The sequence below is a fragment of the Chromobacterium haemolyticum genome, from assembly GCF_002081825.1.
Classification (GTDB): Bacteria; Pseudomonadota; Gammaproteobacteria; order Burkholderiales; family Chromobacteriaceae; genus Chromobacterium; species Chromobacterium fluminis.
Map to the genome: position 1 here is coordinate 54648 of NZ_MUKU01000001.1, position 110505 is coordinate 165152.

Here is a 110505-nt window from a genome sequence, read left to right on the forward strand (position 1 = left end):
TGATGTCGGCATTGGCTTCCTTGGCGTACAAAGAAAGCTCCAGGCTGTCGCCAACCTTGTCGGCCATTTTCTGGATTTCAGGCTGGGTATAGTAATGAGCAAGCGTGACGACGCGTTTCGTCATGATGGATCGACTCCCGCCGCCATCCGGCCTCTGATGGAATCAGGAGCGTGGGCGACTTTGTGCGGTGCAGTAAAGAGCTATTGCTAAACAGTAAAGATTAACAATATTGTAGTGTCCGCGCCAGTCCATTCTTGTTAGGCGCTTGCGGTGGAGCGGAACGAGATGGATTCGGCTTGCCGGAGGTCAATATGACGTCAAGGTTCAGTCTGCATGATGATGGCTCGGCGGGCGGCGAGCACGACGACGAGCACGATTACAATCATCCGCATCGTCATCCCCATGGCGGGGTGACGGGCGCGGCGGCGCGCGCCGCCAGCATGCGCGCTTTGCGTTGGGTGGCGCTGCTGACGATAGGGTTTGCCTGCGTGGAGGCGGCGGGCGGCTGGGCGACGGGATCGCTGGCCTTGTTGTCCGACGCCGGCCACATGCTGACCGACTCCATCTCGCTGCTGCTGGCCTTGTGGGTTGCGCATATAGGCCGCCGTCCGGCGGACGAATCGCATTCTTTCGGCCACGGCCGGGCGGAGGTGATCGGCGCGTTTCTGAACAGCTTGTTCATGTTCGGCGTCATCGTCTTCATTGCGGTGGAGGCGGTGCGGCGTTTGCTGGAGCCGCATGCGGTCAACGGTCTGGGAGTAATGGGCATCGCGGTGGCGGGCTTGATGGTGAATGTGCTGGCCGCGTGGATCCTGAGCCGCGGAGCGCACAGCCTGAACAGCAAGGCGGCGCTGCTGCACGTAATGGGAGATTTGCTGGGCTCTCTGGCCGCGATCGCGGCCGGGGCCATTGTGTTTTGGACAGGCTGGACGCCGGCGGACCCGATCTTGTCCATGCTGGTGGCCTGCCTGATCCTGTCGTCGACTTGGCGGCTGTTGCGCAAGTCCTTGGCGGTGTTGATGGAAGAGGTGCCGGCGGAGCTGGATTTCAACCGCATCGGCCGCGCCTTGGGCGGCATCGCCGGGGTGAGGTCGGTGCATGATCTGCACATTTGGACCATGGCTGCCGACCGCGTGGCTTTGTCGGCGCATTTGCAGGTGAGCGCGCCACAGGATTGGCCGCGCATCCTGGTTGCCTGTCAACGCATGCTGTCGCGCGAGTTCGGCATTGATCATGTGACTTTGCAAGCGGAGTGGCCCTTGCCGCCGCCGGCGGGGAAAACCGTGCCGGTTACCATTATTTCCGAGGATAAGCATCAATGAGGCCCCATTACCTGACACCGTTGTTTTCGCCTCGCAGCGTTGCCGTGATCGGCGCCAGCGACACGCCGGGCTCGATCGGGCAGGCGGTGTTCGCCAATCTGCTGGCGGGCAACTTCCAGGGCAAGTTGTTTCCGGTCAACCTCAACCACAAGGTGGTGGCCGGGGTGCCCGCGGTGGCTTCGGTGCGCCAGATCAGCGAGTCCGTGGACCTGGCGGTAGTGGTGACCGCCACTCGCACTTTGCCGGCGATCATGAAGGATTGCGGCAAGAAGGGCATCAAGGCGGTGCTGCTGGCCAAGGAGTTCGCGGACAGCGAGCAGCTGGAACGGGAGATCATCAACGAGACGCTGTCGATTAGCCGCCATTTCGGCATCCGCATCCTGGGACCCAACGTACTAGGCTTAATGCGACCGGTGGCCGGCTTCAACGCCAGCAATTACACCAGCAAGGTGAGGCCGGGCAATTTGGCGCTGGTGTCGCAGTCGTCGGCGCTGTGCACGGCGATGCTGGATTGGGCGGACAGCAAGGGGATTGGTTTTTCCAGCGTGATTTCGGTGGGCAACGCCTTGGACGTCGGCTTCGGCGAAATTCTGGATTACCTGGTGGCGGACAACTTTACTCAAGGCATTCTGTTGCATGTCCACCACATCCACGATGCGCGCCGTTTCATGTCGGCTTTGCGCGCCGCGGCGCGGACCAAGCCGGTGGTGGTGATTAAGTCCGGCCGTTACGAAGACGCGGTGACCGGGGTTACGCACTCAAGCAATCTGGTGGAAAGCGGCGACGTGTTCGACGCCGCTCTGGCGCGCGCCGGCGTGCTGCGCGTGGACACCATTGCCCAGTTGTTCACCGCCGCCAAGGTGCTTGCCGCCAACTACCGGGTGGGCGGCAAGCGGCTGGCCATCGTCACCAACGGCATCGGCCCCGGCGTGCTGGCCGCGGACAGCGCCTATTCCAACCGGGTGGAGCTGGCCAAGCTTTCCGACGCCACCATGGAATTGCTCAACGGCGTCTTGCCGCGCAATTGGTCGCGAGGCAATCCACTGGACATCATCGGCGATGCCAGTCCGTCGCGTTTTCGCACCGCGGTGAAGGCCTGTCTGGACGATCCCAATGTGGATGGCGTGATGGTGGTGTTCACTCCGCAGGCCGGGACCGATCACCTGACTACCGCGCAGCTGATGATCGGCTTGCAGCGCGAATCTAGCAAACCGTTGTTTTTGTCCTGGTTGGGCGACGCCAAGGTGTCGGAAAGCCGCGAGCTGTTTTCCAAGGCCAAATGCGCGCACTTTCGCGCGCCGGAGTACGGCATCGAAGTATTCCGCAATCTGGCGGCTTATCAGCGCAACCAGCAGTTGCTGTTGCAGACGCCGGGGCCGCTGGAAGGCAAGCGCGCGGACCCTGATGTGGCCAAGGCGCGCAAGGTCATTGCCGCCGCGGTGAAGGACGGGCGGGATATCTTGTCCGAACGGGAGTCCAAGGAAGTGCTGGCCGCTTTCCAGATTCCGGTCAATCCCACCCGGCTGGCGCGTACCGCCAACGAGGCGGTCAAGCAGGCCGACAAGATTGGTTACCCTGTGGTGCTGAAGATTGATTCGCCGGACATTATTTATAAGTCCGATGTTGGCGGCGTGGAGCTGAACATCAGCAACGAGGCGACGCTGCGCGAAGCGTTCGACGCCATCATCAGCCGCACGCGGCAGGCAAGGCCGGAGGCGCGCATCGACGGGGTATCGGTGCAGCCGATGCGCAAGCGCCGCTTCGCCCGCGAAGTGATGGTGGGCGTTACCCACGACGAGGCTTTTGGTCCGGTGATCACTTTCGGCGCCGGGGGCATCGCGGTGGAAGTGATGCACGACCGTGCGTTGTCGCTGCCGCCGCTCAACGGTTATTTAGTGGCCAACATGATCCGCCATACCCGCATAGGCCAATTGCTGGGGGCGTTCAAGAATCTGCCGGCGGTGGATCAGGACGAGTTGGAGGATGTGCTGCTGCATGTGTCGGAAATGGTGTGCGAACTGCCGGAACTGCGCGAGATGGACATCAATCCGTTGGTGGCCGACGAGCAGGGGGTGATCGCGCTGGACGCCCGCATCATCGTGCGGCCGCGACGGCCGGATTTGAAGCGCTACGGCCATATGGCGATCATGCCTTATCCCAGCCACATGGTGGTGTGCGCCAAACTGAACGACGGCACCAACGTAATGGTGCGGCCGGTGCGGCCGGAAGATGCGGATATGCAACAGGAGTTCGTGCGCAATCTGTCCGAGGAAAGCCGTTACAACCGCTACCTGTCCAGCATCAAGCAATTGTCGCAAAGTATGTTGGTGCGCTTCACCCAGCTGGATTACGACCGTGAAATGGCGTTGGCGATGACGCGGGAGCATAAGGACGGCGAGGAAATGCTGGCGGTGGCGCGCTTCATCACCGATCCGGACAACGAAGGCTGCGAGTTCGCGTTGGAAGTGGCCGACCGTTGGCAGGGCAAGGGCATAGGCTATCTATTGATGAGCGCCTTGTTCGACGCGGCGCGAGAGCAGGGCCTGAAAGTGATGCGCGGCGAGGTGTTGGCCGGCAACAAGGGCATGTTGAAACTGATGCACAAGCTGGGTTTTTCCGTGGAGCCGCACCCGGAAGACCGGGCCCTGACCATGGTGTCCAAGAGCTTGTAGCGGCGGGCTTGACAGCCGTCTTGCATTAAGCGCTTGCAAGATAAGGGAAAACTGACCTAAAATCGTGGGCTTTTCTCATACCGTTTTTATTCAAGGACAATCGACAATGGTAGTGATTCGTCTGGCACGTGGCGGCGCCAAGAACCGTCCGTTCTACAACATCGTGGTGACCGATTCCCGTAACCGTCGTGACGGTCGCTTCATCGAGCGCGTTGGCTTCTACAACCCGGTTGCCAACGAGAAGCAAGAGCGCGTCCGTTTCACCATGGACCGCCTGAACCACTGGGTAGGCGTTGGCGCTCAAGTTTCCGACGCCGTTGCCAAGCTGCTGAAAGAGCAGAAGGCCGCTGCCTAAGCGTTCGTTGACACATCAACTGACGGACTAGGCGCATGCGCAGCGAAGATCTCGTAGTGATGGGGTTTGTGCGTGGCGCCTTTGGTGTCAAGGGCTGGCTAAAAGTCCAGGCCGACACCGAATACGCTGACGGTCTGTTCGACTACCCGGTCTGGTGGCTGGGCAAGGAGAACGACTGGAAGCCGTACACATTTGAAAACGGCGCTCTCCAGCCCAAGGCGCTTGCCGCCAAGCTGGAAGGCGTGGAAGACCGAGACGCGGCCGAAGCCTTGCGCGGCATGAAGATCGCTGTGCCGCGCGCAGAGTTGCCGGCCGCTGAAGAAGGCGAATACTACTGGGCTGATCTGATCGGCCTGGAAGTCGTCAATCAGCAAGGCGAAGTGCTGGGCAAAGTCAGTGAATTGATGGAAACCGGCGCCCACGATCTGTTGGTAGTGCAGGGTGCGGACGCTCAGCGCATGATTCCCTTCGTGGATCAGTATGTGCTGGAAGTCCAGCTTGCCGAAGGCAAGATCCAGGTGGATTGGGGTCTGGACTACTGATGCAGATCGACGCGGTAACGCTGTTTCCGGAGATGTTCGATTCCATCGCCCGCTTTGGCGTTAGCCAGCGGGCGCTTGATTTGGGCATTTGGGGTTTTCAGGCTTGGAATCCTCGTGATTTCACGCACGACAACTACCGCCGGGTTGACGACCGGCCTTATGGCGGCGGCCCCGGCATGGTGATGCAGATTGAGCCATTGGCGCAGTCGATCGCTGCGGCCAGGGTGAGGCAGGCGCAAGCCGGAGCCGAGCGCAGCCATGTGATTTATCTTTCACCGCAAGGCCGTCCGCTGACGCATGAGAAGGCGGCGGAGCTGTCGCAACGAGCGGGTTTGATCCTGCTGTGCGGCCGCTACGAGGGCGTGGATGAAAGATTGATCCAGCGCGAGGTCGACGAGGAGATTTCCATCGGCGACTACGTTTTGTCCGGCGGCGAGCTGCCGGCCATGGTGTTGATGGATGCGGTGGTGCGTTTGCTGCCAGGCGTCCTGAACGACGCGCAGTCGGCTTACGAAGATTCATTTGTGGACGGGCTTCTTGATTGTCCGCACTATACCCGACCCGAAGACTATCAGGGCATGCGGGTGCCGGATGTGTTGTTGTCCGGTAATCATGCGCTGATCGCTAAATGGCGGCTGAAACAGGCGCTGGGCAGGACGATGCAACGTCGCCCGGATTTGCTGCAAGGCCGTATTTTGACAAAACAGGAATCTCGGCTGCTGGCGGAGTACCAGCAGGAACAAGATCTCCAGAAAAACCAGGAGTAAATCATGGATCTGATCCAGAAACTCGAGCAAGAAGAAATCGCCCGCCTGGGCAAAACCCTGCCGGAATTCGCCCCGGGCGACACTATCGTCGTTCAGGTGAAGGTTAAGGAAGGCAACCGCGAACGTCTGCAGGCTTACGAAGGCGTGGTTATCGCCAAGAAAAACGCTGGCCTGAACAGCGCTTTCACCGTGCGCAAGATGTCCGCCGGCGAAGGCGTAGAGCGTACTTTCCAAACCTACTCCCCGCTGGTGGCTTCCGTTGAAGTGAAGCGCCGCGGCGACGTGCGTCGCGCCAAGCTGTACTACCTGCGCGGCCGTACCGGCAAATCCGCACGCATCAAGGAAAAACTGCCGGCTCGCAAGCAAGGCTAAGCCTTGTCGAGTCAGGCTTAGGCTTGATGACGGTTCAAAGCGCAAGGCGATGCCTTGCGCTTTTTTATTATCGGGGCGTCGGAGGCGGAAAATGGAATACAGTGCGGTAATCGACGCGCCGTTCGGGCAGATGGGCATCTTGTGTCTCGACGGCGCGCTGGTGAATCTGGAGTTCCTGGCCGAGCGGCAAGCTCTCAGGCCGCCGACGCCGCGCAGCCTGGAGCAAGAGGTGGCGGAGCAGCTGCGCGCTTATTTCGTCGATCCGCGTTTCGGCTTCAGCCTGCCCTATCGTTTGCGGGGCAGCGAGCACCAGCTGCGCGTTTGGGGCGAGATAGAGCGGATTCCTTGCGGGCAGATGACGCGCTACCAGGATATCGCCACGGCGCTGGGTTCATCGGCGCGGGCGGTGGGCAATGCCTGCGGGCGCAATCCGGTGCCCATCATCGTGCCTTGCCACCGCGTGGTGGCGCGCAATAGCCTGGGCGGCTTCAATCGCTCATTGGGCCGGGAAACCGTCGACATCAAGCAGTGGCTGTTGGCCCATGAATTTGGATGTTGATCAGCGGTGAGGTGGGCGCAAGACGGATGTTTTGCGCTTTTTGGCGCGTCGCCCTGAATGTTTTCCGCTAGGCCCGGCTCGCGCTTGATGAAGAGACAGAGCTTGCGAGGGAATGTTTTGCCGGCGAGGCGGACAAAGACTGAAGATTATTCAGGATGGGTGTTCCGCGCGGGCGGCTTGACGCGCACTTCAGCGGACGACAAAAATGGATGCAAGCAGCGAAGAGATGAAGGCGGCCGAAGACGCCATCGATGCGTTTTTGGACCAATTATGGTTGAGTGATGGTTTGTCCAAGAACACCCTGGCCGCGTATCGACGCGATCTGGGCAAGCTGGCCGCGCGTCTGGGAGATCGAGGCGCACGTTTGACGGAGGCCGGCCCAGAGCAGCTGGAGCAGGCGTTATTGCTGGGGGTGGATCGCGAGAAACCTGCGACTCGGGCGCGGATGGTGTCGGCGATGAAGCGCTTTTATCAATACCTGACGCAGGCGGGTTTGCGCGACGACGATCCTTGCGCGCGTCTGCGCGGGCCCAAACAAGGGCCGCGTTTGCCCAAGTCCCTGTCCGAGCGACATGTGGAAGCCTTGCTGGAGGCGCCCGATGTGGGCACGCCCTTGGGTCTGCGCGACCGGGCAATGCTGGAGCTGCTCTACGCCAGCGGCTTACGCGTGTCGGAGCTGGTGGGGCTGACGTTGCAGCAGGTGAACTTGCTGGACGGTTTGGTCAAGACCATGGGCAAGGGCAATAAGGAAAGACTGGTGCCTTTGGGCGAACTGGCTCAGGAGTGGCTGCAGCGCTATTTGGTCGAGGCGAGGCCGCTCTTGTTGGCGGGAGCGGTCTGCGACACGGTGTTCGTGACCCAGCGCAAGGCGGGCATGACGAGGCAGATGGCCTGGCATCTGATTTCGCAGTACGCCAAGCGGCAAGGTTTGCCGGCGGTGAGCCCGCATGTGTTGCGACATGCTTTCGCCACTCATCTGGTCAACCACGGCGCGGATTTGCGCGTGGTGCAGCTCTTGCTGGGGCATTCGGATATCTCCACCACGCAGATTTATACCCATGTGGCGCGGGAGCGCTTGAAACAGCTGCACGCCAAGCATCATCCACGCGGTTGAGAAGAAAAGAAAAACGCCCGCGCTAGCGGGCGTTGTGTGTTGCGGAAGCAAGATCAAGCGGGTTCGGGCGTCAGGGCCTGGTGGTCGAATTGCAGCTCCACCTTGTCGTCCACCACGGTGACGGTAACTTCGCCGCCGGTGACCAGACGGCCGAACAGCAGCTCGTCTGCCAGCGCCTTGCGCAGCGTGTCCTGAATCAGACGAGCCATCGGGCGGGCGCCCATCAGCGGATCGAAACCGTTCTTCGCCAGGTAGCTGCGCAGTTCGTCGGTGAAGTGGATGTCCACCCGCTTCTCGGCCAACTGCTGTTCCAACTGCATCAGGAACTTGTCCACCACTTGCAGGATGATCTGCTCGTCCAGCGTCTTGAACGGGATGATGGCGTCCAGGCGGTTGCGGAATTCCGGACTGAACTGCTTCTTGATGTCTCCCATCTCGTCGCCGGTCGCCTTGGTCTGGGTGAAGCCCAGAGTGGGCTTGGACAAAGACTCGGCGCCTGCGTTGGTGGTCATGATGATCACCACGTTGCGGAAGTCCGCCTTGCGGCCGTTGTTGTCGGTCAGCGTGCCGTGATCCATCACTTGCAGCAGCACGTTGTAGATGTCCGGATGCGCTTTTTCGATCTCATCCAGCAACACCACCGCGTACGGATGCTTATTGACCGCCTCCGTCAGCTGGCCGCCCTGTTCGAATCCGACATAGCCCGGAGGGGCGCCGATCAGCCGCGACACCGCGTGGCGCTCCATATATTCGGACATGTCGAAGCGGATCAACTCCACGCCCAGGATATAGGCCAGCTGGCGCGCCACCTCGGTCTTGCCTACGCCGGTGGGGCCGGAGAACAGGAAGGAGCCGATCGGCTTTTGCGGATTGCCCAGACCGGAACGCGTCATCTTGATGGCGCTGGCCAGTCCCTCGATGGCTTTCTCCTGGCCGAACACCACGTTTTTCAGATCGCGCTCCAGGTTCTTCAGCACATTCTTGTCGTCGGACGACACGGTCTTGGGCGGAATGCGCGCGATCTTGGCGACGATGTCCTCGATCTCAGTTTTGTTGATGACCTTTTTCTGCTTGGATTTGGGCAGAATCTTCTGCGCGGCGCCGGCCTCGTCTATCACGTCGATGGCTTTGTCCGGCAGATGTCGATCATTGATGAAGCGCGCGGACAACTCCGCCGCGGTGGATAGCGCCGATTGCGTGTACTTGACGCCGTGGTGGGCCTCGAAGCGCGATTTCAGCCCCTTGAGGATTTCCACGGTCTGCTCCACCGTCGGTTCGTTGACGTCGATCTTCTGGAAACGGCGCGACAGCGCGTTGTCCTTCTCGAAGATGCTGCGGTATTCGTTGTAGGTGGTCGCCCCGATACAGCGCAGGCTGCCGTTGGAGAGCGCAGGCTTGAGCAGGTTGGACGCGTCTAGCGTGCCGCCCGAGGCCGCGCCGGCGCCGATCAGAGTGTGAATCTCGTCGATGAACAGAATCGCGTTGCTGTCCTCGGTCAGTTGCTTGATCACCGCCTTCAGCCGCTGTTCAAAATCGCCGCGGTATTTGGTGCCGGCCAGCAGCGCGCCCATGTCCAGCGCGTAGACGTTGGACTTGGCCAGAATCTCCGGCACTTCGCCGTTGACGATTCGGCGCGCCAGACCTTCAGCGATGGCGGTTTTGCCAACGCCGGCTTCGCCCACTAGCAGCGGATTGTTCTTGCGGCGGCGGCACAGGATCTGAACAGTGCGTTCCAACTCGGATTCGCGGCCGATCAGCGGGTCTATCTTGCCTTCGCGCGCCTGCTGGTTGAGGTTCTGCGTGTAATTTTCCAAGGCTCCGCCCGGACCGGTGGCCTGTTCCTCGCTTTCCGCTTCGCCGCTGCTGTCGCGAGGCTCTTGCGGTTGCTGTTGGGAGCGTTGCTTGGTAATTCCGTGAGAAATGAAATTCACCACGTCCAGCCGCGAAATGCCTTGCTGGTGCAGATAGTACACCGCGTGGGAGTCCTTCTCGCCAAAGATGGCCACCAGGATGTTAGCCCCGGTCACCTCTTTTTTGCCGGAAGACTGCACGTGCAGGATCGCGCGCTGAATCACGCGCTGGAAACCGAGTGTGGGTTGAGTTTCCACCTCCGCCTCTCCAGGCACGGTGGGGGTGTGCTCATCGATAAAATCGCCCAGCTGTTTTTTCAGCTGGTCGATATTGGCTCCACATGCGCGCAGTACTTCGGCAGCCGACGGGTTGTCGGTCATCGCGAGTAACAGATGCTCCACGCTGATGAACTCGTGGCGCTTGCGCCTTGCGTCCATGAACGCCATGTGCAGGCTTACTTCAAGCTCCTGGGCAATCATCAGTTTTCCTCCATAACGCACTGGAGCGGATGCTGGTGCGCTTTCGCATATTGCAACACCTGCTCGACCTTTGTTGCAGCCACGTCTTTGGTATAAACGCCACACACGCCGTGACCTTGCGTGTGGACTTGCAGCATGATGTGAGTGGCCTTTTCGCGGTTCATGTAGAAGAACTGCTGGAGAACCTGGATCACAAAATCCATCGGGGTAAAATCATCGTTCAATAACAAGACCTTATACATCGGGGGTGGGTTTTCCCTAACCCGGGACGCCTCTTGTATGGCATCGTCCTTGAACTGCGTAGACATGTCGGCTTTCGTGGAATCTGCGTCTTACTTCAATTTGGGTTCCCCGAGAGTTTTTTTCAAGGGGACTGGCACTTTTCCTCTACGACTTGACGATGAGCGGCGGGTTGCGTAGAAATGCAGCTGGTGCTTGGCTTAACTGTTTGGCATTTTTTGCCCTAGGCAAGCCAGACAACTCTTATTAAGCTCTAAGTTGGTCGGCTTCACCAGCCTTTTTTTGCAAGGAAGTAAGAATGGCATTAGGTACCGTTAAGTGGTTCAATGACGCTAAAGGCTTTGGCTTCATTACTCCGGATGAAGGCGGCGAGGATTTGTTCGCTCACTTCTCGGCCATCAACATGCAAGGCTTCAAAACCCTGAAAGAAGGGCAGCGTGTAAGCTTTGAAGTGGTGTCCGGTCCGAAGGGCAAGCAAGCGTCCAATATTCAGAACGCGTAACACCGGTTTTACTGTCTGTCTGCCGCAAGGCAAACAGCCCAGCTGATTGATGAAAAGCCCGCCTTCCGGCGGGCTTTTGTTGTTGTCAGGCCGCTTGTTTGGCCGCTCTCGGCGAGGCTGCGCCAAATTGGCGCGCCAGCGCAATGAAGGTGAGCGCGCCCGCGGCGGCCAGCAGCAGCCAGGGCAGGCCGGCTTGATGCTGGCGTTGAGCAAAGTCGTACCGCCAGCTGCCGGCGCCACCACCCAGGGGCCAGTCCCAGCCTGGACGGGTCAGGCTGGCCACCAGGGCTTCCCGCGCGTGCTCGGCGATGAGGGTGCCGAGAAAGAACGCCGTCAGGATGACGAAGGCGGCCAGCGGTTGCCGCCGCCGCGGCCAAGAACGCGGCAGCGCCGCCCAGGCAGACCCAGCGGAAGTCGAATTGCAGCAGCCAGGAGCCGAACAAGGCGCTGCCCAGGCCGGAGAGCAAAAGCTGCCACAGGGAGTCCGCGAAGGCCATGGCGCGGAACCCACAGCGGCCTGCCTGGCCTTTTTACCATCGGCGCAGCAGGCGGCGTCGGCTCAGGAGCAGGGCAGGGAAATTCTGCAGGGCACGCTGGCCTTACCCTGTCTGCGGTTTTCGTGTCTTCCGTCGCTTACCTCTGCGGTTTTGGTCCTTTGCTGCTGGATCTGGCCGAAGCGCCGCTGGAAATCCGCTGCAACACCAACCATTCGCCGCAAATCATGCGGAACCTGTTGTCTGGTTTGGTGCAGATGGGTTTTGTGCTGCCTTGCCCGGCGATGGCGGGCATTCAGATGGAAACATTGTGGCGTTCTCCCATCGTGGCTGTGGCGGCGGCTGGACATCCCCTGGCGGAGCGGGAACAGCCGCGGTATCTGGAGGTGGCGGCGGCTTACCGGATTGCGCCCCAGTACTGGGGCGTGGAGTGCGATGAATTGATTCGTCGGTTGCGGCTGGCCCGCACTGTGGCCCAGCCCATCCATGCGGTTCAACCGGCGTCGGCGGCCAGGGAACTGGCCTTGCGCCACGGCTTTCTTTGCTTCATGCCGGAGTTGTCAATTTAGTCTGATCTGGCCGACAGTGTTTTGCGATGGCTGAAAATTGCCGATCTGCCGGCTTGGCAGTGGGAAGTGACCATGGCCTGGCGCGCCGGGACGAAGGGAAGGAGTGGGTGTTGGACGCCGCCCGGGCCTTGGCCGGGCGGTGGGCGTCAATGGCGTCCGCTTAGCGACTCGGCCGCGCTTTGCGCCAGCTGGCTGTATTGCTGGCCGAATTCGGCCACCATCTGGCGCAATTTGGCGGTGTCGCGGGCAATGATGGTCTTGAGCAGATTTTCCAGGAAGAGTTGGGTCTGGTCCATCTGGCTCTTGCCGGCTCGCAAAATGGCGAACAGACAGCGTTGGGTGAGCGGCAGCAAGTCTTTCAGCGTGTGTTCCAGATAGCGGTTGCCGGCATAGAGATACAGGGTGTCGAGGAAATCGACGCCGTGTTCGTAAAAGCCCTGCAAATCGTCTTTGCGGTTGCATTCGGCCAACTGGGTGGTGACTTCGAAGAAGTGGGCCAGGTCGTCGTTCTGCCAGGAGGTGGCGAGGTTGCAGACGGCTTGGTCCAGCAGCAGAAACCACAGTTCGAAGAAATGGCGCACATCCTGGCCGGTGATGCTGGATACCACCGCGCCGCGGCGCGGGAAAATCTCCACCAGATGGCGGCGTTGCAAAATCAATAAAGCTTCGCGCACGGACCCGCGGCTGACTTCCAGCTCCGACGCAATGCGCAATTCCTGAATGCGCTCCCCAGCTTGCATCGTGCCTTGTATGATTTGTTTGCCCAGGTATTGGGCGATTTGTTCGGTCAGTGAGTCGTTCGCTTTGAACGTCATCTTGCTCTCCGGAATAGAATATTATTATTTTCCTATGTTTGATATGCGAGGGCAATCAAACTGCAATGTTTGTCTGGCAGTAGTTTGTCCGACAGATTGTTGTTATCAAAACATTATCAGCGGTTTTGACGCCAACTGTTGTCAACTTGCCGCACTAGACAAGCATTACTGAGGTTTTGCTTGCGCATTCATCATATCAATCATACGATTAAAACGCTTGTTTGAAATGGCTGACACGAGAGGGGCTATCAAAATAGGCGAGAGGCGTCGGAGAGGTATTTCCGCCGTCTTGCGGACTCGGCCGGCGGCCGGCCCGCGCGGGGAAAGCAGCCTGGCAGGCGACGGGTGGCGCAAGCCGAATGTCGCCGCAAGCGGGCCGTCCCGCGAGGGTGTTGAAGCCGGCGCGGCGTTCGCGAACTTTAGCGGGTTGTGTCCGGTGTGGAACCGGGAGTGTGATTCAGGCCTTCGCCTTTGGCGAAGGCCTTTTTTCTTGCCGCTTATTCGGGGCGACGGCAGGCCATCAGGTAGTTGACGGCGGTATCGTCGCCCAGCGAGTAGATGCGGGTCAGCGGGTTGTAGCTCATGCCGCGGACGGCGTCCAGATCCAGACCGGCGTTTCGGGCCATGCGCGATAACTCCGAGGGCTTGAGGAAGCGCGCGTACTCGTGGGTGCCGCGAGGCAGCATGTTCAGCACGTATTCTGCGCCGACTACCGCCAGCAGATAGGATTTGGCGTTGCGGTTGAGCGTGGAGAAGAACACCCAGCCGCCGGGCTTGACCAGGCTGGCGCAGCTGCGCACCACGCTTTGAGGGTCCGGCACGTGTTCCAGCATTTCCATGCAGGTGACCACGTCGAAGCTGGCCGGCGCTTCTTCCGCCAGTTCTTCCACCGCCACACAGCGGTAATCCACCGCCACGCCGGACTCCAGGCTGTGTAGTTGGGCCACTTTCAGCGACTTCTTGGCCAGGTCGATGCCGGTGACGGCGGCGCCGCGCGCGGCCATGCTCTCCGCCAGGATGCCGCCGCCGCAGCCTACGTCCAGCACTTGCTTGCCGGCAATGGCGGCGCGTTGGTCGATGAAGCCCAGGCGCAGGGGGTTGATTTCATGTAGCGGCTTGAACTCGCCGCTCATGTCCCACCATTTGTGCGCCAGTTGGCTGAATTTGTCGATTTCGGTTTCGTCTACATTGATCATGATTATTTCGCCAGGATGCGGTGACGCCAGTCTTCGGCGCGCGCCTTGAGCGCCGCTTCGTCCAGAGTCTTGAGTTGGCGTTGTTCCAATAGGGCTTGGCCATTGACCCAGACGTGGCTGACTTGTTCGCGGCCGGCCGCGTACACCACGTGGGAGATCGGATCGAAGGCCGGCGCGGTTTCGATGGCGGATAGGTCGATGGCGATCAGGTCGGCCTGTTTGCCGGCCTTGATCGAGCCGACCTTGTCTGCGATGCCCAGCGCGCGGGCGCCGTTGAGCGTGGCCATGCGGATGGCCGCGGCGGCCGGCACCGAGGTGGGGTCCAGCGTGCCCACTTTAGCCAGCAGCGCCGCCAGCCGGGTTTCCGCCAACATGTCCAACTTGTTGTTGGAGGCGGCGCCGTCGGTGCCTATGCCCACCGCGATGCCGGCCTGCAGCATCTTGGGAATGGGGGCGATGCCGGAAGCCAGTTTCATATTGGACGAGGGATTGTGCGCCACCGATACGCCGTGCTTGGCGGCGATTTCGATTTCCTCGTCGTTCAAATGCACCATGTGGGCAGCGATCAGACGCGGCGACAGCAAGCCCAGTTGTTGCAGGCGGGCCAGCGGGCGCTGGTGGCGTTCCTTGACGCTGTTGTTCACCTCGTCCGCGGTTTCATGGATGTGGCAATGGATCAGCATGTCTTCCTGCTCGGCCAGCGTCACCACCTTGGCGAAGGTGTCGTCCGATACCGTATAAGGCGCGTGCGGCGCCAGCGTGAAGGTGATCAGTTCTTCGCCCAGGAACTGGCGACGTTCGGCCAGGGACTTGCTGATGTAGTCGTCGGCGTTGCTGGCGTAATTGGTGGGGAACTCTAGGATGGAACAGCCGACAAAGGTGCGCATGCCGGAGGCCAGGCCCGCGCGGGCCATCGCGCCATGGTAGAAATACATGTCGTTGATGGTGGTGGTACCGCCGCGGATCATTTCTCCCATCGCCAGCAGCGCGCCGTCGAACACGAAGTCGTCGCGCACGTGCTTGCCCTCGGCCGGCCAGATATGATTGGTCAGCCAGTCCATCAGCGCCTTGTCGTCGGCCAGGCCGCGCAAGAGCGTCATCGCGGAGTGGCCGTGAAGATTGATCAGGCCTGGCATCAGCACATGGTTGGGCAATTCCACGCGTTGATCCGCCTCCAGCGCGCCGGCTTGGTCGGCTGGAATAATCGCGGCAATCCTGCCATTCTTCAAAGCAATGGCGTGGTTTTCCAGGATTTCTCCGTCTTCCTCGACGGTAATGATCCAGCGGGCGGTGATAATTTTGTCATAACGGGACTGGGACATGGAGCAATCCTGGCGCGATTTTGAAGTGACGTGGATTGTAGGCCGAGGCTAAATTCAAGGCAATGACGGAGCGTGGAAAGCAGCGCCAGAGCGTGCCGGCGGCAGGCTTGCCGGATCCACGCTTGACAAGGCGATGACTAGTGAATATTCCAGCATTTTGCCGGGATTATCCGGTGTATACTTTTGAAAATATGAACAACTGACGCATGGGCTCAATTGCCTGCGGCTAATGGCGAGCGATAATAAACGCAAACATGGCACACCACGCTGACGATAAATCCACAGCCAGTACCGGCCTCTCCCTTAGGGCTGTCTTTCTCATCGCCGTAGTGCTGGGCTTGCTGATCCCCGCATCCATCATCAGTTATCTGAGCTTCAATATTCAAAGGGACGCGCTGACCGCCCAGCTGGAAACCGATCAAAAACGCCTGTTGGACATCGTGGCCCTGGGCATGCAGGAGCCCTTGTGGAACCTGAGCCGCCAGGCGGGCAATCCCTTGATCGCTTCGGTAATGGAAGATGCGCGGGTCGTTTCCATCCGCGTCACGGACACCCAGTCCAATCAGATATTCCTGTCCTCGGTACGCGCGGAGCGCCGCATCGGCAGCGTGTCTTTCGTGGAAAAACCAGTGATCTACCGCGGCGAGGAAATCGGCCAGGTGACGCTGGAGTTCGACAACGAGCATCTCGCCATCGCGCTCAATAACCAGATCAAGAACATCCTGATGATTCTGGCGGCGCAGCTGGTGTTGTCCATCCTGCTGATCATGAGCATTTTGCATTCGCGTTTCCTCAGCCCGATGAAAGCGCTGACCGAGCAGGCGCGTTTGCTGGCCGAACTCAAGTTGGACCGGCCGTTCGAATGGCAGCGCCGCGATGAGATCGGCCATCTTGGCAAGCATTTGGAATGGACTCGAGCCGAGCTTAAGCGCTTGCTGGACGAGTTGCGCGCCAAGACGCTGGCGCTGGAGGCGGATATTTCCCGCCGCCGCGAGGTGGAGGACGCGCTGCGCCGCTCCGAGAACAAATACCGAGAGTTGTTTTGGTCCAACCTTGACGGCATCGTGATCAGCTCGCTGGACGGCCAGGTGATAGACGCCAACCCCGCCTTCCTCAACCTGATGTGCTACAGCCTGGATCAGCTCAAGCTGCAGAATTTCTGGACTTTGGTGGGGCCGGAGAGCGAGGCGCTGGAACGCTTCAATCTGGACAACAAGGTGCTGCGTTTCGGCTATTGCGACGAGTTCGAGGCCACCTACATCAACCGCTTCGGCAATCCGGTGCCTGTCAGCGTCAAGACCGTGGCGATGCGCGACGCCTTCGGCCGCATCAACGCGGTGTGGCGCATGGTGCGCGACATCTCCGAGAAACGCGCGGCGGAGGAGAGGGTGCAGCTGGCGGCCAAGGTGTTCGAGAACACCGTGGAAGGCATCATGATCACCGACGCCGACAAACGCATCCGCAGCGTCAACCGCGCCTTCACCGAGATCACGGGCTACACCCAGCACGAGGTGCTGGGCCAGAAGACCAGCGTGTTGTCCTCCGGCCGCCACGACCAACCGTTCTACGAGCAGATGTGGCAGTCCATCGCCGACCACGGCTCCTGGCAGGGCGAGTTGTGGAACCGCCGCAAGAACGGGGAGGTGTTCCCGGAATGGCTGGCGATCAACGCGGTGCGCAACAGCCTGGGCGAAATCACCCACTATGTGGCGATTTTCAGCGACCTGACCGAACGCAAGGCGGCCGACGAGCGTATTCAGTTCCTCGCGCATTTCGACGTATTGACCAGCCTGCCCAACCGCGTGCACATGCAGGACCGGGTGGAGCTGGCGATCCACAATGCCGGTCGCGACAACGAGCGGCTGGCGCTGTTGTTGCTGGATCTGGACCGTTTTAAGACCGTTAACGAATCGCTGGGTCATACTGCCGGCGACACCCTGCTGCAGGTGGCGGCGGACCGCATCAAGGGCGTGCTGGGGCCGGGAGAGATGCTGGCGCGTCAGGGCGGCGACGAATTCGTCGTGCTGCTGCCGGTGATTTCCGATCCCGGCGAAGCGGCGCTGGCGGCGGAGCGCATCCGCGACGCGTTCTCCGCCTCGATAGAACTGCACAACCATGTGATCACCATCACGCCGTCGATAGGCATCAGCGTTTACCCGGACGACGGTCGCGACTACGAAACTTTGGTGCGCAACGCCGACGCGGCGATGTACCACGCTAAATCTTCGGGCCGCAACAGTTACAAGTTCTACACGGCCGACCTCAACGCCCGCGCTCGCGAAATCCTGGCGATCGAAAGCCAGCTGCGCTTTGCGCTGGAGCGCGAGGAGTTCGTGTTGCACTACCAGCCGCAAGTGGAAATGGCCAGCGGCCGCATCATCGGCGCGGAGGCGCTGATCCGCTGGAATCATCCATCGCTGGGCGTGTTGGGGCCGGTGCGCTTCATCGAAGTGGCGGAAGAGCGCGGCTTTATCGTGCAGATCGGCAACTGGGTGATAGGCGAGGCCACGCGTCAGTTGGCCGCCTGGCGCAGCCAGGGCCTGCCGGAATTGACTCTGGCCATCAATCTGTCCGCCTTGCAGTTCCGCCAGTCCGATCTGGCCGAGCAGATCACCTCGGCGCTGGCCGCCAACGGCCTGCCCGGCCATGCGCTGGATATCGAAGTGACCGAGAGTGTGGTGATGGAGGACGCGATGGCCACCATCCAGGCCATCGACAATATGAAAAATATGGGGTTGAAGCTGTCCATCGACGACTTCGGCACCGGCTATTCCAGCCTGTCCTATCTCAAGCGCTTCAAAGCGGACAAGCTGAAGATCGACCGCTCCTTCGTGCGCGACATCCCGCACGACGCCGACGACACCGCCATTGCCCGCGCCATCATCAATATGGCCAAGAACCTGAATATGAAGGTGGTGGCGGAAGGGGTGGAAACGATAGAGCAATGGCACTTCCTGCAACGCGAGGGCTGCGAGTACGTGCAAGGCTACTTGATCGCCCGGCCGCTGCCGGCGGACGAGTTCGTCAAACTGCTGGCTCAGGACAGCCTGTTGCCGCAGGAGTGAGCTGACCCAAGGCTGGGGCGGGAGTGCGCTGATGACTTTCAGGATTGGCGACGATGCGGTGGATATCGGCAAGGAAGTGCTGTCGCGCAGCCTGGACTTCGTGCCTATTCCCATCCTGATTTCGGAGTCCGACGCCAAGCTGGACGAGCCCGGCCGGCGCGTCCATCGCTATCTCAATCGCGCGTTCCTGCAACAGATAGGCTACACCTTGGAGCAGATGCCGGACATGGAGGCCTGGTTCCGTCTGGCTTATCCGAATCCGGCCTACCGCTTGGAGGTGGAGCAAAGCTGGTTGCAGGCGGTGAAGGACAGCTTAGCGCTGGGCCGCAACCTGGCGGAGATGACGGTGCACGTGTGCTGCGCCGACGGCTGGCTGCGTTGGTTCATCGTCACCGCGCAACTGCACGCCGACCTGCTGCCCAATTGGCACATCGTCACCTTTCGCGACGTGGACGACCTCAAGTGCATGATGGACGATAACGCTCGTCTGTCGCGCACAGATTTTCTCACCGGATTGATCAATCGCCGCGAGGCGGTGCGCCAGTTGGAGTCCGCCTGGCTTCAATGGCTGCAAACGCGCAGGCCGTTCGCCGTGCTGTTGTGCGATATCGACCACTTTAAGCAGGTGAACGACCGTTTCGGCCATGACGGCGGCGACTATGTGCTGGTGGAGGCGACGCGTTTGTTGCGCGAGGCGTTTCCGGATTTACTCTGTTCGCGCTGGGGCGGGGAGGAGTTCTTGCTGCTGGTTCCGGACGCCGACCATGCCAAAGCGGCGACGCTGGCGGAGCGTGCCCGCCAGCGGCTCGCCAGTGCAAATCTGCAGTGGCAACAGCAGCCGGTGCCGTTGACGCTGAGCATAGGCCATGTCTGTGTGCAGCCGGGCCTGGAAGTGGAGGCCTTGCTGCAGCGCGCGGACGCCGCCTTGTATCGGGCCAAGGCGGCGGGGCGCAATTGCTGTCGGGAGGGATGACGCCGGCGGACTGTCAGTGAGCGGAGGCCGTGGGGCCGGCCATGGCCTGTCTCAAGTAGTCGATGAACACCCGCAGCTTAGCCGGCTGATGCAAGTGGTGCGGGTAATACAGATAAAATGCCTCCGCAGGCGGCATCCACGCCTCCAGCACAGTCACTAGACTGCCGTCGGCCACATGAGGTTCAGCCATCGCTTGCGGCAGATAAACGAGGCCGAGCCCGCCCAGCGCGACGTGCAGCGCCGCCGCGGTGTCGTTGGCGGTTAGCGGTCCTTGCACCGAGACTTCGAACGACCGTCCTGCGTCGACGAATTGCCAGCGGTAGATCTGGCCGCTGCTGGCGAAGCGATAGCGCAGACAATCATGTTGCCGTAACTGGGCCGGATGTTCGGGCGCGCCGCGCGCCTGCAGGTAGCCAGGGCTCGCCGCCACGCAAAAGCGGAGCGGAGCGCTGACCGCCACCGCCTGCATATCCTGCTGCAGGCTCTCGCCAAAGCGCAGGCCGGCGTCCAGGCCACGCTCCACGATATCCACCAATTGATTGTTTACGTCCAGTTCCAGCTGCAGCTGCGGGTACGCGCGCATGAAGCCGGGCAACAGCGGATACAGCAGCAGGCTGGCGGCGGTGTGGGGCAAGGTCAGCTTCAGCGTGCCGCTGACTTGCCCTTGCCATTGACGGGTGTCGTCCAGCGCGCCGTCCAGCTGTTCCAGCAGAGGCGTTATCCGCGCCAGCAGCGCCTGGCCGGCTTCGGTCAGCCCAACCTTGCGGGTGGTGCGGTTCAAGAGGCGTACGCCCAATTGGGCTTCCAACTGGCGCAGAGTCTGGCTTAGCGCCGAGGGTGTGATCTCTTGCTGGGCGGCTGCGCGGGTGAAGCTGCCGTGCCGGGCTATCAGACGGAAAGCTTGCAGCGCATGCAAAGAGTTTTGCGTCATTGTGAAGTTTTTCTACGTAATTTATGCAGATTAATCCTATTTTTTCGGTGGAGGCAAGCGCATATGCTTCAGGCATCCTAACCGACGACGAAAGATGGCAGACATGAAGCAACGTATCCTGGGCCGTAATGGCCCTTCCGTTTCCGCGCTGGGCTTGGGTTGCATGGGCATGAGCGCTTTCTACGGCGCGCATGACGATGCGGAATCGCTGAGCACGCTGAATCACGCGCTCGATCGAGGCGTCAATCTGCTGGACACCGCCGATATGTACGGTCCCTATCGCAATGAGGAGTTGTTGGCGCAAGTATTGAAGTCGCGCCGCCAGGAGGTGGTGTTGGCCACCAAGTTCGGCATCGTGATGGACTCGGCCAATCCCGCCGCGCGCGGCGTCAACGGCCGGCCGGAATACGTGCGCAGCAGCTGCGAAGGCAGTCTCAAGCGGCTGGGCGTCGACGTCATCGACCTTTATTACCTGCACCGCGTGGACCCGCAAGTGCCGATCGAAGAAACCGTGGGCGCGATGGCGGAGCTGGTGCGCGCTGGGAAGGTCCGTTACCTGGGCCTGTCCGAGGCCGCGCCCGACACCTTGCGCCGCGCGCACGGGGTTCATCCCATCCACGCGCTGCAAAGCGAATACTCGTTGTGGACACGGGACCCAGAGCAGCAAACGCTGGCTGTGTGTTGGGAACTGGGCGTCGGTTTTGTCGCCTACAGCCCGCTGGGGCGCGGTTTTTTGACCGGGGCGATCCGAAGCCCGGACGACTTTGACGCCGACGACTACCGGCGCGGCAATCCGCGCTTCCTCGGCGAGAATTTCCGCCGCAATCTGGCGCTGGTGGAGCGGGTGAAGGCCTTGGCCGAAGCCAAGGGCTGCACGCCGGCGCAATTGGCGCTGGCCTGGGTGCTGGCGCACGGAGATCACATCGTCGCCATCCCCGGCGCGCGCCGCATCCGCAATCTGGACGACAATCTGGGCGCGCTGGCGCTGGAACTGAGTCCGGCGGAGAGGGCGGAAATCAATGCGGTCTTTCCGCCGGAGGCCGTCAGCGGCCTGCGCTATACGGCCGAGGTGATGGCGACGCTGGAACGCTGAGAGCGAGGCTAGCGGTTGCGCCGCCAGTCCTGGCGGTCGCGCTCATGGCCGCGGCCATGAGCGTGATCGTCGTCGCCATGCCAGCCGTGGCGTTCGTGTTCGCGCCTGTACTCATGGCCGCGTTGAACCTGCTGATAACGCGGCACGTAGACTTGGCGGTACCACTCGTCGCGAACGAAGTAGACCGGCCGGCCGCAGGCGCCGTAGCGGCCGCAGTAGCGACGCCAATCCTTCATGTGGCCGGGCGGCACCCGCAGATACATCGGCGCCACCGCCACCGGGGCGGGCTGGATGACCACCGGTTGCGGATAGATCAGCTGCGGCTGCGGGAAACCGCCCAGGCTGAGTTGTCCGTAGAAGCCGGGCTGGCCGATGGTGATGGAGACGCCGGCCTGGGCCGGCATGGCGCAGAGCCATGCCGAGGCGCTCAGCGCGGCGAATGCGAATAGACGTTTCATGGCGAATGTCCTTTTAGTCGTACAAGCGAGTGTTGTACTGCCAATATCGTCCGACACTATTGCGCATGCGCGAAGCTGAAGGATGGAATGATGTCTATTGTTGGCGGAAAGGAGGTTTAGCAAACAAAAGCAAAACTTCCCGACCGCGATGGACAGCTTGGCAAGGCGCCCAGCATTGAAACGCCCTGGCTGGGTTGCCGCGAGTCTTGCCTTCTATAGGAAACGCTTTCATGCAAAAACTTCTGCAAGTCCACTTTGATTTTTCCGGTCCTTTCGGCGACGAGATGGCAAGCCGGTTGCAGGAGCTGGCGGCGTCCATCAATCAGGAGCCCGGCTTCATCTGGAAAATATGGACGGAGAACCCGGACCGGCAAGAGGCCGGCGGCATTTATCTGTTTGCCAGCGAAGAAACGGCGCAAGCTTATCTGCGTATGCACAGCGCAAGACTGAAAGCCTTGGGGGTGACCGAGGTCAGCGGCAGGATTTTCGACGTGAATCTGGCGCTCAGCGAGCTCAATCATGCGGGTTTTGCGCGCGGGCCGGAGCCGCTTGGGGCCGAGTAGTCGGCAGCCCTGGTCAGTGGGACTCCGCGCCGACGGCCTTGTCCACGCGTGAAAAGCACGATGCGGGGGGAGGGGGCGCGGGAAAAGAAAAAGCCGCTCGCCGGAAGGCGGGCGGCTTGGTGGCGCCGTAGGCTTGACGCGCTTATTCCGGACGCATCTGCGGGAACAGAATGACGTCGCGGATGGACGGCGCGTCGGTCAGCAGCATCACCAGGCGGTCGATGCCGATGCCGCAGCCGCCGGTCGGCGGCAGGCCGTATTCCATCGCGCGGATGTAGTCGGCGTCGTAGTGCATCGCCTCGTCGTCGCCGGCGTCCTTCTGCGCCACCTGGGACAGGAAGCGCGCGGCCTGGTCTTCCGGATCGTTCAACTCGGAGTAGCCGTTGGCGTGCTCGCGGCCGACGATGAATAGTTCGAAACGCTCGGTCAGGCCCGGCTTGCTGTCGGAACCGCGCGCCAGCGGGGACACTTCCACCGGGTAGTCGATGATGAAGGTCGGGTTCCACAACAGGCTTTCGGCGCACTCTTCAAACAGCGCCAGTTGCAGGCTGCCCAGGCCCGGCGCCGGCGGCAGCTTGCCGCCCAGGCGCTTGATCTCGCTGGCCACCCAGGCCGCGTCGTCCAGTTGAGCATCTGTGTATTGCGGGTTGTAGTGCTTGATCGCGCCGACGATGGTGAAACGGTCGAACGGTTTGCCCAGATCCACTTCCTTGCCTTGATAGCTGACGGTGGTGGAACCGCAGGATACCAGCGCGCATTCGCGGATGATGGTTTCGGTCATCTCCATCATGCGCTGGTAGTCGCTGTAAGCTTCGTAAAACTCGATCATGGTGAACTCGGGGTTGTGGCGCGTGCTCATCCCCTCGTTGCGGAAATTGCGGTTGATTTCGAACACGCGCTCCAGGCCGCCCACCACCAGGCGCTTCAGGTACAGCTCCGGCGCGATGCGCAGGTACAAGGGCATGTCCAGCGCGTTGTGGTGGGTGACGAAAGGCTTGGCCGCGGCGCCGCCCGGAATCGGGTGCATCATCGGGGTTTCCACTTCCAGATAATCCTGGCCCACCATCACGTCGCGCACCTTCTGGATGATCTTGGAACGCTTGATGAAGGTCTGGCGGCTTTCCTCGTTCATGATCAGGTCGGCGTAGCGCTGACGGTACTTGGTTTCCTGATCGGTGATGCCGTGGAATTTTTCCGGCAGCGGGCGGATGTTCTTGGACAGCAGGCGCACTTCGCTGGCTTGTACCGTCAGTTCGCCGGTCTTGGTCTTGAACAGGGTGCCTTTGACGGCGACGATATCGCCCAAGTCCCAGTGCTTGAACTCGGCGTGCAGTGCTTCGCCCACTCCGTCATTGGAGATGTATGCCTGAATGCGGCCGCTGCCGTCTTGCAGCGTGGCGAAGCTGGCCTTGCCCATCACACGTTTCAACATCATGCGGCCGGCGACGGCAACCTCGATCTTTTCGGCTTCCAGCGCTTCTTTTTCCTTGCCGGCGTGAGCGTCCTGCAGGACTTGCGCGAAGTGGCTGCGTTTGAAGTCGTTGGGGAAGGCGATGCGCTGTTCGCGGATGCTTTTCAGCTTTTGGCGGCGCTCCGCCATGATCTGGTTTTCGTCCTGGCTGGGCGATGTTTGCTCGTGTTCAGACATGTTCACTCCGTAATTCAATGCAATGGCTGTTGGCCGCCGCGCGGGCGGCGGCCGGGTTAAGCGGGTTTAGGTTCAGACGCCCTGTTTCAGGCTGGCTTCGATGAAGCCGTCCAGGTCGCCGTCCATGACGCCCTTGATATTGCCCACTTCGTAGCTGGTGCGCAGGTCCTTGATTCGGGACTGGTCGAAGACGTAGGAGCGGATCTGATGACCCCAGCCCACATCGGTCTTGGTGTCTTCCAGCGCCTGCTTGGCCTCGTTGCGCTTTTTCAGTTCCAGTTCGTACAGCTTGGCGCGCAGCATTTGCATCGCTTCGTCGCGGTTGCGGTGCTGGGAGCGGTCGTTCTGGCACTGCACCACGATCCCGGTGGGATTGTGGGTGATGCGCACGGCGGAGTCGGTTTTGTTGATGTGCTGACCGCCGGCGCCGGAGGCGCGGTAGGTGTCGACGCGCAAATCGGCCGGATTGATGTCGATCTCGAAACTGTCGTCCACTTCCGGGTAGACGAAGACGGAGGAGAACGAAGTGTGGCGACGCGCGTTGGAGTCAAACGGGGACACTCGCACCAGGCGGTGCACGCCGACTTCGGAACGCAGCAAGCCGTAGGCGTATTCACCGCTGATCTTCAGTGTGGCGCTGGTGATGCCGGCCACTTCGCCTTCGGATTCTTCCAGCACTTCCACGCTGAAGCCCTTGCGTTCGGCGTAGCGGATATACATGCGCAGCAGCATGCCGGCCCAGTCCTGGGCCTCGGTGCCGCCGGCGCCGGCCTGGATATCCAGGAAGCAGTTGTTCGGGTCCATCGGGTCGTGGAACATCCTGCGGAATTCCAGCTGCGCGAGCTTGGCTTCGGCGGTGTCCAGATCGGCCTGCACGGCCAGGATGGTGTCGTCGTCGTTTTCGGCGCGGCCCATTTCGAACAGTTCGGCGCTGTCGCTGACCATGGCGCTGATCTCGTCGATCACCAGCACCACGTCTTCCAGCTGTTTGCGCTCGCGGCCCAGTTCCTGAGCGCGCTTGGGGTCGTTCCAGATATCCGGGTCTTCGGTCAGGCGGGATACTTCTTCCAGACGGTCTTTTTTACCGTCGTAGTCAAAGATACCCCCGGATATCGGCGCCACGGGTGGCCAGGTCGTCGATCTTGGCCGCGATTTGGTTCAGTACTTCGACTTCAATCATGCTCAACTCCAAATGGCAGTCTGTTAAATATAGGCAGTCGGGAAATCGGGTCTTGATCAAAGACAAAAAAGCGCACCGTAAGGTGCGCTTTTGCTGAAAAGACTTGGGATGGATCAGCCAAACAGGTGAGCGATGGCGGCGCGCTCTTCTTCCAGTTCGGCCAGGGTGAAGTTCATCCGCTCGCGGCTGAACTCGTCGATTTCCAGACCTTGCACAATCTTGTATTCGCCATTTTCGCATACAACCGGGAAGCCGTACATCACGCCTTCCGGGATGCCGTAGGAGCCGTCGGACGGAATGCCCATGGTCACCCACTTGCCGTTGCTGCCCAGTACCCAGTCGTGGACGTGGTCGATGGCTGCATTGGCGGCGGAAGCAGCGGAGGAGAGGCCTCGCGCTTCAATGATGGTGGCGCCGCGCTTGCCCACTGTGGGCAGGAATACGTCGCGGTTCCAGGCTTCGTCGTTGATCATGGCCTTGACCGGCTGACCGGCGATGCTGGCGAAGCGGTAGTCGGCGTACATGGTCGGCGAGTGGTTGCCCCATACCGCCAGTTTCTCGATGGCGGCCACCGGCTTGCCGGTTTTGGCGGCGATCTGGGACAGCGCGCGGTTGTGGTCAAGACGCAACATGGCGGTGAAGTTTTTCGGATTCAGATCCGGGGCGGACTTCATCGCGATCCAGGCGTTGGTGTTGGCCGGGTTGCCCACTACCAGCACTTTCACGTCGCGGGCGGCGTGGTCGTTCAGCGCCTTGCCCTGCACGGTGAAGATGGCGCCGTTGGCTTCCAGCAGATCCTTGCGCTCCATGCCCTTGCTGCGCGGGCGGGCGCCCACCAGCAGCGCGACCTTGACGTCCTTGAAGGCCACGTTCGGGTCGTCGGTGGCGACCATGCCGGCCAACAGCGGGAAAGCGCAGTCTTCCAGTTCCATCATCACGCCCTTGAGGGCGGTTTGCGCTTGCGGCAGGTCCAGCAGTTGCAGGACGACCGGTTGATCCTTGCCGAGCATTTCGCCGCTGGCAATGCGGAACAGCAGACTGTAGCCGATCTGGCCGGCTGCGCCGGTGACGGCGACGCGAACGGGAGCTTTCATTGGCGGACTCTCCTTTGATGTATCCGAAAATGATGATATGCAGATGTTGCTCTGCAGCATTGAATGCTTTTGTGCGGCTGAGTGTAACACGGAGTATAGCCAATGTGGGGGTGGAATCCTCATCAGAAAAGCTGATAGGGCCAGTAAAGTCTTGTATCTTATATAAGACTTGTATTTACGCTTGATTTGTTTGGTGATACAACAGAGAACATGACAGATCGACCGCTGCGTAGACAGCCGCTGTACAGCCAGATCAAGCAGCAGTTGCTGCGCCGGATCGGCGATGGCGAGTGGCAGGAGAACGATGCCTTGCCCAGCGAATGGGATTTGGCGGACGAGCTGGGTGCAAGCCAGGGCACGGTGCGCAAGGCTTTGAGCGAACTGGTGGCCGACGGTCTTTTGTACCGCGCGCAGGGCAGGGGCACTTTCGTGGCGCCGGCGCCCAGCGAGTGGGGCGAAGGCCTGCTGCTGACGCCGGGCCTGTTCAACGAGCAGCCGGACGATCTGGCGCGGGAGTTCCTCGGCATTTCGCGGGGCAACGCCAGCGACGACATGGCCGCGGCATTGCAATTGCGGCGCGCTGCGCCTTTATTGAGAGTTCGGCAGCTGTGGCGTTGGCACGGCATCCCGGTCGCGGTGGACGAGGCCTTCTTGCCGGCCGACGAGTTCGAGGGGCTGGACGCGCGCTGGCTGCGCGGCTCGTCCGGGGTGTACCAGGCGCTGCAGCAGCGCTTCGGCATCCGTTTGAAAGTATTGTGCGAGCAGTTTCGCGCGTTGATGCTGCCGCGCGAGGAAAGCGCGCTGCTCGGCGTCACCGGCATGGTGGCCGAGGCGCCGGCCTTGAGCCTGATCCGGATTTCCGGCTCGATGGAGGGCGTGCCGCTGGAGTGGCGGCAGCGTTACTGTCTGACGCACAACTGGGCTTACACCGCCCGCCGGGCTTGACGCGGCGGGCTTTTGACGTGACATGGAGGGTTGGCCGCTGGTGAAACACGGGCCGCGGCCAGCCAGTTTTGCTAGAATCCCCGGGTCATATTGCACCGCGATATTCCTGGTGCGGCATGAGCGGTAATGACGGGCATCCAGCCATAACAAAAACGGAGCCCTTCAAGCGGGCGGTCTCGTAAGCGGGCCGTCTGTTGTGTAACCTCTTGGTTCTAAAAACATCCAAGGAAGCCATATGCAGAAGCAACGACCAAAGCACCTGGATCTGGCCAAGATCAGATTGCCGATCCCCGGCATCGTCTCGATCTTGCACCGGATCAGCGGTGTTGCGCTGTTCTTTTCTCTCCCACTGTTGATTTACCTGTTGCATGGTTCGCTGAGTTCGGCCGAATCGTTCGAAACCTACCGCGCCGTGGTGGGCAACCCGCTGATGAAGCTGGTGTTGCTCGGCTTGTTGTGGGCGTATATGCACCACTTCTGTGCCGGTATCCGTTTCCTCTTCCTCGATATTCATAAAGGTCTCGAACTGCAGACCGCCCGCGCCACCGCCAAGACCGTTGTGGCAGTCAGCCTGGCGCTGACCGTGGTTCTGGGAGTTGCTCTATGGTAAATCGCAATGTCGTCGGCGCCGGCTATGGCCTGCGCGATTGGATCATGCAGCGCGTCACCGCGGTGATCATGTTGATCTACACCGTGGCTTTGGCTTTGTTCCTGTTGACCATGCCGTCCGGCTACGAAGGCTGGAAGGCGTTCTTCGGCCAGTTCTGGGTGCAATTGCTGACTCAGGTGAGCTTGATCGCCCTGTTCCTCCACGTATGGGTGGGCATCCGCGATCTGTGGATGGACTATGTGAAGCCGGCGGGCATTCGCCTGGCGCTGCACGTGTTCACCATCGTCTGGCTGGTTTCCTGTTTTATCTATTCCGTTAAAGTGGTCTGGGGGCTGTAATGGGTATTCCTGTTCGTCATTTCGACGCCGTTATCGTTGGGGCAGGCGGAGCAGGCATGCGCGCGGCCTTGCAATTGTCCGAGGCCGGCCTGAAGACAGCGGTGCTGTCCAAGGTATTCCCGACCCGCTCCCACACTGTTGCCGCCCAGGGCGGCGTGTCCGCTTCGCTCGGCAATTCCGAGGAAGATCATTGGCACTGGCATATGTACGACACCGTCAAGGGGTCGGACTGGCTGGGCGATCAGGACGCCATCGAATTCATGTGCCGCGAAGCGCCCAAGGTGGTGGTGGAGCTGGAGCACTTCGGCATGCCGTTCGACCGCAACGCCGATGGTTCCATCTATCAGCGCCCGTTCGGCGGCCATATGTCGAACTTCGGCGAGAAGCCGGTGCGCCGCGCTTGCGCCGCCGCGGACCGGACCGGCCACGCCATGCTGCACGCGCTGTACCAGCGCAATGTGCGCGCCAACACCCATTTCTTCGTTGAATGGATGGCGCTGGACCTGATCCGCGACGCCGACGGCAATGTCCAGGGCGTGATCGCTATGGAAATGGAAACCTCGGAAATCGTCGTGTTCCAGGCCAAGGCCACCCTGTTCGCCACCGGCGGCGCCGGCCGCATCTTCGCTTCGTCGACCAATGCCTTCATCAATACCGGCGACGGTTTGGGCATGGCCGCTCGCGCCGGCATTCCGCTGGAAGACATGGAGTTCTGGCAGTTCCACCCGACCGGCGTGGCCGGCGCGGGCGTGCTGATCACCGAAGGCGTGCGCGGCGAAGGCGGCATTCTGCGCAATGCGCAGGGCGAGCGTTTCATGGAGCGCTACGCGCCCAACGCCAAGGACCTGGCCTCCCGCGACGTGGTGTCGCGCGCGATGGTGACCGAGATCAACGAAGGCCGCGGCTGCGGTCCGAACAAGGATCACGTGCTGCTGGACATCACCCACCTGGATCCGGAAGTGATCATGTCCAAGCTGCCGGGCATCCGCGAGATCTCGATCAAGTTCGCCGGCGTGGACCCGATCAAGGCCCCGATTCCGGTGGTGCCCACCTGCCATTACCAGATGGGCGGCATTCCCACCAACTACCACGGCGAAGTGGTGGTGCACGGCGAAAAAGTGCAGGGCTTCTATGCTGCCGGCGAATGTGCGTGCGCGTCGGTGCACGGCGCCAACCGCCTGGGCACCAACTCGCTGTTGGACTTGCTGGTGTTCGGCAAGAGCTCGGCCAACTCCATGATCGAGTTCATCAAGCAGCATCCGGAAGATCTGCCGGAACTGGCGCAGGCCGATGTAGAACGTTCGCTGGCCCGCGTCGAGCGTCTGAACACGCAGACCGGCGGCGTGCAGGTCAACGACGCGCGCGAAGCCATGCAGCGCACCATGCAGGCGCACTGCGGCGTGTTCCGCTTCAAGGACATGCTGGCCGAAGGCGTGGAGAAGATTCTGGAAGTGGAGAAACTGGTGCAGCGCACTGAGATCTCCGACAAGTCCAATGTCTTCAACACCGCCCGCATTGAAGCGCTGGAGCTGGAAAATCTGATCGAAGTGGCCAAGGCCACCATGATTTCGGCCAACGCCCGCACCGAATCGCGCGGCGCCCATGTGCGCGACGACGCCAAGGACTCCGAGGAAACCCCGAACGGCCGCGACGACAAGAACTGGCTGAAGCACACGCTGTGGTATCGCGAAGCCAACCGTCTGGACTACAAGCCGGTCAATCTGAAGCCGCTGTCGGTCGATACGATCGCGCTGAAGACCCGCTCCTACTAAGGGTTCCATCAAGATGACTACCGAAACCGTCAAATTCCGCATCTACCGCTACAATCCGGAAACCGATGCCAAGCCGTACATGCAGGACATCAGCGTGGAGATGAGCTCCACCGAGCACAAGCTCCTGGACGCGCTGGTCAAGCTGAAGGTGAAGGACGATACGCTGAGCTTTCGCCGCTCCTGTCGCGAAGGCGTGTGCGGTTCCGACGCCATGAACATCAACGGCAAGAACGGCCTGGCCTGCCTGACCGACTTCCGCGACCTGAAACAGCCGATCGAACTGCGTCCGCTGCCGGGTCTGCCGGTGATCCGCGATCTGATCGTGGACATGACCCAGTTCTTCAAGCAGTACCACTCGATCAAGCCTTACGTGATCAACGACACGCCGCCGCCGGAGCGCGAACGCAAGCAGTCTCCGGAAGACCGCAAGGAACTGGACGGCCTGTACGAGTGCATTCTGTGCGCTTGCTGCTCGACGTCCTGCCCGTCCTTCTGGTGGAACCCGGACAAGTTCGTCGGCCCGGCCGGTCTGTTGGCCGCCTACCGCTTCATCGCGGACACGCGCGACGAAGCCACCAAGGAGCGTCTGGACAACCTGGAAGATCCGTACCGCTTGTTCCGTTGCCACACCATCATGAACTGCGTGGACGTGTGTCCCAAGGGCCTGAATCCGACCAAGGCGATTGGCAAGATCAAGGACCTGATGGTCAAGCGTGCAGTATGACCACCTACGATCCGATTGAACTCAAGCGGATCCGTTGGCGGTCCCGGCGGGGGCTACTGGAGCTGGATCTGGTGTTGGAGAAGTTCTTCGCCGGCCCCTTCGACCAGTTGGCCCCGGCCGAGATTGAGGCTTATAGGCGGTTGCTGGATTTGCCCGATACCGATTTTCTGGATGTCGTCAGCGGCAAGGCCGATTTGGACGATCCGGAAGAGATGGCCATCGTGGCGATTCTCCGCTCGCTCTGACGGCTATGCATCACCCCAATTACAACGACCATAAACCGACTGGGAGTATTGCTGTGGAAACTAATCGCAAAGTAACGCTCACATACAACGAGGGTAAGGAAACTCTGGATTTGCCGGTCCAGAGCGGCACTTTGGGGCCGGATGTCGTAGACATCCGCACCTTCTCCAAAACCGGCATGTTTACGTTCGACCCGGGCTTCCTGGCCACCGCCAGCTGCGAGTCCGGCATCACCTTCATCGACGGCGATCTGGGACAGCTCTACTACCGCGGCTACCCGATCGAGCAACTCGCCGAGAAAAGCGATTATCTTGAAGTCTGCTACCTGCTGTTGAACGGCGAGCTGCCGACCGCGGCGCAGCGCAAGGAATTCGAACGCGGCATCATGCGCCACAATATGCTGCATGATCAGCTGATGAGCCTGTTCAAGGGCTTCCGCCGCGACGCGCATCCGATGGCCGTGATGGTGGGCGTGGTGGGCGCGCTGTCCGCCTTCTACCATGACTCCTTGGACATCTCCAATCCGGAACATCGCCGCATTTCCGCGCATCGCCTGGTGGCCAAGCTGCCGACCATCGCCGCGCAAGCTTACCGCTACAACAAGGGCCTGCCGTTCTCCTACCCGAAAAACGGCCTGACCTACGCGGAAAACTTCCTGCACATGATGTTCTCCACCCCGTGCGAAGAGTACAAGGTGAACCCGGTGCTGGCGCGCGCGCTGGACCGCATCTTCACTCTGCACGCGGACCATGAGCAGAACGCTTCCACCTCCACCGTGCGTCTGGCCGGCTCCTCCGGGGCCAATCCCTTCGCCTGCATCGCCGCCGGCATCGCCTGCCTGTGGGGCCCGTCTCACGGCGGCGCCAACGAAGCCGTGCTGAAGATGCTGGACGAGATCGGCAGCGTGGAAAACGTGGCCGACTTCATGCAAGGCGTGAAGGACAAGCGCTACAAACTGATGGGCTTCGGCCATCGCGTGTACAAGAACATGGACCCGCGCGCCTCCATCATGAAGCAGACCTGCGACGAAGTGCTGAACGAGCTGGGCCTGCACAACGATCCCAAGTTCAAGCTGGCGATGGAACTGGAAAAGATCGCGTTGTCCGATCCGTATTTCATCGAGCGCAAGCTGTACCCGAACGTGGACTTCTACTCCGGCATTGTGCTGTCGGCGATCGGCATCCCGGTGTCGATGTTCACCCCGATCTTCGCGCTGGCCCGCACCGTGGGCTGGATCGCCCACTGGAGCGAGATGATCTCCGACCCGGCGATGAAGATCGGCCGTCCGCGTCAGTTGTACACCGGCGCCCCTCGCCGCGATTTCACCGCGGTGGAGAAACGCAAGTAAGCAGGAACGAGGGTTGGCTGGAGCAGGGCTTCAGCCAGCCTTTTTTTCCGGCCCGACGGCGGGCCGAGGCAGGGCAGAGTGTTATGGGAAGCACAACAAAAGTTTTTCCGATAGCGTTTTCCCCATGCTGCAACAGGGAGTTCGCGCCAGGGCGTAGCTGGCCGGATTCCGAACAGAAACGACAAAGGGTAGCCCCATGATGCAATCCATGTACAGCCATTCTTACCTGTTCGGTGGGAATGCACCGTTCATCGAGGAGCTGTACGAACAGTACCTCGCTGACGCCAATTCCGTTCCGAATGAGTGGCGCGACTATTTCGACAAGCTGGCGCAAGCGCCGGGCGCTGCCGAACGCGATGTGCCGCACATGCCGATCCAGGAATCCTTTATTCAGCTGGCCAAAAAGCCGGCCGCCGGCCAGCGCGCCGGCAGCGGAGCGGAATGGGACACCATGCAAAAGCAGGTGGGGGTGCTGAAACTGATTTCCGCCTACCGCGTGCTGGGCAGCCGCCAGGCCAACCTGGACCCGCTCAAGCGCATGGATCAGGAACTGGTGCGCGAACTGGATCCGGCTACCCATGGACTGACCGGCGCCGATATGGCGGTGCAATTCAACGCCGGCTCGCTGGTGGGCTCGCAGAAAATGCCGCTGTCCGACATTCTGGCGCGTCTGAAGCAGACCTACTGCGGCAATATCGGCGTCGAGTACATGCACATCACCAAGTCGGATGAAAAGCATTGGGTGCAAAAACGCTTTGAGGGCGACTTGTCCACGCCGCATTACGACGCGGCCAAGAAGCAGCGCATCCTGAAGCAGATCACCGCCGCAGAGACGCTGGAACGCTATCTGCACACCAAATACGTCGGCCAGAAGCGCTTCTCGCTGGAAGGCGGCGAGTCCGCCATCGCCGCGCTGGACCATCTGATCCAGAACGCCACCGGCCAAGGCGTGCAGGAACTGATCATCGGCATGGCTCACCGCGGCCGCTTGAACGTGCTGGTCAATACTCTGGGCAAACTGCCGCGCGACCTGTTCGCCGAATTCGAAGGCAAGGCCGCCCAGCAAATGGCCTCCGGCGACGTGAAGTACCACATGGGCTTCTCGTCCGACATCCCGACCGCCGACGGTCCGATGCACGTGTCGCTGGCCTTCAACCCTTCGCACCTGGAGATCGTCAACCCAGTGGTGGAGGGCTCGGTGCGCGCGCGCCAAGAGCGCCGCAAGGACGCGGAACGCAAGACCGCGGTGCCGGTACTGATCCACGGCGACTCCGCCTTTGGCGGCCTGGGCGTCAACCAGGGCACTTTCAACCTGTCCCAGACCCGCGGCTATGGCACCGGCGGCACGATACACATCGTGATCAACAACCAGGTGGGTTTCACCACCTCGGACACCCGCGACATCCGCTCCACCATGTATTGCACCGACGTGGCCAAGATGATCGAAGCGCCGATCTTCCACGTCAACGGCGATGATCCGGAAGCCGTCTGCTATGTGATGCAGGCCGCGCTGGACTACCGCATGACCTTCAAGAAGGATGTGGTCATCGATCTGGTGTGCTATCGCAAACTGGGCCACAACGAGGGCGACGATCCCTTCCTGACCCAGCCGATGATGTACAAGAAGATCGCCAAGCACCAAGGCGTGCGCGCGATGTACGCCGAGCGTCTGGTGCAGGAAGGCGTGCTGAAGGCGGAAGAAGCCGACGCGCAGATCCAGGCCTACCGCGACGCGCTGGACAAGGGCGAGCACGTAGAGCAGACCGCGCTGACCAACTACAAGCGCGAGCACGCGCTGGACTTCAGCCAGTATCTGGGCACCCATTGGGCGCACCCGACCGACACCTCCTTGCCGCAGGCCGATATCCAGCGTCTGACCGACAAGTTCACCTCGCTGCCGGAGGGCTTCAAGCTGCACCCGACGGTGCAGAAGGTGCTGGCCGCGCGCAAGGCGATGGCCGCGGGCGAGCAGAACGCGGACTGGGGCATGGCCGAGACCCTGGCTTACGCCAGCCTGGTGACCAACGGCTTCGGCGTGCGTCTGTCCGGCGAAGACTCCGGCCGCGGCACTTTCTCCCACCGCCATTCGGTGCTGCACGATCAGAACCGCGAGAGCTGGGACCAAGGCAGCTATGTGCCGCTGCGCAATATGTCCGACAACCAGGCCGATTTCCTGGTGATCGACTCCATCCTGAACGAAGAAGCGGTGCTGGCCTATGAATACGGTTATGCCTGTTCCGCTCCGGATCAGTTGGTGATTTGGGAAGCTCAGTTCGGCGACTTCGCCAACGGCGCCCAGGTGGCCATCGACCAGTTCATTTCCTCCGGCGAGACCAAGTGGGGCCGTCTGTGCGGCCTGACCACCATCCTGCCGCATGGCTACGACGGCCAAGGCCCGGAACATTCGTCCGCGCGCCTGGAGCGTTGGCTGCAGCTGTGCGCCGAGCACAATATGCAGGTAGTGATGCCGTCCGAAGCTTCGCAGATGTTCCACATGCTGCGTCGCCAGGTACTTCGCCCGTATCGCAAGCCGTTGGTGATCTTCCTGTCCAAGCGCCTGCTGCGTTTCAAGGATTCGATGAGCCCGATCGAAGCGTTCACCAGCGGCAGCTTCCGCCCGGTGATCGGCGACTCGGTGGTGCAGGACGCCAAGAAGGTCAAGCGCGTGTTGCTGTGCGCCGGCCAGGTGTATTACGACCTTGCCGCCGCCCGCAAGGAGCGCGGCCTGGACGACGATATCGCCATCGTGCGCATTGAGCAGCTCTACCCGTTCCCGACCGAGCAGGTGGCCGCCGAGCTGGCGCGCTTCCCGCAGGCTCGCGAAGTGATGTGGGTGCAGGAAGAGCCGCGCAACCAGGGCGCGTGGTACCAGATCCGTCACCGCCTGGAAGGCCTGCTGGGCGCCAAGCAGTCGTTGTCCTTTGCCGGCCGTCCGTCGTCCGCTTCCCCGGCCGTAGGCTATATGAGCAAACACGTCGCCCAACTCAAGGCTTTCGTTGAAGAAGCCATGTCGGTCGCCAAATAACTACTGAATGAGTTCGAGGCAGCCGGAGGGCTGCCTCTACATGGAGAAGAACATGCTGATTGAAGTCACTGTCCCGCAACTGCCCGAGTCCGTATCCGAAGCCACGCTGATGAGCTGGCACAAGAAGGTTGGCCAAGCCGTCAGCCGCGACGAGAACCTGATCGACCTGGAAACCGACAAAGTGGTGCTGGAACTGCCGGCGCCCCAGGCAGGCGTGATCGTTGAAATCATCGTGGAAGACGGCGCCACCGTGGTGTCCGGCCAGTTGATCGCCAAGATCGACACCGCCGCCAAGGCCGGCGACGTGGCTCCGGCCGCTGCCGCCGCGCCGGCTCCGGCAGCCGCCCCTGCGCCCGCCGCCGCACCGGCAGGCGGAGCCGCCATGCCGTCCGCCGCCAAGCTGGCCGCCGAAACCGGCGTGGACCTGTCCAAAGTGGCCGGTTCCGGCCGCGACGGCCGTGTGTTGAAAGAAGACGTGCAGGCCGCCAAGCAAGCCGCTCCCGCCCAGGCCGGCCCGGTGCTGGCTCCGGCCGCCGCCGGCGCCGCGCTGTCCGCCACCCCTGCCGCGGTGAATGTCGCCGCCATTCTGTCCGACCGTCCGGAACAGAGCGTGCCGATGTCCCGCCTGCGTCAGCGCGTGGCCGAGCGCCTGATCCTGTCGCAGCAGACCAACGCCATCCTCACCACCTTCAATGAAGTGAACATGAAGCCGGTGATGGACCTGCGCGCCAAGTACAAGGACCGCTTCGAGAAGGAACACGGCATCAAGCTGGGTTTCATGGGCTTCTTCGTCAAGGCCGTGGTGGCCGCGCTGAAGAAATACCCCATCGTCAACGCCTCGGTGGACGGCAACAACATCATCTATCACGGCTACTTCGACATCGGCGTGGCCGTGGGCAGCCCGCGCGGCCTGGTAGTACCGGTGATCCGCAACGCAGACCAGCTGAGCCTGGCCGACATCGAGAAGCAGATCTCCGAATTCGGCAAGCGCGCGCAGGAAGGCAAGCTGACCGTGGAAGAACTGACCGGCGGCACCTACACCATCTCCAACGGCGGCACCTTCGGCTCGATGATGTCCACCCCCATCATCAACCCGCCGCAGTCCGCGATCCTGGGCATGCACGCCACCAAGGAGCGCGCTGTGGTTGAGAACGGTCAAGTGGTGGTGCGCCCGATGATGTATCTTGCCCAGTCCTACGACCACCGCATCATCGACGGCCGCGAAGCCGTGCTGAGCTTGGTGGCGATCAAGGACGCGATTGAAGATCCGGCCCGCCTGATCCTCGACTTGTAATCACCCGCGGCCGGGAGCGCGCTCCCGGCCTGTCTTGCGATGAATGGAGCTTGAATGCAGTTGCCCGACTGGTTTTACGGAATCGCCGCCATCCTGGCTGGCGTGGCCATAGGCTGGCTGACCTGGAAAAAACGCAAAAACGGCGTGCGCGAAGACCTGTACAGCCTGATCGGCAAAAGCATTCTCTGCCTGTTCATGATCGCATTCGGCATTCTGCTGCTGAAGGTCGGCAAGTAGACCCGGCAGCCGGCGGGCCGCGCGCCCGCCACCGATAAAGGAAAACAAGATGAGCCAATCGTTTGATGTAGTGGTGATCGGCGGCGGCCCCGGCGGTTACGTAGCCGCCATCCGCGCCGCCCAGCTGGGCTTCAACACCGCCTGCGTGGACGCGTTCAAGAACCCGGAAGGCAAGGCGTCGCTGGGCGGCACCTGCCTGAACGTCGGTTGCATTCCGTCCAAGGCGCTGCTGCAGTCGTCGGAAAACTTCCACGCGGTGCAGCACGATTTCGCCAAGCACGGCATTAGCGTCTCCGGCGCCAAGATGGACGTGGCGCAGATGATTTCGCGCAAGACCGACATCATCACCAAGAACGCCGCCGGCATCAGCTTCCTGTTCAAAAAGAACAAGGTGGCCAACATCCACGGTCTGGCCGCTTTCAAGGGCCGCCAGGGCGAGAAGTGGGTGATCGAGGTCAGCGACGGCGGCAAGGTGGTGGACACCCTGGAAGCCGGCCACGTGATCGTGGCCACCGGTTCCAGCCCGCGCGCCTTGCCGGGCCTGGCCACCGACAACAAGCTGGTGCTGGACAACGAAGGCGCGTTGGCGCTGACGGACGTACCGAAGCGCCTGGGCGTGATCGGTGCCGGCGTGATCGGCCTGGAAATGGGCTCGGTCTGGAAGCGTCTGGGCGCTGAGGTCACCATCCTGGAAGCGATGCCGACCTTCCTCGCCGCGGCCGACCAGCAGATCGCCAAGGAAGCCTTCAAGACCCTGACCAAGGACACCGGCCTGGACATCAAGCTGGGCGTCAAGATCGGCGAAGTGAAGGCCGGCAAGAAGAGCGTCACCGTCAATTACGAACTGAACGGCGAAGCGGTCAAGGCCGAGTTCGACAAGCTGATCGTTTCCATCGGCCGCCTGCCCAACACCCAGGGCCTGGGCGCCGATGCGGTGGGTCTGCAGCTGGACGAGCGCGGCTTCGTGGCGGTGGACGACCATTGCCACACCAATCTGCCCAATGTCTGGGCGATCGGCGACGTGGTGCGCGGCCCGATGCTGGCGCACAAGGCGTCGGAAGAGGGCGTGGCCGTGGCCGAGCGCATCGCCGGCCAGAAGCCGCACGTGGACTTCGGCGTGATTCCGTGGGTGATCTACACTTCTCCGGAAATCGCCTGGGTCGGCAAGACCGAGGAGCAGCTCAAGGCCGAAGGCGTTGAGTACAAGAAGGGCACTTCCGGCTTTGGCGCCAACGGCCGCGCGCTGGGCTTGGGCCAAGCGCAAGGCACGGTCAAGATCCTGGCCTGCGCCAAGACCGACCGCATCCTGGGCCTGCACATGATAGGCCCGATGGTGTCCGAGCTGGTCAGCGAAGGCGTGGTGTCGATGGAGTTCAAGGCCGCCAGCGAAGACCTGGCGCGCATTGTCCACGCTCACCCGTCCTTGTCCGAAGTGATACACGAAGCCGCCCTGGCCGCCGACAAGCGCGCCTTGCACGGCTAAGCGTTCGCCGGGGCGTGTACAATCGCGCACGGCTCGGCAAAACGGCTCCCTTGGGAGCCGGTTGACGGAGTATGCGGCGACGCCGGTCAGCCTGGGGGGTGACGGCGCGCGCCAGATACATTAAAGGTTTACAAGCGACTCAAAGAAATAGGGGCGTCGGTTTCAGCCCGCCATCCATTTCTCCGAAAGGAAACCATAGATGAACCTGCACGAATACCAAGCGAAAGAGCTGCTGGCCAAATACGGCCTGCCGGTGCAACAGGGCATTCTGGCCGCTACGCCGGAAGAAGCCGCTGCCGCTTACGATAAACTGGGCGGCAAATTCGCCGTCGTCAAGGCTCAGGTGCATGCCGGCGGCCGCGGCAAGGCCGGTGGCGTGAAAGTGGTGAAAAGCCGCGAAGAAGCCGCCGAAGTGGCCAAGGGCCTGATTGGTAAAAACCTGGTGACTTACCAGACCGACGCCGCCGGCCAGCCGGTGAACAGCGTGCTGGTGTGCGAAGACATGTACCCGGTGCAGCGCGAACTCTATCTGGGCGCCGTGGTTGACCGCGGCAGCCAGCGCGTGGTGTTCATGGTGTCCACCGAAGGCGGCGTGGAAATCGAGAAAGTGGCCGAGGAAACTCCGGAAAAGATTATCAAGATCGAAGTGGACCCGCTGGTCGGCATGCAGCCGTTCCAGGCCCGCGACGCCGCTTTCGCGCTGGGCCTGTCCGGCGCGCAAGTCGCGGCGTTCAGCAAGCTGATGCTGGGTTCTTACAAGGCCTTTGTTGAAAACGACTTCGCGCTGTTCGAAGTGAATCCGCTGGCGCTGCGCGAAAACGGCGAACTGGCCTGCGTGGACGGCAAGATCAATCTGGACTCCAACGCGCTGTACCGCCACCCGGAACTGCTGGCGCAACGCGACAAGAGCCAGGAAAACGAACGCGAAGTGAAAGCTTCCGAGTTCGACCTGAACTACGTGGCGCTGGAAGGCAATATCGGTTGCATGGTGAACGGCGCCGGCCTGGCGATGGCCACCATGGACATCATCAAGCTGAAGGGCGGCCAGCCGGCCAACTTCCTGGACGTGGGCGGCGGCGCTACCAAAGAGCGTGTGATCGAAGCCTTCAAGCTGATCCTGGCCGATACCTCGGTGCAGGGCGTGCTGATCAACATCTTCGGCGGCATCGTGCGTTGCGACATGATCGCCGAAGCCATCATCGCCGCGGTGAAGGAAGTGAACGTGACCGTGCCGGTCGTGGTGCGTCTGGAAGGCAACAACGCCGAGCTGGGCGCCAAGATCCTGGACGACTCCGGTCTGAAACTGACTTCCGCCCAGGGTCTGAACGACGCTGCCGAGAAGATCGTCGCCGCCGTCAAGGCCGCTGCCTGAGACCCGCACTGAGCTGAGGAATACAAAATGAGCGTATTGGTAAACAAAGACACCAAAGTGCTGGTGCAAGGCTTCACCGGCAAGAACGGCACTTTCCACGCCGAGCAGGCGCTGAAAGTGGGCACCAAGGTTGTAGGCGGCGTGACCCCGGGCAAAGGCGGTTCCGAGCACCTGGGCCTGCCGGTGTTCAACACCATGAAGGACGCCGTGCGTCAGACCCAGGCAGACGCCTCGGTGATCTACGTGCCCGCGGCCTTCGCCAAGGATTCCATTCTGGAAGCGATCGACAGCGGCGTGAAGCTGATTGTCTGCATCACCGAAGGCGTGCCCACCCTGGACATGCTCTACGTGAAGAAAGCTGTAGACGAAGCCGGCATTCGCCTGATCGGCCCGAACTGCCCCGGCATCATCACCCCGGGCGAGTGCAAGATCGGCATCATGCCGTGGCACATCCACAACCCGGGCCGCATCGGCATCGTGTCCCGTTCCGGCACCCTGACCTATGAAGCCGTGGCGCAAACCACCGCGCTGGGTCTGGGTCAGTCCACCTGCATTGGCATCGGCGGCGACCCGATCCCGGGCACCAGCCATATCGACGCGTTGAAACTGTTCCAGGATGATCCGGACACCGACGCCATCGTGATGATCGGCGAAATCGGCGGTTCCGCCGAGGAAGAGGCGGCCGAGTTCGCCAAGTCCTACGTGACCAAGCCGGTGGTCGGCTACATCGCCGGCGTGACTGCTCCCAAGGGCAAGCGCATGGGCCATGCGGGCGCCATCATCTCCGGCGGCAAGGGCACGGCGGAAGAGAAGTTCAAGGCCTTCGAGAAGGCCGGCATCGCCTACACGCGCAGCCCGGCGGAAATCGGCAAGACCATGTTTGAGTTGCTGAAAAGCAAGGGTATGATCTAAGAAGCGGTTCACGATCTGCTGCGCTTGCTCTAGCTCGCGAGATCGTGGATGGATTCTAAGGCCGCATGCAAAACACCCCTGGCCAGCCAGGGGTGTTTTTTTATGCCTCGCCGTTCAGGCGTAGCGAGCGCAGACGCGGTCGAACGGCGGCCGGTAGCGCGGATCCACGTAAGGCGTCAGCAGATAGAGCAGGCTGCGACAGCCGTCTTTCACCATGCGTTCCAGCTCGCTGGGCGTGGCGGAATGCTTGAGCGTGGTCACCCAGCCGGTCTGCACCATCTGAAAGTGCTGGACCAGGTGCGCCAGTTGCTTGTCGTCGCCCAGCAGCACGCCCTCTTCGCGCAGCCGTGAGAACAGCTGGGCCAGCTTGCCGGCCAACTGGCCGCGCGACAGCTGCTGGTGGTTTTCCGCCAGTTCCGGGTGCAGGTAGTACAGGCTGGGCATGCTCTTGGGCAGGAAGCGGAAGCTCCAGATGTGCCGCAGCGTTTTTTCCATCGCCCCCACCATCGCCTCTATAGAGTTGCTGTGCCGGAGCGCGGCCGACAGTTGCTCCGCCATGCCTTTGACGTAGCGCTGGTAGAGCTCGCTGATGATCTCTTCCTTATTGCGGAAGTGATAGTACAACTTGCCGGTGCTGATATTCATCCGCTCGGCGATATGATTGGTGGTGATGACGCGCTCGCCCTCCTGATTGAACAGCTGCAAGCTGGCGTCAACGATGTTCTGAAAGGTTTGCGACCGTTCGCCGCTTTTACTCATCTTGGCCCCTTTCTGTCTAATAACCGGGCGCCGCCCATTGCCGTGGCCGCGTCCAGGCGCAAGTATCGCTCAAATTGGGGTGAAATTGTCGTGGTTAGGGCAAATTGTCGACATTTTGTGACGCAAGCGTCGGCAAGATAAGCTCCGCAGGCGTTACGAGTATTTGAAATGCATGATTGAGGTGGCAGTTTGATTTAAAACATGCGCAAATATTTAAAGACATTGTTATTTTTAACAATGCATGACATCTCGTATGACGGATAATAACGCTTTTATCAGCAACGGCTTATCATGCGCTCCATCCGTCACAAGCTCACGCTGCTGACAGCGGTGTCCATTCTGGTCGCCACGCTCAGCATCACCATCACCGCCTGCCTGAATATCCGCTCCCACGCTTATCAAGAAGCGGAGCGGGAGATCAACCAAGTCGCCCAGCTACAGGGCGGCTTCGTGTCCGAATGGCTGTCGGTTCGCAAGAATCTGATCAGCGCCAGCCTCAGCCACGCCGACGACGCGCAGGTCAGCTACTATCTGCAGCAGCTGGCCAAGGGCGGCGGCTTCAACGTGATTTACGCCGGCAACGGCGCGACCGGCGACATGAAGTACTCGGTGCCGGGACGTCCCAAGCCCAGCGCCGACTACCAGCCGGCGCAACGTCCGTGGTTCCAGCAGTCCAAGGCTCAGGACGGCCTGATCGTCACCGACCCGTACAAAGACTCCGAGCCGGAAACCAAGGACAAGCTGGTGATCACCATCGCCGACAAGGTCAAGGGCCAGGACATCGTGGTGGGCGGCGACATTCTGATCGACAAGCTGGTCAAGTCGGTGCTGGACATCAAGCTGGCCGGCAAGGGCCATGCCTTCCTGCTGACCAAGCAGGGCAAGATCATCGCTTATCCCAAGCCGGGCAATGAACTCAAGCCCATCGGCAGCGTGATTCCGGCCTTGGACGAAGCCGCCTTCGCCAGCCTGTTGCAAAGCGACCAGGCCAAGAGCGTGGACATAGACGGCGGCGCCTATATGGTGGCCTTGCGTCCGATCGCTGGTTCCGACTGGGTGATGGGCGTGGCCGCGGACGAAGACGTGATCTCCTCCCAGGTCAACGGCATCATCTGGCTGATCGCCGGCGCCGTCGCCATCGTGCTGGCGGTGATGCTGACCTTCAGCTCCGCCTATCTGGGCCGCCTGCTCAAGGGCCTGTTCCAGGTGCGCGACGCGATGCGCGAAATCTCCCAGGGCGAAGGCGATCTGACCCGCCGCATCGAAGTGGCCGGCGAGGACGAGGTGGCGCAGACCGCGCAGGCCTTCAACCAGTTCGTGCAGCGGCTGAACGGCATGTTCCGCGAACTGCGCGACGAAGCCGGGCAACTGACCCAGGGCGTGATCGAAGTCAGTGGCGCGGTGAAGCGTCTGGCCGATGATTCCCACGTGTTGGCGGATATCTCCAGCTCCAACGCCGCGGCGATCGAAGAAGTGACGGTAAGCATCTCCCACATCGCCGACGCCACCCGCGAGACCGACAGCCTGGCGCGCAATACCGGCGAGCATTCGCGCGAGAGCGCCAACGATATGCAGCGCATCAGCAGCGAGATGTCGCGCACCAGCGAATCGGTGGGCGAGCTGTCCGGTCTGCTGGCGTCCTTGGAGCAGCGTTCGCAGGAAATCTCCAAGATCACCAATGTGATCCGCGATATCGCCGACCAGACCAATCTCTTAGCCTTGAACGCGGCGATCGAAGCCGCGCGCGCCGGCGAGCAGGGCCGCGGCTTCGCCGTGGTGGCCGACGAGGTGCGCAAGCTGGCCGAGCGCACCGGCCAGGCCACGGTGGAAATCAGCCAGATGGTGGAAAACATTCTGGGTGAAACCGGCAAGGCGGTGCAGAACATGAACAGCACCGTCGGCGCGGTGGACAACAGCGTGGATCTGACCGCCCAGGCGCGTGCGCGCCTGACCGCGATCAGCGAGGCGATGCAGCAGGTGGTGGACAAGATCGGCGATGTGGCCCTGTCCACCAGCGAGCAGCACAACGCCACCACGGCGATGGCGCAGAGCACCGAGTCGATCAACAACCAGATCATCGATTCCGACTCCGCCTTGCAATCGGCGATGCAGACCTTGGGCTCCTTGAACGACCTGGCCCGCGGGATGCAGAGCACCTTCAATCGCTTCCGGCTGTAAGCCAGGGATTGTCCGCGTAAGAGCGTGTTTACGATCTCGCGAGCAAGAGCGAGACAAGGCGAAAACGGCTGAGAAAGCGGAATGTACAAATGGTACATGAGCATTTCGAAGCGGTACTCACCGTGCCACGCCTCACGACGCGCAGCAGATCGTAAACAGGTTCTAAGGAAACTCTCTCGCTTCCTTGTGGTCAGTCACTCAGCGCCGGCTCCGTTCAGGGGCCGGCGTTTTGTTATGCTATGGATAGTGAAACGGGGATTGAAGGATTTCGGATGAAAAGACTGATGATGTCGGCGCTGCTGCTGACCGCCTGCGGCACCTTTCCGACGCAGGAAGGCTATGCGCAGAAGGCGTATTACTGGCAGGGTCGAGATGTGAATCAATTGCTGGCGGAGTGGGGCGCGCCGCAGAAAACCCTGAAGATGCCGAACGGCAATATGCTCTACACCTACAGCAAGGAATTCACTCAGCGCGAGCCGCTGCGCGAAAACCGCGTGTACGAGCCGGGCGCCAAAGTGACTTACAACGAGAACGGCCAGAGCAAGACCATAGAAACGCCGGGGCGCTGGGTCAACACCGGCATGATAGGCGGCGGCTCCACCCATTACAGCTGCACCACCAATTTCGTGGTCAATCCCAAGAGCCAGCTGGTGGAAACCGTCAGCTTCGATGGTAACAACTGCGTGGCGGTGCCGCGGCAGTGAGTTCCGGCCCCGCCGGCAGGCGGGGCTCCAGATATTTAGAGCGCGTTTACTGGCCGGGCAGCTTCCATTCCCCCTTGCTGCGGAAGGGTACCCGGCCCATGCCGTTCAGATCTTCCAGCGTGCCGCTCAGCTGGTATTCCAGCTTGCCGCCGTTGCCGGCCTCCATCGCCTTGCCTATCTGCTTCAGCCAGCCGGCCAGCGAGGTATGCAATTGCAGCGTGATCAGGCTCTCGCCCAGCGCCGGCACCGCGATCGCCTGATTGCTGACTCCGGTGGCCAGTTTCTCGCCGGCCACGTTCAGTTCCAGGGTCATGCCTTTGGCGTTCAAGGCCAGGTTGTTGGGATTGCTGACCCGCAGGCTGACTTCGAAGCTTTGTTCGAACAGCGTGGCCTTGCCGGGTTTGACGTCGGCGATGCTGACTTGGGGCTTCTGGTAGTTCAAGGCCGCGCAGCCGCTTAGCAGCAGCGCGAACAGGGCGAGGCTCAGATTTCGTTTCATATTCGGTTTTCCTTGGGTTGACCGGCGTTATTCCAAACCGCCCAGCACGTCGCGCGTCACCGCCAGCCAGGCGCGAGCCGCATGCGACAAGTATCCGTTCTTTTGCCAGATCAGCGCCAGGTGCCAGACCAGCTTGGGCTCGGCCAGCGGGATCACATCGTAGGCGGCGCGGTCCAGGCGTTCCACGATGGAGCGCGGCAGCAGGGTGACGCCCATGTGGGCCGAAACCAGTTCGACGATGAAGTCCCAATGCGCGCTGCGCCCCACCACATGCAGCGGGCGGCCCAGCTCGCGGAAGGCGTCGCTGACCCGGCGGGCCAGCGTGAAGTCCTGAGGATATAGAACGAAGGGCTGGCTGGCGATTTCATCCAGCCGCACCACGCTCTGACCACGCCAGGGTGAGCCGGCCGGCGCCACCAGGCACAAAGGGTCGCGCACCACGGCGAATTGATCGAAGGCCTGCTTGTCCACCGGCAGCACCGCCACGCCGATTTCCAGCTCGCCGCTGCGCACACTGCTCTCGATCGCCAGCGCGCCGTCTTCCACCATCTTCAGTTCGATCTGCGGATAGCGCTGGCGGAAGCTGCTGACCACCGGCGCGAAAAAGGCGACGCCCACCATGGGGGGCAGGCCGACCACCAGTTCGCCGCGTTTGAGCGCAGATAGGTCGGACAGCTCGGTTTTCAACTGGTTCATCGCCGACAGCACGTCCAGGCCGCGCTCATAAGTGGCGCGACCGGCGTCGGTGGGGCGGAAGCTGCGGCCCTCGCGCAGGATCAGCGGGCAGCCCAATTCCTCCTCCAGCTGGCGCACCATCTTGCTGATGGTGGGCTGGGTCACATAGAGGGCTTCGGCCGCCTTGGTGAAGCTTTGGCGTTTGACCACCTCGATGAAATAGCGCAGCGCGCGGATGTCCATATGTGCTTGTCCGGGTCATGCATTCCAAATTGGAATGCGTGAAATAATTTTAATTCATTTTTTGAATGCATGCCGGCGCTCTATACTCGAACCACTCCCTGTGTTGTGTAGTGGCTCAATCATGGCAAATCCGAATCTTTCCGCATTCAAGCAAGTGGCGCTGACCATCGGTCAGGTGGCCTTGCTGAGCTTGGTGTGGATCGCGGCCAGTCAATTGAGCAGCCATTTCCTGCCTGTGGTGCCTGCCGGCGTGCTGGGGATGTTCCTGGTGCTGGCGGCGCTCTGGCTGGGCTGGTTGCCGCTGGACTGGTGCCGCAGCGGCGCCCGCTGGTTGTTGGCTGAAATGTTGTTGTTCTTCATCCCCGCCGTCGTGGCGGTGATCCAGTACCCGGACGTGATCATGGCCGCCGGGTTGCGGATTGTGGCGGTGATCGTGCTGTCCACCTTGCTGGTGATGGCGGCGACCTCCTGGGTGGTGGACAAATGTTATCGCTTGGAAGTGGCCCTGCGTTGGCATGGCCGCCAGAAGCAGGTGAAGACGCATGGAGCATGAGATTGCACTGGCCAGCTTGCTGATTACCGTTGTTTTGTACGGGCTGGTCAAAAAGTTTTATCTGAAGAAGCGCAACTGGTGGAGCGCCCCGATTCTGGCGGTGCCGCTGTTGGTGATTGCGCTGGTGGTCTTGGCCAAGGTGCCGTACCGGGTGTATTTCGAAGACACCCGTTGGCTGACCTGGATGCTGGGACCGGCCACGGTGGCTTTCGCGGTGCCGATCTACGAGCATCGGGCGATGATACGCCGACACTGGCTGTCGCTGAGCTGCGGCGTGCTAGTGGGCATGCCGGTGGCGGTGTTCAGCTCGATCTGGCTGGCGCGCCTGCTGGGCTTGTCCGATTTGTTGCAGCGCAGCCTGGCGCCGCGCTCGATCAGCACCCCGTTCGCCCTGGCCACGGCCTCGGGCATCGGCGCCTCGCCGGATCTGACCGCGGTGTTCGTGGTAATGACCGGGGTGTGCGGCATGTTGCTGGGCGAAGTGATGCTGGCCTGGATGCCGCTGCGTTCCAGTCTGGCGCGCGGGGCCTTGTTCGGCGCCGCCGCCCACGCGGCCGGCACCGCCAAAGCCAGCGAGCTGGGTGCGGAAGAAGGCGTGGTGGCCAGTCTGACCATGATGCTGGGTGGTTTGGCGACGGTGTTCGCCGCGCCGCTGATAGGTTTGTTGTTGTAGTTTGTGTGTGTACTTGTTGTGACCCGCATTCCCGTGGGGTGGCGTGCGGTGGTTTCTCCTCATCTCCCCAAACGAGCGTTGTTAGGGCCGACCCAGTGGGTTGGCCCCTTTTTTTTGTCCGTCAGCCGGTGAGGACGTGAAAAAGCCCGGCCGGAGCCGGGCTTGTATGCCTGCCGCGGTTCAACCCATCTGCTGCGGCGTGATCATGATCTCCACGCGGCGGTTTTTGGCTTTGCCGCTGTCGCTGGCGTTGCTGGCCACCGGCTGGGCCGCGCCGTAGCCCATGGTGCGCACCCGCACCGAATTGACGCCCTGACCTTGCAGATATTCGGTCACCGACTGAGCGCGTTTCTCCGACAGCGTCTGGTTGTAGGCGGCGGCGCCGCTGCTGTCGGTGTGGCCGGCCACGGTGATCGAGGTGTCCGGGAACTGCACCAGCACGCCGGCGATATCGCCCAGCGGTTTTTGCGCCCTGGCGTTCAATTGATAGCCGTTGGTGGGGAAGGTGATGTTGTCGGGCAGGGACAGCTTGAGTTGATCGCCGATGCGCTCGACCGCGATTTGGCTGTTCTTCAGCTTTTCGCGTAATTGTTTTTCCTGGTAATCCATATAACCGCCAATGCCGGCGCCGATAGCGCCGCAGGCCAGCGCTGAATTGCGGGCGCCTTTGCCGCCATGGGTCAGCGCGCCCACCAGGCCGCAGGCCGCCGCGCCGCCCAGGCCGTAGAGCGCGGTCTTGCTGATTTCGGTCTGGCCGGTTTGAGGGTTGGTGGTGCAGGCGGACAAGGCCAGCGCGACTAGCGTCGCGGCGGCGGTGGCGGGCTTGAACAAACGGGTCATTGCTTCTCCACGGAATGGGGGTGAGGGTGCGGATCCTGACCGAAGGGCGTGTGACAGACGCAGGGCTCGCCTTCGGACGCTTCCACCAGGGTTTGCAGAATGCCGCATTCTGCCACGGTGTGATGGTCGTGGCAGCGGTCGCGCAGCGCCAGCAGCTGCTGTTCCAGCAGACGCAAGCTTTCCACTTGCTGATGGACCTTGCTGACCTGGCGGTCTATCAACTGGTTGATGTCGTCGCAGGCCAGCGAGGAGTCGGCCTTGAACGCGGCCAGTTGGCGGATGTCGGCTAGGGACATGCCCAAGGAACGGCAGTGGAGGATGAAATTCAGTTCGCCCAATTGCTCGGCGTTGTAGCGGCGATAGCCGGAGGCGCTGCGCAGCGGCGCGGACAGCAGGCCTTCACGCTCGTAATAACGTATGGTTTCCACTTCGCAGCCAGTCTGGCGCGCCAGTTCTCCAATCAGCATCTCAGTTCTCCCGCAAGACGCCCGACGATGGGGCGATGGCGGCGATTTCCCGCCGGATGATGGAATTTTAGCAAAAAAGCTTGACCTTGTAGCGACTATAGGGTTTGCAATGAGGCTATATCAATCCGACCAAGGGAGGCAACCATGTTCCATCCAGCGCAAAAACAGCGACGCGGGCTTGCTCCGCATGCCGGTCTTGCTTCTTGCCGGAGCGGAGAGGGCAAGCCCGATCCGCGCCAGGCGGATGATTGCTGCGGACACAAATTAGAGGCGGCGATGCCGGCGCGTGAGCGCGATCATGACCACGATCATGGTCACAAGCACGACCAGGATCATGCCGGCAAGGTCTGCTCGGGCCATGACCACGGCGCGGAAGCGCCGCGCGCGGTGTCCTTGGGAGAAGGCGGCCGGCAGCAGGCGAGGCTGCATATCCAGGCGATGGACTGCCCGACCGAGGCCAAGCTGATTGAAAAGGCCTTGGGCGGCATGGCCGGGGTGGCCGCGCTGGAGTTCAACTTTATCGAGCGGGTGCTGCTGGTGCGACACGACCTGCCCAATCTGGACGGCGTCAAACAGGCCATCGCCAAGGTGGGCATGAAGGCGGTAGAGCTGACGGACGCATCGGCGCTGGTGGAGCAGCCCAAGGCTTCGCGCCGCGGCAATTGGCTGCTGGCCTTGTCCGGTCTGGCGGCGGCGGGCTCGGAAGGCGTGGCCTGGCTCAGTGGCGCGGATCAGGGCTGGGGCAGCGCGGCGTTGGCTTTGGCCTCCATTTTGCTGGGCGGCATTCCCACGCTGAAAAAGGGCTGGATCGCGCTGTCCACGCGCACGCTCAATATCCATTTCCTGATGTCGGTGGCGGTGATAGGCGCGATGCTGATCGGCCAATGGCCGGAGGCGGCGATGGTGCTGTTCCTGTTCGCCATCGCCGAGCGGCTGGAGGCGATGTCGCTGGCGCGCGCTGGTGAAGCAGTTAAAGCCCTGATGTCGCTGGCGCCGGAAACCGCCTGGGTACAGAGCGGCGGGGAATGGGTGGAGCGCCCGGCCGCCGAAGTGGCGCCGGGCAGCCGAGTTCGGGTGCGTCCGGGCGAGCGAGTGCCGCTGGACGGCCGCATCGAACAAGGTCACAGCGCGTTTAACGAAGCGCCGATCACCGGCGAGAGCCTGCCGGTGGACAAGTCTCCGGGCGAGGCCGTCTTCGCCGGCAGCATCAACGGCAGCGGCGTGGTGGAAGTGCTGACCACGGCGGCGGCCAACGGCAGCGTGTTGGCGCGCATCATCGACACCGTGCGCAACGCCCAGGCCAGCAAGGCGCCGACACAGCGTTTCATCGACCGCTTCGCCGAGGTTTACACCCCGGTGGTGTTGGCGGCCGCGCTGCTGTTCGCCGTGGCCACGCCTATGCTGGGTTGGCTGAGCTGGAGCGAGGCGATCTACAACGCGCTGGTGATGCTGGTGATCGCTTGCCCGTGCGCGCTGGTGATCGCCACGCCGGTGACCGTGGTCAGCGCCTTGGCCTCCGCCGCCAAGCACGGCCTGCTGATCAAGGGCGGCGCGCCGCTGGAAATGGCGGCCAGAATAGACGCGGTGTGTTTCGACAAGACCGGCACGCTGACCGAGGGCGAGCCGCAGGTGACGGGAGTGGTGGCGCTGGCCGATGCGGATCAGGACCAGCTGCTGCGTTGGGCCGCGGCCCTGGACGCACACTCCACTCATCCGCTGGCCAAGGCGGTGTTGGCGGCGGCGAACGCGCGAGACCTGTCCTGGCCGGAGGCGGAGCAAGTCAGCGAACAAGCCGGGCGGGGCGTCAGCGGCCTGGCGGATGGCCGGAAGCTGGCCTTGGGCAGCAGCCGGCTGGCGCGGGAGCAGGGCGCTTTGAACGAGGCCTTGCAGGCCGAGCTGTCGCGCTTGGAATTGGCCGGACAGGGCGCCTTGGTGTTGCTGGAGGGCGAGCGGGCGCTGGGCGTGATCGCGGTGGCCGACCGGGTTCGTCCGGAAGCGCCGGCGGCTCTGCGTCAATTGGCCAAGTTGGGCGTGGCGACAGTGATGTTGAGCGGCGACAACCAGCAGGTGGCGCAGGCGGTGGCGGCGCAGACCGGCATTGTTGAAGCCCACGGCGGCTTGCTGCCGGAAGACAAGCTGGAGCGCATCGTTCGCTTGCAGGCCTCCGGCAAGACGGTGGCGATGGTGGGCGACGGCGTCAACGACGCGCCGGCGCTGGCCCGCGCCGACTTGGGCATCGCCATGGGGGCGGCCGGTTCCGACAGCGCGCTGGAAACCGCCGGCGTGGCCTTGATGGACGACAAGCTGGCCAAGCTGGCCGATATGCTCAGTCACGCGCGGCGCACGTCGCGGGTGCTGAAAGCGAATATCGCGGTGGCTTTGCTGACCAAGCTGGTGTTCTTTGTGCTGGCGATGCTGGGCATGGCCAGCTTGTGGATGGCGGTGTTCGCCGATGTGGGCACCAGTCTGGTGGTGATCGCCAACGGCCTGCGGCTGGCGCGCGGCGTGCGCAAGGCGGAGTGACGGCGATTGCGTAGGATGTCGCCTGAATCTGGAACGTGTTTACGATCTGGCGAGCTAGGGCGAGACAAGGGCTTGCCGCTGAAGAAGCGGAATGTACATGCGGTATATGAGCATTTTGAAGCGGGTTTCGACGCCCTTGCCTGACGATCCCGCCCCAGCGTAGCGGAGCGTAAACAGGTCCTCAGGCGTAGGTATCGATGTTGGACCCCAGCCCCGGGCCTTGTTGCCCGGGGCTGTTGATTTTCTGCCGCGCTTGAAGCGGACTCAAGCCCTGCTTGCCGGCTTGCTGCTGCATCAGTTCAATGCGCGCCTGCTGTTCCATCTGCGCGGCGGCGGCAGCCACCGCGCGGTCCTGGCCGGAGGGGTCGGCCGGCGCCAGCGCGGCGCGCTGCACGGTCTGGGCATTGCTTATGGTTTCTTGCGGGGTGCTGCCCCGCGCCAGGCGGATGCTGACTTCGCCGCCTATCGCATATTGCTTGCCGTCAGGGCCTAGCTGATAGCTATAGGTGGCGCCGCCGCCGGCCAGCGCGCCGCCGGCCGCCAGATGCGCTTGTTCGTGCTGGCGCACATCGCTGTCGCGCGCCTTCAGCGCTTCCACCTGTTTTTGCTGCTGCTCGTCCAGCGGCTTGCCGTCGATGCCGCGCGCGGCATTGGGCTTGGCTTGATCCGGTTGATCCGGCGCGGCGTCGGCGTTGCCGGCGCGGTTTCCGGACGCGGCTGTCCCCACCGGCGCCGCGGCGCTTGCCAGGCTTTGCTGGCAAGCCGGGCACTGGCAGTTGGGGCCGTGGCTGGTCTGTAATGCGTAGCCGCCGTAACCGCCGTAGCTGGATATTCCGGAAAGGCTCATGAATTCATGGTTTTATCTTGATATTTCTCAGTTTAGCCGCTATGGGCGGGCTTTGCCCAAATCAAAAGTCTTACCAAGCAGCATGGGCAAAAACTGTTTAAAAAGGAGGGATGGGGGCACAATAGGCGGTTTCGGATTTTTTGGGAGCGAAACATGGCGCAGCAAGTGGATCAGGCGAGCCAGCGCGAACTGGTGATGTCGGTGTTGATGACGCCGGACATGGCCAATTTTTCCGGCAATGTCCACGGCGGAGTGTTGTTGAAGCTGCTGGACCAAGTGGCTTACGCCTGCGCCAGCCGTTACGCCGGCTGTTACGTGGTGACGCTGTCCGTGGATCAGGTGCTGTTCAAGCAGGCCATCCACGTTGGCGAACTGGTGACCTTTCTCGCCAGCGTCAATCACGTGGGGCGCACCTCGATGGAGGTGGGCATCAAGGTGGTGGCGGAAGACATTCAGAAGCGCACGGTGCGTCACACCAATAGCTGCTATTTCACCATGGTGGCGTTCGAAAACGGCAAGGCGGTGCCGGTGCCGCCGCTGTCGTTGGAAACCGTGGAGCAGCAGCACCGTTTCCGGGGTGCGGAAATCCGCAAGAAGATGCGGATGGAAACCGAGCAGCGCATGCGCCAAGCCTCCAGGCAGGACGGCGCCGATGCCTGAGGCGGCTTTCACCCTTTTGCACGCGGATCCTCGCTTCTACCTGGTGGACAAGGCGCCCGGCGTCAGCTTTCACCGCGACGGCGAGGAGGCCGGCCTGATGGAGGCCTTGCGCGCCGGTCTGGGCGACGAGGCCTTGTGGCCGGTGCATCGCTTGGACCGCATCACTTCAGGCTTGATCCTGGTGGCGCGCTCGGCCGAGACGGCGGCGCGGCTGGGCGAGGCCTTCGCCGGACGTGAGATCGAGAAATATTATCTGGCGCTGTCTGACCGCAAGCCGAGCAAGAAACAGGGCAAGGTGGCGGGAGACATGAGCAAGGGGCGCGGCGGCGCCTGGCGTTTGCTGAACAGTCAGGAGAACCCGGCGGTGACGCAGTTCTTCAGTTATTCGCTGCAGCCGGGACTGCGCTTATTCCTGCTGCGGCCGCGCAGCGGCAAGACCCATCAGTTGAGAGTGGCCTTGAAGTCGCAATCCGCGCCTATCTTGGGCGATCTGCTCTATGGCGGCACGCCGGCGGACAGGGGGTATCTACACGCCTACGCCTTGCGCTTCGAACTGGAGGGAGAGCAATTCAGCTTTGTCTGTCCGCCGAGCCAGGGCGAAGCCTTCCTGTCCGAAGCCTGCGGAGCAGTGTTGCGAGGCTTGGGCGCCCCCTGGGATTTGAACTGGCCGGCAGTGTGAGCGGCCGGCCGCGGGCCTGCTCAGGCCGCCAGCGGAGTGGTGGGAACGGCCTTGTCGAAACGGGCCAACTCCACGCCGTACTGGCCGCAGAGGTCGGCGAAGGCCTGGCTGGCGAGGAAGCGGAATTCCTTGTCCCGCGTCGCGGCAATCGGGTCGTCTTTATCCACGGCCAAGTGGCCGGGATGGCACATGATCAGGCCGCGGTCTGGGCTGCGCGCCAGCCACTGCTGCATCAGCCCGGCGAAGTCGGCTTGCGGCGTTAGCGAGTACATGCCGCCGAACCAGGGCGTGGTGTTGAAGCCTTGTTCGCGCGCGCCGTCGTCAAAACCGGTGCTGACGCTGCGCAGCACTAGCGCCTTGAGCCGATTGTCGCCGGGATGGCCCAGACGGTCCGGCGCGCGCAGATAGGGCAGCGCTTGGCCCTGCCAGCGCTGGGCGATGGCTTCGAACAGCGCGTCCCGCACTACCGGCAGCGCGTGCACATGCTGGTGGCCGTCGATGAAGTCCGGCAGCCGGCCGTAATGTTGGCAGAACAGGTCGATTTGCATGGCGGCGGCATCGCGCAGCGTCGGGCGCGACAGCTGGCGCAGCTGGCTTTTCATCAGCCAGTGCGATAAGGGGCGGGCCTGATCGCCAAAGGGATGGCTCAGATTGAAATGCAGGCCGATGTCGGCTTTGCCGTCGAAGGCTTTTAGATCGGAGGCGTGGCTGGCCCAGCTGGGCGCCTGGCTCATCACGCTGGTGGCGGACAGGCGGCCGGCGGCCAGCAACTCCAGAATGCCGGCGCTGATGGCGTCGGACTGTGCGAAGTCGTCGGCGCAGAGTGTCAGTCGTTTTGTCATGGGGGTGTGACCGGGGCAAGCGGATAAAGTTTTATACCCGTTTGTGCTGGAAATTAAGGGTTTCTGTGTGGTTTTTGTATCGGCGGCGTTCCGCGGAAGGCCCACAACTTGCTGAGCGCGAAGGTCAGCGCCGCCACGACGATCAGCACCAGCAACAGGGCGGCGCGATAGTTCAGCGGCGTGAAGCGCAGCAGCAGCCCGTACATCGCCTCGTTGACAACGAAGCTCAGGCAGGCAACGCCGAAGAAGCGCGGCAAGGCCTGGCGGTGGGGGATGTGCCTAGCCTGGAAGGTCTGTTGCCGGTGGCCCCAGTAGCTGACCTGGAAAGCGATTAGAAAGCCCAGCACATTGGCCTGCAGCGGCGCCATGCCCAGCGGCACCAGCAGCCAGGCCACCACGGCGAAGTGCACCAGCATGGCGGAAACGCCGACCACGCCGAACCAGAACAATTCGCGGCTCATTCGACGGCGTTCCCGGCATCGCTCGCTCCGCGGCCGCTGATGCGGCTGACCAGATAGGTGGGCCGCTGCTTGACCTCGTCGAAAATGCGGCCGACGTATTCGCCTAGGATGCCGATGGACAGCAGTTGCACGCCGCCGAGGAAGCTGACGGCCACCGCCAGCGTGGGCCAGCCGCTGACCGGATTGCCGAACAGCAGGGTATGGGTCAGTTCCCAGGCCGCATAAGCGATGGAGCACAGCGAAATCAGGCAGCCGATCACGGTCCAGATGCGCAGAGGCATATTGGAGAAGGCGGTCAGGCCGGTGATGCCCAAATCCAGCAGTCGGCGGTAGTTGAAGCTGCTTTGGCCGGCGCGGCGCTCCCGGGTCTGGGTCGGCATCGGACGTTGGGTGAAGCCCACCCAATGATACAAACCCTTCATGAAGCGGTTGCGCTCCGGCATCTGGCGCAAGGCTTCCACCACGCAGCGGTCCAGTACGCGGAAGTCCTGGGTGTCGGCCGGCATCTTATGGCGGCTGCCGCTGTTGGCCAGCCGGTAAAAGGCGCGGGTGAACAGGCGTTTGGTCAGCGGCTCGTCTTCGCGGCTGCTGCGCACGCTGTAGACCATGTCGTAGCCTTTGCGCCATTCCTGCAGGAACACCGGCACCATCTCCGGAGGGTGCTGGAAGTCGCTGTCGATCAGCACGGCGACGTCGCCCTGGACGTGGTCGACGCCGGCGGTGAGCGCGATCTCCTTGCCGAAGTTGCGGGACAGCTGGATCAGCGTTACCGGCAGTTCCGCGGCGTGGGTCAGCACCTGCTCCACGGTGTCGTCGCGGCTACCGTCGTCCACCACCACCAGTTCGTGGCGATAGCCGGCGTCGTTCAGCAGCTGATGCAGGGTTTGCAGCATCGGCACGATGTTGGCGGATTCGTTGTAGGCGGGCACCACGCAGCTTACCAGCGGATCAGCCGGGCGTTCCTTGGCGCGCAGGCCAAGCAGATAAGGGGGGACGAAGGCGTTGCTCATATTAATTGGCCTCGGTCGGGGCCGCCGGCGCGGTATCGGCCAGCAGCAACATGGTGTCGCTCATGATGTTGAAGCGGGCGCGCTCGGTGAAACGAGCGCGAACGTCGGCCGGCAGCCGCTCGAGATCGTTGGCGTCGCAGACGATGAAGCTGCCGGGCTTACCGGCCAGCCAGGCGCGCAGTTGCTGAGGGTCCTGCGTGGTGCGCGCGCGGCCGTGGGAGTAGAACTCCGCGGAAAATTCGCGGCGGCCGCTCCAATAAATCAGCGCGCTGTCCGCGCTTGGGTTTTGCGCTTGCCAGGCGGCGATCACCTGTTTTTGGGTGCGCAGGTAGCGGTTGCCGTCGTAGTGGTTGAAGGCTAGCAGCGCCAGCATCAACAGTGCGCCGATCGCGGCTATCCAGGGCAGCGCGCTGCGCTCGGCGCCGTCGGCGCGCGCGCGGCGCCACAGTTCGGCGAACAGCAGAGCGCAGCCCGGGAGCATGGGCAGCGAGTAAGGGAAGATGATGTTGCCGGACATCGTGAAGAACAGCAGCGTCATCAGCGTCCACAGCGCGAGATAAAGCAACCACCCGTCGTCGTCGCGGCTGAGCCTCGGCAGTTTGGCCCCGTGGCGCAGCAGCCAGGCCAGCATGGCGACGGACCAGGGAAAGATCGCGCCCAGCGCGTACAGCCAGATCATGCCGCGCGGGGTGGCGTGGGCGAAGCCGTATTTGTCGCCCTTCCAGCCGGAGTCCAGGAAGCGGCTGACATGCTCGCCCATGATGAAGTAATCGAGGAAGCCCGGCGTGCGCAGTTCGGCCAGCGCGTACCAGGGCGCGGCGACGGCGAACGTCAGCAGGGTGCCGCTGATCCACGGCAGCTTGCGCCACAGCGCCAGCCACTGATTGCGCAGCAGTACCCAGAAGAAGATGGGCATGCCCACCAGCACCACCGCCAACGGGCCTTTGGCCAGCAGGCCGAGGCCGAGGCCTGCGAAGAAGATGTAGCCCCAAGCGCGGCCGCCGCGCGTCAGCGCGTGCCAGAACGCAGCCTGGCTGAGCGTTACGCAGAACAGCAGCGCCGGATCTGTCATTACCGTGCCGGCGGCGCCGAGGAAGAGCAGGCTGCTGGCCAGGATCAGTGCGGCGGCCATGGCGGCGTCGCGGCCGCTGCGGCGCAGCATCAGGTGGGCGCTGAGTCCTAATGTGGCGATGGCCAGCAGCAGCGAGGGCAGCCGCGCCGCGGCTTCATTGACGCCGAATAGCGCCATGCCGGCGGCGGACAACCAGCTGGAAAGCGGGGGCTTGGCCCAGAAGGGGATGCCGTAATCGTGCCACAGCGTCACCCAGTTGCCGGTTTCCAGCATCTTGCGGGCGATTTCGCCGTAGCGCGCCTCGGTGGTGTCGGTCAGCGGAATCGTCCACAGGCCGATGAGGCGGAGCAGCAGCAATAGCAGCAATATGGTGATGCCGAGTTGCTGCCAGCGGTAGGTATTGGTTTTTTTCATTCGGAACGCGGTTTGCCGGACAGGGCGCGACGGCGGCTGTGGTGGCAGTGATCAAGCCAAGGCTGGAAGCCCCGTATGATAATGCCTTTTCCCCTTGCCGTGTTGCGGAGGGGGCAAGCAAAAAGCCGGCTGGCGCCGGCTTGGAAGGATTTGTCCGGCCCCGGCGCTCCGGGGCCTCGCCGTGTTTATTGCAGGCCGTGCATCATTTTCTTCAGCTTGTACGACAGCGCGAACAGCACCAGCGAGCTGACGCCGGCCATGGCCACGAACAGCATGAAGAAGTCGTGCAGATTGCTGATGGCGTAGCCGAGGAAGTGCGGCACCGGCTTGCTTGGGTCCGGGTACAGCTCCGACAGCGTGCCGGCGAACTTGTTGGCGGCGGCGTTGGACAGGAACCAGATACCCATCATCAGGCCGGTGAAGCGGGCCGGGGACAGTTTCACCACCAGGGAGAGGCCGATGGGGGACAGGCACAGCTCGCCGAAGGTGTGCAGCACGTACAGGCTGACCAACCACAGCATGCTGACCTTGACGCCCGGCTCCAGACCTTCGACGCCGAAGGCGATCACCAAGTAGCCCAGCGCGAGGAAGAACAGGCCCAACGCCATTTTCACCGGCGAGTTCGGCTCGCGGTTGTTCTGGCCCAGCTTGGTCCAGATAAGGGCGAAGATGGGCGCGAAAATCACCACCGAGATGGGGTTGATCGACTGGAAATAGGAAGCCGGCACGGTGAAGCCGAGCAGGTTGCGATTGGTCTGTTCTTCGGCGAAGAAGGTCAGCGAGGCGCCGGCCTGTTCAAAGGCAGACCAGAAGAAGATCACGAAGGCGGACACGATCAGGATCACTGCCAGGCGCTCTTTCTCCACGCGGGTCAGCGGCGCGTGAACCACTTTCTCGCCGCTGGCGTGGTGACGTTGCGGCGCCAGGCCGATCGGTTTGCCTTCCGGCGTGACCAGGTATTTGTTCTTGAACAGCGAGAAGATCACCAGGCTCAGCAGCATGCCGAAGCCGGCGGCCATGAAGCCCCATTTGAAATCGGCCGGATGGCCGGTGTCGCCCAGGGTGCCGCATACCAGCGGTGCGATCAGCGAGCCGGCGTTGATGCCCATGTAGAAGATGGTGAAGGCGGAGTCGACGCGCTTGTCGCCTTCGGGGTAGAGCTGGCCCACCATCGAGGAAATATTCGGCTTGAACAAGCCGTTGCCGGCGATCAGCATGCCCAGGCCGCCGTACAGCAGCCAGGAGGCGCTTTGCACATTGGTCTCATGCAGCGAGCCGGAGAAGAACAGCATGAACTGGCCGATGGCCATCAGCACGCCGCCCGTCAGAATGGAGCGGCGATTACCCCAGTAGCGGTCGGCGATGTAGCCGCCGATCAGCGGAGTCAGATAGACCAAGCCGGTATAAGTGCCGTAGATGTCGGCGGCGTGAGCCTTGTCGAACATCAGAGCCTTGATCATGAACAGCACGAAAATGGCGCGCATGCCGTAATAGCTGAAGCGCTCCCACATTTCGGTCACAAAAAGCAGATAAAGCCCTTTGGGATGCGAAGTGGCCGACATAGATTATTTCCTTGTGTGACTTGAGTGACATCACTTGAACGAGCAAGAACGAGTGAGGTGTTGTTGTAGTTTTTACTTGCCTTGGATTTTGTAGGCAATTTTTGATAATAACTAGGAAATGTTTGTATGTGAAAATTTTTTAATCTTTACTGCCATACAATCGTAATTAATAGAGTAAATGCGTCACTAACTGTCTCCATTTGTCATATTTATTTGTAAGCAAAATGACATGGGTGCAGTGCGGCTTCGTATTTAGGCTATTGTCGAAAATCCCGTTGGGAGAAGGGTTTATGCGTGCTTGCCGCCGGATGGGAGCTTGAGGGACGGTTTGCGTCTCTACGCGCCGATGCTGAGGCAAAACAGCAACACTCACTCAGCGCTGCGGCGGAGGCGGGAAAAGAAAAAGCCCTGCCAGAGGCAGGGCCGGGAGGCGGACGGCTTAGTTGCCGCCGACGGTGTCCAGCCTCAGTTGCGGATGTTCGTCGGCGCCGGCGCGCAGCACCTCGGTCTGGCGGCTACTGTTGTAGCGCAGTTCACCGTTCACAAAGATCTGGCCTTCCACCACATAGCGACCATCGGGTTTGATCGCCTGCTTGTCGTAACACAGGGAGAAGTCCGCCGGAATGCTGCGTGGTTTTTCCAGGATCTGCTCCGCCAGCAGTTGGGGCGGCGCGTCTTGGCGGCTTTGATCCAATAGGCGCACTTTGACGAGCACGTCCTTGGCCTGGGACAGCGTGGCGCTCTGTTGAGGCGCGATATTGCCGGTCAGATAGGCTGGCACGAAACCGCCGGCGTGGGCTGCGCTCAAGGCCAGGCCTAGAGCCAATGCGCATAGGGCGCGGGTCAGTCGCTTCATCATCAGTCCGCCGGCTCCAGGTTTTGATGGCCGAGGGAGACGGTCTGGCCTTCGGAAGGTTTCCATTCGCCCTGCAGCCGCCATTGCTTGGCCTGATCTTCCAGCAGGATGTACCAATGATTGGCCTTGACCGGCACCGCCGGCAGCACGGCCTGGTAGAGGTTGGGACCGGCCTGGCGCATTTCCACCTGTTGGTCGAAGTCGTCCTGCGCCGGGTGAACCATGCGCATGGTGATGACGGCGGGCAGAGGCACCTTGCTGGTGGTGATCAGCCGCAGCGTGCGCTGGTCCGTGCCCACCATCAGCTGCGCGCTCAAGCCCATATTGAAGGCTTGCTTGTCGCGGCGCAGTTCCATATTGATGGCCTTGCCCTTCTTGTAGTAGTCGTCGGTGACCAGGCCGTCGTCGGTGCGGATCGCGGTGGCGAGGAACATTACGCCGACAATGACGGACACCAGCGGCAGGCCGAACAGAATCCAGGGCCAGGGCTCGCGGTACCAGGGGCGCGGAGCGGGGGCGGTATGCTGCATGTATTACTCTCCGATGAAGCTGGACTTCTCTTCCACTTGCAGGGAAGGGTGGTTGATGGACTGGATCAGGAAGCGGATTTCATGGCTGCCTTTGGTCGCGTACTGCGGATCGGCCTGCACGTGGACGGTGACGTCGGTGTTGCCGGTGGCGGCAACGGCGATATCGCCGCGGTCGGCCTGCACTGTCAGGCCGGGCAAGCCCGATGCTGTGATCCTGAAATGCTGATTCTGTTCCGTAGTATTGATAATTTTAATGATATAGGTGTTTTCCAGCCAGCCGGCGTCGGTTTCTCGCACCAGCGAGGCGCGGTCGCGGATCACATCCACTTTGAACGGCTTGCGCATCCACATGGAGCCGATGGCGGTGGCGATGACGACGGCGAGCACCAGCGTATACAGTATCACGCGGGGGCGCTTGAGCCGGGAGGCGATGGCTTTCTCAGGGTATTTGCCTTCCAGCGCATTTTCCGTGGTGTAGCGTATCAGGCCGCGCGGATAGGCCATTTTGTCCATCACTTCGTCGCAGGCGTCGATGCAGGCGGCGCAGCCGATGCACTCGTATTGCAGGCCGTTGCGGATGTCGATGCCCACCGGGCAGACTTGAACGCAGATGCTGCAGTTGATGCAGGCGCCCAGACCTTGCTCCTTGGGGTCGCTGCCTTTCTTGCGCGCGCCGCGCGGCTCGCCGCGCTTCTCGTCGTAGGAAATGATCAGGGTGTCGGCGTCGAACATCACGCTCTGGAAGCGCGCGTACGGGCACATGTATTTGCAGACCTGTTCGCGCATGAAGCCGGCCAGCAGATAGGTGAAGCCGGCGTAGAAGAACATCCAGAAGGTTTCCCACGGCCCGTAGTCGAAGCGGGGCGCGGCGGCGACCAGATCGCGGATCGGCGTGAAGTAGCCTACCAGCGTGAAGCCCGTCCACAGCGAGAACAGGATCATCAGGCCGTGCTTGGTGAATTTGAGGCGAAACTTGCGCGCGCTCATCGGCGCCTTGTCCAGCTTGATGCGCTTGCCGCGGTCTCCCTCCACCCATTGTTCTATCCACAGCATAATTTCGGTGTAAACCGTCTGCGGACAGGAGTAGCCGCACCATAACCGGCCGGCGATGGTGGTCCAGGTGAACAAGGCGAAGGCGCAGCACATCAGCAGCGCGGCCAGATAAACGAAGTCCTGCGGCCAGATGGTGAGGCCGAACAGATAGAACTTGCGTTCGATCAGGTCGAAATGCAGCGCCTGACGTCCGTTCCAGTTCAGCCAGGGCAGGCCGAGGAAGACCAACTGGGTGCCGACGACGAAGAGCACGCGCAGATTGTTGAACAGGCCTTTGACGGCGCGCGGATAGATCTTGGTTTGCGACTCGTACAGAGAAACGGTCTCGGTGGCGTCGGGCTGCGAGCCGGCTTGGCGCGGCGGTTCTACCTTGATCGGGATTTCCTTGAGCGAATCGGACATGGGCGTTTCCTTCTCTGCGGATTTGGCCAAGGCCATGGGGGTATGGGCTTGGCGAAATGCGCGGCTGCGTCGGGGCGGAGATGTTATATGAAATCATATAACATCCTCGCGAAAGAATACTGCCCGCATTAGCGGGCAGTAGATCAGTACCGGTTTATTGCGGCGCTTTGGGGTTGTTGGACAAGCCCCAGACATAAGCGGTCAACAAGTGTACTTTGCCTTCACCCAGGAAGTCTTTCCAGGCCGGCATCTGGTTGTTGCGGCCGTTGGTGATGGTTTCGATGATGGTTTTCTCGCTGCCGCCGTACAACCAGTTGTTGTCGGTCAGGTTGGGCGCGCCCAACTGCTGGTTGCCCTTGCCGTCCGGACCATGGCAGGCGATACAGACGGTGGCGAAGGTTTCCTTGCCGCGAGCCGCGCGCTCGGCGTCATGCTTGCGTTTGGACAGCGACAGCACGTAGTTGGCGACGTCCTTGACCTTTTCCTCGCCGAACGCCGCGCCCCAGGCCGGCATCTGGCCATGACGGCCTTCGGAGATGGTGGTGTGGATGGTCTTGATGTCGCCGCCCCACAGCCACTTGTTGTCGGTCAGGTTGGGGAAGCCCTTGGCGCCGCGGGCGTCGGAACCGTGGCACTGCACGCAGTAGGTCTGGAACAGACGCTTGCCCATTTCCTGAGCTTTGGGGTCGGCGGCCACGGCCTTGACGTCCTGTTTCAGGAATTGGTCGTACAGCGGCTGATACTTGGCTTCCGCCTGCGCGCGTTCCTTCTTGTACTGGTCTACCGAAGTCCAGCCGAACACGCCTTTCCAGGTGCCCAGGCCAGGGTACAGGATCAGGTAGACCACGGCGAAGGCCAGGGTCACGTAGAACATCAACATCCACCAGCGCGGCAACGGGTGGTTGTACTCGGAAAGGTCGCCGTCCCATACGTGGCCGGTGATCTCAACCTGTTCGCCCTTTTGCACCTTGATCTTGGATTGCGAAAACACCAGATAGGTCAGCCAGACGAGGCCGCCCAGCACGATCGCGGTGATCCAGATGTTCCAGAATTCGCTCACGAAATCACTCATTTTTTTGCTCCGTTGGAAGCTTGGTCTTGTTCCGCTTCCTGCACCTTGTCGTCGTCGAGGAAGGGCAGATTGGCCGCGTCCTCATACCGGTTCTTGGAGCGCTTGCTGTAGGCGATGCCCAGCACCACGATGAAGAATGCAAAGCACACTACCGTGAACAGCGAGCGTCCGATGGTTACCCAGTCCATGGCTTAACGAACGTTCTTCAAGGCAAGGCCCAAGCCTTGCAGGTAAGCAACCAGCACGTCCATTTCCGACTTGCCTTCCACCTGGGCTTTGGCCTCGGCGATGTCTTTGTCGGTATAGGGGACGCCCACCAGGCGCAGCGCCTTCATCTTGGTCGGCACGATGTCGGCGTCGGCCAGATTCTTGGCCAGCCATGGGAAGGCCGGCATATTGGACTCGGGAACCACGTCGCGCGGGTTGATCAGGTGCACGCGATGCCATTCGTCGGAGTAGCGGGCGCCCACGCGGGCCAGGTCCGGACCCGTGCGCTTGGAGCCCCACAGGAAGGGGTGGTCGTACACCGATTCGCCGGCCACGGAGTAATGGCCGTAGCGCTCGGTTTCCGCGCGGAACGGACGGATCATCTGCGTGTGGCAGGTGTGGCAGCCTTCGCGGATGTAGATGTCGCGGCCGGCCAGCTGCACGGCGGTGTAGGGCTTGACGCCGGCCACCGGCTGGGTGGTCGATTTCTGGAAGGCCAGCGGCAGGATTTCCACCAGGCCGGCCACGCTGACGACCAGCAGGGTGAACACGATCAGATAGCCGACGTGTTCTTCGATCAGTTTTTGTATCTTATCCATGATGTTTCCTTGCGCCTCAATGAGCGTGGGCGGTGATGGCCGGGATCTTGGCGTCTACGGCACGGCCCGCGGTTACGGTGCGGAAGGTGTTGTAGGCCATCAGGAACATGCCGAGCAGGTACAGGAAGCCGCCGAGCAGACGCACGAAGTGGTACGGATAGGTGGCCTTGACCGCTTCTACGAAGGCGTAGGTCAGGGTGCCGTCCGGGTTCAGCGCGCGCCACATCAGGCCCTGGGTCACGCCGGAGATCCACAATGCGGCGATGTACAGCACCACGCCGACGGTGGCGAGCCAGAAATGGGCTTCAACCAGCTTCAGGCTGAACATGGATTCGCGGCCGAACAGGCGAGGAATCAGGTAGTACATGGAACCGATGGTGATGAAGCCCACCCAGCCCAGCGCGCCGGAGTGCACGTGGCCGATGGTCCAGTCGGTGTAGTGGGACAAGGCGTTGACGGTCTTGATCGACATCATCGGGCCTTCGAAGGTGGACATGCCGTAGAAGGACAGCGACACCACCAGGAATTTCAGCACCGGGTCGGTGCGCAGCTTATGCCAGGCGCCCGACAGGGTCATGATGCCGTTGATCATGCCGCCCCAGCTCGGAGCCAGCAGCACCAGGGAGAACACCATGCCTACGGATTGGGTCCAGTCCGGCAGGCTGGTGTAGTGTAGGTGGTGAGGGCCCGCCCACATATAGGTGAAGATCAGCGCCCAGAAGTGCACCACGGACAGGCGGTAGGAGTAAACCGGACGGCCTGCCTGTTTCGGGATGAAGTAGTACATCATGCCCAGGAAGGCGGCGGTCAGGAAGAAGCCCACGGCGTTATGGCCGTACCACCATTGCACCATGGCGTCCACGGCGCCGGAGTAGGCGGAGTAGGATTTCCACAGCGACACCGGCACGAAGGCGGAGTTGACGATGTGCAGCAGGGCCACGGCCAGGATGAAGGCGCCGTAGAACCAGTTGGCCACGTAAATGTGCTTGACCTTGCGGATGGCGATGGTGCCGAAGAAAACGATGGCGTAAACAATCCAGATCACCGCGATCAGCAGTTTGATTGGCCATTCCAGCTCCGCGTATTCCTTGCTGGTGGTCAGGCCCAGCGGCAAGGTGATGGCGGCCAGCACGATCACCAGTTGCCAGCCCCAGAAGGTGAAGGCGGCGAGCTTGTCGGAGATCAGCCGGACGTTACAGGTACGCTGCACTACGTAGTAGGAAGTGGCGAACAAACCGCAGCCGCCGAAGGCGAAGATGACCGCATTGGTGTGCAGCGGGCGCAGGCGGCCGAAGTGGAACCAGGGGCCGAAGTTCAAATCGGGCCAGACCAGTTGGGCCGCAATGATGACGCCCACCAACATGCCGACAATGCCCCACACGACGGTCATGATGGCAAATTGGCGCACCACCTTATAGTTATAAGTGGATTGCGTTTCCATTTAGGGTTTTCTCCAAGGTTGCTAACTCAGAACGTGACATATCTAATCGACGGCTTGAAGTCCGGGCGACTGTCCCAATCTGTACCGATGTGACTGTATCCAGACGAAGCCGCAGGGAAATCGACTTTTATTAAAATCAAGCGCTTGACCCGGGTCGCAGCGGTACTGATGTCTGTATTAGCAGTTCATCCCGTATTGCGACAGCGCAATTTCCCCATTTAGTTAACCCGGCATTCTAAATCAATTACCCATATCGGGCCAGTTTGGACGGCCGGGGGATGTCGCTTTCCCATTTGTCTTTATTTATGTCTCAAGCGAGCGTGACAGTTCTTGCAAATACTGTTGCTACTGGCGAGATTGTATTGTCTGGCGGCCCAGCCTTCTTGACCTGGATCAAGATGTCATAAAACGCAGCGTTTACCCGCGGCAAGTGCTAAAATAAGAAGGTTTTGCAACGATTGCAGGCAGATCATGACCGTTTCCGTCCGCTACACCCTATGTCCCCGCGCCCCTGAGGCGCATCTTTTCGAGGTCGTCCTGACCGTTTCCAAACCCGCAAAGAACGGCCTGATTTTCTCCTTGCCGGCTTGGATTCCCGGTAGTTACATGATCCGGGAGTTCTCCAGGCATATTGTGGAAATTCGCGCGGAATCCGCGGGAAAAGCGGTGCAGCTGGTCCAGTTGACAAAAAATAGCTGGCAAGCCGCGCCGGTCAAGGGCGTGCTGGTTCTGCGCTATAAAGTTTATGCGTTTGATCTGTCCGTGCGCGGAGCGTATCTGGACGCGGAGCGCGGCTTCTATAACGGCAGCAGCGTTTTCCTGGCGGTGGACGGCTATGAAAACGAGGCCTGCGCGGTGGAGATCCTGCCGCCGGAAGGCAAGGCCTACGCCGATTGGAAAGTGGCGACCAGTCTGCCGGCGCGCGGCGCGGACAAGAAAACCGGCTTCGGCGGCTATCAGGCGGCTTCCTACGACGAGTTGATCGACCATCCTGTGGAGTTGGGCGCCTTCGAGCGAGCCAGCTTCAAAGCCTGCGGCGTACCGCACGAATTCGTTGTCTCCGGTCGTTTCCGCGCCGACCTCAAGCGCTTGGCGCGCGACACCAAGAAAATTTGCGAATACCAGATCAAATTGTTTGGCGAGCCGGCTCCGTTCGAGCGCTATGTGTTCATGCTTTTCGTCGGCAAAGACATCTACGGCGGTCTGGAGCATCGCGCTTCCACCGCGCTGGTGGCCAACCGCGACGATTTGCCGCAACAGGGCGTTGAGGAGATCGGCGACGGCTATCTGAAACTGTTGGGTCTGATCAGCCACGAATACTTCCACAGTTGGAACGTCAAGCGGATGAAGCCGGCGGCGTTCACGCCCTATGATCTGAACCAGGAAGGCTACACCCGTTTGTTGTGGGCCTTTGAGGGCATCACTTCCTATTACGACGACCTGAGCCTGGTGCGCTGCGGTCTGATCGATGAAAAGCGCTATCTGGGCCTGCTGGCGGAAACCATCAGCGGCGTGGAGCGCGGCGCCGGCCGCCTGAAGCAGACCTTGGAGCAATCCAGTTTCGAAGCCTGGACCAAATATTACCGGCAAGACGAAAACAGCCCCAACAGCATCGTCAGCTATTACACCAAGGGCGCGCTGGCCGCGTTGGCGCTGGACTTGACCATACGCCGCGACAGCCAGGGCCGTCAGTCGCTGGACGATGTGATGCGGGCGCTGTGGCGCAAATGGCTGGACGACGGCAAAGGCCTGGCCGAGGACGAGTGGGAAAAACAGGCGCAGGCCGCCACCGGCCTGGACCTCAAAGCCTTCTTCGACCGAGCGTTGCGCGGCGTTGAGCCCCTGCCGCTGGCCGAACTGTTGGCGGCTCAGGGCGTGGAGCTGCGCTTCGAGCCGGCGGCCAACGCCGGCGACCGTGGCGGTCTGGCGCTGAGCGGCAAGCCTGCGCCGGCCAGCCTGGGGGTCAAGGCTGTGGCCGAGGCCCAGGGCGTGCGTGTGCTCAATGTCTACGACGGCGGCGCGGCGCAAAGCGCCGGCCTGTCCGGCGGCGACGTGATCGTGGCGATAGACAAGCTCAAAGCGGTGGATCTGGACAAGGCGCTGGCGCGTTATCAGCCGGGCGATAAGCTTAAACTGCATTGGTTCCGCCGCGACGAACTGATCAGCGCGCAAGTGGAGCTGCAAGCCGCGCCTGCCGACGCCTGCCGGTTGCTGTTGCAGGACGACGGCGCCCGGTGGCTGCGCCGCTAACATTCATCGGGACGGTGCCGTTCCCCGGCGCGGTTCCCCTCCAGCCAAGACCGGCGCAGCCGGCATCGAAGGAGACGTAGACATGGCTCAACAGCCGCAAGTCAAGTATCGCAACGATTACGCAGCCCCCGCTTTTCTGATCGACCGGGTCGATCTGAGCTTCGACATCGAAGACGACGCCACCCGCGTGCATGCGCGCCTGGTGGTGACCCGCAACGACAAGGCCGCGCGCCAGGACGATCTGGTGCTGGACGGCAGTGCCGCGCTGGTGGCGGTAACGCTGGACGGAGAGCGCCTGGACGAAAGCGGCTACGCGCTGGCCGACGAACAACTGACCGTGCGCGGCGTGCCCGACAGCTTCATCCTAGAGGTGGAGACCGAGATCGACCCGGCGGCCAACTCCAGCCTGATGGGTTTGTACGCGTCCAACGGCAATCTGTTCACCCAATGCGAGCCGGAAGGCTTCCGCAAAATCACCTATTACCTGGACCGTCCCGACGTGATGGCCAAGTTCACCACCACCATCATGGCGGACAAGCACAAATTCCCGGTGCTGCTCTCCAACGGCAACAAGGTGGGCGAGGGCATGGTGGACAAGAAGCGCCACTGGGTGAAGTGGGTGGACCCGTATAAGAAACCGTCTTATCTGTTCGCCTTGGTGGCCGGCAAGCTGACGGCGCTGAAGGACAAGTTCGTTACCATGCGCGGCCGCGAAGTGGCGCTGGAGATCTGGACCGAACCGGCCGATCAGGACAAGACCCAGCACGCGATGGAGTCTTTGAAGCACTCTATGAAGTGGGATGAGCAGCGCTTTGGCCTGGAATACGATCTGGACATCTATATGATCGTCGCCGTCGGCGACTTCAATATGGGGGCGATGGAGAACAAGGGCCTCAACGTCTTCAACACCAAGTACGTGCTGGCGCGCAAGGACACCGCCACCGACGCCGACTTCCAGGGCGTGGAGCGGGTGATCGGCCACGAATACTTCCACAACTGGACCGGCAACCGCGTCACCTGCCGCGACTGGTTCCAGCTGTCGCTGAAAGAAGGCCTGACCGTGTTCCGCGACCAGGAGTTCGGCGCCGACATGAGCAGCCGCGCGGTCAAGCGCATTGAGGATGTCAAGGGCCTGCGCGCTCACCAGTTCCCGGAGGACGCGGGCCCCACCTCGCACCCCATCCGCCCGGACAGCTATATCGAGATGAACAACTTCTACACCATGACGGTGTATGAAAAAGGCGCGGAAGTGGTGCGCATGTATCACACCCTGCTGGGCGAGGCCGGCTTCCGTAAGGGCATGGACCTGTACTTCAAGCGCCACGACGGCCAGGCGGTGACCTGCGACGACTTCCGCGCGGCGATGGCCGACGCCAACGACGTGGACCTGGGCCAGTTCGGCTTGTGGTACAGCCAGGCCGGCACCCCGGTGCTCAGCGTCAGCGGTCGCTACGACAGCGTGGCGCGTAGCTATACGTTGAATGTGCGTCAATCCTGCCCGCCCACGCCGGGGCAAGAACTGAAGCAGCCGTTCCACATCCCGCTGGCTTTGGGCCTGGTGGGCGCCGACGGCGCCGACCTGCCGCTGCAGCTGGAGGGCGAAGCCGAAGCGCAGGGCGGCACCCGCGTGCTGGACGTCAAGGCGGCGGAGCAGAGCTTCACCTTCGTCGGCGTACCGACCGAGCCGGTGCCTTCGCTGCTGCGCGGTTTCTCCGCGCCGGTGAAGCTGGATTTCGATTGGCGCGACGACCAACTGGCTTTCCTGATGGCCAACGACAGCGACAGCTTCAGCCGTTGGGAAGCCGGTCAAACCTTGGCCGAGCGCCTGTTCAAGCAGCTGTTGGCGACGCTGGCCGCCGGCGGCGAGTTGAAGTTGCCGGAGACCTTCGTCGCCGCCTTCCGCGCGGTGCTTAAGGATCATGTCGCCGATCCGGCGTTCAAGGCTCTGATGCTGGCCCTGCCTTCCGAGGCGGAAATTCTGGAGATGGTGGAGGAGGCCGATCCGGCAAGCATCCATCAGGTACGCGATTTCGTGCTGGACGAGTTGGCGCAGGCGCTGCGCGGCGAGTGGCGCGAGGCGTACGAGCTGAGCCAGACCCGTGATTACAAGCCGCAGGACGCCGGCAAGCGCGATCTGAAAAACCGCGCGCTGGCCATGCTGAACCGCCTGGACGACGCCTGGCCGGCGGAGGCCGCCGCCAAGCAGTGCCGGGAGGCGGACAATATGACCGACCAGATGGGCGCGATGCTGGCCTTGCGCGATCGCGACGGCGCCGAACGCGACGATTGCTTCACCGCTTTCGCCTCCCGTTGGCAGGGCGACGCCCTGGTGATGGACAAGTTCTTCATGCTGGTGGCCAGCAGCCAGCTGCCGGGCACGCTGGAGCATGTGCAGGCGGCGATGCAGCATCCTGCCTTCACCTTGAAGAACCCCAATAAGGCGCGCGCGCTGATTGGCACCTTTGGGGCCAATATGGCCTTGTTCCATGCCGCCGACGGCAGCGGCTACCGCTTCCTGGCCGATCAGGTGCTGGCGCTGGACGCGATCAATCCGCAAGTGGCCAGCCGCATCGTCAACGCCTTCCGCCGGCTAAAAAAGCTGGAGCCTGCGCGTCAGGCGCTGATGCGCGAGCAATTGCAGCGTCTGGCCGGGCAGCAGCTGTCCAAGGACGTGTACGAGATCGTGTCCAAGATTTTGGAAGCCTGAGCCGCCTCGCGCTGCTGAAAACAAAGCCCCGGTTTCAAACCGGGGCTTTTTTCATGGCCGACGAGGCGTATTTGCCGCGAGGCTTATTCTATGCGCAGCCGCTGCCCGCCTTGGCTGCCTTGTTTCTTCGGCAGCGTCAGGCTGAGCACGCCGTTTTCGTATTTGGCGCTGGCCGCGTTGCGTTCGATTTCCGCCGGCAGTTGGAAGCTGCGCGATACCGCGCCGTAAAAACGCTCGGTGCGTAGTTGGCGTTCGTCTTTGCGCTCGCTGTCCGTCTGGCGCACCTCAGCCTTAATGGTAACCAGCGGGCCGTCCACTTCCACGTGGATGTCGTCTTTGCTGACGCCGGGAATATCCGCGTGAACGATGAACTGGGTTTCGGACTCCTTCACGTCGATCTTGATCTGGCTGGGCAGCGGATCGCCGTGCAGCGGTTTGATGAAGAAGCCTGGGGTGAAGTCGCGGAACAGTTCGTCAAACAGGCTAACATTGCCGCGGGAAGGCAGGATGTTCATCTTACTCTCCTTTTCGATCAATGGTTTAGGTGTGAAACGGGCCCTGTTGTCGATATAGGGACGTCGCTGGGATTCTCAAGTCCCCAAGAAGGGAAAATTCATCGGGATTCATGCCGGCCAGTCCGATTGGACAGGCCGCAGCCACAGGCCGGCGAAATCGGTCCAGCCGTTTTCGCTCATTTGCAGGCCGGCCAGTTGCGGGCTGGCCTGATGGCCCTGGCGCTCATGCGATAGCGGCAGCACCCAGCCTTCCGCGCATAGCCAATCCCCTATGGCGGCGTATCCGGCCATGCGCCGCCGGGTGTCCGCTTGGCGTTGGATGTCCCGCAACTGCGCGTTCAGCCGCGCTTGCGCTTCCGCGCTCAGGCCGCGCTGCAACGGTTGCCGGGTGCCCAGCCACTCGTGGCAGCTATAGTCGCGATCGTCGTGCAGCACCTCGCTGCACAGCATGAGATCGGCCTGCCGCCACCAGTCCTGATCGTGAAAAAAGGCGCGTCGGCTGAGGGCGTGGATCTCCAGCTCAATGGCCAGCCCGGCCAGGCGTTGACGGATGGCGGCGGCCAGCGGCGGGAAGCAGGGCAGGTCGTAATGGAACAGGCGCAGGCGGGTATGGTTGAGCCTAGGCCGGCGCTCGGCTTGCGGCAAGGGGTGGCGCCAGCCTGGCAGCAGGCCTTGCGCTGGCGTTTGCAGAGCGTCGTTGGCCAGGACCAGCGCGGGCTCCGCCAGCCAGCGCATTAGCGGCGCGCGCTCGCTGTCAGGCAGCGCCGGATTCAGCAGCAGATAAGTGCAGGCCGACTGCAGCGTGCCGTTGGCGTCGTCGTTGGCGTAATCCAGGCGCAGGTGGAAGTCTTGGCCGTCGTCGCCGGAGGGAATGAACCACAGTTCGATCTCGTCCAGCAGCGCCCGCTCGCGGTAATGGCCGGCGAAGGCGGCCAGGCTCAGCCGCTGCTCGCTGTGGCGCAGCGCCCGGAACGGCCCGCTGCCCACCGGCAGGCGATCGAAGTCGGCATTGCGCCGCAAGGGGACGATGGAGCTGTTGGCGGTGGCCAGCCGCTGCGGCCAGAGAAAATCCCCGTCGTCCAAGCGGCAGCTGAAGGACAGCGCGTCGTGGACCTCGACCGCGCTCAGGTGACGGTATTGCCGTTGATAAGGATTCTCGGATTCTCGCAAGCGCAGCAGGCTGGCGGCCGCGGCGTCGGCTTGCAAGGGCGCGCCGTCGTGAAATTGCAGGCCGGGGCGTAGCCAGAAGCGCCAGCGCCGTGCCTCGGCGTCGCTTTCCCAGTGGTGCGCCAGGCCGCTCTGCAGGCTTTGCAAGGCGCGGTCGAAGCGGCATAGCCGGTCGAATATCTGCCGGACCAGATGGGACTCAAGTCGGCCGCTGACGGTGACCGGGTCCAGGCTCAACGGCGCATGCGGTATCGGGATGCGCAGACAGCGGCCTTGCGCGGCGCTGCCCAGGTATTGCGGCAGCGCGCTCAGCAATTGTTCGCGCCGTTGCGGCGGCAATTGGGCGAAGGCCTGCTCCAGTTTGCCGTCGCGCAGCAGGCGCTGCAGACGCTGCCATTCCAGTTGTTCCGGCGGGCAGAGCAGGCTTAGCCGCGATTTGCGGCCGCGTCCCCGGCCAGGCTCCCAGGACAGCCAGCCGCGCGCGCGCATCTTGGCCAGTTGCAAACGGGCGTTGCGCTCGCTGCACTTCCACAGTGCGCACAGTTCGGCCAGCCCCGGCTGCGCGGGCTGCCGGTCGGCGTAGGCCTGATGCAGCGCCTGATATTGTTGTTCCAGCTTCATGTCTGCTTCCCGCTGAGGACTCCGCTAAAAGCGGAAGCGATTTGTTCTGTTTTCATCCATTTTTGCATTCCGCTTTTAGCAGGATACTGGGGGAACTTCCTGTTTGCATAGGCGTTGGCATGATTGACGAAAAAGAAATCCAGGTGCGTTGCTTGCTGGCCAGCTCCTGGTTGTTGACGATGAGCCGGGCGGTGATCGCGCCCTTGCTGGTGCTGACTCTGGGGCGGCAACTGAACTTGAACGGCGAGCAGACCGGTTTGCTGCTGGGCGGAGTCTTGCTGCTGTCCGCCTTGATGGGCTTGTACGGCGGCCATTTGCTGGATCATTGGCCGCGGCGGCCGGTGCTGTTGGGCTCCGTGGCGTTGATCGCGCTGAATTATCTAGTGCTGCCGCTGAGCCAGCAGTTGTGGTGGAGCGCGTTGGCGCTGGCGCTCAGCGAGATCGGCCAGGCGGTGCACAGCATCGCGATCAAGGCCTTGATCAGCGATTTGCTGCCGCCGGAGCGGCGCGGCAAGGCTTTCTCCTTGCGCTACACCCTGGCCAACGTGGGCTGGGCGCTGGGGCCGCTGCTGTGCAGCCTGCTGCTGGCTTGGGACGGGAACTGGCCGTTCTGGTGCGCGATCGTGTTGGCCGCGGCGGGAGGCCTGGCGACCCCGCGCGGCTCCTGTGCGCCTCGCCGGGAGGCCGGCGCGCCGGCTCCGGGCTTTCTGGCGACGCTGGGCCGTTTGCGGCAAGACCGGGTGCTGGTCTTGTTCACCCTGAGCTGTGCCTTGGCCAACTTGGTGTACGCCCGCTTTTCCAGTTATCTGCCCCTGTATCTGATGCAGTCGCTGCCGGAGGCCGAGGTGTTGCGTTGGATGTCGGCGCTGATCAGCTGCAACGCGGTTGGCGTGGTTTTGCTGCAATATCCGCTGGGCCGGCGGATCAGGGGCTCCGGTTTGATGAAAGCCATCGGCGCCGGCTTCCTCCTGCTGGGGCTGGGGACTTTGGGCTTGGGCTGGGCGCCCGGCGGGCTGCTGGGCATGTGCGCTGCGATGCTGGTGTTCACCGTGGGGGAGATCGTGCTGGTGCCGGCCGAATACCTGTACATAGACGCGATCGCGCCGGAGGACTGCAAAGGCGTCTACTATGGCGCGCAGAATCTGGCCAGCCTGGGCGGGGCGTTGGGGCCGATGTTGGCCGGCTGGATGCTGGCCCGCGCGTCCGGCGGGGTGTTGTTCGCTGTGATGGCGAGCTTGTGCGCGCTGGCCTGGTGGCTGGCGTTGCGCGGCGAGGCCTTGCGACAGGCCCGGAGCATCGGGTGCTGGCAGGCTGCGGCTTTGAAGATCTGAGAACCTGTTTACGATCTGCTGCGCGTCGGCGATACGGCGCTGAAAACCCCTTCGAAATGCTCATGTACGGTGTGTACGTTCCGCTTTCTCCGCCGTTTTCGTCTTGGCTTGCGAGATGGAGTACCGGTTGTGACGCGTGGCGAGCTTTCTCTTTGACGACTTTTTTGTCATGATCAAGCGCTTGTTTGAATCGTCGCGCAGACGACGAAGCAGACGCCGATACGAGGAGAACGCATGGAAAAGCGCCTGCAAGACCACTTTGTCGCGGTGGGCGACGAGCAACTGTATCTGAAACGCATTTATTGCCGGGAGGACGGCCCGCCGGTGTTGCTGCTGCACGGGGTGATGGCCAACGGCCGCACTTTTTACAGCGAGTCCGGTCGAGGGCTGGCCCATTACTTGGCCGAGGCTGGCTGCGATGTATTTGTGGCCGACCTGCGCGGCCGCGGCCGCAGCCAGCCCAAGATCAGCCGCGCTTCGCGCCACGGGCAGACCGAGACCATTTGCGAGGATCTGCCGGCGCTGCATCGCCACATTCGCGAACTCAAGAACGGCGCGCCGTTGCATTGGATGGCGCATTCCTGGGGCGGCGTGCACATGTCCAGCTGCCTGATCCGTTTTCCCGAGCTGGCGGAGCAAGTGGCCAGCCTGGTCTACTTCGGCAGCAAGCGCAGCGTGAGGGTGCGCAATCTGAACAAGCTGGTGGAGGTGGACTTCATGTGGAATATCGCCTCGCGGGTGTTGATACGCCTGTTCGGCTACCTGCCGGCGCGGCGCATCCGGCTGGGTGCGGACGATGAGAGCGACAAGAGTCATCTGCAAAGCAAGCTGTGGGCGCAGCCCAAGCCCTGGGTGGATAGCGACGACGGCTTCGACTACGGCGCCGCCGCCCAAAGCGCGCGCTTGCCGCCAGCCTTGTACTTTGCCGCCGGCAACGATCCCTGTCGCGGCCATCCTGAAGACGTGCGCCGTTTTCGCGATGAATCCGGCCCGCATCTGTCGCGGCTGCGTCTGCTGTCGCGGCGCGCCGGCCACCTGCACGACTACAACCATGTGTCATTGTTGTCCCATCCTGATGCCATCCGGGACCATTTCCCGCTGGTATTGGCATGGCTGCATGGGCGTTACGAGGAGGTCGTCGAAAATTACTGATAAATCACATTTTCCTGGAGGCGCGGCTGTGGTAGAAATCGCGCCTGGGAGAATGAACCATGACACAAGATTTTGAAGTTTCGCCCTATTTGCTGGGGCCCGTTATCGACAACCTTGCCGAACAGGGCTGGGTCGTGGACCGCAGCCTGTTCACCGTTGAAGAAATCCGCCTGCTGCGCGAGGAGTGCCTGATCAACTGGCAGCAGGGAAAATTCCATGAGGCCGCCGTTGGGCGCGCCGCGCAGCAGAACCGCCGCAGTGAAATCCGTTCGGATTCGGTGCTGTGGCTGGAGCCGGAGCAAGCGGACTCCGCCGCCTCCTTGTATTTCTCCAAGCTGGATGCCGTCCGACAGGCGGTCAACCAGGCGTTTTACATGGGCCTGGAAGACTTGGAGTCCCACTTCGCCGTGTATCCGCAGGGCGCTTTCTATAAAAAACACCTGGACCGCTTTCGCGACGACGACGCGCGCGCGCTGACGGCGGTGCTTTATCTGAACGATGACTGGCCGGCCGAGGCCGGCGGCGAGATGCGCCTGTACCTGGACGAGGAGGGCGAGCGTCATGTCGATGTCCGGCCGGAAGCCGGCACCCTGGCGCTGTTTTTGTCCGACCGCTTCTGGCATGAAGTGTTGCCGGCCGGCCGGCAGCGTTTGTCCATCACCGGTTGGTTTCGCCGCCGCATGGCGACGGCGGCCGGCTGGTAGCCTGGCGGCTCGTGCTAGAATCTTCGCCAAGGATTCCGCATACAAAGGACAGTGAAGATGTCAGGCAATACCATGGGGTTGTTGTTCACGGTGACTTCCTTCGGCGAAAGCCACGGCCCGGCCATCGGCTGCGTGGTGGACGGCTGCCCGCCGGGGCTGGAGATCAGCGAAGCCGACATCCAGGCGGAACTGGACCGGCGCAAGCCCGGCACCAGCCGCCACGTTACCCAGCGCCGAGAGCCGGACGCGGTGGAAATCCTGTCCGGCGTGTACGAGGGCAAGACCACCGGCACGCCGATCGCGCTGCTGATCCGCAATACAGATCAGCGCAGCAAGGACTACGGCAATATCGCCGACACCTTCCGTCCCGGCCATGCGGATTACTGCTATTGGCACAAATACGGCGTCCGCGATCCGCGCGGCGGTGGCCGTTCCTCCGCCCGCGAAACCGCGGTGCGGGTGGCCGCCGGCGCCATCGCCAAGAAATGGCTGCATCAGCGCTACGGCATCGTCATCCGCGGCCATATGAGCCAGATCGGCGAAGTCGCCATCCCCTTCAAAGCTTGGGAGCATGTGTCCGGAAACCCCTTCTTCGCCGCCGATCCCGAGGTGGTGCCGCAGCTGGAAAGCTATATGGACAGCGTGCGCAAGAGCCTGGACTCCATCGGCGCGCGGCTGCGGGTGGTGGCCGAGAACGTGCCGGTGGGATGGGGCGAGCCGGTGTTCGACCGTCTTGACGCCGACATCGCCCACGCGATGATGAGCATCAACGCGGTCAAGGGCGTGGAGATCGGCGCGGGCTTCGGCTGCGTGACCCAGCGCGGCAGCGAGCACGGCGACGAACTGACGCCGCAGGGCTTTGCCAGCAATCACGCCGGCGGCGTGCTCGGCGGCATTTCCACCGGCCAGGACATCGAGGTGTCCATCGCCATCAAGCCGACGTCTTCCATCGCCCAGCCGCGCCGCTCGATCGACAAGCAAGGCCAGCCACTGACCATGGAAACCCACGGCCGCCACGATCCTTGCGTCGGCATCCGAGCCACGCCCATCGCAGAGGCGATGCTGGCGCTGGTGTTGATCGACCACGCCTTGCGCCATCGCGCGCAATGCGGCGATGTTTCGGTAGATACTCCCAGAATTGCCGGCCGAATCGGCTAGACTGTAAACCGTAAGCCGGGACGACGCCGGCATATCCGGTAGGATGGAACATGCTGAAAAATCTGATCAGCGGCCTGACCGGCCGTCTGAAGAAATCTTCGGACTCCACCAGCGACGAACCGCTTGTGCCCGCGCCGTTCACCGAGCTGGCTCATGGCTCGCCGGCCAGCCGGCAGTTGGAGAACGCGCCGCCGCTGGATTTGCCGCCCACCCTGGGCTTTGTTTCGCATCAGCCGGTGATGGACAGGCTGCAAAGGGTGGTGGCTTACGATTTCTTCGTGCGCCAGGGCAAGCGCAATATCGCAGCCGGCAAGCAGCAGGAGTTTGACAGGCTGATGCTCAGCACGCTGCAGAATATGGATATTTTCCGCTTGCTGGCCTTCCGCCGCGCCTTTGTCCATATCTCCATCGACACCCTGGACGAACCGATGCTGTCGAATATGCCGGCCAGCAGCGTGATCTTCGTGCTGGAGCCGTCGCAGACCGGCTCGGTGTCCGAGGAGATGATCAAGCAGCTGGATGCGCTCAAGCAAAAAGCGATGCGTTTCGCGCTGGAGCCGGCCGCCTACGATCCAGGCAGCTTGCCGGCCCATCTGCATAACGATTTGTTCAGCCGCATGGACTTCATGATTCTGGACTTCGACGCGCCGTCGGCCAAGGTGCTGGAACCCATCCTGGATCAATTGCCCAAGCGTTACCCCACCGTGCGCTGGATGGCGCGAAACGTAGGCACCGCGGAGGATTTGGACGTCTGTCTGCGCGGGCCCGGGCATAATCGATTCGCCCTGTTCCACGGGCCTTTCATCGCCACGGTGCGCGCGCTGGAGGGCGGCAAGGTGGACGCCAGCCAGACCCGGGTACTGCAAATCATGCGCATGTTGCGCGCCAATGCCGAGGCCGCCGAGATCGAAACCCAGTTCAAGCTGGATTCGGTGCTGCTGTTCAAATTGCTGCGTTTCATGAATTCGCCGGTGCACGGCTTGTCGCGCAAGGTGCAGACCATAGAGGAAACCTTGCTGTTGCTGGGCCGGGAAACCTTGTTCAAGTGGTTGTCCATGCTGCTGTTCACCGCGCGCAAGGATGACGGCACCGCGATGTCGCTGCTGGAAAAATCGCTGATCCGCGCCCGTTTGCTGGAGCGCATGGGCAGCTACCGCGGCAACCGGGTGGAGGCCGAGCATCTATTCCTCACCGGCATGTTCTCCATGCTGGACGTTTTGCTGGGGACGCCTTTCCCGGATGTGCTGGACCCGTTGGAGCTGGCCTCGCCGGTGCGCGAGGCGGTGGTGGAACACCGCGGTATGTTCGCGCCTTTCCTGGCGATGGCGTTGGCTTGCGAGCAGGGCGACACTGAACAGGTCGAGGCATTGGCCAAGGTGCTGGATTTCGATGTCGAGCTGGTCAACCAGTACTATATGGACGCCGCGGTGTGGGCGCAGGTGGTCTTGCGCGACAGCGAAGTCCACAACAATGTGGAGGCGGTTTGAGGGCCTGTTCCAAATCAGGCATGACGGCGCGCTGACAGCAAACAGGCCGCATCCTTGGATGCGGCCTGTTTGCTTTCCTGTGCTTGTTTATTGGCTGTTGCCGGCCGGAGCCTGTCCCTGAGCGGCCGCATCGTCGGCACCCGGCGCCGCGCGGCGGTCTCCCGGCGGTTCCCCATGGGCCGCGCCGTGTTGCGGGCCGCCGTTGGCGTTGCCGGGTGCATGACCGCCGTCATGGTTGCCGCCGCTTCCGGAGCCACCGCCGGCGCCGCCTCCCTCATGTCCGCCGCCGCCGGAACCTCCGCCGCCGCCCTCGTGTCCACCGCCACCGCCACCGCCACCGCCACCGCCACCGCCACCGCCACCGCCACCGCCACCGCCAGCCTGGCTGAGCAGTGGCCCGTGGGCAGGCGAGAAGGACCAGGCGGGGGAGGAAAGGGCGCCGAGCGCGTAAAGCAGCGCCGCCAGCAATGTCAGACGTGTCATGGAATGGCCTCCTTGAGCGATGGCCGACCCGCCGCGACGGCGGCGCTGATGAGGGCCAGACGCTTCAGCATAGCCGCCAAGGGGCGATGACGCCGGCCGCTCAAGGAGACGCCGCCGGGCGTCAGCCGCCTTTCAGCCCCAGCGCGTAGCGTATCGCTTCGCGCTTCAGCGGACCGGCGTGATTGGCCAGGCGCATCCCCAGCTTGCGCGCCAGCCGCAGCGGGGTGATATCGTTGCCAAAGCCGTAGCAGAAGGCGTCCATCGCGGTTTGCATCGCAAGGTTGGCCGGTTTTCGCGCGCGCTGGTAGCGCTGCAGCGCGTCGACGGCGGCGAAATCCCTGCCTTGGGCCGCGGCTTCCAGAATCACTTCGGCCAGTTTGGCCGCGTCCTGGAAGCCCAGGTTCACGCCTTGACCGGCCAGCGGGTGGATGGTGTGGGCGGCGTCGCCCACCAGGGCCACGCCGTCCTTGACGTAGCGCTGCGCGTGGCGGCGGGTCAGCGCGAAGCTGCCCTTGGCCACGATGCGGCGGATATTGCCCAGCTTGCGCGGAAAGGCGGCGTGAAAGGCCGCGGCCAGCTCCGCCTCGTCCAGCGCCAGCAAGCGCTGGACTTCCGGGGGGCGGTGATACCAGACCAAGGATCCGTATTGGCCGGTCAGGGGCAAAAAGGCCTGCGGGCCGGTGGGGGTGAAGCGTTGCCAGGTGATGTCCTGTTGCGTTTGTTCCTGCTCGCAGCACGCCACCAGCGCGTGCATGGGATAATCCCAGCTGGTGACGCCGATGCCGGCGGCATCGCGCACCGAGGAGCGCGCGCCGTCGGCGGCGACCAGCAAGCGGGCGCTCAACTGACGGCCGTCTTCCAGTTCCACGCGCGAGGCGAAGGGCTGGTAGACGATGCGGCGGATGGCGGCCGGCGCCAGATAGTCGATGTCCGCTTTTCCCTGCAGGGTTTGGGTGGCGGCCAATTGCGCCACTCGGTTCTCCACAATGTGCCCGAGCGCCGCTTCGCCGGCCTCCTCGGCGGTGAACAGCGTGCCGTCGGCTTCTTCGTCCTCCCACACCTGCATGCGCAGATAGGGGGCCGCGCGCATCGCCAGCACCGCGTCCCAAGCGCCGATGCCGGCCAGAAAGCGCGCCGAGGCGGGGCTGATCGCCGAAACCCGCAGATCCGGCGCTTGGGCCGCGTCGAACGGGGCGGGCGGCGTCTGCTCCAGCACCGCAATGCTCAGGCCGTGGCCGGATAGCGCGGTGGCCAGCGCCGAGCCCACCATGCCGCCGCCGACGATGAGAATATCGCTGTATTGCATAAATCCCTTTCCAATCGTTTGCCCGCGCTTTTCGCCGTGCGCCGGGTCGCGCGCCAGCATAGCCCAGAGGAGGCGCCGCGCGTCTTGGCCTGGATCAAGCCGTTTGCGGTTCCGCCGCCAGCAGGGCGCGCAGCCGCGGCACCACATGTTGGACGAACACCTCGTTCTTGCGCGGCAGCGGGTGGCGGTAAGGGTAAACCAGAAAAGCAGGCCAGCAGTCGTGGCTCCAGCCCGGCAACACCGGCACCAACTGGCCGGTGGCGAGAAAGCTGCTGGCCACATAGTGGGGCAGCAGCGCCAGGCCGCAGCCGGCCACCGCGCCGGAAACCAGCGGAGAATACTGATTGCAGCTGAGCACTGGGCGCACCGGCATGCGCACATAGACGCCGTCTTTCTCCAGCGCCCATTCCACTGTCTTGTTGGGCGCCTTGCTGGAATCGTACAGCACGCGGTGCAGGCACAAGTCCTCCGGGTGTTCCAGCCTGGACGCTTGCGCAAGGTAGCCGGGCGAGGCGTAGACGGTTTCGCGCATGAAGCCCAGTGGTTTGGCCACCAGTCCGTCGTCGTAGACATTGCGCGTGCGCACGCAAAAATCCAGCCCTTCGGCCACCGGGTCTTGCAGCCGGTTTTCCACTTGCAACTGCATCTCCAGCCCCGGGTACTGATTGGATAGCTCGGACAAGATGGGCACCAGCAGGAACTGGGCGAAGGCGGACGCGGAGCTGATGACCAGCGGCCCTTCCACGCAATCCTGAACATTGCCCACGTCGCCGCGCACCCGGTCCAGCATCTCGCGCAATTGGCGCGCGTGAACGGCCAGGCGCTGGCCGGCCTCGGTCAGCGCCACCCGCCGGGTATTGCGCAGCACCAGCACCGCGCCCAGCTCCAGCTCCAGTTGCTTGACCAATTGGCTGACGCGGCTTTTGGCGCAGCCTAGCGCGTCGGCCGCCGCGGTGAAGCTGCCGTGGCGGGCCAGCGCGTCGAAGGCCAGAAGAGCATCTGGAGAGGGAGGGTGGTTTGTTTTCATTTCAGAACAGTGTGTGGGTATTTCACGGATTTTATTGTATGGGCATGTAGATTAGCATGCTTGCGTGATCAATAGCAGAACAATTGGAGCGCATCATGGCATTGGGAACCAAGGGGGTGTGGAGTCGGTTTTGGGGGCGGCTGGGCCGTTTGTGGTGGCAAGGGATGCGGGCCCACGCGCAGCGCGCGCTTCGCGACGAAACCGAGGCGCTGGAGCGTGTGAGGTGCGAGGCGTCAAGCGGGGGGCGGCCGTGCGCCAATCCGGTGGATTGCGCGCGGAACCGACGGGTGTTTCATTGACAGTGATGTTGAATCGAGGAGAAACGAAAATGCAGGATACCAGAGCGGTAGTGACGGGGTTTTTGAACGAGGTGCGTTCCGGACGCAATCCGGACGCGGCCGGCGATTATCTGTCGCCCAAGGTATTGGCGCATCAATTGGTGGCGGAGTCGCCGTATACGCTGGAGCGCAGCCCGGCGGATTACGCGGCGCACGTGCGCGAGTTCCTGCGCGACTACGGCGCCTTTGAGCTGAGGGTGGATGAATTACTGGTGGACGGAGACAAGGCGTACGCGCGCTGGACTCAGATGGGGCGAAATCTGGCCGGCAGCGGAGCACCGCTGCGTCAGATCGGCAGCGCCTGCTATCGAGTGGCGGATGGCCGCATTGTCGAGTACTGGATACAAAGCAGCTGAGTCGTTGGCGCTATTTGCATGTGGCGTCTCACTCGTTTAACTTATTGTCATAATTTTGTGTTAATTGCAGGTCAATTAATATCGTCTTTCAGTTTTATCAAACATGGCCGATATTGCATAAATATAATGACCGCCAAGATGACAATAAGGAGCTGTAAATGGGGATGCTTGGACGCAAGCGCCAACTGGCGCTTTGTCTGCTGTTGTTGACGACCCAGGCTTGGGCGGAAGAGGCGGCGCCGGCCGAAGGGTCTCAGCCCAAGACGGTGATCAAGTTGCCGCTGAAGTTGAAGCCGGCGGCGCCCGACGCCCATAAGGCGGAACCGGCCAAGCCGGCAGCGCCGGCGGCGGAACACAAGACCGAAGCCAAGCCGGCCGCCAAGGCGGAGGCCAAGCCCGAAGCGAAACACGCGGAAGCCAAGCCGGCAGAGGCCAAGCCCGCTGAAGCCAAACAGGCCGAATCCAAGCCGCCGGAGAAAATGGAGCCGGCGGTGAAGATGGCGCCTCCGCCGGCGGCCAAGAATTTGAGCGAGCCCAGCCCGGAAGTGCACGCGCCGGTGAAAAAGCGCCGCGCGGCCAAGCCCAAGCGCAAGGCGGTTCCGGCCGAGCACGGCGACGCGCATTCGGCCTCCGAGGCCCAGCAGGTGCGCGGCGTGGTGGACGCCATCGTCGAAGCCAACGCTCGCTATATGAAGTCGCACGACAAAGCCTATTTCGAACGCTTCGCCGAGCATCAGAACCCGCGCGCCACCGTGGTGACCTGCTCGGACTCCCGGGTCCAAACCAACGCCTTCCACGGCGATGCGGTCAACGATTTGTTCATGGTGCGCGACATCGGCAATCAATTGGCCACCGCCGAGGGTTCGGTCGAATACGGGGTGCGGCATTTGCACACTCCCTTGCTGATCATCATCGGCCATGCCGCCTGCGGCGCGATCAAGGCCGCCTCCGGCGACTACGGCGGGCTGGAGCCGGCGATACGCAAAGAGCTGGCCACCATCGATATCCCCAAGGGCATAGACCCCACCAACGGCGCGCTGCTGAACGTCAACAACCAAGTGGAAACCGCGATCATGACCTTCGCCGGCGAGGTGGAGGGGGGCAAGCTGGCGGTGTTGGGCGCGTTCTACGATTTCCGCAACGATCTGAAGCAAGGCTACGGCAAGCTGGTGATCACCAATCTGAACGGCGAGACAGATCCGGCCAAGATCCGCGAAATGACCCGCGCCGGCCAGTTCTTTAAATACAGCTTTATGAAATAGCGGCGCGCCGTTTTTTCGCTTCGCCACCATGGCCGCCTTCAGGCGGCCATTTTATTTGCGCGACGCCGGCGCGGTAGCGCCGTCATTACAGCCGGCGCGCGCTGATTTTCCTTCATGATTCCGGTTGAGACATTTTTTCTCCGCTTAATCCGTATTTGTTTGGCAATGCGCAAAAACGAATATCGTTTTTTCGCTTAGCATGGACTTATCGATGCCGCCGCTACGGTTTCTCGTTTGCGAGCGACAGGGTTTTTCCGTGTTGAGAGCGTATTGATGTAATGCGCTTGCTACAAAAAAGTTTTGAAGCGATGAGAATGAGCGGTGAATGGACAATAATATTGTCTAGATTTAATTTTCATAAATGAAATTAAATGCCACTAATTAGTCATTCTCTAGCCGCGACAGGTTTAACTGTTTGGGAGACTTGAAATGACCGTAGGCAATGAATTGGAATTGGACGCGCTGGTGGCGCGTGTGAAAAAAGCGCAGGCCGCGTTTGCCGGCTTCAGCCAGGAGCAGGTGGACCACATCTTCCGCTCGGCGGCGCTGGCCGCCGCGGACGCGCGGATACCGCTGGCCAAGATGGCGGTGGCGGAAACCGGCATGGGCGTGTTGGAGGACAAGGTGATCAAGAACCACTTCGCCTCCGAATACATCTACAACAAGTACAAGGACGATAAAACCTGCGGCGTGCTGGCCGAGGACGACACCTTCGGCACCATCACCATCGCCGAGCCGATCGGCTTGATCTGTGGCATCGTGCCCACCACCAATCCCACCTCCACCGCCATTTTCAAGGCCTTGATTTCCTTGAAGACGCGCAACGGCATCATTTTCTCGCCGCACCCGCGCGCCAAGCGCTCCACTTGCGAAGCGGCGCGTTTGGTGTTGCAGGCGGCGGTGGCGGCCGGCGCTCCGCCGGATATCATCGGCTGGATAGACGAGCCTTCGGTGGCCTTGTCCAATCAGCTGATGCACCACCCTGACCTCAATCTGATCCTGGCCACCGGCGGGCCGGGCATGGTGCGGGCCGCTTACTCCTCAGGCAAGCCGGCTATCGGCGTCGGCGCCGGCAATACCCCGGCGGTGATAGACGAGACCGCCGACATCAAGCGCGCCGTCGCCTCCATCCTGATGTCCAAGACCTTCGACAACGGCGTGGTCTGCGCGTCGGAGCAGTCCGTCATCATCGTCGACGAAATCTACGAGGCGGTGCGCGAGCGCTTCGCCAAGCACGGCGGCTACATCCTGTCCAAACGCGAAGCGGAGGCGGTGCGCAAGGTGATTCTGCAGGACGGCGGCCTCAACGCCGCCATCGTCGGCCAGAGCGCGGCCAAGATCGCAGCGATGGCCGGCATCGAAACGCCGCCGGCCACCAAGGTGCTGATCGGCGAAGTCAGCGATGTATCCGCCGCCGAAGCCTTTGCCCATGAAAAACTGTCGCCGACATTGGCGATGTACCGCGCCAGCGACTTCATCGACGCTTGCGACAAGGCCGCGGCGCTGGTGGCGATGGGCGGCATCGGCCACACCTCGGCGCTGTACACCGATCAGGACTTGCAAGGAGAGCGCATCCGCTACTTTGGCGACAAGATGAAAACCGCGCGCATCCTGATCAACACGCCGTCCTCGCAAGGCGGCATCGGCGATCTCTACAACTTCAGCCTGGCGCCGTCGCTGACCCTGGGCTGCGGCTCCTGGGGCGGCAACTCTATCTCGGAAAACGTAGGCCCCAAACACCTGATCAACAAGAAGACCGTGGCCAAGAGGGCCGAAAACATGCTGTGGCATAAGCTGCCCAAGTCCATTTATTTCCGCCGCGGCTGCCTGCCGGTGGCGCTGGAAGACCTGTCCGGCAAACGCCGCTGCCTGATCGTCACCGGCCAGTATCTGTTCGACAATGGTTTCGTGGACGAGCCTATCCGTCTGCTGAAGAAAATGGGTTTGGAGGTGGAGGTGTTCTTCGAGGTGCCTGCCGATCCGACGCTGGCGGTGGTGCGCAAGGGCGCGGACCTGGCGCATGCTTTCAAGCCTGACGTGATCATGGCTTTGGGCGGCGGGTCGCCGATGGACGCGGCCAAGATCATGTGGGTGATGTATGAGCATCCGGAAGTGCATTTCGAAGACTTGGCGCTGCGCTTCATGGACATCCGCAAACGGATTTACCAGTTCCCTAAACTGGGGCGCAAAGCGGAGTTGGTGGCGGTGCCCACCACCTCCGGCACCGGTTCGGAAGTGACGCCGTTCGCCGTGGTCACCGATGAGAACACCGGGGTCAAATACCCGATCGCCGACTACGAACTGACGCCGAACATGGCCATCGTCGACGCCAACCTGGTGATGAACATGCCCAAGTCGCTGACCGCCTTCGGCGGCATCGACGCGGTGACTCATGCGCTGGAAGCCTACGTTTCTGTGATGGCCAACGAGTATTCGGACCCGCAGGCCTTGCAGGCGCTGAAGCTGTTGAAGGATTACCTGCCGTCCGCCTATCGCAGCGGCGCCGGCGATCCCAAGGCGCGCGAGCAGGTGCACAACGCCGCCACCATCGCCGGCATCGCCTTCGCCAACGCTTTCCTCGGCGTTTGCCATTCGATGGCGCACAAGATTGGCGCCGAATTCGGCCTGGCCCACGGCCTGGCCAACGCGCTCTTGATCAGCAATGTGATTCGCTACAACGCCGCCGATGTGCCGACCAAGCAGACCGCCTTCAGCCAGTACGACCGGCCCAAGAGTGTGGCGCGCTATGCTGAAATCGCCCGCCACCTGGGGCTGGAAGCCAGCCGCGACCACGAGCGGGTGGAGAAGCTGATCGAATGGGTGGACGCGCTCAAGCGCACGCTGGACATTCCGGCGTCCATTCAGGCCGCCGGTGTGGCCGAGGCGGACTTCCTGGCCAAGGTGGACTTGCTGGCGGAAGCCGCTTTCGATGACCAGTGCACTGGCGCCAACCCGCGCTACCCGCTGATCAGCGAATTGAAGCAGCTGCTGTTGGACAGCTATTACGGCCGCGCCTACAAGGAAAGCTGGGAGCGCGAAGCGGGCGCGGAAGCCAAGCCCGAGGAGCGCCCGGCCAAGGGCAAGCTCAAGGCGGTGTGAGCCCCGCAGCCGCCCTTCAAGCCGCCGCGCGTCAGCCCGGCGGTTTTTTCTTTGCGCAACGGCCCGGCTCAGTATTTGAAATAGCCTATGGTCTGTGCCAACTCCACCGCCTGCTCGCTCATGCCGCGCGCGGTGGCGGTCAGTTGTTCCGACGCCGCGGCGTTGGCTTGCATCGACCGGCTGATTTCGCTGACGCCCTGATTGATCTGTTCCACCTGCAGCGCTTGCTGGTTGGATGACTGGTTGATGTCTTGCACGAAGCTGGCTGTGCTTTGGATCGTGGGCAACATCTGGTTGAACAGTTCGCCGGCATGTTCGGCGCGGCGCACGCTGCTTTGCGTCAGCTGGCTGATTTCCTTGGCCGCCTGCTGACTGCGCGCCGCCAGCTTGCGCACTTCTCCGGCCACCACAGCGAAGCCGCGGCCGTGTTCGCCGGCGCGCGCGGCCTCTATCGCCGCATTCAGCGCCAGCAGATTGGTTTGATAGGCGATATCGTCGATGATCAGTACTTTATTGGCGATATCCCACATCGCGGCGATGGTTTCGTCCACCGCTTGGCCACCAGCCGCCGCATGCCTGCTGCTGTCGCTGGCCATCTGGTTCGTGGTGCGGGCATCGTCCCGATTCTTCCACACGAAAGCGGAGATCTGTTCGAGACTGGCGCTGTTCTTGTCGATGTTGTTGGCCTGCTCTGCCGCTTGCTGGCTCAGTGTGTCCACTGCCTGGCTGATCTGACGCGCGGCGTTGGCCAGGTCCGAGGAGAAGGCGTCGATATGTCCCAGAATGCCGGCCAGCTTAGCCACCAGCCGGCGCGTGGATTCTGCCAGATCGCCCAGCTCGTCCTGGCTGGTGTAGCGCGGAGGTGCGGTCAGATCGCCATCGGCGATGGCGTGCAGGGCTTGGCTCACTTCGCGGATGGGCTGATGCAGCAGGCGGCGCACCAGCAGGGACAGCACCATGACGGTGACCAGATCCAGCAGCAGGATTTCCGCCGATACCCGCCACAGTACCGCGTGCAGTTTCTCGCGGATTTCTTCCGTGGACACTTGCAGGCTTAGTTTGCCGACAGTGCGCGCGGTCGCGCCGTCGTGAAAGACCACGATGCGTTCGCGGGTCATATCCGCATCAGAGGCCGGCTTTCCGACGCGAAGCAGCGAGCCGTCGGCCTCGCGGCGGTAACCTGCGAACGGCGCGCCGTTGGCGTCGCGGACGAAAATGCCGCGGAGCGCGCGTTTTCCCATCTCCGCCTCCAGCACCCGCAAGCCTTGGGCGCTGTCGAAATTCCACATCGGCCCGGCCAGGTTTGTCGCCAGCCGCACGCCGATCGCGGCGATTTCGCTGTCCAGCGCCTGGCGCAATTCCTGTTGGGTGCGCCAGTAGTCCAGCGCGCCGAACGCCGCCAGCAGGACGGACATGATGAGCATGAAGGCCAGGTTGAGCTTCAGGCTGAGGCTGTGGTGCCGCATAGGTGCATGCTCCCGGCTCGATAAACCGATTCAACGCTTTATTGATAGCACCTGTCGGCTTTGGTAGGACTATTGGATGCCGAAGATCAAGATCGGTGGTGTGCTGTGCGCAGGGGGATGTTGGCGCCGATGCGGGGGAATCGGCATTAAGAGTCGTATTTATGCTTCTTGCGCGTATCTATATTCTGAAACATGACATGACAAAGGTCTTGAGGTAATCTCCTGCCCCATGTGTTATGGGTTACAACGACAATCCCAAGCCATAACATCGGCGGCGGCGCTGCCCTTGAACCTGTTTACGACCTGCTGGTGTTGCGGAGCGTTACACCGTGAGTGCCTTTTCCGAAATGCTCTCCCGAGATCGTGAACAGGCTCTAAGAACGTGTTTACGATCTCGCGAGCAAGAGCGAGACAAGGCGAAAACGACCGAAAAAGCGGAATGTACTCGTGGTACATGAGCATTTTTAGGGTGTTTTCAATGCTGTATCGCCGAAGCGGAGCAGATGGTAAACGGGTTCTAAGCGCCAAGGCCTCAACCCTTACGCAATACAAAGACAGTTAAAGGAGCAACTATGCAACCTGCTCAGGACTCCCTGCACAGGGGACTGGAAGAGCGGCATATCAACCTCATGGCTCTTGGCGCCACCATTGGCGTCGGCCTGTTTCTGGGGTCGGCCACCGCCATCAAAATGGCCGGCCCCGCCATCATGCTGGCTTACGCCCTAGGCGGCTTCGCCATCTTCCTGATCATGCGCGCGCTGGGAGAAATGGCCATTCATAACCCGGTGGCCGGATCGTTTAGCCGTTACGCGCTGGATTACCTCGGCCCCTTGGCCGGCTACCTGACTGGCTGGAACTATTGGTTTCTGTGGCTGGTGACTTGCATGGCGGAAATCACCGCCGTCGGCGTCTACATGGGTATCTGGTTCCCGGACATTCCGGCCTGGTATTGGGCCCTGGCCGCGCTGGTGGCCATGGGCGGCGTCAACTTCATCGCGGTCAAGGCCTATGGCGAATTCGAGTTCTGGTTCGCACTGATCAAAATCGTCACTATTGTGTTGATGATCATCGGCGGCCTGGGCATGATCGTGTTCGGCCTGGGCCACGGCGGGGTGGCCACCGGCATCTCCAATCTATGGAGTCACGGTGGCTTCATGCCCAACGGCTTCAGCGGCGTGCTGATGTCGCTGCAAATGGTGATGTTCGCTTATTTGGGCGTGGAAATGCTGGGCCTGACCGCCGGCGAAGCCAAGAACCCGAAAAAAGCGCTGGCTCGCGCGGTGGATTCGGTATTCTGGCGCATTCTGATTTTCTACATCGGCGCGCTGTTCGTCATTCTGGCTATTTACCCGTGGAATGAACTGGGCACCCGCGGCAGCCCCTTCGTGCTGACTTTCGAGCAGTTGGGCATCCCCGCCGCCGCCGGCATCATCAACTTCGTGGTGCTCACCGCCGCGCTGTCTTCGTGCAATAGCGGTATTTTCAGCACCGGCCGCATGTTGTACAACCTGGCCCAGCAACAGCAGGCGCTGCCTGTGTTCGCCAAGGTGTCGCGCCAAGGCGTGCCGGTGTTCGCCTTGCTGATGTCGGTATTCGCGCTGCTGATGGGCGTGCTGCTCAACTACCTGGCGCCCAAGGAGGTATTCACCTGGTTGACCGCGATTTCCACCTTTGGGGCGATCTGGACCTGGGTGATCATTCTGCTGGCCCAACTGCGCTTCCGTCGCACTCTGAGCCGCGAGCAGCTGGCGGCGCTGGCCTACAAGATGCCGTTTTGGCCGTATGGTTCTTACATCGCAATGGGATTCTTGATCCTAGTGGTGGGCTTGATGGCTTATTTCCCGGACACTCGCATCGCCTTGATTATTGGCCCGGGTTGGCTGGCCTTCCTTGTGGTGGCCTACTATCTGCTGGGCTACCACAAGCGCAGCGCCGAGGAAGTGGCGCGGCTGGCGCAAAACGCCCGCTGACGTTTGCCCGCTTCCAGCCGCAATGAAAAACCCGCTCGCAAGGAGCGGGTTTTTTGCGTCTCAACGCGGCAGCCAGCTGCCGCGTAGCGAGTAATCTCCCGGCTGCTGCCGGGTGGGGCCGCTGAGCGGATGAGCCGGCGGGGGGGCGTGTTGCTCGCAATTGCTCTGGCCGAAGCAACGCGGCAGCGGGTTGAAGCCGGCGCTGGGGCAACCCGGGGGCGGGTTGATGCCGATGCAATGCTGCATCCGCTCTCTTTGCCTCCGTTCCCGCAAGCTGGGCGTGCTCAGATCCGCTTTGACCGAAAAATCAGGGCCGGCGTCCAGGTCTTTCAACTGCACCGCGCTTTTGAACTTGAGCGGCTTGTTCTTTTTATCCGTCGGCTTCATTGATGGTTTGGCGCGAGCGTCCCACGGGTCTTTCAAGGCGAAGTCGTAAGAAGGCAGGGGAGCCGCCGTCAGGCTCGCGCTCAAGGCGGCCAGCGACAGCAATAGGGCGTGTCTACACTGCATGATGAATCTTTGTCCTGCGATGGCAATGCCGCCGACGCCCGGCTGCTGCCAGGCAGGGAGGGGCGCGCGGAATGCTCTTGTTGGGGGATCTGGCTGGCGCGGCGGTAGCCGCGGTGGCTGTGCGCCGCTCACCGAAATTTCAATGGGAGCGGGCGGATGCTTTTTATAACATCAAAGTTTTTCAGCTGGCAATAAGATGCAATGACATGTGAAGCCGAGCGCGGCTTAATCTGGAGGACGCGGCTTCGGCTGTTCATGCTCATGGAGACCCTAAATGGCGCATTATCTGGTGGAACTGTACAGCCCAAAGCCGGCTTGGCTGGCTTTGAGTTTTTTGCACCGCACCGATTTCCTGGACCAAGTCAAAACTAATATCGAGGCGCTGCCTGGCCTGGGCATTCAATTGCTGACTTTAAGCCAGATTTCCGCCGACGCGGATCAGGCTGTGCCCTATCGTTTCCTGGGCGTGTGGAGCCTGCCGAGCCAAGAGGCCTGCGAGGCGATGCTGGCCGGTATCCGCGCCAGCGGTTGGTACGATTATTTCGACCACGTCAACGCGGTGGGCGCGGCCGGCGGCGTGGACGTTCATCTGGCGGACCTGCTGCAGGTCAAGTAAGGCAGGCCGCGGGTTGCCGGCTCATAGGCGGCCAGGATGTGTTCGAAGGCTCCGCTAGATTCGGGCATGGGGGGCTCCGGCAGGCGCGGACTTGGCCGGCCGCTGTACCCCCACGAAAACCCGCAATGCCATTGGTTGCGAGAGCGGCAACCGTTTTTCAGGAATATTTGGCTGCGATGTAGCTACGGCAGAAGCGTGCGGTCATGCCCGCGATCAGCGCGCTGGCGTCGTCGATATCGGTGAGCGCGCGCTTGGGCGGCGGGTTCTCCGACGCGCCGTGACGGGCGTAGATGCCCAGGATGCTGGTGTTGTTGCAGGCGGCGGTGAACAGGCTGAGCTGCTCCGGGTCGGCGAAGGCGTCGATGTCCTTGGCGTAGTGTTTGACGCTGTCCAGTATCTTGTACAGCGTGCTCCAGGCCAGCACATTTTCCAGCGTGGTGTTGGTGGAGATCAGCCCCAGCAGGAACAGCAGATCGCGCAGGCAGGGGTCGTGCTTGGCCAGGTAGAGCAGATAGGACGGGTAGCGTTGGCGGGAATTCTCGTAGCGGGTGTGAATCTGGTCGATCCTGGGGTTGTGGCTGAACGGTTCTTCTTCGATCCGGTGGGCGCTGATGGGATAGCGGCAGCCGTTTTCGTAAGCGCTGAAGCCCAGAAACTGGACCGGCATGCTGCTGACGCTGGTCGTTGAGCAGCAGCTGCAAGAGACGTTGGGAAACGTGCTCGGGGTCGTCCAGTTCGTCGATATGACGAGAATAGGCGTAGAACTGCATGCCGATGTGGTCGTTTTCGTAGCCCAGATCGATGTCGTTGCCGAAGAAATTATGGGCGAGGTCGGGATAGTAGCCGCTGGCGGCGACGGTGATTTCCCACTTGTGTACCGGCGACATGAAGCTTCCCTGGCTGCGGTAAGAAGCTGTTCAAAGTCTGCTGCGCTTCGTGAAGCGTTGCACGGTGAGTACAAACTCAAAATGCTTATGTGCCACTCGTACACTCCGCTTTTTCGCTTGTTTTCGCCTTGCCTCGCCCTTGCTCGCGAGATCGTAAACAGACTCAAAGACGAATGGGCAAGACGCGCTTGGCGTTATTTCCCGCGCCGGATGCTAGCGCAGTTAAATATCAAATGAGTAAACGTTTTGGCATCTCAAGCGAATCGTCATTGTTTTGCGGCTTGGCGCCGCGGGGATATTCAGGCTGCGCCGAAGCTCTGGCGAACGGGGGCCACGGCCCCCATTCGCTTTTGGCTGCGCAGCTTGGGTTCAGAACAAGCTGGGCTGCGCGCCTTGTGGATGGTCAATCACAGCCTCGGTGCTGCCTTCGGCCAGAAGCAGGCTGACGCGTTCGTGGTTGCGGAGCTTTTTCGGGGACTTGACCGCGGTGCCGTCCTGTTTTTGCACGATGGCGTAGCCGCGGGCCAGCACCGCTTCAGGGTTGAGCGCCAACAGGGTGGCGGCCAGGGTGTCCAGCTTCTGCGTTTGCCGGATGAGCAGGTCTTGGCGCGCGCGTTGCAACCGGGTTTGCAAACGGTCCATGGCTTGGGCTGCATGCACCAGGTCCGGCCGCCGGCGCTGCAGCTTGCTGTCCGCCAGTTGCAGCGCCCAGCGCCGTTGTTCGAACAGACCGCTCAGCCGGCGTTGCAGCCGTTCTTGCTGGCGCTGGAGCGTCTCGCGCTGGCGTTGCAGCTTTTCGCCCGGATGAGCCAGCCGACGCGCCAGGTAATCCAGTTGCTGAGACTTGTCGGTGAGCAGGCGGCCGAGTGCGCGTTCCAGGCCGCGCTTGGCGGTTTCGAGCTGAGCGTTCAGGTGTTCGCGGCTGGGGGAAACCAGTTCCGCGGCGGCGGTGGGCGTGGGGGCTCGCTTGTCGGCGACGAAGTCGCAGATGGTGAAGTCGGTTTCGTGGCCGACGCCGCTGACGGTGGGAATGGGGCTGGCGGTCACCGCGCGGGCGACGATTTCCTCGTTGAACGACCACAGGTCTTCAATGCTGCCTCCGCCGCGGCAGACGATGAGCACGTCCACCTCGCGCCGTTCGCCGGCGCGGCGGACGGCGTCGGCCACTTGCTGGGCAGAGCCTTCACCCTGCACCTGGGCCGGGTAGAGAATCACCGGGATGCCGGGCATGCGCCGGCGCAGGGTGCTGACCACGTCGCGCAAGGCGGCAGCGGCCGGCGAGGTGACGATGCCGATGGCGGCTGGGTGGGCAGGCAAGGGGCGCTTGTTCGCGGGATTGAACAGGCCCTCGGCTTGCAGCTTGGCCTTGAGCTTTTCAAAGGCCTCGTACAGGCGGCCCAGGCCGGCGGAACGCATCTGATCGACGTTGATCTGGAAGTCGCCGCGGGCCTCGTACAGGGTGACGGTGCCCTTGAGCTCCACCTGCATGCCTTCGGCCGGGCGGAAGGGCAGTTGCGACACCTTGCCGCGGAACATCACGCAGCGGACCTGGGCGCCGCCGTCCTTCAAGGAGAAATAGGCGTGCCCGGACGCGGCCAGGGTGAGGTTGGAGATCTCTCCGCCTATCCACATCGGCGGTAGTCCGCTTTCCAGCAGATCGCGCGCCATGCGGTTGAGGGAGGAGACGCTGATGACGTCGTTCTGGGGTGCGGTAAAAAACATGGTTGTCAAGTGATCCACAGCGGTGGGTGGAAAATATTTTCAGCTAAAGCGAGTTGCAGCTTGGCTTGCGTAGCGTTTGATATCTCTAAAAAATTCAACAAAATCAATAACTTGATTGTTTTCTTATCCAGGGCGGGCTCCGGCCCAAAACGGCTTGGCGCTTGGCTTGAGAGCATATTTGCACAGTTTTATCAACAAAGTTATCCACAGGGTTTTCGGTTTCAATCCTGTGACGTTAATTTTTCCTGTAAAAACAAGGGGCAAGGCTTTTTGCCTCAGAGTCGCTGTCCTCGTTTGTCTTGATATTGCTCAAGTAAGCGCTTTCTTCTTTCGTCCGGGGCGGATGCCGACGGCTTGGTTTTGCCGGACGGTTATGCTTTTGGCTTGACCGTCGCTGGTGCACCGAAGGAAAGATTCATGATCCGTCGCGAGATCGTGAACCTCTTCTTCAGATCGGCTAACAACAATCAGTTTCACGGCTGAGGCAAGGCGGTGCAACGCAAGATCAGACGTTTTGTTGGCCGCTCTTAGAACGTGTTTACGATCTCGCGAGCAAAAGCGAGACAAGGCGAAAACGGCTGAGAAAGCGGAATGTACGAGTGGTACATGAGCATTTCGAAGCGGTTTTCAACGCCGTATCGCTGCAGCGCAGCAGATCGTAAACAGGTTCTTAGGCGCTCAGCTCCTTCAGCAGTTCCTTGACCCTGACCACGCGCAGCGCCACGTCCTGGATATCGGCCTCCACGCGCAGCTTGTCCTGGCCCGCCAGCCGGTAATTGCGCTTGGTTTGCAGCAACTGGATGATCTTCATAGGGTCTATCGGCGGGTTCTTGACGAAATGAACCTGAATGGCTACCTCGCTGGCGTCCAGCTTTTGCACGCCCAGCGGCTTGGCCAGCAGGCGCAGGCGGTGGCTGTCTATCAGGGTCTTGACGGTTTGCGGCGGCAAACCGAAGCGGTCGATCAGCTCTTCGTGAATGTCGTCGATTTCCTGCTCGCTCTCGCAGGTGGCCAGCCGCTTGTACAGCACCAGCCGTTCGTGCACGTCGGGGCAATAACCGTCCGGCAGCAGCGCCGGGCTGTGCATATTGATTTCAGTGGTGACGCCCAGTGGCGCGTCTAGGTCCGGAGTGCGTCCTTTTTTGAGGTCGCGCACCGCCTGTTTGAGCATTTCGGTGAACAGAGAGAAACCCACTTCCTGCATTTCGCCGGATTGGCCTTCGCCCAGCACCTCGCCGGCGCCGCGGATTTCCAGGTCGTGCATCGCTAGGTAGAAGCCCGCGCCCAGCTCCTCGGACATCTGGATGGCCTCCAGCCGTTTCATCGCGTCTTTGGTGATGCCTTCCGGCGTCAGCAGATAGGCATAGGCCTGGTGGTGGCTGCGGCCGACGCGGCCGCGCAGCTGGTGCAGCTGGGCCAGGCCGAACTTGTCGGCCCGATTGATCAGAATGGTGTTGGCGTTGGGGATGTCGATGCCGGTTTCAATGATGGTAGAGCACAGCAGCACATTGAAGCGCTGCTGCAGGAAGTCGCGCATCACTTGTTCCAGCTCGCGCTCGCGCAATTGACCGTGGGCCACGCCAATGCGTGCTTCCGGCACCAGTTCCGCCAGTTTTTCCCGCATGTTTTCTATGGTGTCCACCTCATTGTGCAGGAAGAAAACCTGGCCGCCGCGCTTGAGTTCGCGGAGTACCGCTTCGCGTATCACGCCGTTGGCCATCGGGCTGACAAAGGTTTTCACCGCTAGCCGGCGGCTGGGGGCGGTGGCGATGACGGAGAAGTCGCGCAACCCTTCCAGCGCCATTGACAGGGTGCGCGGAATCGGCGTCGCGGTCAGCGTCAGCACGTCCACATTGGCGCGCAACCGTTTGAGCTGTTCTTTCTGGCGCACGCCGAAACGGTGCTCCTCATCGATAATAACCAGGCCCAGGTTCTTGAATTGGATGTCCGGCTGCACCAGCTTGTGGGTGCCGATGACGATGTCGACGCCGCCGTCGGCCAGGCCGGCCAGCGAGGCCTTGCTTTCCTTGGCGCTGCGGAAGCGGGAGAGTTCTGCGATTTTCACCGGCCAGTCGGCAAAGCGGTCGGAGAAATTCTGGAAATGCTGTTCCGCCAGCAGGGTGGTGGGCACCAGCACTGCCACCTGTTTGCCGCCAAGGACAGCGACGAAGGCGGCGCGCAGCGCCACTTCGGTCTTGCCGAAGCCGACGTCGCCGCAGACCAGCCGGTCCATCGGCTTGCCGGAGCACATGTCTTGAACCACGGCTTCGATGGCGCTGGCCTGGTCCGGGGTTTCTTCGAAGCCGAAACCGGCGGCGAAGGCGTCGTAGTCTTGATGGGACAGGCTGAAGCTGTGGCCTTCCCGCGCGGCGCGTTGCGCGTAAAGGTTGAGCAGTTCCGCGGCCGTGTCGCGGGCTTTTTCCGCGGCGCGTTTCTTGGCTTTTTCCCAGGCTGGATTGCCCAGCTTGTGCAGGTGGATCTGGTCCGCCGCGCCGCCGGCGTAGCGGGAGATCAGGTGCAGTTGGCTGACGGGCACATAGAGGGTGGCGCTGTCCGCGTACTCCAGTTGCATCAGTTCGGTTTCGCCTTCGCCCAGGTCCATGGACACCAGGCCCACGTAGCGGCCGATGCCGTGCTGCTCATGCACCACCGGATCCCCCGCCTTGACTTCGGCCAGGTCGCGCAGCATGGAGTCGGAACCGGCGCGCGCGCTTTTGCGGCGGGTGTGGCTGCGCGCCACATGTTGGTACAACTCGGATTCGGTGACTACGGCGATGCCGGCGCCGGGCAGGGCGAAACCGGTGTAGAGCGGTGCCACGCAGAGCGCCAGCGGCATCTCGCCGGCGATGAATTCGGCCCAGCCGTCCACCGGGCGCGGCTTAATGCCGTGCTCTTGCAGGAACTGGTGGACGGTTTCGCGGCGGCCCAGGCTTTCCACTGTAATCAGGATGCGCTGACGGCCGCTGCGGATGAAGGCGTCCAGCTTGTGCAGTGGCTGCTCGGCGCGGCGCTCCACCGCCAGCTCCGGCAGCGGGGCGCAGCCTTCCGCGAGCTCGCCGTCGCCGGCCAGTTCGATGCGGGCGTAGGGTTTGAGCCGCGCCATCAGTTCGTCCGGGCGCAGGAAAATGTCGGCCGGCGGCAGTACCGGGCGTTCCAGATCGCCGCGCGCCATGTCGTAGCGGCTTTCCACGTCTTGCCAGAAGACGTTGGCGGCGTGTTGCACATCATGGTGCAACACAATCAGCGCGTCGTCGCCCAAGTAGTCGAACAGAGTGGCGGTGTCGTCGAAGAACAGCGGTAGGAAGTATTCGATGCCGGCCGGCCACAGGCCTTGAGAGACGTCTTTATAGATGCGGCTTTTGCTGGGGTCGCCTTCGATGCGTTCGCGGTAGCGCTGGCGGAAGGCGGTGACGCCGCTTTCATCCGCCGGGTACTCGCGCGCCGGCAGCATCCGGATTTCCGGTACCGGGTACAGGGTACGCTGGTTGTCCGGATCGAAGGTGCGCAGGCTGTCGATTTCGTCGTCGAACAGATCGATGCGGTAAGGCAGCGCCGAGCCCATTGGGAACAGATCGATCAAGCCGCCGCGGATGGAGAATTCTCCCGGGGCCATCACCTGAGTGACGTGGTGGTAGCCGGCGGTGACCATATTGGCGCGCAGCTGTTCCACGTCCAGCCGCTGCTTGGTCTGCAGGAAAAAGGTGCGTCCCAGCAAATAGCTTATCGGCGCCAGCCGCGTCATCGCAGTGCCGACCGGGGCGATGATCACATCGCATTCGCGCTGATGGATCTGCCACAAGGTGGCCAGCCGTTCGCTGACCAGTTCGCCGTGGGGGGAGAAGTGGTCGTAGGGCAGGGTTTCCCAGTCCGGCAGTAGCGCCACGCGCAGCGAGGGCGCAAAGAATGGGGCCTCGGCTTGCAGGCGTTGGGCGGATTGCGCGTCGGCGGCGAGGATGAGCAGCGGACGCCGCTGGGCTGCGAGGCGGGCGACGATGTTGGCGTCCAGCCCGGCGGGCAGGCGTCCGTGACGAGTTTTCTGACTGGCGGGAGGTATCCGCGGGAGATTATCCAACATGCTGCTTCACTAGTTTTGGCGGTTTCGGGATTATAGCAGCCGTCCGCCGCGCGCCGTTCGCTGGGCTTGCGCAAGGTCGGCGCGGCTTGTGTTCGGCGGGGTGAATATTTTCATCGGCATTGTCTGGCTGCATCCGGCAATTGCATATATTGTATGTCAGCCGGGTGGTTTTGTTTTTCATTTGGCATATATGCATTTGATTTTTTAATGCAAAGTTAATTGCGGCGCGCGGCAGAGTGCCGGCGCGAACGGGGGCGGGGTGGTGTGACAGTCGGATCGGCTTGCCGGGACGCGGCGGTGTTTCTCGGGTTTTTGGCGTGCACGGCATTCTGGCCGCGCGAGCCGGTATTGGGGTTTTCGCTGGCGGCCTTTCTGGCTCACGGCGTATGGAGTTATCGTCTTTTGCGTCGCGGTTGGCGGCAGTCCTGGTGGTGGCCGCTGGCCGCCGCCGCGCTGGCCGCTCAATGGTCGTCGCCGCAATGGGCCGCTCTGCTGCTGATCAGCCTGTATGCGTTGGCGCCCGGTCTGTACGCGGCCGGCTTGCGCGGAGGGCTGGCGGTGCGTCAGCCGGCGGACTTGTTGCGGCTGCTGCTGCGCTTGGCCTGCTATCCGTCGGTTCTGCTGGCCGGTTTGGCCGCCGGCGCCGGATGGCGCTGGTTCGGCATGGAGGGTTTGTGGTCGTGGGCGGCGCAGGCTTGGGGCGTGTCCGGGCTGGCCCTGTCCTTGTGCGTGCCGCCGGCCTTGTATGCGTCCGGCGCAACGCCGACGCGGCGTCAGGTGTTGGAAACCGGCCTGATCCTGGCTTTGGCCTGCGTGGCGTGGCTTAGCCTGCTGGGCAGTAGCCTCGCTTATTCGCTGCCCTGCCAACTGGTGTTCTTTCCTCTGATGTTGTGGGCTGCTTTCCGCGTGGGTTTTCGCGGCGCGGCGCTGGTGGGGGCCTGGGTGCTCGGTCTGTTGTCGCTGTACGTGCTGGCGCCGGAGTTGACCATGCACGCTAGCGCGCTTAACGGCGCCAGCGAGGTGGCGCTGACCTTGGCCTTGAGTTGCGCGACTCTGCTGGTATCGGTGTTGGCCGATGGCCATCGCCAGAACGAGAGCGCGCTGCGTGAATTTCGCGCCAGAGTGGAATCCCTGGTCAACAACAGCCCCAATATGATGTCGCTGAAGGGTCTGGACGGCAGCTTTCTGCTGGCCAACGCCGCCTATGCGCGGCGGGTGGGCCGCTCGCCTCAGGGCATGCAGGGCTTGACGGTGGAAGAGCTGTTCGACGCGGCGGACGCCGCGCAAATTCGCGCGCAGGACGCGGTGGTGCTGTCCTGCCTGGAGCCGCGCCAGTTTGAAGAGAGCTTCTTGTTCAATGGGGTGCTTAGCCATTTGCTGGTCACCAAGTTTCCCCTGTTCGACGCTCATGGCCGCCCGGCCGGGGTGGGCAGCGTGGATACCGACATCACTCAGACCCGCCAGGAACAAAAGGCCAAGCGGGAGACGGAGGAGCGTTACCGCGCGCTGGTGGAGCAATCGCTGGTGGGCATCTACATCTTGCAGGACGAGAAGCTGATCTACGCCAACCCCAAGCTGGCCGCCATCGTCGGCTATCAGCCCAAGGAGCTGGAAGGCATGCCGATGGACCTGTTGCTGGTGCCGGGCGAGGCGGTGCGCATCCGCAAGCAGATCGTCAAGCGCTACCGCGAGAACATCGCGGTGCTGCAGTACGGCACCCGCGCGGTGCGCAAGGACGGCGTGGTGGTGGACGTGGAGATCCACAGCCGCTTGTTCGATTACGAGGGCAAGAAGGCCATCATCGGCGTGGTGATGGATATTTCCGAACGGTTGGCGGCGGACGCCAATCTGCGGCTGGCGGCCAAGGTGTTCGAAAACTCGGCGGAAGGCATTCTGCTGATGGACGCCGAGGCGCGCATCATCGCGGTCAACCACGCTTTCAGCCGGATCACCGGTTACGCCGAGGCCGAGGCGCTGGGCAAGGTGTCGCGCATCTTTGGAGATCAGAAGCAGCTGGGCCGGCAGGCGATGCTGGAAGCGCTGGCGGACCGCGGCCATTGGCAGGGCGAGATGCAGGACCGCCGCAAGAGCGGCGAGTGGTATCCGGCAGAGCTGGCGATCTCGGCGGTGCGCGACGCCGGCGGCGCGCTCAGCAACTACGTGGCGGTATTTTCCGACATCACCTTGCGCAAGCAATCCGAGGAACGCTTGCAGTTTCTGGCCAATCACGATCCGCTGACGCAACTGCCCAACCGCAGCAGCCTGACCGCGCGGCTGGACGAAGCCATCATCAGCCTGGATTGCGCCAGCGGCTCGCTTGCGGTGATGTTCATCGATCTGGACCGTTTCAAGCTGATCAACGACTCCTTCGGCCATCAGGCCGGAGACGAATTGTTGCGCGAGACGGCGCTGCGTTTGCAGCGGGCGGTGGGCGCGCGGGGTTTGCTGGCGCGGCTGGGCGGCGACGAGTTCACCCTGGTGATGACAGGGTTCAAGGACGCCGCCGCCCTTGTGGCCGCCGCAGAAGACACGCTGGCGGCGCTGGGCCAGCCGCTGCGGCTGGAAAACCACGAGGTCTACGTCACCGGCAGCATAGGCATCAGCGTCTATCCCAACGATGGCACCGACGCCCAGACCCTGCTCAAGAACGCGGACGTGGCGATGTACCGCGCCAAGGAGGCGGGCAAGAACACCTATCAGTTCTTCGCCGCGGAAATGAACACCCAGACCTTCGAACGCCTGCTGCTGGAGAACGGCCTGCGGTTGGCGCTGGAGCGCGGCGAACTGGAGCTGCACTACCAGCCGCAGGTGGACGCGGTCAGCCGCCGGGTGCTGGGCGCGGAAGCGCTGATCCGCTGGCGCCATCCGCAACTGGGTCTGGTGCCGCCGGGCCGCTTCATCCCGCTGGCGGAGGAAACCGGCCTGATCAAACCCATCGGCGACTGGGTGCTGCAAGAGGCCTGCCGCCAGTTGGCGGCCTGGGACCGTCAGGGCCTGACGGTGCCGCGGCTGGCGGTGAACCTGTCCGCGCGCCAGTTTGAACAGCAGATGCTGCCGTTCAAGGTGGCGGACGCGCTGAGGGCCGCGGGCCTGTCCGCCGCGCGGCTGGAGCTGGAAATCACCGAAAGCATGATCATGCTCAACCCGGTGGAGGCGGTGCGCCAACTGGGCGAGTTGAAGGCCTTGGGCGTGGGCTTGTCCATCGATGATTTCGGCACGGGTTATTCCTCATTGTCCAATCTGAAGCGTTTCCCGCTGGACACTTTGAAGATTGATCAATCCTTCGTTGAAGGCTTGCCGGACGACGGCGACAACGCCGCCATCGCCGAGGCCATCCTGGCGATGGCGCGCAAGCTGCAATTCCAGGTGGTGGCGGAGGGGGTGGAGAGCGAGCGCCAGGCGCAATTCCTTACCAGCAAGGGGTGCGCCTTGCTGCAGGGCTATCATTTCGGCCGCCCGGTGCCGGCGGCGGAATTGCCTGCCTTGCTGGCCGGCATCGTCGCCGTGGGCGAGCAGCGGCAACTGGAGCTGATGTCCGGCGTGGAGGTGCTGGGCAGCTGAAAGCAAGCCGGTTTTGCCCTGAACCGCCGCGCGCTCTAAAATGGCGGGATTGTCATTAGAGAATCGCCATGAGCAACAAACGCCTGATCCACGGCTTTCACGCCATCAATGCCCGTTTGTGGCAGAACCCCAAGAGCCTGCTGGAAATCTGGCTGGCCGGCGGCCGCCACGACGCCCGCGCCAAGGCGGTGATAGACAAGGCCGCCGAGGAAGGCATCAAGCTGCACATCGTCGACAAGGAGCGCCTGGACAGCATGACCGGCAACGCCCGCCACCAGGGCGTGGCGGCCACCATAGACGCCAGCCGCAATTTCGTGCACCTGGACGACGTGCTGGATAATCTGAGCGAGCCGGCCTTGCTTCTGATTCTGGACGGCGTGACTGATCCACACAATCTTGGCGCCTGCCTGCGGGTGGCGGACGCGATGGGCGCGCACGCGGTGATCGCGCCCAAGGACCGTTCCGCCGGCCTCAACGCCACTGTGTCCAAAGTAGCGTGTGGCGCGGCGGAAGTGATTCCCTATATCACGGTCACCAATCTGGCGCGCACTTTGCGAGACCTGAAAGACGCCGGCATCTGGATCGCCGGCACCACCATGGAGGCGGACACCGACCTCTATCACTGCGACGCCGCCGGCCCGCTGGCCTGGGTGATGGGCTCGGAGGGCGAGGGCATGCGCAGGCTGACCCGCGAACACTGCGACGTGCTGGTGTCCATTCCGATGTTCGGCACCGTGGAGAGCCTGAACGTGTCGGTGTCCGCCGGCATGGTGTTGTCGGAAAGCCGTCGCCAGCGCACGCTGGCCCAGGCCAAGGCCGACTGATTCCGGTTGTCCCGAAAACCAGGCCCCCGCAACGCGGGGGCTTTTCTTTGGGCGCTCGGTTTGACTGTGATCAGATGCCGGCCTAAAAAAGTAGACAGAATTTGGAACCGATCTGGCGCAGCCATAGTCTTGTTGATACCTTACCTGGGTATCCTATTAAGAGAGGAGTGCAGTGATGGATAGACGTGGATTCATCGGCGCCGGCGCGGCGTTGGCCTTGGTTCCGCTGCTGCGGCAGGCCTGGGCGGCGCAGCCGTCAGCCGTCGATCATGGCGCGATGGGGCATGGCGCGATGGGGCATGGCGCGATGGGGCATGGCGCGATGGGCGCGGAGACGGCGCCGGCCGCGGCCGGCCTTGGCCTGCCGGCGGGCCTTGCCTTGCCGGTCCTGCCGCTGCTGCGCAATCAGAGTGCGGCCCCCGGCGTGTTTCAAGCTGGTTTGAGCGCCGGCGCGCAAGCGTTGCCGCTGCTGCCGGGCAAGCCCGCTACCGTGTTCTGGAGCTATAACGGCCAGGTGCCGGGACCTACGATAGAAGTGTTTGAAGGCGACGAGGTGCGGCTGCATTTCGAAAACCGCCTGTCCCAGCCCACCACCATTCATTGGCACGGCCTGCCGATTCCGGCGGACCAGGACGGCAATCCGCAAGACCCTGTGGCGCCGGGGCAGAGCCGCGAATACCGTTTCACCTTGCCGCAAGGCTGCGCCGGCAGCTATTGGTATCACCCGCACCCGCACGGCCATACCGCCGAGCAGGTGTATATGGGGCTGGCCGGCGTGTTCGTGGTCAAGAGCCGCAGCGATCCGCTGGCGCATCTGCCGGAGCAAAGGCTGGTGTTGTCGGACCTGAAGTTGGACGCCGAAGGCAAGATCGCGGCCAGCAGCGAAGCGGATCGCATGGACGGCCGCGAAGGCCAGTTCGTGCTGGTCAACGGCGCTTGGAGACCGCATTTGACGCTGGGCGCGGGCGAGCGTCAACGCTGGCGGATCTGGAACGCGACCAGTGCGCGCGTGCTCAAGTTGGCCTTGCCCGGCCATGAACTGGAACTGGTCGGCAGCGACGGCGGCCTGCTGCAGCGGCCGCGCCGCATCGACAGCCTCTCGCTGCCGCCCGGCGCCCGCGCCGAATTGGTGGTGACCGGACGCTTCGCGCCGGGCCATGGCGCCGGCTTGTTGGCTCTGCCGTACCGGCGCGGCAAGATGATGTCGGCCGAGCAGGAAGACACCCTGACGCTGCTGGAGCTGCGTCGCGGGGCCGCGGCCAAAACCACTGCGCCGCTGCCGGCGAGGCTGCGCGAGATCGAGCTCTTGGGCGAGCCCGCGGTGCGGCGCAAAGTGGTGCTATCCGAGGACATGGCTAATCCCGCCGCGATGTTCCTAGTCAACGGCAAGACCTTCGACATGGAACGAGCTGACTTCCTGGGCAAGGTGGGCACGGTGGAGGAGTGGGAAATCGTGAACGAAGCGGATATGGACCACCCCTTCCATATTCACGGCACCCAGTTCCAGGCGCTGGCGCGCCGCAAGGACGGCGTCTGGCGCGATGAGCCGTTCCTGGCTTGGCGCGACGTGGCCAATGTCTCCGCCGGCGAGACGCTGCGACTGCGTTTTCGTCAGGACATGCCGGGCCTGCGCATGTTCCACTGCCACATCCTCGAACACGAGGACGCCGGGATGATGGGCATGCTGAAAGTAGAGGCCTAGGCGACCGTGCGCAACTGCGTCACAATGACTGTTGCCCGGCTTGTCTTAAGCATGGCCGGGCTTGCTTTGAACTCGCTTGAATTGGGATGGACATGACGCAAGAAAAACCGCAGGACGGCTGTTGCGACGCAGCGGCCCCGCTTTCCGATAAAACCGTGGTGCAGCCGGGGAAGAGCGCGCTGATCAAGAGGCTGGCGCGCATTGAGGGCCAGGTGCGCGGCATCAGCGGCATGGTAGAGGCGGATCGCTACTGCGTGGATATCCTGACCCAAGTGGCGGCGGTGAAGTCGGCGTTGGACGCGGTGTCCATGCAACTGCTGGAAAATCACATGAAAGGCTGCGTGGCGCGCGCGCTGCATCAGGGCGACGCCGCCGGCATGGTGACCGAACTGATAGACGTGGTCAAAAAAGTGCGCTGAACCGCGCCGTCGCAAAGGAGTGCGTATGAAAACCCCGCTCGTCGTTTTGCTGTCCCTCGTTTCCGCGCTGGCCGCGGCGGGGCCTATCCCGTTCGAGGTCTACATCAAGTTGCACAAGGGCATGTCCGAGGCCGAATTGATGTCTCAGGCCGGCGCGCCCGATTACAGCAGCAACGGCCCGACGGTCAAAACCAAGGACGCCAACGTGGTGGTGGAAACCAGCGCCCGCACGCTGTCCTGGCTGGCCAACGACGAGGTTCCCTACACCACCACCGTGACCTTGAGCAATGGGGTGGTGATGGACATCTCGCGTGACAAAAAGCTCTGAGAACCTGTTTACGATCTGCTGTGCGTCGTGGAGCGTTACACGGTGAGTACCCCTTCGAAATGCTCATGCACCACGCGCACATTCCGCTTTCTCAGTCGTTTTCGCCTCGTCTCGCGAGGTCGTAAACACGTTCTGAGAACCTGCTTTGCCCGCGTCCGCGAGACATTTGCAGACCCCAAGCCGTTGTCTTTGTCACAAGCGCATCCTCCCGCGGCGCGGAAGGCACTGATTTTATTTGCTTGTCACCGTCTAAGCGCGTAGAATGCTGCGGTTTCAACCCCTTGCCTTTTGCAACTGCATGGCAAAAGGCTTCAATAGCCACAAGGAGTTAACATGCGTCATTACGAAATCGTGTTCATCGTCCACCCGGACCAGAGCGAACAGGTTCCGGCCATGATCGAGCGCTACAAGGGCATGGTTCTGGCCGCTGAGGGCAAGATCCATCGTCTGGAAGACTGGGGCCGCCGTCAACTGGCTTACCCGATCCAGAAGCTGCACAAAGCTCACTACGTTCTGATGAACGTAGAGTGCCAGTCCGAAACCCTGGCCGAGATCGAACACGCCTTCAAGTTCAACGACGCTGTTCTGCGTCACCTGACCATCAAGCTGGATCGCGCGGTTACCGAAGCGTCCCCGATGATGAAGGACGAAAAGGCCAAGAACCTGCTGGACGCCCAGCAGCCGGCAGCCGAGGCTGAAGCTTCCGCCTAATCGGCGAGGAGCGAGGTCTTGCAGAACCGTCTGGCGCTGACCGCCACGGTCGACCGCGAGGATGCGCTGAGGTACACCCCCGCCGGCTTGCCGGTGCTGGAAATGTGGCTCAAGCATCAGTCTAGACAGACAGCTTACGGTTTTGATCGGGATGTGGCCTGCGAAATACAGGCCGTGCTGATAGGTGAAGAAGCTCGGAAATTTTCCGGGAAACTGGCGGGAAACACGGTGAACCTCACCGGCTTTCTGTCCCAGCGCAGCCTCAGGAATCCGCGGTTAGTGCTCAATATCGAATATGTTGAATTTGTAAAAGGTTAGTCAAAATGGCTCGTCAACTCTTCAAGCGCAAGAAGTTCTGCCGCTTCACGGCAGAAGGCATCAAGGAAATCGACTACAAATCCGTTGATCTTCTGAAAGACTTCATCGCCGAAAACGGCAAAATCATCCCGGCTCGCATCACCGGCACCAAGGCCCGCTACCAGCGTCAGCTGACCACTGCTATCAAGCGTGCTCGCCTCCTGGCCTTCCTGCCGTACACCGACCAGCACTAAGCCGGGAAAGGAACTTAAAAGATGCAAATCATTCTGCTCGAAAAAGTTGCCAACCTGGGTCAACTGGGTGATGTGGTTAAAGTCAAGGATGGTTACGGTCGTAACTTCCTGATCCCGCAAGGCAAAGCCAAGCGCGCTACCGAAGCCAACCTGAAAGAGTTCGACGCTCGCCGCGCCGAACTGGAAGCTAAGCAAGCCGAGATCCTGGCCGATGCCAAGGTTCGCGCCGAGAAGCTGAACGAAGCGGTTGTCACCATCGCTCAGAAAGCCGGCGTTGACGGTCGTCTGTTCGGTTCCGTGACCAACGCCGACGTTGCTGAAGCCGTGACCGCTTTTGGCGTGCCGGTTAAGCGTTTCGAAGTTCGCCTGCCGAACGGCCCGTTCAAGGCCATCGGCGAGTACGACATCGAGATCGCTCTGCATCACGACGTTGTTACCCCGATCAAGATCGTGGTTGTCGCCGAAGCTTAATTTCCGTTTTCGGGAATCGCTTTACGAAAAAGCCCGCTCATTCGAGCGGGCTTTTTGTTTGGGCGCGCGCGGCGTTTCAGTCGTCCTCATTCAGCACCAGGCGCGCGCGCAGGCCGGGGGCATCGGCCTCGGCGATGGACAGCAGGCGGTCGATATTAGGATGCTTGCCCGGATTGGCGCGGGCGTCTGGCGTGTGTTCGGCGTAAAGCGCCAGCCCTTCGCGCGCGGCCTTGCGGTCAATGTGGCCGTGATTCTTGATCAGGGCGTGGTAAACGCGCACCGAACCGGCGGTGCCGGGCTGATTGTCCAGCCGGCCGACCGGCTCGCCGCTGGCGTCCAGCAGGACGATGGCGCGGATGTCGTCGACAGCGGGCAGGGTGTTGAGAATGTCCTTGAAAACGCTTGCTTGCATGATGTGGTTTCCTATTGTCGTTATCGTGGCGGGCTGCCGCGGCTGCCCGTTGAGTGGCGGGGTGTTGCGTATGGACCGTGGAGCAGATCAGAGCCGGATGCAAAACCGCTGAGTGTAGCCGGATGTTAGGCGTCGGGGAGACTGAGAAAGTTCAGGCGGTCGCCGTGCGCCGCACATTTTTGGTGCGTCCTAGTGGGCTGTCTGCCTTGATTTGGTGCAATTTATGCCGCCAGCTCTTCATTACACCATGCTTTGGATGATTTTGTGTTGCAAATTTGTTAATGAATCAAAGGCTTGGCCTATGATTGTTAACTTGGCACGGCAATTGCTAAATATAAAGCGATCTGGTGACGCCAGGGCATGGCCCGGCGTCTCGCGCCAGTCTCCAAAGGGGATAAGAGAGCGGCACAGCCGCCTTGGATCGGGGTCGATCGGCGAAGCCGACGGCCCCGTTTCATTTTTAGCGCGTCACGGCTGCTCGCCCACCAGGTAACGCTGGCTCATCCGCTTGAAGTGCTCTCCGCCGGCCTGGCGCAGGCATTCGAACAACACCATTTCCTTGCTGACGATAACGGCGCCGGCGTCGCGCATCCGCTGCAAACCCAACTCGATGTCGGACACCTTGCGGCTGGATACCGCGTCCGCCACCACGAAGACCTGTTTATCCCGTTCCAGCAGCTCCAACACGGTTTGCAGCACGCAAACATGAGCCTCCATGCCGCAGACGATGATTTGCGGCCGGGTCAGAACCGTCTCCGGCAGACAGCTCGCCGCAACGCAGGAGAAGTGGGTTTTCTCTACCACATGCGGGTCCGGCGCTTGGGCGAGCAGTTCCGGCAGAGTGTGCCCCAGGCCGCGGGGGTATTGCTCGGAAAACACTACCGGCAGGCCGTGATCGGCGGCCACGCCGATCAGCCAGCGACAGCGCGCCGCCATGCCGGTCGCGTCCACTACCGCCGGCGCCAGCTTTTCCTGGATGTCCACCACCAGCAGGCTGGCCTGTTCCTTGTGCATCAGCATCCTATGCTCCTTTTGTTTATTGGGCTTGGTCGCGGTGTTCAGGATACCGCTTTTGGCCCGGCCATGCGCCATCACGGAATCTGATTGTCATTGTTCTTGCTGTTGCGAGCTTCTCCCGGTCATGATGGGGATTTTTGAATTGCAATCTTCGGGGGAATGTTATGCACGATTTGCTGATCAGGAAGGTTGAGCCGGAGGATGCGCCGGCCTTGGCGGCGATGATGGTGTTGGAGGAGGTGGTGGCCAATACTTTGCAACTGCCTTACCAATCGGTTGACGACTGGCGGCGGAAGCTGGCGCAAGCGCCAGCATACGTGCATTCCCTGGTGGCCTGTAACGCCGAAGGCCGGGTCGTCGGCAATGCAGGCCTGATCTGCGATGAGCGCCCGCGCATTCGGCACGCGGCCAGCCTGTTCATCGTGGTGCAACCGGAATGGCATGGTCGCGGCGTGGGATCGGCCTTGCTGCGGGCGGTGCTGGAGCTGGCCGACAACTGGCTGGGGCTGCTGCGGGTGGAACTGGCGGTAGTGCACGACAATGAGCCGGCTATCGCGCTGTACCGCAAGTTCGGCTTCGAGCTGGAGGGGCGCAGACGCAAGGAGCAACTGCGCGCAGGACGCTATGAGGACACGCTGATCATGGCGCGGCTGCGTCGGCTGGAATGACAAAGCGCCTGCGTAAGCAGGCGCTGGCCTAGTATTGCGAGGTCTACTTGCCGGAGGCGTCTTGCGTCTGCGGCGCTTGCTGCTGCTGTCCTTGCAATTGCGCGTCCATGCGCGCGCGCATTTCCCACATATTGGATAATCCTTCGCCCGCCATGGCGGCGCTGGATAGCAGGACCAGGGACAGGGTGGTCAGTACGGTTTTCTTCAGCATGATGTTTCCTTTCATGGCAAATCGACCGGTCGACCGGCTCGGCGCAGGGCGTCGACGGAGGTCGGCTGCGGGCCCGGCGAAGCCTGTCGCTGTTTTGGCGGCCTGCATCGCCATTGAATTCTAGTGAATGCCGGGACTTTGTCCGGCTATGGCGGCGATCAATTTGCAAACGAGTGTGAATCGTATTTCGCGGGTGTTTGGCCTCCCGTCGCGGAGCGCGGACGGGAGGGAGCGGCTTGCCTCTTAGCTGGCGGATTGCTTGGCTTGGGCGCCGGCCGTTGCGGTTTGTTGCGAGGCGGCTTGCTTGGCTGCGATCTGGGCATCCATGCGCTCGCGCATTTCGCGGGCGTTGTTGGCGCCTTCGCCGCCGGCCATGGCGGCGCCGGACAAGATGATCAGGGACAGCGCGGTGAGGATGGTCTTCTTCATGGTGGTTTCCTTTCATTGCGATCTTGCCGCGGCCGGGCGGTTTGCGTCCGGCGTACAGGGCTTGAGTCGACATTCTATGGCGGACTTTGCCGCAGTGCGGTAAACGATTGTTAGCGTGTGCTAATGAACTTTGATCGCGTTTACAAAGCCGGATTAGCAGCCTGCCTGGCTGGTTTGGGACGGCGCCGGCGCTTGCTTGGCGGCGATCTGGGCTTGCATGCGTTCGCGCATTTCGCGGGCATTGCTGGCGCCTTCGCCGCCGGCCATGGTGGCGCCGGATAGAACGATCAGAGACAGGGCGGCGATAAGGCTGTGTTTCAACATGGGGAATTCCTTGTAAAGTGTGGGATGCGCGCTTATTTGGCTTGCTGAGCCTGGGCCGGAGTTTGCGCCTGCTTGGCGGCGATCTGGGTTTGCATGCGCTCGCGCATCTCACGGGCGTTGCTGGCGCCTTCGCCGCCGGCTGTGGCAGCGCCGGACAGAACGATCAGAGACAGGGCGGCGATAACGGTTTGCTTCAACATGGTCAAAATCCTTGTGCGATTAAGTGGCTTGGCGGCGGCCGGGATGTTCAAAATGCTAGAATCGATTCAGCGCTCTGCTAAGGAGTCGCTTAGCCTGCTCTGGCGGGCTTCGCGACTTGGTGACTGAATATTAAGGATGTTTTTTGGCCGCAGATAGCGGAATGATTTGCACTGAACCATCAGTAAATTTGAATATGAAACTATCACTCGACGCTTTGCTGGTGCTGGACGCCATCGACAACCACGGCAGTTTCGCCGCCGCCGCGGACGCTTTGTTCCGGGTGCCGTCCGCGGTGACTTACACCGTGCAGAAGCTGGAACAGAGCTTGGGCGTGCAGATATACGATCGCAGCGGCCACCGCGCCCGCTTGACGCCAGCCGGCGAGCGTCTGCTCAAGGACGGCAGGCATCTGCTGGACGCGGCGCGTCAGCTGGAGCTGAGGGTCAGCAAGCAAGCCCAGGGCTGGGAGCATCAGTTGCGCATCGTAATCGGGGATTTGGTGGACTTTGGCCAGGTGATCCCTTTGATCGCGGAATTCGATCAACTGGCCTCGGCCACGCGACTGATTTTCCGCAGCGAGATTTTCGGCGGCACTTGGGACGCCTTGTACGACGACCGCGCCGATCTGGTGATAGGCGCGCCTAATATGCCGCCGCCCGGCGACTATTTCACCCGCACCATAGGCAGTTACGATTTTGTGCTGGTGGTGGCCGCGGGTCATCCGCTGGCGGCGGAAGACAAGCCGCTGCCGCCGCATGTGCTGCGCCAGCACCGCGCGGTGGCGATAGGCGACACTTCACGGCGTTTGCAGCCGCGCACCGGAGGTTTGCTGGACGGTCAGGACGTGTTGACCGTACACAGCAGCCTCGCCAAGCTGGACGTGATCCTGGCTGGCCTGGGCAGCGGCTATCTGCCGCGCTCCATGGTGGGGCCTTATCTGGCCAGCGGAGACCTGGTGGCCAAGGAGGTCGCCGAGGACAGCCCGGACCACCAGATGTGCTTTGCCTGGAAGCAGGCGCAGCCTGGCAAGGCTTTGCAGTGGTTCATTCAGCGTTTGGAACAGGCGGTGGAAGCGGGCGAGCTCCGGCCGTGAAAAAGCCGGCGTCCGCGAGGAGGCCGGCTGGTCATGGGGAGTCGTGAATAGGGCTTCAACGCCGCATCGCCGGCGCGCAGCAGACTATGAAGAGGTTCTTACACGTCCTGACCTTCGACGATGCCGTCGTGGCTGGCGGCTTGTTTGGGCAATAACAGGTTCAGCACGATGGCCAGCAGCGAGCAAAGGCCAACGCCGGCTAGTTCGAAATCGCCCAGCTTCAGGCTGAGGCCGCCGATGCCGGAGGTGAGCACCACCGAGATGATTACCAGATTACGCGGCTCCATCAGGTCCACCTTGGCTTCGATCAGGGTTTTCAGGCCGATGGAGGCGATGGTGCCGAACAAGAGCACCATGATGCCGCCCATCACCGGCAGCGGGATGGACTGCAATAGCGCGTTGAACTTGCCGAAGAAGGCCATGGCGATGGCGAGCAGCGCGGCCCAGGTCATGGTGACCGGGTTGAAGTTGCGGGTGATCATCACCGCGCCGGTGACTTCGGCGTAAGTGGTCACCGGCGGACCGCCGATCAGGCCGGCGACGCAGACGCCCAGGCCGTCGCCGGAAAGGGTGCGGTGCAGACCGGGCGATTTGGTGTAGTCCTTGCCGGTGACGCCGCCTATCGCCATCACGCCGCCGATATGTTCAATGGCCGGGGCGATGGCCACCGGCAGCATGAACAGCGCGGCCGCCCAATTGACTTCCGGGCTGTGGAAGGCCGGCATCGCGAACCAAGGCGCGGCGGCCAGCTTGGCGAAATCCACCACGCCGAACAGCGCGGCGGCGATATAGCCGACGATGACGCCAGCCAGAATGGGCACCAGTTTGAACAGGCCGCGCGCGAAGATGGACACGATGACGGTGGTGGCCAGGGAGATTGTCGCCAGCAGCATGGACACCGCGTAAGGCGTGACCTGCTTGCCGCCAGCGAGGCCCATCGCCATGCCGGAGGCCGCGGAGGCCACCGACAGGCCGATGATCATGATCACCGGGCCGATCACCACCGGCGGCAGCAGCCGGTTGACGAAGGCCATGCCGCGCCAGCGGACGACGGCGGAAAACAGAAAGTACAT

105 protein-coding genes (2 of these 105 running past the window's edge) are annotated in these 110505 nt (G+C 62.1%); 59 read left to right on the forward strand and 46 right to left on the reverse strand.

What is annotated here, in order from left to right; translation table 11 throughout:
* Positions 1-124 carry the 5' end (the start) of a quinolinate synthase NadA gene (gene nadA, locus B0T39_RS00290; protein WP_081544290.1) on the reverse strand. The gene continues 794 nt to the left of window position 1, outside the view, so 124 of the gene's 918 nt are visible here — the first part of the coding sequence; it begins with the start codon at positions 122-124; its stop codon lies off the left edge, out of view.
* A 188-nt stretch (positions 125-312) separates the two neighbouring features.
* Here nadA and B0T39_RS00295 point away from each other — a divergent pair, with 188 nt between their 5' ends.
* The 8 genes from B0T39_RS00295 to xerD all read left to right on the forward strand — a co-directional run bounded on the left by B0T39_RS00295 (position 313) and on the right by xerD (position 7704).
* Positions 313-1323, forward strand: coding sequence for a cation diffusion facilitator family transporter (locus B0T39_RS00295; protein ID WP_081544444.1), 1011 nt, complete (start codon positions 313-315; stop codon positions 1321-1323).
* Positions 1320-3995 (forward strand): bifunctional acetate--CoA ligase family protein/GNAT family N-acetyltransferase, encoded by a 2676-nt coding sequence (locus B0T39_RS00300; RefSeq protein WP_081544291.1) that lies wholly within the window; start codon positions 1320-1322, stop codon positions 3993-3995. The genes B0T39_RS00295 and B0T39_RS00300 overlap by 4 nt, the downstream gene beginning before the upstream one ends.
* A 106-nt stretch (positions 3996-4101) precedes the next feature.
* Positions 4102-4350, forward strand: a complete 249-nt coding sequence (rpsP, locus tag B0T39_RS00305; protein WP_019102878.1) for a 30S ribosomal protein S16 — start codon at positions 4102-4104, stop codon at positions 4348-4350.
* Positions 4351-4385: 35 nt separating this feature from the next.
* Positions 4386-4892, forward strand: a complete 507-nt coding sequence (gene rimM, locus B0T39_RS00310; protein WP_081544292.1) for a ribosome maturation factor RimM — start codon at positions 4386-4388, stop codon at positions 4890-4892.
* Positions 4892-5659 carry a tRNA (guanosine(37)-N1)-methyltransferase TrmD gene (trmD, locus tag B0T39_RS00315; RefSeq protein ID WP_081544293.1) on the forward strand — a complete coding sequence of 256 codons (768 nt, stop codon included), beginning with the start codon at positions 4892-4894 and terminating at the stop codon, positions 5657-5659. The genes rimM and trmD overlap by 1 nt, the downstream gene beginning before the upstream one ends.
* A gap of 3 nt (positions 5660-5662) precedes the next feature.
* Complete coding sequence (gene rplS, locus B0T39_RS00320) at positions 5663-6031, forward strand: 50S ribosomal protein L19 (RefSeq protein WP_019102875.1); 369 nt, start codon at positions 5663-5665, stop codon at positions 6029-6031.
* A gap of 91 nt (positions 6032-6122) precedes the next feature.
* The gene (locus B0T39_RS00325; RefSeq protein ID WP_081544294.1) at positions 6123-6590 is read left to right on the forward strand and encodes a methylated-DNA--[protein]-cysteine S-methyltransferase; all 468 of its coding nucleotides are present in this window, start codon (positions 6123-6125) and stop codon (positions 6588-6590) included.
* A gap of 205 nt (positions 6591-6795) precedes the next feature.
* On the forward strand, positions 6796-7704 hold the full coding sequence (gene xerD / locus B0T39_RS00330) for a site-specific tyrosine recombinase XerD (protein WP_254894456.1): 909 nt from the start codon (positions 6796-6798) through the stop codon (positions 7702-7704).
* 53 nt (positions 7705-7757) lie between these two features.
* On the opposite strand, the gene clpA is transcribed toward xerD, so the two are convergent.
* On the reverse strand, positions 7758-10034 hold the full coding sequence (clpA, locus tag B0T39_RS00335; RefSeq protein WP_081544296.1) for an ATP-dependent Clp protease ATP-binding subunit ClpA: 2277 nt from the start codon (positions 10032-10034) through the stop codon (positions 7758-7760).
* Positions 10034-10342 (reverse strand): ATP-dependent Clp protease adapter ClpS, encoded by a 309-nt coding sequence (gene clpS / locus B0T39_RS00340; RefSeq protein WP_019101854.1) that lies wholly within the window; start codon positions 10340-10342, stop codon positions 10034-10036. Before clpS ends, clpA begins: the two co-directional genes overlap by 1 nt.
* A 230-nt stretch (positions 10343-10572) precedes the next feature.
* On the opposite strand from clpS, the gene B0T39_RS00345 reads away from it, so the two are divergent.
* Complete coding sequence (locus tag B0T39_RS00345; protein ID WP_019101271.1) at positions 10573-10776, forward strand: cold-shock protein; 204 nt, start codon at positions 10573-10575, stop codon at positions 10774-10776.
* Between the two features lie 85 nt (positions 10777-10861).
* Here the strand turns inward: B0T39_RS00345 and B0T39_RS25430 are convergent, their stop codons facing one another.
* Positions 10862-11059 (reverse strand): hypothetical protein, encoded by a 198-nt coding sequence (locus B0T39_RS25430; RefSeq protein ID WP_081544297.1) that lies wholly within the window; start codon positions 11057-11059, stop codon positions 10862-10864.
* Positions 11060-11395: 336 nt separating this feature from the next.
* On the opposite strand from B0T39_RS25430, the gene B0T39_RS25435 reads away from it, so the two are divergent.
* Positions 11396-11839 (forward strand): LysR substrate-binding domain-containing protein, encoded by a 444-nt coding sequence (locus B0T39_RS25435; protein WP_176219447.1) that lies wholly within the window; start codon positions 11396-11398, stop codon positions 11837-11839.
* A 146-nt stretch (positions 11840-11985) separates the two neighbouring features.
* Here B0T39_RS25435 and B0T39_RS00360 read toward each other — a convergent pair whose 3' ends face one another.
* From B0T39_RS00360 to B0T39_RS00370, 3 genes are all read right to left on the reverse strand, one after another.
* Positions 11986-12654 (reverse strand): GntR family transcriptional regulator, encoded by a 669-nt coding sequence (locus B0T39_RS00360; protein ID WP_081544298.1) that lies wholly within the window; start codon positions 12652-12654, stop codon positions 11986-11988.
* 497 nt (positions 12655-13151) lie between these two features.
* Positions 13152-13850: a bifunctional 2-polyprenyl-6-hydroxyphenol methylase/3-demethylubiquinol 3-O-methyltransferase UbiG gene (ubiG, locus tag B0T39_RS00365; RefSeq protein WP_081544299.1), complete on the reverse strand. Its 699-nt coding sequence runs from the start codon at positions 13848-13850 to the stop codon at positions 13152-13154.
* A gap of 2 nt (positions 13851-13852) precedes the next feature.
* Complete coding sequence (locus tag B0T39_RS00370) at positions 13853-15172, reverse strand: TRZ/ATZ family hydrolase (protein ID WP_081544300.1); 1320 nt, start codon at positions 15170-15172, stop codon at positions 13853-13855.
* 254 nt (positions 15173-15426) lie between these two features.
* Between B0T39_RS00370 and B0T39_RS00375 the strand changes: the two genes are divergently transcribed.
* Positions 15427-18237, forward strand: coding sequence for a bifunctional diguanylate cyclase/phosphodiesterase (locus tag B0T39_RS00375; protein ID WP_081544301.1), 2811 nt, complete (start codon positions 15427-15429; stop codon positions 18235-18237).
* 31 nt (positions 18238-18268) lie between these two features.
* Positions 18269-19210: a GGDEF domain-containing protein gene (locus B0T39_RS00380; RefSeq protein WP_081544302.1), complete on the forward strand. Its 942-nt coding sequence runs from the start codon at positions 18269-18271 to the stop codon at positions 19208-19210.
* 13 nt (positions 19211-19223) lie between these two features.
* On the opposite strand, the gene B0T39_RS00385 is transcribed toward B0T39_RS00380, so the two are convergent.
* Entirely contained in the window at positions 19224-20141 is a 918-nt protein-coding gene (locus B0T39_RS00385; RefSeq protein ID WP_081544303.1) for a LysR family transcriptional regulator, read from the reverse strand.
* A gap of 103 nt (positions 20142-20244) precedes the next feature.
* Between B0T39_RS00385 and B0T39_RS00390 the strand changes: the two genes are divergently transcribed.
* The gene (locus B0T39_RS00390; protein ID WP_081544304.1) at positions 20245-21234 is read left to right on the forward strand and encodes an aldo/keto reductase; all 990 of its coding nucleotides are present in this window, start codon (positions 20245-20247) and stop codon (positions 21232-21234) included.
* An 8-nt stretch (positions 21235-21242) separates the two neighbouring features.
* On the opposite strand, the gene B0T39_RS00395 is transcribed toward B0T39_RS00390, so the two are convergent.
* Positions 21243-21692: a hypothetical protein gene (locus tag B0T39_RS00395; RefSeq protein ID WP_081544305.1), complete on the reverse strand. Its 450-nt coding sequence runs from the start codon at positions 21690-21692 to the stop codon at positions 21243-21245.
* A 230-nt stretch (positions 21693-21922) separates the two neighbouring features.
* Here B0T39_RS00395 and B0T39_RS00400 point away from each other — a divergent pair, with 230 nt between their 5' ends.
* The gene (locus tag B0T39_RS00400) at positions 21923-22255 is read left to right on the forward strand and encodes a monooxygenase (RefSeq protein WP_081544306.1); all 333 of its coding nucleotides are present in this window, start codon (positions 21923-21925) and stop codon (positions 22253-22255) included.
* Between the two features lie 142 nt (positions 22256-22397).
* On the opposite strand, the gene lysS is transcribed toward B0T39_RS00400, so the two are convergent.
* The 3 genes from lysS to B0T39_RS00415 form a co-directional block, all read right to left on the reverse strand.
* Entirely contained in the window at positions 22398-23903 is a 1506-nt protein-coding gene (gene lysS, locus B0T39_RS00405) for a lysine--tRNA ligase (RefSeq protein ID WP_081544307.1), read from the reverse strand.
* Positions 23904-23975: 72 nt separating this feature from the next.
* Positions 23976-25080, reverse strand: a protein-coding gene (prfB, locus tag B0T39_RS00410) for a peptide chain release factor 2 (RefSeq protein ID WP_114152232.1) whose coding sequence is annotated in 2 segments (ribosomal slippage) — positions 23976-24998 and positions 25000-25080 — 1104 coding nt in all. Because the reading frame shifts where the segments join, the coding sequence is not laid out codon by codon here.
* Positions 25081-25196: 116 nt separating this feature from the next.
* Positions 25197-26177: a malate dehydrogenase gene (locus B0T39_RS00415; protein ID WP_081544309.1), complete on the reverse strand. Its 981-nt coding sequence runs from the start codon at positions 26175-26177 to the stop codon at positions 25197-25199.
* 210 nt (positions 26178-26387) lie between these two features.
* Between B0T39_RS00415 and B0T39_RS00420 the strand changes: the two genes are divergently transcribed.
* From B0T39_RS00420 to sucD, 13 genes are all read left to right on the forward strand, one after another.
* Positions 26388-27122 (forward strand): GntR family transcriptional regulator, encoded by a 735-nt coding sequence (locus B0T39_RS00420; RefSeq protein WP_043632316.1) that lies wholly within the window; start codon positions 26388-26390, stop codon positions 27120-27122.
* Between the two features lie 235 nt (positions 27123-27357).
* Positions 27358-27732 carry a succinate dehydrogenase, cytochrome b556 subunit gene (gene sdhC / locus B0T39_RS00425; protein WP_019103264.1) on the forward strand — a complete coding sequence of 125 codons (375 nt, stop codon included), beginning with the start codon at positions 27358-27360 and terminating at the stop codon, positions 27730-27732.
* On the forward strand, positions 27726-28070 hold the full coding sequence (sdhD, locus tag B0T39_RS00430; protein ID WP_081544310.1) for a succinate dehydrogenase, hydrophobic membrane anchor protein: 345 nt from the start codon (positions 27726-27728) through the stop codon (positions 28068-28070). Before sdhC ends, sdhD begins: the two co-directional genes overlap by 7 nt.
* On the forward strand, positions 28070-29842 hold the full coding sequence (sdhA, locus tag B0T39_RS00435; protein ID WP_081544311.1) for a succinate dehydrogenase flavoprotein subunit: 1773 nt from the start codon (positions 28070-28072) through the stop codon (positions 29840-29842). The genes sdhD and sdhA overlap by 1 nt, the downstream gene beginning before the upstream one ends.
* A 13-nt stretch (positions 29843-29855) precedes the next feature.
* On the forward strand, positions 29856-30566 hold the full coding sequence (locus tag B0T39_RS00440; RefSeq protein ID WP_019103261.1) for a succinate dehydrogenase iron-sulfur subunit: 711 nt from the start codon (positions 29856-29858) through the stop codon (positions 30564-30566).
* Positions 30563-30811 (forward strand): succinate dehydrogenase assembly factor 2, encoded by a 249-nt coding sequence (locus B0T39_RS00445; RefSeq protein ID WP_081544312.1) that lies wholly within the window; start codon positions 30563-30565, stop codon positions 30809-30811. Before B0T39_RS00440 ends, B0T39_RS00445 begins: the two co-directional genes overlap by 4 nt.
* Positions 30812-30864: 53 nt before the next feature.
* Positions 30865-32157 carry a citrate synthase gene (gene gltA, locus B0T39_RS00450; protein WP_081544313.1) on the forward strand — a complete coding sequence of 431 codons (1293 nt, stop codon included), beginning with the start codon at positions 30865-30867 and terminating at the stop codon, positions 32155-32157.
* A gap of 196 nt (positions 32158-32353) precedes the next feature.
* Positions 32354-35182 carry a 2-oxoglutarate dehydrogenase E1 component gene (locus B0T39_RS00455; protein WP_081544314.1) on the forward strand — a complete coding sequence of 943 codons (2829 nt, stop codon included), beginning with the start codon at positions 32354-32356 and terminating at the stop codon, positions 35180-35182.
* A 52-nt stretch (positions 35183-35234) separates the two neighbouring features.
* Complete coding sequence (gene odhB, locus B0T39_RS00460) at positions 35235-36476, forward strand: 2-oxoglutarate dehydrogenase complex dihydrolipoyllysine-residue succinyltransferase (RefSeq protein WP_081544315.1); 1242 nt, start codon at positions 35235-35237, stop codon at positions 36474-36476.
* Positions 36477-36530: 54 nt separating this feature from the next.
* Positions 36531-36713, forward strand: coding sequence for a hypothetical protein (locus B0T39_RS00465; RefSeq protein WP_081544316.1), 183 nt, complete (start codon positions 36531-36533; stop codon positions 36711-36713).
* A 49-nt stretch (positions 36714-36762) separates the two neighbouring features.
* Entirely contained in the window at positions 36763-38196 is a 1434-nt protein-coding gene (lpdA, locus tag B0T39_RS00470) for a dihydrolipoyl dehydrogenase (protein WP_081544317.1), read from the forward strand.
* Positions 38197-38395: 199 nt separating this feature from the next.
* Positions 38396-39568 (forward strand): ADP-forming succinate--CoA ligase subunit beta, encoded by a 1173-nt coding sequence (gene sucC / locus B0T39_RS00475; protein ID WP_081544318.1) that lies wholly within the window; start codon positions 38396-38398, stop codon positions 39566-39568.
* A 27-nt stretch (positions 39569-39595) separates the two neighbouring features.
* Positions 39596-40480, forward strand: a complete 885-nt coding sequence (gene sucD / locus B0T39_RS00480; RefSeq protein WP_043592732.1) for a succinate--CoA ligase subunit alpha — start codon at positions 39596-39598, stop codon at positions 40478-40480.
* 114 nt (positions 40481-40594) lie between these two features.
* Here sucD and B0T39_RS00485 read toward each other — a convergent pair whose 3' ends face one another.
* On the reverse strand, positions 40595-41239 hold the full coding sequence (locus B0T39_RS00485; RefSeq protein ID WP_081544319.1) for a TetR/AcrR family transcriptional regulator: 645 nt from the start codon (positions 41237-41239) through the stop codon (positions 40595-40597).
* 291 nt (positions 41240-41530) lie between these two features.
* Between B0T39_RS00485 and B0T39_RS00490 the strand changes: the two genes are divergently transcribed.
* Complete coding sequence (locus B0T39_RS00490) at positions 41531-43417, forward strand: methyl-accepting chemotaxis protein (protein ID WP_081544320.1); 1887 nt, start codon at positions 41531-41533, stop codon at positions 43415-43417.
* 272 nt (positions 43418-43689) lie between these two features.
* Entirely contained in the window at positions 43690-44121 is a 432-nt protein-coding gene (locus B0T39_RS00495; protein ID WP_081544321.1) for a hypothetical protein, read from the forward strand.
* Positions 44122-44167: 46 nt separating this feature from the next.
* Here the strand turns inward: B0T39_RS00495 and B0T39_RS00500 are convergent, their stop codons facing one another.
* Together B0T39_RS00500 and B0T39_RS00505 are read right to left on the reverse strand one after the other, a co-directional pair.
* Complete coding sequence (locus tag B0T39_RS00500) at positions 44168-44620, reverse strand: LEA type 2 family protein (protein ID WP_081544322.1); 453 nt, start codon at positions 44618-44620, stop codon at positions 44168-44170.
* A 27-nt stretch (positions 44621-44647) separates the two neighbouring features.
* Entirely contained in the window at positions 44648-45538 is an 891-nt protein-coding gene (locus B0T39_RS00505; protein WP_081544323.1) for a LysR family transcriptional regulator, read from the reverse strand.
* Between the two features lie 121 nt (positions 45539-45659).
* On the opposite strand from B0T39_RS00505, the gene B0T39_RS00510 reads away from it, so the two are divergent.
* The gene (locus tag B0T39_RS00510; protein ID WP_081544324.1) at positions 45660-46091 is read left to right on the forward strand and encodes a CidA/LrgA family protein; all 432 of its coding nucleotides are present in this window, start codon (positions 45660-45662) and stop codon (positions 46089-46091) included.
* Positions 46081-46764 (forward strand): LrgB family protein, encoded by a 684-nt coding sequence (locus tag B0T39_RS00515; protein WP_081544325.1) that lies wholly within the window; start codon positions 46081-46083, stop codon positions 46762-46764. Before B0T39_RS00510 ends, B0T39_RS00515 begins: the two co-directional genes overlap by 11 nt.
* Before the next feature lie 180 nt (positions 46765-46944).
* Here B0T39_RS00515 and B0T39_RS00520 read toward each other — a convergent pair whose 3' ends face one another.
* Both B0T39_RS00520 and B0T39_RS00525 read right to left on the reverse strand, forming a co-directional pair.
* Positions 46945-47604 (reverse strand): OmpA family protein, encoded by a 660-nt coding sequence (locus tag B0T39_RS00520; protein ID WP_081544326.1) that lies wholly within the window; start codon positions 47602-47604, stop codon positions 46945-46947.
* The gene (locus B0T39_RS00525) at positions 47601-48071 is read right to left on the reverse strand and encodes a Cd(II)/Pb(II)-responsive transcriptional regulator (RefSeq protein WP_019103421.1); all 471 of its coding nucleotides are present in this window, start codon (positions 48069-48071) and stop codon (positions 47601-47603) included. The genes B0T39_RS00520 and B0T39_RS00525 overlap by 4 nt, the downstream gene beginning before the upstream one ends.
* A 276-nt stretch (positions 48072-48347) precedes the next feature.
* Here B0T39_RS00525 and B0T39_RS00530 point away from each other — a divergent pair, with 276 nt between their 5' ends.
* Positions 48348-50594, forward strand: coding sequence for a heavy metal translocating P-type ATPase (locus B0T39_RS00530; RefSeq protein ID WP_081544327.1), 2247 nt, complete (start codon positions 48348-48350; stop codon positions 50592-50594).
* A 181-nt stretch (positions 50595-50775) separates the two neighbouring features.
* Here the strand turns inward: B0T39_RS00530 and B0T39_RS00535 are convergent, their stop codons facing one another.
* A complete protein-coding gene (locus B0T39_RS00535) occupies positions 50776-51441 on the reverse strand; it encodes a putative metalloprotease CJM1_0395 family protein (protein WP_081544328.1) in 666 nt (221 codons plus the stop codon).
* Between the two features lie 153 nt (positions 51442-51594).
* Here B0T39_RS00535 and B0T39_RS00540 point away from each other — a divergent pair, with 153 nt between their 5' ends.
* Both B0T39_RS00540 and B0T39_RS00545 read left to right on the forward strand, forming a co-directional pair.
* Positions 51595-52101 (forward strand): acyl-CoA thioesterase, encoded by a 507-nt coding sequence (locus B0T39_RS00540; RefSeq protein WP_081544329.1) that lies wholly within the window; start codon positions 51595-51597, stop codon positions 52099-52101.
* The gene (locus B0T39_RS00545) at positions 52094-52780 is read left to right on the forward strand and encodes a TIGR01621 family pseudouridine synthase (RefSeq protein WP_081544330.1); all 687 of its coding nucleotides are present in this window, start codon (positions 52094-52096) and stop codon (positions 52778-52780) included. Before B0T39_RS00540 ends, B0T39_RS00545 begins: the two co-directional genes overlap by 8 nt.
* A 20-nt stretch (positions 52781-52800) precedes the next feature.
* Here B0T39_RS00545 and B0T39_RS00550 read toward each other — a convergent pair whose 3' ends face one another.
* The 12 genes from B0T39_RS00550 to ccoN all read right to left on the reverse strand — a co-directional run bounded on the left by B0T39_RS00550 (position 52801) and on the right by ccoN (position 64301).
* Positions 52801-53622 carry a ChbG/HpnK family deacetylase gene (locus tag B0T39_RS00550; protein WP_081544331.1) on the reverse strand — a complete coding sequence of 274 codons (822 nt, stop codon included), beginning with the start codon at positions 53620-53622 and terminating at the stop codon, positions 52801-52803.
* 53 nt (positions 53623-53675) lie between these two features.
* On the reverse strand, positions 53676-54083 hold the full coding sequence (locus B0T39_RS00555; RefSeq protein ID WP_081544332.1) for a GtrA family protein: 408 nt from the start codon (positions 54081-54083) through the stop codon (positions 53676-53678).
* Positions 54080-55093 (reverse strand): glycosyltransferase family 2 protein, encoded by a 1014-nt coding sequence (locus tag B0T39_RS00560; protein WP_081544333.1) that lies wholly within the window; start codon positions 55091-55093, stop codon positions 54080-54082. Before B0T39_RS00560 ends, B0T39_RS00555 begins: the two co-directional genes overlap by 4 nt.
* A 1-nt stretch (position 55094) precedes the next feature.
* Positions 55095-56579 (reverse strand): ArnT family glycosyltransferase, encoded by a 1485-nt coding sequence (locus B0T39_RS00565; protein ID WP_081544334.1) that lies wholly within the window; start codon positions 56577-56579, stop codon positions 55095-55097.
* A 185-nt stretch (positions 56580-56764) separates the two neighbouring features.
* On the reverse strand, positions 56765-58141 hold the full coding sequence (locus tag B0T39_RS00570) for a peptide MFS transporter (RefSeq protein WP_081544335.1): 1377 nt from the start codon (positions 58139-58141) through the stop codon (positions 56765-56767).
* 439 nt (positions 58142-58580) lie between these two features.
* A complete protein-coding gene (locus tag B0T39_RS00575; protein WP_254894457.1) occupies positions 58581-59000 on the reverse strand; it encodes a YbaY family lipoprotein in 420 nt (139 codons plus the stop codon).
* Positions 59000-59527, reverse strand: a complete 528-nt coding sequence (locus B0T39_RS00580) for a FixH family protein (RefSeq protein ID WP_081544337.1) — start codon at positions 59525-59527, stop codon at positions 59000-59002. The genes B0T39_RS00575 and B0T39_RS00580 overlap by 1 nt, the downstream gene beginning before the upstream one ends.
* A 3-nt stretch (positions 59528-59530) precedes the next feature.
* Entirely contained in the window at positions 59531-60982 is a 1452-nt protein-coding gene (gene ccoG / locus B0T39_RS00585) for a cytochrome c oxidase accessory protein CcoG (RefSeq protein ID WP_081544338.1), read from the reverse strand.
* A gap of 154 nt (positions 60983-61136) precedes the next feature.
* Positions 61137-62054, reverse strand: a complete 918-nt coding sequence (ccoP, locus tag B0T39_RS00590) for a cytochrome-c oxidase, cbb3-type subunit III (RefSeq protein ID WP_081544339.1) — start codon at positions 62052-62054, stop codon at positions 61137-61139.
* The gene (locus B0T39_RS00595) at positions 62051-62242 is read right to left on the reverse strand and encodes a cbb3-type cytochrome oxidase subunit 3 (protein ID WP_019102682.1); all 192 of its coding nucleotides are present in this window, start codon (positions 62240-62242) and stop codon (positions 62051-62053) included. Before B0T39_RS00595 ends, ccoP begins: the two co-directional genes overlap by 4 nt.
* A gap of 3 nt (positions 62243-62245) precedes the next feature.
* Positions 62246-62860 carry a cytochrome-c oxidase, cbb3-type subunit II gene (gene ccoO, locus B0T39_RS00600; protein ID WP_019102681.1) on the reverse strand — a complete coding sequence of 205 codons (615 nt, stop codon included), beginning with the start codon at positions 62858-62860 and terminating at the stop codon, positions 62246-62248.
* Between the two features lie 16 nt (positions 62861-62876).
* Entirely contained in the window at positions 62877-64301 is a 1425-nt protein-coding gene (gene ccoN, locus B0T39_RS00605; RefSeq protein ID WP_081544340.1) for a cytochrome-c oxidase, cbb3-type subunit I, read from the reverse strand.
* A 471-nt stretch (positions 64302-64772) separates the two neighbouring features.
* Here ccoN and B0T39_RS00610 point away from each other — a divergent pair, with 471 nt between their 5' ends.
* Both B0T39_RS00610 and pepN read left to right on the forward strand, forming a co-directional pair.
* Complete coding sequence (locus B0T39_RS00610; RefSeq protein WP_081544341.1) at positions 64773-66551, forward strand: M61 family metallopeptidase; 1779 nt, start codon at positions 64773-64775, stop codon at positions 66549-66551.
* A gap of 82 nt (positions 66552-66633) precedes the next feature.
* Entirely contained in the window at positions 66634-69258 is a 2625-nt protein-coding gene (gene pepN / locus B0T39_RS00615) for an aminopeptidase N (protein ID WP_081544342.1), read from the forward strand.
* 83 nt (positions 69259-69341) lie between these two features.
* Here pepN and B0T39_RS00620 read toward each other — a convergent pair whose 3' ends face one another.
* Complete coding sequence (locus B0T39_RS00620) at positions 69342-69773, reverse strand: Hsp20/alpha crystallin family protein (RefSeq protein WP_019102677.1); 432 nt, start codon at positions 69771-69773, stop codon at positions 69342-69344.
* 108 nt (positions 69774-69881) lie between these two features.
* A complete protein-coding gene (locus tag B0T39_RS00625; RefSeq protein ID WP_081544343.1) occupies positions 69882-71561 on the reverse strand; it encodes an SgrR family transcriptional regulator in 1680 nt (559 codons plus the stop codon).
* A 119-nt stretch (positions 71562-71680) separates the two neighbouring features.
* Between B0T39_RS00625 and B0T39_RS00630 the strand changes: the two genes are divergently transcribed.
* The 6 genes from B0T39_RS00630 (at position 71681) to B0T39_RS25440 (ending at position 77966) form a co-directional block, all read left to right on the forward strand.
* Positions 71681-72892 carry an MFS transporter gene (locus B0T39_RS00630; RefSeq protein WP_081544344.1) on the forward strand — a complete coding sequence of 404 codons (1212 nt, stop codon included), beginning with the start codon at positions 71681-71683 and terminating at the stop codon, positions 72890-72892.
* Positions 72893-73126: 234 nt separating this feature from the next.
* Positions 73127-74044, forward strand: a complete 918-nt coding sequence (locus B0T39_RS00635; protein WP_081544345.1) for an alpha/beta fold hydrolase — start codon at positions 73127-73129, stop codon at positions 74042-74044.
* Positions 74045-74103: 59 nt separating this feature from the next.
* Positions 74104-74748, forward strand: coding sequence for a 2OG-Fe(II) oxygenase (locus B0T39_RS00640; protein ID WP_052052151.1), 645 nt, complete (start codon positions 74104-74106; stop codon positions 74746-74748).
* A gap of 57 nt (positions 74749-74805) precedes the next feature.
* Positions 74806-75906, forward strand: coding sequence for a chorismate synthase (gene aroC, locus B0T39_RS00645; RefSeq protein ID WP_081544346.1), 1101 nt, complete (start codon positions 74806-74808; stop codon positions 75904-75906).
* A gap of 50 nt (positions 75907-75956) precedes the next feature.
* A complete protein-coding gene (locus B0T39_RS00650) occupies positions 75957-77393 on the forward strand; it encodes an EAL and HDOD domain-containing protein (protein ID WP_081544347.1) in 1437 nt (478 codons plus the stop codon).
* Between the two features lie 231 nt (positions 77394-77624).
* Positions 77625-77966 carry a hypothetical protein gene (locus tag B0T39_RS25440; RefSeq protein WP_176219448.1) on the forward strand — a complete coding sequence of 114 codons (342 nt, stop codon included), beginning with the start codon at positions 77625-77627 and terminating at the stop codon, positions 77964-77966.
* 31 nt (positions 77967-77997) lie between these two features.
* On the opposite strand, the gene B0T39_RS00660 is transcribed toward B0T39_RS25440, so the two are convergent.
* Positions 77998-79182: an FAD-dependent monooxygenase gene (locus tag B0T39_RS00660; RefSeq protein WP_081544348.1), complete on the reverse strand. Its 1185-nt coding sequence runs from the start codon at positions 79180-79182 to the stop codon at positions 77998-78000.
* 94 nt (positions 79183-79276) lie between these two features.
* A complete protein-coding gene (locus B0T39_RS00665) occupies positions 79277-80209 on the reverse strand; it encodes a LysR family transcriptional regulator (RefSeq protein WP_081544349.1) in 933 nt (310 codons plus the stop codon).
* A 328-nt stretch (positions 80210-80537) separates the two neighbouring features.
* On the opposite strand from B0T39_RS00665, the gene B0T39_RS00670 reads away from it, so the two are divergent.
* The 3 genes from B0T39_RS00670 to adhE all read left to right on the forward strand — a co-directional run bounded on the left by B0T39_RS00670 (position 80538) and on the right by adhE (position 85264).
* On the forward strand, positions 80538-80903 hold the full coding sequence (locus tag B0T39_RS00670; RefSeq protein WP_081544350.1) for an ester cyclase: 366 nt from the start codon (positions 80538-80540) through the stop codon (positions 80901-80903).
* 158 nt (positions 80904-81061) lie between these two features.
* The gene (locus B0T39_RS00675; protein WP_254894458.1) at positions 81062-82165 is read left to right on the forward strand and encodes a carbonic anhydrase; all 1104 of its coding nucleotides are present in this window, start codon (positions 81062-81064) and stop codon (positions 82163-82165) included.
* A gap of 429 nt (positions 82166-82594) precedes the next feature.
* Complete coding sequence (adhE, locus tag B0T39_RS00680) at positions 82595-85264, forward strand: bifunctional acetaldehyde-CoA/alcohol dehydrogenase (RefSeq protein ID WP_081544351.1); 2670 nt, start codon at positions 82595-82597, stop codon at positions 85262-85264.
* Between the two features lie 68 nt (positions 85265-85332).
* Here adhE and B0T39_RS26355 read toward each other — a convergent pair whose 3' ends face one another.
* A complete protein-coding gene (locus B0T39_RS26355; protein WP_081544352.1) occupies positions 85333-86730 on the reverse strand; it encodes a methyl-accepting chemotaxis protein in 1398 nt (465 codons plus the stop codon).
* Between the two features lie 572 nt (positions 86731-87302).
* On the opposite strand from B0T39_RS26355, the gene B0T39_RS00690 reads away from it, so the two are divergent.
* Entirely contained in the window at positions 87303-88700 is a 1398-nt protein-coding gene (locus tag B0T39_RS00690; RefSeq protein ID WP_043592678.1) for an amino acid permease, read from the forward strand.
* 60 nt (positions 88701-88760) lie between these two features.
* On the opposite strand, the gene B0T39_RS00695 is transcribed toward B0T39_RS00690, so the two are convergent.
* A complete protein-coding gene (locus B0T39_RS00695) occupies positions 88761-89210 on the reverse strand; it encodes a hypothetical protein (RefSeq protein ID WP_141111020.1) in 450 nt (149 codons plus the stop codon).
* Between the two features lie 274 nt (positions 89211-89484).
* On the opposite strand from B0T39_RS00695, the gene B0T39_RS00700 reads away from it, so the two are divergent.
* Entirely contained in the window at positions 89485-89826 is a 342-nt protein-coding gene (locus B0T39_RS00700) for a DUF6616 family protein (protein WP_019100242.1), read from the forward strand.
* Positions 89827-89983: 157 nt separating this feature from the next.
* On the opposite strand, the gene B0T39_RS00705 is transcribed toward B0T39_RS00700, so the two are convergent.
* The gene (locus B0T39_RS00705) at positions 89984-90493 is read right to left on the reverse strand and encodes a hypothetical protein (protein ID WP_081544353.1); all 510 of its coding nucleotides are present in this window, start codon (positions 90491-90493) and stop codon (positions 89984-89986) included.
* On the opposite strand from B0T39_RS00705, the gene B0T39_RS00710 reads away from it, so the two are divergent.
* Positions 90492-90950 carry a hypothetical protein gene (locus B0T39_RS00710; protein ID WP_081544354.1) on the forward strand — a complete coding sequence of 153 codons (459 nt, stop codon included), beginning with the start codon at positions 90492-90494 and terminating at the stop codon, positions 90948-90950. The two genes, B0T39_RS00705 and B0T39_RS00710, sit on opposite strands and share 2 nt — an antisense overlap.
* 132 nt (positions 90951-91082) lie before the next feature.
* Here the strand turns inward: B0T39_RS00710 and xseA are convergent, their stop codons facing one another.
* Both xseA and mfd read right to left on the reverse strand, forming a co-directional pair.
* The gene (gene xseA, locus B0T39_RS00715; RefSeq protein WP_081544355.1) at positions 91083-92435 is read right to left on the reverse strand and encodes an exodeoxyribonuclease VII large subunit; all 1353 of its coding nucleotides are present in this window, start codon (positions 92433-92435) and stop codon (positions 91083-91085) included.
* Positions 92436-93105: 670 nt separating this feature from the next.
* Complete coding sequence (gene mfd, locus B0T39_RS00720) at positions 93106-96510, reverse strand: transcription-repair coupling factor (protein ID WP_081544356.1); 3405 nt, start codon at positions 96508-96510, stop codon at positions 93106-93108.
* A gap of 264 nt (positions 96511-96774) precedes the next feature.
* Here mfd and B0T39_RS00725 point away from each other — a divergent pair, with 264 nt between their 5' ends.
* The 9 genes from B0T39_RS00725 to rplI all read left to right on the forward strand — a co-directional run bounded on the left by B0T39_RS00725 (position 96775) and on the right by rplI (position 105077).
* On the forward strand, positions 96775-100071 hold the full coding sequence (locus B0T39_RS00725; RefSeq protein ID WP_254894459.1) for a sensor domain-containing protein: 3297 nt from the start codon (positions 96775-96777) through the stop codon (positions 100069-100071).
* 68 nt (positions 100072-100139) lie between these two features.
* Complete coding sequence (rlmB, locus tag B0T39_RS00730; protein WP_019103594.1) at positions 100140-100895, forward strand: 23S rRNA (guanosine(2251)-2'-O)-methyltransferase RlmB; 756 nt, start codon at positions 100140-100142, stop codon at positions 100893-100895.
* Between the two features lie 175 nt (positions 100896-101070).
* Positions 101071-102597 (forward strand): multicopper oxidase family protein, encoded by a 1527-nt coding sequence (locus tag B0T39_RS00735; protein WP_081544357.1) that lies wholly within the window; start codon positions 101071-101073, stop codon positions 102595-102597.
* A 92-nt stretch (positions 102598-102689) separates the two neighbouring features.
* On the forward strand, positions 102690-103016 hold the full coding sequence (locus B0T39_RS00740; RefSeq protein WP_081544447.1) for a metal-sensitive transcriptional regulator: 327 nt from the start codon (positions 102690-102692) through the stop codon (positions 103014-103016).
* A 25-nt stretch (positions 103017-103041) separates the two neighbouring features.
* A complete protein-coding gene (locus tag B0T39_RS00745; protein WP_081544358.1) occupies positions 103042-103344 on the forward strand; it encodes a hypothetical protein in 303 nt (100 codons plus the stop codon).
* 333 nt (positions 103345-103677) lie between these two features.
* Positions 103678-104055: a 30S ribosomal protein S6 gene (gene rpsF / locus B0T39_RS00750; protein ID WP_043592023.1), complete on the forward strand. Its 378-nt coding sequence runs from the start codon at positions 103678-103680 to the stop codon at positions 104053-104055.
* Between the two features lie 18 nt (positions 104056-104073).
* The gene (priB, locus tag B0T39_RS00755; RefSeq protein ID WP_081544359.1) at positions 104074-104373 is read left to right on the forward strand and encodes a primosomal replication protein N; all 300 of its coding nucleotides are present in this window, start codon (positions 104074-104076) and stop codon (positions 104371-104373) included.
* 5 nt (positions 104374-104378) lie between these two features.
* The gene (rpsR, locus tag B0T39_RS00760; RefSeq protein ID WP_043592020.1) at positions 104379-104606 is read left to right on the forward strand and encodes a 30S ribosomal protein S18; all 228 of its coding nucleotides are present in this window, start codon (positions 104379-104381) and stop codon (positions 104604-104606) included.
* Positions 104607-104627: 21 nt separating this feature from the next.
* Positions 104628-105077 (forward strand): 50S ribosomal protein L9, encoded by a 450-nt coding sequence (rplI, locus tag B0T39_RS00765; RefSeq protein WP_081544360.1) that lies wholly within the window; start codon positions 104628-104630, stop codon positions 105075-105077.
* Positions 105078-105153: 76 nt separating this feature from the next.
* Here the strand turns inward: rplI and B0T39_RS00770 are convergent, their stop codons facing one another.
* A complete protein-coding gene (locus tag B0T39_RS00770) occupies positions 105154-105489 on the reverse strand; it encodes a DUF2322 family protein (RefSeq protein ID WP_081544361.1) in 336 nt (111 codons plus the stop codon).
* A gap of 468 nt (positions 105490-105957) precedes the next feature.
* Positions 105958-106509 (reverse strand): hydrolase, encoded by a 552-nt coding sequence (locus tag B0T39_RS00775; RefSeq protein WP_081544448.1) that lies wholly within the window; start codon positions 106507-106509, stop codon positions 105958-105960.
* Between the two features lie 161 nt (positions 106510-106670).
* Between B0T39_RS00775 and B0T39_RS00780 the strand changes: the two genes are divergently transcribed.
* Complete coding sequence (locus B0T39_RS00780; protein ID WP_081544362.1) at positions 106671-107174, forward strand: GNAT family N-acetyltransferase; 504 nt, start codon at positions 106671-106673, stop codon at positions 107172-107174.
* Positions 107175-107217: 43 nt separating this feature from the next.
* On the opposite strand, the gene B0T39_RS25445 is transcribed toward B0T39_RS00780, so the two are convergent.
* From B0T39_RS25445 to B0T39_RS25455, 4 genes are all read right to left on the reverse strand, one after another.
* Positions 107218-107385: a hypothetical protein gene (locus B0T39_RS25445; RefSeq protein WP_176219449.1), complete on the reverse strand. Its 168-nt coding sequence runs from the start codon at positions 107383-107385 to the stop codon at positions 107218-107220.
* A gap of 243 nt (positions 107386-107628) precedes the next feature.
* Complete coding sequence (locus B0T39_RS00785; RefSeq protein ID WP_081544363.1) at positions 107629-107814, reverse strand: hypothetical protein; 186 nt, start codon at positions 107812-107814, stop codon at positions 107629-107631.
* Positions 107815-107967: 153 nt separating this feature from the next.
* Positions 107968-108138 (reverse strand): hypothetical protein, encoded by a 171-nt coding sequence (locus tag B0T39_RS25450; RefSeq protein ID WP_176219450.1) that lies wholly within the window; start codon positions 108136-108138, stop codon positions 107968-107970.
* 32 nt (positions 108139-108170) lie between these two features.
* Positions 108171-108338 carry a hypothetical protein gene (locus B0T39_RS25455; RefSeq protein WP_166450640.1) on the reverse strand — a complete coding sequence of 56 codons (168 nt, stop codon included), beginning with the start codon at positions 108336-108338 and terminating at the stop codon, positions 108171-108173.
* A 194-nt stretch (positions 108339-108532) separates the two neighbouring features.
* Here B0T39_RS25455 and B0T39_RS00790 point away from each other — a divergent pair, with 194 nt between their 5' ends.
* The gene (locus B0T39_RS00790) at positions 108533-109432 is read left to right on the forward strand and encodes a LysR family transcriptional regulator (RefSeq protein WP_039754100.1); all 900 of its coding nucleotides are present in this window, start codon (positions 108533-108535) and stop codon (positions 109430-109432) included.
* A gap of 98 nt (positions 109433-109530) precedes the next feature.
* On the opposite strand, the gene B0T39_RS00795 is transcribed toward B0T39_RS00790, so the two are convergent.
* Positions 109531-110505 carry the 3' portion of a uracil-xanthine permease family protein gene (locus tag B0T39_RS00795; RefSeq protein ID WP_081544364.1) on the reverse strand. It continues 270 nt past the right edge of the window, so 975 of the gene's 1245 nt are visible here — the last part of the coding sequence; the start codon falls outside the window, past its right edge — the gene reads right to left on this strand; the stop codon is at positions 109531-109533.

What these genes read in the sequence shown, in the direction of transcription:
- B0T39_RS00295 (WP_081544444.1), top strand. Translation starts at nt 313, where the DNA reads ATGACGTCAAGGTTCAGTCTGCATGATGATGGCTCGGCGGGCGGCGAG.
- B0T39_RS00300 (WP_081544291.1), top strand. Translation starts at nt 1,320, where the DNA reads ATGAGGCCCCATTACCTGACACCGTTGTTTTCGCCTCGCAGCGTTGCC.
- rpsP (WP_019102878.1), top strand. Translation starts at nt 4,102, where the DNA reads ATGGTAGTGATTCGTCTGGCACGTGGCGGCGCCAAGAACCGTCCGTTC.
- rimM (WP_081544292.1), top strand. Translation starts at nt 4,386, where the DNA reads ATGCGCAGCGAAGATCTCGTAGTGATGGGGTTTGTGCGTGGCGCCTTT.
- trmD (WP_081544293.1), top strand. Translation starts at nt 4,892, where the DNA reads ATGCAGATCGACGCGGTAACGCTGTTTCCGGAGATGTTCGATTCCATC.
- rplS (WP_019102875.1), top strand. Translation starts at nt 5,663, where the DNA reads ATGGATCTGATCCAGAAACTCGAGCAAGAAGAAATCGCCCGCCTGGGC.
- B0T39_RS00325 (WP_081544294.1), top strand. Translation starts at nt 6,123, where the DNA reads ATGGAATACAGTGCGGTAATCGACGCGCCGTTCGGGCAGATGGGCATC.
- xerD (WP_254894456.1), top strand. Translation starts at nt 6,796, where the DNA reads ATGGATGCAAGCAGCGAAGAGATGAAGGCGGCCGAAGACGCCATCGAT.
- clpA (WP_081544296.1), bottom strand. Translation starts at nt 10,034, where the DNA reads ATGATTGCCCAGGAGCTTGAAGTAAGCCTGCACATGGCGTTCATGGAC.
- clpS (WP_019101854.1), bottom strand. Translation starts at nt 10,342, where the DNA reads ATGTCTACGCAGTTCAAGGACGATGCCATACAAGAGGCGTCCCGGGTT.
- B0T39_RS00345 (WP_019101271.1), top strand. Translation starts at nt 10,573, where the DNA reads ATGGCATTAGGTACCGTTAAGTGGTTCAATGACGCTAAAGGCTTTGGC.
- B0T39_RS00360 (WP_081544298.1), bottom strand. Translation starts at nt 12,654, where the DNA reads ATGACGTTCAAAGCGAACGACTCACTGACCGAACAAATCGCCCAATAC.
- ubiG (WP_081544299.1), bottom strand. Translation starts at nt 13,850, where the DNA reads ATGATCAATGTAGACGAAACCGAAATCGACAAATTCAGCCAACTGGCG.
- B0T39_RS00370 (WP_081544300.1), bottom strand. Translation starts at nt 15,172, where the DNA reads ATGTCCCAGTCCCGTTATGACAAAATTATCACCGCCCGCTGGATCATT.
- B0T39_RS00375 (WP_081544301.1), top strand. Translation starts at nt 15,427, where the DNA reads ATGGCACACCACGCTGACGATAAATCCACAGCCAGTACCGGCCTCTCC.
- B0T39_RS00380 (WP_081544302.1), top strand. Translation starts at nt 18,269, where the DNA reads ATGACTTTCAGGATTGGCGACGATGCGGTGGATATCGGCAAGGAAGTG.
- B0T39_RS00385 (WP_081544303.1), bottom strand. Translation starts at nt 20,141, where the DNA reads ATGACGCAAAACTCTTTGCATGCGCTGCAAGCTTTCCGTCTGATAGCC.
- B0T39_RS00390 (WP_081544304.1), top strand. Translation starts at nt 20,245, where the DNA reads ATGAAGCAACGTATCCTGGGCCGTAATGGCCCTTCCGTTTCCGCGCTG.
- B0T39_RS00395 (WP_081544305.1), bottom strand. Translation starts at nt 21,692, where the DNA reads ATGAAACGTCTATTCGCATTCGCCGCGCTGAGCGCCTCGGCATGGCTC.
- B0T39_RS00400 (WP_081544306.1), top strand. Translation starts at nt 21,923, where the DNA reads ATGCAAAAACTTCTGCAAGTCCACTTTGATTTTTCCGGTCCTTTCGGC.
- lysS (WP_081544307.1), bottom strand. Translation starts at nt 23,903, where the DNA reads ATGTCTGAACACGAGCAAACATCGCCCAGCCAGGACGAAAACCAGATC.
- B0T39_RS00415 (WP_081544309.1), bottom strand. Translation starts at nt 26,177, where the DNA reads ATGAAAGCTCCCGTTCGCGTCGCCGTCACCGGCGCAGCCGGCCAGATC.
- B0T39_RS00420 (WP_043632316.1), top strand. Translation starts at nt 26,388, where the DNA reads ATGACAGATCGACCGCTGCGTAGACAGCCGCTGTACAGCCAGATCAAG.
- sdhC (WP_019103264.1), top strand. Translation starts at nt 27,358, where the DNA reads ATGCAGAAGCAACGACCAAAGCACCTGGATCTGGCCAAGATCAGATTG.
- sdhD (WP_081544310.1), top strand. Translation starts at nt 27,726, where the DNA reads ATGGTAAATCGCAATGTCGTCGGCGCCGGCTATGGCCTGCGCGATTGG.
- sdhA (WP_081544311.1), top strand. Translation starts at nt 28,070, where the DNA reads ATGGGTATTCCTGTTCGTCATTTCGACGCCGTTATCGTTGGGGCAGGC.
- B0T39_RS00440 (WP_019103261.1), top strand. Translation starts at nt 29,856, where the DNA reads ATGACTACCGAAACCGTCAAATTCCGCATCTACCGCTACAATCCGGAA.
- B0T39_RS00445 (WP_081544312.1), top strand. Translation starts at nt 30,563, where the DNA reads ATGACCACCTACGATCCGATTGAACTCAAGCGGATCCGTTGGCGGTCC.
- B0T39_RS00455 (WP_081544314.1), top strand. Translation starts at nt 32,354, where the DNA reads ATGATGCAATCCATGTACAGCCATTCTTACCTGTTCGGTGGGAATGCA.
- odhB (WP_081544315.1), top strand. Translation starts at nt 35,235, where the DNA reads ATGCTGATTGAAGTCACTGTCCCGCAACTGCCCGAGTCCGTATCCGAA.
- B0T39_RS00465 (WP_081544316.1), top strand. Translation starts at nt 36,531, where the DNA reads ATGCAGTTGCCCGACTGGTTTTACGGAATCGCCGCCATCCTGGCTGGC.
- lpdA (WP_081544317.1), top strand. Translation starts at nt 36,763, where the DNA reads ATGAGCCAATCGTTTGATGTAGTGGTGATCGGCGGCGGCCCCGGCGGT.
- sucC (WP_081544318.1), top strand. Translation starts at nt 38,396, where the DNA reads ATGAACCTGCACGAATACCAAGCGAAAGAGCTGCTGGCCAAATACGGC.
- sucD (WP_043592732.1), top strand. Translation starts at nt 39,596, where the DNA reads ATGAGCGTATTGGTAAACAAAGACACCAAAGTGCTGGTGCAAGGCTTC.
- B0T39_RS00485 (WP_081544319.1), bottom strand. Translation starts at nt 41,239, where the DNA reads ATGAGTAAAAGCGGCGAACGGTCGCAAACCTTTCAGAACATCGTTGAC.
- B0T39_RS00490 (WP_081544320.1), top strand. Translation starts at nt 41,531, where the DNA reads ATGCGCTCCATCCGTCACAAGCTCACGCTGCTGACAGCGGTGTCCATT.
- B0T39_RS00495 (WP_081544321.1), top strand. Translation starts at nt 43,690, where the DNA reads ATGAAAAGACTGATGATGTCGGCGCTGCTGCTGACCGCCTGCGGCACC.
- B0T39_RS00500 (WP_081544322.1), bottom strand. Translation starts at nt 44,620, where the DNA reads ATGAAACGAAATCTGAGCCTCGCCCTGTTCGCGCTGCTGCTAAGCGGC.
- B0T39_RS00505 (WP_081544323.1), bottom strand. Translation starts at nt 45,538, where the DNA reads ATGGACATCCGCGCGCTGCGCTATTTCATCGAGGTGGTCAAACGCCAA.
- B0T39_RS00510 (WP_081544324.1), top strand. Translation starts at nt 45,660, where the DNA reads ATGGCAAATCCGAATCTTTCCGCATTCAAGCAAGTGGCGCTGACCATC.
- B0T39_RS00515 (WP_081544325.1), top strand. Translation starts at nt 46,081, where the DNA reads ATGGAGCATGAGATTGCACTGGCCAGCTTGCTGATTACCGTTGTTTTG.
- B0T39_RS00520 (WP_081544326.1), bottom strand. Translation starts at nt 47,604, where the DNA reads ATGACCCGTTTGTTCAAGCCCGCCACCGCCGCCGCGACGCTAGTCGCG.
- B0T39_RS00525 (WP_019103421.1), bottom strand. Translation starts at nt 48,071, where the DNA reads ATGCTGATTGGAGAACTGGCGCGCCAGACTGGCTGCGAAGTGGAAACC.
- B0T39_RS00530 (WP_081544327.1), top strand. Translation starts at nt 48,348, where the DNA reads ATGCCGGCGCGTGAGCGCGATCATGACCACGATCATGGTCACAAGCAC.
- B0T39_RS00535 (WP_081544328.1), bottom strand. Translation starts at nt 51,441, where the DNA reads ATGAGCCTTTCCGGAATATCCAGCTACGGCGGTTACGGCGGCTACGCA.
- B0T39_RS00540 (WP_081544329.1), top strand. Translation starts at nt 51,595, where the DNA reads ATGGCGCAGCAAGTGGATCAGGCGAGCCAGCGCGAACTGGTGATGTCG.
- B0T39_RS00545 (WP_081544330.1), top strand. Translation starts at nt 52,094, where the DNA reads ATGCCTGAGGCGGCTTTCACCCTTTTGCACGCGGATCCTCGCTTCTAC.
- B0T39_RS00550 (WP_081544331.1), bottom strand. Translation starts at nt 53,622, where the DNA reads ATGACAAAACGACTGACACTCTGCGCCGACGACTTCGCACAGTCCGAC.
- B0T39_RS00555 (WP_081544332.1), bottom strand. Translation starts at nt 54,083, where the DNA reads ATGAGCCGCGAATTGTTCTGGTTCGGCGTGGTCGGCGTTTCCGCCATG.
- B0T39_RS00560 (WP_081544333.1), bottom strand. Translation starts at nt 55,093, where the DNA reads ATGAGCAACGCCTTCGTCCCCCCTTATCTGCTTGGCCTGCGCGCCAAG.
- B0T39_RS00565 (WP_081544334.1), bottom strand. Translation starts at nt 56,579, where the DNA reads ATGAAAAAAACCAATACCTACCGCTGGCAGCAACTCGGCATCACCATA.
- B0T39_RS00570 (WP_081544335.1), bottom strand. Translation starts at nt 58,141, where the DNA reads ATGTCGGCCACTTCGCATCCCAAAGGGCTTTATCTGCTTTTTGTGACC.
- B0T39_RS00575 (WP_254894457.1), bottom strand. Translation starts at nt 59,000, where the DNA reads ATGATGAAGCGACTGACCCGCGCCCTATGCGCATTGGCTCTAGGCCTG.
- B0T39_RS00580 (WP_081544337.1), bottom strand. Translation starts at nt 59,527, where the DNA reads ATGCAGCATACCGCCCCCGCTCCGCGCCCCTGGTACCGCGAGCCCTGG.
- ccoG (WP_081544338.1), bottom strand. Translation starts at nt 60,982, where the DNA reads ATGTCCGATTCGCTCAAGGAAATCCCGATCAAGGTAGAACCGCCGCGC.
- ccoP (WP_081544339.1), bottom strand. Translation starts at nt 62,054, where the DNA reads ATGAGTGATTTCGTGAGCGAATTCTGGAACATCTGGATCACCGCGATC.
- B0T39_RS00595 (WP_019102682.1), bottom strand. Translation starts at nt 62,242, where the DNA reads ATGGACTGGGTAACCATCGGACGCTCGCTGTTCACGGTAGTGTGCTTT.
- ccoO (WP_019102681.1), bottom strand. Translation starts at nt 62,860, where the DNA reads ATGGATAAGATACAAAAACTGATCGAAGAACACGTCGGCTATCTGATC.
- ccoN (WP_081544340.1), bottom strand. Translation starts at nt 64,301, where the DNA reads ATGGAAACGCAATCCACTTATAACTATAAGGTGGTGCGCCAATTTGCC.
- B0T39_RS00610 (WP_081544341.1), top strand. Translation starts at nt 64,773, where the DNA reads ATGACCGTTTCCGTCCGCTACACCCTATGTCCCCGCGCCCCTGAGGCG.
- pepN (WP_081544342.1), top strand. Translation starts at nt 66,634, where the DNA reads ATGGCTCAACAGCCGCAAGTCAAGTATCGCAACGATTACGCAGCCCCC.
- B0T39_RS00620 (WP_019102677.1), bottom strand. Translation starts at nt 69,773, where the DNA reads ATGAACATCCTGCCTTCCCGCGGCAATGTTAGCCTGTTTGACGAACTG.
- B0T39_RS00625 (WP_081544343.1), bottom strand. Translation starts at nt 71,561, where the DNA reads ATGAAGCTGGAACAACAATATCAGGCGCTGCATCAGGCCTACGCCGAC.
- B0T39_RS00630 (WP_081544344.1), top strand. Translation starts at nt 71,681, where the DNA reads ATGATTGACGAAAAAGAAATCCAGGTGCGTTGCTTGCTGGCCAGCTCC.
- B0T39_RS00635 (WP_081544345.1), top strand. Translation starts at nt 73,127, where the DNA reads ATGGAAAAGCGCCTGCAAGACCACTTTGTCGCGGTGGGCGACGAGCAA.
- B0T39_RS00640 (WP_052052151.1), top strand. Translation starts at nt 74,104, where the DNA reads ATGACACAAGATTTTGAAGTTTCGCCCTATTTGCTGGGGCCCGTTATC.
- aroC (WP_081544346.1), top strand. Translation starts at nt 74,806, where the DNA reads ATGTCAGGCAATACCATGGGGTTGTTGTTCACGGTGACTTCCTTCGGC.
- B0T39_RS00650 (WP_081544347.1), top strand. Translation starts at nt 75,957, where the DNA reads ATGCTGAAAAATCTGATCAGCGGCCTGACCGGCCGTCTGAAGAAATCT.
- B0T39_RS25440 (WP_176219448.1), top strand. Translation starts at nt 77,625, where the DNA reads ATGGTTGCCGCCGCTTCCGGAGCCACCGCCGGCGCCGCCTCCCTCATG.
- B0T39_RS00660 (WP_081544348.1), bottom strand. Translation starts at nt 79,182, where the DNA reads ATGCAATACAGCGATATTCTCATCGTCGGCGGCGGCATGGTGGGCTCG.
- B0T39_RS00665 (WP_081544349.1), bottom strand. Translation starts at nt 80,209, where the DNA reads ATGAAAACAAACCACCCTCCCTCTCCAGATGCTCTTCTGGCCTTCGAC.
- B0T39_RS00670 (WP_081544350.1), top strand. Translation starts at nt 80,538, where the DNA reads ATGCAGGATACCAGAGCGGTAGTGACGGGGTTTTTGAACGAGGTGCGT.
- B0T39_RS00675 (WP_254894458.1), top strand. Translation starts at nt 81,062, where the DNA reads ATGGGGATGCTTGGACGCAAGCGCCAACTGGCGCTTTGTCTGCTGTTG.
- adhE (WP_081544351.1), top strand. Translation starts at nt 82,595, where the DNA reads ATGACCGTAGGCAATGAATTGGAATTGGACGCGCTGGTGGCGCGTGTG.
- B0T39_RS26355 (WP_081544352.1), bottom strand. Translation starts at nt 86,730, where the DNA reads ATGCGGCACCACAGCCTCAGCCTGAAGCTCAACCTGGCCTTCATGCTC.
- B0T39_RS00690 (WP_043592678.1), top strand. Translation starts at nt 87,303, where the DNA reads ATGCAACCTGCTCAGGACTCCCTGCACAGGGGACTGGAAGAGCGGCAT.
- B0T39_RS00695 (WP_141111020.1), bottom strand. Translation starts at nt 89,210, where the DNA reads ATGCAGTGTAGACACGCCCTATTGCTGTCGCTGGCCGCCTTGAGCGCG.
- B0T39_RS00700 (WP_019100242.1), top strand. Translation starts at nt 89,485, where the DNA reads ATGGCGCATTATCTGGTGGAACTGTACAGCCCAAAGCCGGCTTGGCTG.
- B0T39_RS00710 (WP_081544354.1), top strand. Translation starts at nt 90,492, where the DNA reads ATGCTGCTGACGCTGGTCGTTGAGCAGCAGCTGCAAGAGACGTTGGGA.
- B0T39_RS00705 (WP_081544353.1), bottom strand. Translation starts at nt 90,493, where the DNA reads ATGCCGGTCCAGTTTCTGGGCTTCAGCGCTTACGAAAACGGCTGCCGC.
- xseA (WP_081544355.1), bottom strand. Translation starts at nt 92,435, where the DNA reads ATGTTTTTTACCGCACCCCAGAACGACGTCATCAGCGTCTCCTCCCTC.
- mfd (WP_081544356.1), bottom strand. Translation starts at nt 96,510, where the DNA reads ATGTTGGATAATCTCCCGCGGATACCTCCCGCCAGTCAGAAAACTCGT.
- rlmB (WP_019103594.1), top strand. Translation starts at nt 100,140, where the DNA reads ATGAGCAACAAACGCCTGATCCACGGCTTTCACGCCATCAATGCCCGT.
- B0T39_RS00735 (WP_081544357.1), top strand. Translation starts at nt 101,071, where the DNA reads ATGGATAGACGTGGATTCATCGGCGCCGGCGCGGCGTTGGCCTTGGTT.
- B0T39_RS00740 (WP_081544447.1), top strand. Translation starts at nt 102,690, where the DNA reads ATGACGCAAGAAAAACCGCAGGACGGCTGTTGCGACGCAGCGGCCCCG.
- B0T39_RS00745 (WP_081544358.1), top strand. Translation starts at nt 103,042, where the DNA reads ATGAAAACCCCGCTCGTCGTTTTGCTGTCCCTCGTTTCCGCGCTGGCC.
- rpsF (WP_043592023.1), top strand. Translation starts at nt 103,678, where the DNA reads ATGCGTCATTACGAAATCGTGTTCATCGTCCACCCGGACCAGAGCGAA.
- rpsR (WP_043592020.1), top strand. Translation starts at nt 104,379, where the DNA reads ATGGCTCGTCAACTCTTCAAGCGCAAGAAGTTCTGCCGCTTCACGGCA.
- rplI (WP_081544360.1), top strand. Translation starts at nt 104,628, where the DNA reads ATGCAAATCATTCTGCTCGAAAAAGTTGCCAACCTGGGTCAACTGGGT.
- B0T39_RS00770 (WP_081544361.1), bottom strand. Translation starts at nt 105,489, where the DNA reads ATGCAAGCAAGCGTTTTCAAGGACATTCTCAACACCCTGCCCGCTGTC.
- B0T39_RS00775 (WP_081544448.1), bottom strand. Translation starts at nt 106,509, where the DNA reads ATGCTGATGCACAAGGAACAGGCCAGCCTGCTGGTGGTGGACATCCAG.
- B0T39_RS00780 (WP_081544362.1), top strand. Translation starts at nt 106,671, where the DNA reads ATGCACGATTTGCTGATCAGGAAGGTTGAGCCGGAGGATGCGCCGGCC.
- B0T39_RS25445 (WP_176219449.1), bottom strand. Translation starts at nt 107,385, where the DNA reads ATGCTGAAGAAAACCGTACTGACCACCCTGTCCCTGGTCCTGCTATCC.
- B0T39_RS00785 (WP_081544363.1), bottom strand. Translation starts at nt 107,814, where the DNA reads ATGAAGAAGACCATCCTCACCGCGCTGTCCCTGATCATCTTGTCCGGC.
- B0T39_RS25450 (WP_176219450.1), bottom strand. Translation starts at nt 108,138, where the DNA reads ATGTTGAAACACAGCCTTATCGCCGCCCTGTCTCTGATCGTTCTATCC.
- B0T39_RS25455 (WP_166450640.1), bottom strand. Translation starts at nt 108,338, where the DNA reads ATGTTGAAGCAAACCGTTATCGCCGCCCTGTCTCTGATCGTTCTGTCC.
- B0T39_RS00790 (WP_039754100.1), top strand. Translation starts at nt 108,533, where the DNA reads ATGAAACTATCACTCGACGCTTTGCTGGTGCTGGACGCCATCGACAAC.